The organism is Colwellia sp. MB3u-8 (assembly GCF_014076985.1).
Taxonomy (GTDB): Bacteria; Pseudomonadota; Gammaproteobacteria; order Enterobacterales; family Alteromonadaceae; genus Cognaticolwellia.
Map to the genome: position 1 here is coordinate 115,343 of NZ_JACGVA010000058.1, position 115,343 is coordinate 230,685.

Here is a 115,343-nt window from a genome sequence, read left to right on the forward strand (position 1 = left end):
GTAGTTAATATTTAACCAGTAAAAAAACAAAAATTTAACGCCGATTTTAAAAAATTCAAGGAATACAGCATGCAACCAGTTCGTCAACTTTCAACACTGACTACATTAATTTTATTAGCAGGTTCAAGTGCTTCAGCTAGTGCAAATAGTGAGAGTAAGAGTGAAACCCAAGCAAAAACTAGCGTCAATTTGAACTTGCGATACGAAACAGTTGCTCAAGACAACAGTTTAAAAGATGCCTCAGCATTAACGCTAAGAACTCGTCTAAATTACACCAGTGCTAGCTACCATGATTTTACCGCTGTGATTGAATTTGAAGACTCACGCCAAGTAGCGGGTGTTAACAAGTATAACGATGCCGTGGGTAATAATACTGAATATTCTGTTATTGCCGATCCAGAAACGACTGAAGTAGATCAAGCTTATGTGCAATACAAAAAAGATGGCGTCACTGCTAAAGTAGGTCGCCAAGTACTGACCTTAGATAATCATCGTTATGTTGGCCATGTGGGATGGCGTCAAGATCGACAAACATTTGATGCAGCGACCCTAACTTATGCAGCCTTAGACAATGTAAAAATGAGCTATAGCTACATTAATAAACGTAATCGTATTTTTTCAAATGAAAAAGATTTTGATGCAAAAGATCATTTACTTAACCTCGCCTACAAAACGAGTTATGGCAAACTAACCGCTTACAGCTATCTCTTAGAAGTTGATGAAGGAACCGCTAATAGCTTAGATACTTTCGGGGTGAGTTTTAACGGTAAAAAAGACAAGTTTTCATATTCAGTTGAATTTGCTACTCAAGATTCAGAAAGCGGCGCAACTGACTACTCTGCAAGCTATATGGCCATAGAAGGCGGCTATAGCTTTGATGCTGTAACTCTTAAATTAGGTGCAGAAGTTCTAGGCAGTGATGATTCAATGCATGGATTTTCAACACCACTGGCGACACTGCATAAGTTCAATGGTTGGGCAGATCAGTTTTTAGGCACACCAAAAGAAGGCTTGGTTGATCTTTATGCCTCTGTGTCAGGTAAAGCATTCGGCGGCGGTTGGACAGTCACAATTCATGATTATTCTGCTGATGAAGCAACCGATACGGTTGATGATTTAGGTAGCGAAATTAATGCCGTTTACGCGAAAAAATTCGCTAAGAATTATAAAGCAGGCTTAAAGTATGCGGCTTACTCAGCAGGCGATGCTACTGCAGGTAAAGTGGATACGGATAAAATCTGGCTTTGGGTAAGTGCAAAATTTTAGCTCACCAAACACACTTATAATGATAACGCTCAACAGGTTTGTTAAGCGTTATCAAAAATTGTAAACCCATATCACTATTGCAGCAGGTAAATAAAATCAGCTCAAGTAACCAACAAATCATAGAAAAACAAAAAGTGGTCGTGGTCGGTAACGGCATGGTGGGTCACCATTTTGTTGAGCAATTGGCTCAATTGAACACAGCCGATCAAGCCATTGAGATAACTGTTTTGTCAGCAGAGCCTCGCCTTGCTTATGACCGTGTTCACCTTTCAACATACTTTAGCGGTAAAACAGCGGCAGATCTGGCCATGGCTGACGAAAAAACTTACCAAGATTGGGCGGTAAATTTTCAAACTAATGCCAAAGTTGTTGATATCGATCGCAGCAATAAAAATGTTGTCACGCAAAACGGCCAAGTTATCGCTTATGACAAACTAATTTTAGCCACTGGCTCTTATCCTTTTGTACCTCCTATTCCAGGAAAAGACCGCGAGCATTGTTTGGTTTATCGCACCCTAGATGACTTAGACGCTATTCAAGCTAGTGCCAATGTCAGTAAAGTGGGGGTGGTTATCGGCGGTGGCTTACTTGGTCTTGAAGCCGCAAATGCCCTAAGCCACTTAGGTTTAAAAACCCATGTAGTTGAGTTTGGGCCACAATTAATGGGCGTGCAAATTGATGCCGGTGGCGGTCGCTTATTAAAAGAAAAAATTGAAGCTTTGGGTGTTGAGGTACATACATCAAAAGCCACTAGCGTGATTGAAGACGGCGAAAGCTGTCGTTATAAACTGTGTTTTAGTGATGACACAGTACTAGAAACCGACCTAATTTTATTCTCCGCAGGTATTCGCCCTTATGACAATCTAGCCAAGTCATTCGCGCTTAAAATGGGTGAACGAGGCGGTATAGTGATTAATAACCAATGCCAAACCTCAGATGAAAGTATCTATGCCATTGGTGAATGTGCCCTCTGGAACAACTTTATTTTTGGTTTAGTGGCACCGGGTTACCAGATGGCTAAAGTGGCCGCAAAACATATTATGGGTGAACAAGCCTTGTTTACTGGTGCCGATATGAGTACTAAATTAAAACTCATGGGGGTTGAAGTAGGCTCAATAGGTGATGCACAGGCAAAAACACCGGGGTCAGTAACCTATACTTATCAAAATCAACCGGCAGGCGTATACAAGAAAATAGTGCTGTCGAGTGACAAAAGCAAAATGCTCGGCGCGGTATTAATTGGTGATACCCGTGAATACGACTCGTTATTACAATACCTGCTTAATGCCATAGATTTACCTGCATCACCGGAAGCACTGATACTGCCTTGGTCAGAAGAAAAACCGACATTAGATTTTGCTGCATTACCTGATACCGCCATTATTTGTTCATGTCATCAGGTCACAAAAGGCCATATTATCAGCTCAATCGCTCAAGGGGCTTGTACCCTGGATGATATTAAAATCTGTACAAAAGCCAGTAGCGGGTGTGGGGGTTGTAGCACTTTATTGAAAAGTCTGGTTGAGGCTGAATTTGAAAGTCGTGCTGTGGCAGTTGAAAAAAATATTGGTCAGTATGTTACCTAATAAAATTTAAAAATAAATAAACAAAACTAGCAAAATATCCGCTATCAAGCGGGCTTTACATCATTCTCTGTTTTAAAGGTAAATTTTATGAGTTGTTCTCAATCGTCACATATTGTTCAATCAACTTGTGCATACTGTGGTGTCGGCTGCGGTATTGATATCACAGTTGAAAATGGCAAGGCCAGCGCATTAGTCGGCACAATAGAGCACCCTGCCAATTTTGGACAACTGTGCGTAAAAGGCAGTAATTTATTAGCCACCACCGACTTAACCAACCGCCTGCTTGAACCACAAATAAACAATCAAACGGTTGATTGGTTAACGGCGACAAAGCATGTTGCCGATAAATTTGCACAAATTATCAAAGAACATGGCCCTGATGCTGTCGCTTTTTATGTCTCAGGACAAATACTGACTGAAGATTATTATATGGCGAATAAATTAATGAAAGGCTATATCGGCTCAGCCAACATTGATACCAACTCACGTCTTTGTATGTCGTCAGCTGTTGCAGCTTATAAACGTAGTTTTGGTGAAGATGTTGTGCCTTGCGGCTATGATGATTTAGACAGTACAGAACTTTTATTAATTACTGGCTCTAATGCCGCTTGGACTCATCCCGTATTATATCAGCGTATTGAACGCGCTAAAAAACGTAATCCAGCCATGAAAGTTGTGGTTATTGACCCACGTAAAACCGCAACCTGTCAAATAGCTGATTATTTTTTACCGATAAAGCCAGGCACTGACGCTGCCTTTTTTAACGGCCTTTTAAATTACTTAAGCGCTAACCATGGCTTAGATAATGACTATATCGAGCAACATACCCAAGGTTTTGAACAAGCCTTATTAGCAGCAAAGAAATGGTCACTCGTTGAAGTATCAGCCTATTGCGATCTTGACCAACAAACCCTTGCCAGTGTCTATCAATTATTTGCCAAGACTGAAAAAGTACTCAGCTTTTATTCAATGGGTATCAATCAATCAAGTTCAGGGGTTGATAAGTGCCAAAGCATTATTAATTGTCACTTAGCTACGGGTAAAATAGCCAAAGACGGTTGTGGGCCTTTTTCTATCACAGGCCAACCCAACGCTATGGGCGGTAGAGAAGTCGGTGGTTTGTCTAATCAACTAGCCGCTCATATGGATATTGAAAACCCTGAGCACCGCTCAACAGTACAGCGTTTTTGGCAATCGCCTACTATGGCTGATAAAGCAGGCTATAAAGCCATTGATCTGTTTGACGCTATGGATGAAGGTAAAATTAAAGCGGTCTGGATAATGGCGACTAATCCCATGGTAAGTTTACCCGATGGTAAAAAAGTCGCCCGGGCCTTAAATAAGTGTGAGTTTGTCGTGGTCTCTGACTGTGCTGAAAATAATGATACTTTAGACTTTGCTGATGTAAAACTACCCGCAACGCCCTGGTTAGAAAAAAACGGCACAGTAACCAACTCAGAGCGCCGAATTTCCCGTCAAACTCATGCGATAGCCCCTAATGGTCAAGCCAAGCATGACTGGAAAATTATTGCAGAAGTTGCCACTGCCATGGGCTTTTCAGGTTTTGATTATTCACATGCTAGTGAGGTTTTTCGAGAGTTTGCTCAATTGTCAGGTTTTGAAAATAATGGTGCACGTGTTTTTGATATTTCTGCATTTTCAACCATTACGCCACGACAATATGACCGTTTAAAACCGGTACAATGGCCCGTGAATAACACCTACCCTGAAGGTAAAAAACGCGTCTTTGAAGATGGACAATTTTCTACCCCTTCAGGTAAAGCGCTATTTTTTCCAATTTCGCCGTGTCAGCCAAGACAAAAAACCTCAGCAAAATTTCCTTTTCGATTAAACAGCGGTCGGTTAAGAGATCAATGGCACACTATGAGCCGAACAGGTAAAGCGTCACAACTTACCGCGCATACCGATAAATGTTATCTCTATATCAATCCTGTCGATGCCGCACGGTTAAAGATAGTTGACGATGAAATAGTCAATATTTCATCCAATACAGGGCAAGCAAGTGTACATGCAAAATTAGATAAAAATCAACGTCCTAATGAATGCTTTATGCCTATTCATTGGAATCAGCAGTTTGCGTCTAGCGCCAATATCAGCAACTTGTATGCGAGCATTACCGACCCACTTTCTGGTCAAGCTGAACTTAAACACGGGGCCATCGCTTTAAGCAAGACAGCATTCCAGCAATTTGGACAACTGCATATTAGCGAAGATTTTATTGTTCAAACTCAAATAACTAACGAATTTTGGACCAAGGCCCGCACAAGTTATGGCATGAGTTTTCAATTTGCTAATACGCAGCCTGAAACAGATATTTTGCATTGGTGTCAAACAAGCAGTCAAATATCGGGCGAATGGCGACAATTTAGTCAAGGAGATACCCAATACGTTGTTTGTTTACAAGCAGGAAAATTAGCCTTTTTATGTTATAGCTCGGCAACTAATCTGAGCATAGAAAACGCTTGGCTTAAGCATGTTTTCAGTCAAGCAAGCTTGCTAGAGCAGGATGTTCAGTCTTTATTATCGGGCACTTACAGTGATGAATTCGCTCAAGGAAAACAAATTTGTAGTTGTTTTAATGTCGGTGAAAAAGACATCATTAGTGCTATTAAAAAGGGCTGTAATTCAGTTGAACAACTAGGTGAACACTTAAAATGTGGCACTAATTGTGGTTCCTGTAAACCAGAGCTCAGTGTTTTACTTGATGAATACGGCATAAATACCACAGAAATAATTAACGCCACTTTTATAGCAGAGCTCGCATAACTTGCCCATCATCATTTTAATGTCAGCATTGAAATGATGATAGCTCTGGCGAGTAAATATCACCTTCAAAATCACTGCATGGGTATCGCATGACATTTTAGCTATTTTTAGATAACATACCACTAGACTTAAATAAACTGGCTATGGCCAGTTGCGCCTTAAAATGAAATATAATGTCAACTCAAACACCCGCTAAACGTCCTAATACCTTTTTAGAGATTATTTTTAATATTGCTATTCCGTCGATCATTTTAATGAAATTATCGGGGGATGAATATTTAGGCACTGTATATGCCTTAATATTGGCGTTATTATTTCCACTCGGTTATGGCTTGTATGATTTTATTAAAAACAAGTCAATGAACTTCATTGCCTTACTTGGCTTTATAAGTACCTTATTAACTGGGGGTATTGGTTTATTTGAGTTAGATGTGCAATGGCTAGCCATTAAAGAAGCCGCCATTCCCTCTGCCATTGGTTTAGTGGTACTCATTTCTGGTTTTTGGGGCAAACCCTTAATTGCCAAAATATTATTAAACCCACTGGTGTTTAATTTAGAGTTAATCTATCAAACTCTCGAAAATAAAAATAAAACGCATGAGTTTAAAGCCAAAATTCAGCGGGCAAATCACTTTTTATCCACCACCTTTGTTTTTTCTGCTGCCATGAATTACTTATTAGCGAAATGGATTGTCGTTAGCCCTGCAGGTACTACGGAGTTTAACGAGCAATTGGGTGAAATGACCCTATTAAGTTATCCAGTGATTGCGATACCTTCGATGATCATGCTGATTGCGATTATGTTTTATGTTGTCAGAAGTACCATGAAGTTAACGGATTTAAAATTAGACAATATATTGAACAGTGAAAAATAACGCTATTTAGTTTACCTTTACCCCTGTAACACTTAGTTAATATCGGTTTTAAGGGTATGCTTAGCTAGGTATAAAAAATCCTTGCTAGAAGAGCTTACATTAGTTATCTAAGCTCTTTTTTTATATGGTTATTATACGTTTTGTAGACTTAAGCATAGATTTTAACTAGCGTTAAAATCCCATAAAAAACCACCGTCAGTTGCCTGAATGTGGTTTTATTTCACCTAAAACATTGTTAAATAAATACTTTTATCTTAATCAACTTACTTTTTAGACCGCTTTAAAATCGGTAGCCAATAACCAAAGCCCCAAAGCATGGTTTGCACAAAGTTCATGGCTAAACCACTTTGCTTTTTGAACTTAGCTTTCATCGCAAAAAACTCAATAAAGTGTACTAAAAGCACTACACCCGCTAATGTAAAAGCATAAAATTGATAGTCTGCCGGTAGTGGTGATAGCGATAATAAAGCTAATATTGCCAAAACCCATAAACCGGTCAGTAAAGCTTTAAGACTATATGTAACGAAATTTAACATCTGCATATTCCTCAATTAATTTTTCAAGATCATCGCTGACACTTTTTCGGCAATCGCCATTGTTGGCGCGTTTGTGTTACCACTAACCAGCGTTGGCATAATTGAAGCGTCAACTACTCGCAGATTTTTAATGCCATGAACTTTTAATTGATGATCAACCACCGCCATATCATCATGGCCCATTTTGCAGGTACCCACAGGGTGATACACTATGCCTAGACGCTCTTTTACTTTAGCAAAAATTTGTTCATCTGTTTCAAAAGCCTTGCCTGGATGCATTTCATTATCATAATGTTCGGCTAATGCCGGCGCGGTTAATATTTTACGCAACTGTCGCATACCATCAATCATCACAGCTTTGTCTTTACCTGCTTGATCAGAAAAAAAGTTAAAATCAATCTCTGGTGCGTCTTGATAATTAGCAGATTTTAGCGATACCGTGCCCGTGCTTTCTGGCCGTAAAACACAAATATGACATGAAAAACCATGCTGTGATAAAAGTTTCAGGTCGCGACCATTATCGTCATATAACAATGGCAACATATGTAATTGAATATCGGGCCTTTGCACCTGCTCACTTGATTTAATAAAGCCACCCGCCTCTAGAATACTATTGGCCAGTTTACCTTTTTTAGCCATGATATATTTCACCGTATCGGGCAGCATTTTCAGTAACCCTGTAACTGACACAGTAAAGCCATCTGTTTTTTTACTTTTGACTAAGATACAGGCATCAACATGTTCTTGTAGGTTTTTACCCACACCTTTAAGTTCATGAACACAATCAATACCCTGCTCGTTAAGTTCATTTTTATCACCAATGCCCGAGAGCATTAATAACTGCGGTGAAGCGATAGTTCCCCCACTTAAGATCACTTCTTTTTTAGCGCTTATGCTGCTCCGTTCACCTTTAATAACCACATCAACGCCATAGGCTTGTTGGTCTTTTATCAGTACCTTACTGACTTGTGCATTGGTTAATACAGTCAAATTTTTTCTAGCAAGTACTGGCAATAAATAGGCATGCGCCGCCGAGCAGCGCTGACCATCTTTTATGGTGCACTGGTAATAGCCAACGCCTTCTTGATCACTGCCATTAAAATCATCAGTAAATTTAAAGCCCGCTTGTTTGCCCGCCTCAATATAACGTTGACTTATTTCATAAAAAACCGGCCGGTCAGTGACCTGTAAAGGCCCACTATCACCGTGCCATTCACTTGACCCGCGCTGGTTAGTTTCTGATTTTTTAAAGTAAGGTAACATATCGTCAAATGCCCAACCTTCATTGCCTAAGGCCGCCCAGTGGTCATAGTCTTGTTTTTGACCACGAATATACAGCATGGCATTGGTAGCAGAACTACCGCCTAAACCTCTACCACGGGGCACAAACAGGGCAGCACCGTGACGAATATCACTTTTAGGCTTAGCATTAAAACTCCAATTGAATTTTTTCAAAAACATAAAGGCTGAAAAAGCGCCTGGGGTATTAACTAACATACTCTTGTTGTCACCACCGGCTTCTAATAAACAAACCGTAAATTTACCATTCTCGGTTAATCGATTGGCTAACACACAACCTGCTGAGCCGCCACCAACGATAATATAATCGAATTCGTTGGCTGATTTTTTTTGAGTGTTCATCACAAAAACCTCACTTTTTTAAATTGGCTTAATTCATTTTTATATTTATTTTTATTTTTATTTTTATACTTATACTAGGGCGTCACAATATTGAACCAAAATGGAAATTCATCCATCATCATCAATAGTTGACCAAAGACTTTGCCATTACCATCGAGCTGCATTTTTCCAGATTTGACCAATTGCCCAAAAGACTGTTGTTTTAACAGTAAAAGGTTTAAATCTTTTCGGTCGATAGTGACCGTTAAGTCTGCGGCTTTGTCTTGAATATTTTCAATGTTATTTAAATGGGCATTACTTAACTCGACTAGGAATTTTTCATTACGGTCGGGGAAAACAAAATTAATTTTAAACTGATGCGCCAAGGCTTTATCAGTATTTAACCGCACACCCAGAAAATCAAAAATCAATTCACTACTCATGGCTTTGATGATATCTGGGCCAGCTTTAGTGGCTTTAGCCTGGGTAGGTATGCCGTGGCGCAATTCAAAAGCGGCCGCTAGATAACTATTACGCCAGCCAGCATTCTCAGCTTGGTAACCCAATTGTTCTAAGGTGTCTGCTTGCAGGTTTTTTGCTTGCTGATTTTCTGGCTGAGCAAAAACTAAGTGATTGAGTAACTCAGCTACCCAGCGATATTCGCCTTTATCAAAAGCTTTTTGCGCCTGAGTTAGTACCTTTTCTGCGCCGCCCATCAAGTCAATATATTTAACCGATGATTGCGCCGGACTCAACTTATTAAGCGTTGCCGGGTTAGCGTCATAAAAACCTAAGTATTTATTGATAATGCCCCTAACATTATGAGAATAAGAGCCATGGTAACCACGGTTATACCACTGGTGCGCTAACACGTCAGGCACCGCTAATTGGTTGTGTATTTCATTAATGGTGACGCCTTTGTTGGCAAGATTTAGCGTTTTATCATGTAGATAACCATACATATCACGCTGTTTCTCTAACACTTCTATAATGTATTCTTTGCCCCATCTTGGCCAAGAGTGCGAAGCAAACATAATGTCGCTATCCTGAGCAAAACGATAGATAACTTTATTGATAAACTTACTCCACGCTTGTGAGTCGCGTACTTCAGCGCCACGTAGGGTATAAATATTGTGCAGTGTGCCAGTAACATTCTCAGCCAACCAGAGGGTTTTAAACTGGGGGAAATAGGTGTTCATTTCAGCGGGTGATTCTGTCCCTGGGGTGTTTTGCATGACCATTTCAATACCATCAAGAATAATGCTTTCTTCATCGGCCAAAATTTCTCTCGTCGGTGCAATCAAGTCGATGTAGCCGGTAGATAAGCCTTTACCAATAGCGGCGTCAACTTGGCCTTTAGCACCTTTTGCCAGCGCGTTACCATATTGGTAGGTGGCACGACGCGTCATCGCATTGCCGGCTAAGACATTTTCTTTAATCGCGTGTTCCATAAAACCACGCGGGGCAATAATTTCTACTGCACCAGAATCAACTTGGGCTTGGCTAATCACGCCTTTTATACCACCAAAATGGTCAGCATGAGCGTGACTATACACTACGGCTTTTACCGGGAATTGACCTAGTTCTTCGGTCACTAGGGCTAATGCAGCTCTAGAGGTCGCCGCCGTTAATAGGGGATCAAAAATAATCCAGCCACTATCACCTTTAATAAAAGTAATATTGGCTAAATCGTAGCCTCTGACCTGATAAATGCGATCGGTTACTTGATACAAACCATAAGCCATATTTAACTTAGCTTGACGGAGTAAACTGGGGTTAATCGTGTCTATATTAGGGTTATTAAGTAAAAATTGATAATTACCGAGTTCCCAAACCACATTACCTGAGGTGTCTTTGATGATGAGTTTTTCAGGCCGTTTGATCAGGCCTTTTTCCGCTAAAGAGAAATCAAGTTTATCGCTAAAAGGTAATTTTTTCAGTAATTGCGCTTGATGAGCAAGGGTATATTTACTGGCGGGTTTTAGCTCGGTATTAGCATGAGCAGCACCCATAGTGACTAATAAAGTACAATATAAAAATACACAAATACGCTTTAACATATGGTTTTCCTTAAATAAGCGACAAAAAAAACTGATTAATACGGTTGAAATAAATTCACCCCTATTAATCAGCTAGATTTTATTTTTCTTTAATTAACGACCTAAACGTCTAAGCGCTGAAGTTGAAAAGTCTTGTCTACTGACTTTTTCGCCCCAAATCATAAAGGTGGGCTCTTCATTACTTAAACCAGTCACCAAGTAGCGGCCAGAATTTAAGTCGTGTAAGGTTTCAGCAACCATCCAAGGAGTATCAACATCATAGAATTGAATGTTGTGGGCTTCTGATAATTTCCACAATTCACCACGACCGTCATATTGATCGATAACAGAGGCGCCCCAAGTATCTTCATCAATAAAGAAAGTACGTTTAGCATAAATATGTCTAGCGCCTTCTTTTAGTGTCGCCTCAACTTGCCAAACACGGTGTAACTCATATCTTAAATGATCAGCATTTAAATGACCTGCTTGTATTAAGTCTTCATATTTTGCTGTGGTATCTAGTAAGTTATAAGAATTATATGGGATATAAAGCTCTTTTTTACCGACTAACTTCCAGTCATAACGATCAGGAGCACCATTGTACATATCATAGTTATCCGTCGCTCTTAACCCATCAGTACCTGCGCCTGGGCCGTCATAAGCCACATTAGGTGCACGACGAACACGACGTTGCCCTGCATTATAGACCCAAGCTTTACGTGCTTCTTTCACTTGATCGATAGTTTCATGAACCAATAACGCAGTACCTGTTAAGCGTGATGGCGCAGTAATTTGTTGCAGATAATAGAACAATATATTGGCATCTTCTTCAGCATCACGGCCGCCTTTTAAAAACTCAGGCCAAACTAATTGGTCATTCATTTTTACGGGCACAAATGAACCATTTGCTTGTACAGGAATCGTGGTCAAAAAACGTTTAGCCGTACCACCACGATAACGCGTGATGTGATTCCAAATAACTTCTGAGCCATTTTTCGCGATAGGAAAAGGGATAGTGGTATCAAAATTAGCGATACCATTACCCGATTGCACCAATTCAGCTGTGGTCGCATTTTTCTTCACAACATCATAAAGATCATTTGAGTAAGCGGCTGTTCTTCTGGTTTGATAAATAGGCATTGTATAGTCTGCATATTTCTCAAACATAGCGATTTGACCGGCACTTAAATTAGCTTTGTAATCACCAAAATTTGCGTTAGTAATTGAAAACAAAACCTTATCTTCTGCAAAAATGTTTGCGGGGCGCCCTGAGTCTGCACTTGCTGTCGTATTTTTACTGGTTAGTCCACCGGTCCATGCCGGAATAGTACCCGAGGCATTAGCCGCCATTTCAGCACCTAATGGCGTTAGAGTTTTACCTAATTGCTCAGCTTGCTCTGCAGTCACTTTGGCGAAGGTATAACTACTAATGAGTGATAGCATGAGTAAACTTGCGGTTGTAATATTTTTTTTCATCATAATTCTCTTATGTTTTTTGCAATATAACTAATATGAAATGCCAAATGACAGCGAAACTAAATCTTTATCTTCTAAATTGCTGTGACTACCACCTGAGTAGTTGTTGTAACCTAGCGTCATAGAGTATTTTTGTTGATATGAAGCTTGCACAGAAACCCCTAAATTTTTGCGACCTTCATGAAATTGCTGACCTGGATCTGGCGAATAGCCACTAACATCATGGCCCCAAAAAATACTTGGCTCTAATGATATGCCCGCATAAACATCGCTATAAGTAAAGATAGCTTTCATGCGATAGCCCCAAGCATTATCGCTAACAAAACCATCGGCACGACAATCACCTGATAAAGCACCTGCGGCAACTAAATTGCTACAGTTAAAACCACCACCGGCATCAAAGTCACCTAAACCAAAGACAGAATTACGGCCATAATGTTGCTCAGAGTCTTCAACACCATCAGTTAAAATCACACCAACTTCACCAATAACGGTTATGCGAGAAGCACCTAACCTGTTTTCAAAGAATTTAATTGCAGTGACTTGTAATTGGGTCACATCAAATTCATCCCAACCTTGAACTTCTTGGCCATAGCCAACAGCAGTAACTCTTGGGCTGAAACGTAATACTGGTGATTCAGACAAAGCACCATTTAATATTTCCGGACCACTAATTTGGATAGGAGTATCTGGCTTATAAGACACCTCACCTGATAAAGCCACACCGGCTACATTGGTGGCAAAACTAGCACCAAAATATTTTAAGTCTTCAGGAAATTCAATATTATAAGCTGGATTTAGTGCCGCTAAAGCGCCGCCTGTTGGGTCGACCATCTTAGGAACAAAAACCGGTGTAGGGCTGCCTGTTGCTAAAGGAACACGGGTACGAACAGCATTAATTAGTGGCACACGAGAGTGAATATTCATGTAGTACAAACCAAACTCAGTATCATTGAGTTCTTCCGCATAATAACGTGCCGCTATACCATATTGACCACCGTCATCTGGTTCAATATCTGCTTGTCGTTCAGCAGCAAAACCTCCGGCTAAACCGGCTTGATCGCCAAAAGGCCCTACCGAAACAAAGTTACAACCAGAGGCGGCAAAATCTGCTCCTGAGAAATAAGTACCACAGCCGTCAATTTGAGTTTTTTCCCACTCATATTGATAAAAAGCTTCAATACTTAGTTCACCGGTTAAACCTAAGTTAGCGTAGAGCATACCCACAGGTAAAATACCTTCTTTTAATGTCGCGCCTGGGCGACGTAACGCGGCGACATCAAAAGGGTTAGATGAGTTCATACCGCCTTGAATAAAGGTGCTTTCACCCCAACTCACCACTTGGCGGCCTAAACGCACGTCCAGAGGAGAGGTACCTATGTCGAATGCACCATAAACGTAAGCATCAAGTAATGTTATACCTGAGAATTTAGTATTATCTTCAAAGCCATCATCACTTAATGGGGTATTTGGTGTGTAGCCATTGTTGGAATTACCATGAAGCACGTCACCATCTTTAAGCGCATAGTCGTACCAATATTTAACACGAACAAAAGCACCAAAATTACCTTTACTCAACTGCAGATCATGCACACCTTTTATTATTTTTGAATAGGCATCATGCTTGGCATAGTTTAAGTTGCCATCATCTGTAGTTGATGTAAAACCTGTCCCACCATTGGTTTTACCAATAAAACGAGGGTCAGCATCACCCAGCCTCCAACTTGCGCCAATATCTAATTGTGAGTTGATTTGCAGCAGAATGTCATTGTCTTCACCAAAGTTAAAGTCTACGGCCTGCGCTGAGGATGTACACAGTGCCATAGCAACAACCAGAGCTAATGGTTTGATTTTACAGTTATTAGTTAGCATTTTATTCGCCTGTTATTATAGTTGTAATAGGTCAGTTGTAATAGATAATGTAGTATTTTTTTATTATAATTGTAATAAGTAATGTAATATTTCTTCCGCATTTACATTACGCCAATGGTTTAATTAATATTTCGCTAAATGCGCCAACCTGTTGTCATTTCGTGCAATAGTCGTAAAATAGAAAAACAATCAAAAATATAGGTAATCTAGTGCAAGATTATTATTCAACATTAACTGGCTGGATGATCCCTATTTCAAGGGCTATGCAAGCAAATAGCATTGACGCTGCAAAAGCGCTAAAAGCATGTGATATCTCTCTCGATGTCATGCAGGATCAAGAGTCTAGTATTGCTGCCGAAAAGTTTGCCCATTTACTTGAATATTGTAATAAAAAATTAGACCGTCATGATTTTTCTGTACTAGTAGCAGAGCAATTTCACCCAGGTATGTTTCATGCATTAGGTTATGCCATGATGTCTTCAAATACCTTATATGATGCACTGGAGCGTATTGCTCATTACAAACGTGTGGTGTCCAACACTTGTCAATTAGTTAATCATGAACGCAATGAACACTTAGTGTTTGAAATGAACATTTTTACCTATGAATCCACCAACAGACCCGTACTATCACAAGAAATTGTTGAGACTTTCCTCGCGACTATTATCCGCTTTTCCCGCGAGCTTGTTGCCTTAGACTTTGCGCCGGTAAAGGTTTGTTTTGCTTACCCTACTCCCCGTTATGATGTGGCTTTTCTAAAAAATTATTTTAACTGTGAAGTCGAGTTTGATAGTAGCCAAACAGCGATTATCTTTGATCTCAAGCAAACGAAAGAAAAATTACTCTGTGGTAATCCATTAATCACTCATAGCCATGAAAAAATGCTTGACGAATTTATGGCGAGAGTCGATAAAAATGATTTAACCCATGTCATCAAAAACAAAATTTTTGAACTATTACCACTCGGCGCACCATCACAAACTGAGATAGCTGAATTTCTTGGTATGAGTTTGCGTAATTTGCAACGCAAACTAAGTGATCAAGGCACAAGTTACAAAGAAATATTAGAAAGTACGCGCAAAAAATTAGCGATGAATTACATTACTCAAAAACATTTAAGTTTAAGTGAAATTGGCTATTTAGTGGGTTTTTCCAGTGTTGGTAATTTTAATCGCGCTTTTAAACGCTGGACTTATCAAACCCCTGGTGAGTATCGACAAGGTCGTAAACCATAAAACATTAGCGCTCAGTCTTTCTCCACTTGCACAAACCTGCAGTTTGGCTGCCTTGTGTATAATGGCTATCATCAGTTTAAATCTTTGAAGATAATAAATTTAAATGGATGCTAGCCAGATCACATAGTGCAAATTCAGTTGCCCAAATCCCATCAAAAATTAACTGTGTTGCAAAGATAATCATTTGGCACGTTTAACACCTCTAAATTAAATTGTTATCATCAATACTAGTCAGTAGATTTATATAACTTATTAGGACTTTTATGCGCCCATCTTATATTGCTCTTAGCGTGATAAACTTATTTTTTCTCGCACAGCTGAATTTAGCTGAAGCGAAAACTAGCTTAGATTTGCTTGAGTTACCCGCTAAGCAAAGCGCTTTAGCCAGTAAAAGTGTACTTATGGCCATGACGCCTGATAATAACGCTATTTTGGCGGTAGGTGAACGTGGCCATATTATTAACTGGAAAAGTCAGTCCGATTGGCAGCAACAACAATCTCCGGTGAGTGTGTCTATAACCAGCATCACGGTATTGTCTAACGGCAGCAAAATAGCCGTGGGTCATGATGGTGTCATTCTCAAAAGTGCCCCTGAGAGCAACACTTGGCGTAAAGTATTTACTGGCGCTGAGCTGACTAAACTTAAAATAGCCCAGGTGAAAGCACAATATAAAGCCCTGCAGTTAGTGATAACCAACACGCAAGATGAAGACGAACTTGAAGAGCTAACCTACCAACTTGAAGACTTAGCCTTTGCCATTGAAGATAACCAATTAGAATTAATCTCTGGCCCCAATAAACCGCTTTTATCTGTCACAAGTACCGCTAACGACACCCTATTTGCTACTGGCGCCTACGGCTCATTTTTGATCAGCAATGACCAGGGAGAAACTTGGTCATTAATCAGTAAGCGCCTTGATAACCCTGATAACTTTCATCTGAACTCTGTGATTACCACCCCTGATGACCCGTTATATATTGTTGGCGAAAATGGCATGGGCTTTTACTCTGACAACCAAGGTGAAACTTGGTCGTCAATGGCTTTACCCTACTCTGGTAGCCTATTTGGCATTATCGCCAATCCGACAAACTCTGCCCAACTGGTGGCTTTTGGCTTACAAGGTAATCTGATGGTATCACTTGACGGTGGCGCGCATTGGCAACATAAAAAGCTACCCACTAGCGCCAGCTTACTCGGCGGCACCTTCTCTAAACAAGGTAAAGCTTACTTAGTGGGGCACGGGGGCTTAATTGTCGATTTATTCCCTGAAGACCTCAGCACGCTGGCTATTAATAAACACCCTTCAGGTGCAGCACTTTCAAGTGTTTTAGTGCAAGAAAATTCATTAGTTCTCGCCGGACAATTCGGTATTTTAACCTGGTTACTTAAGCAGTAAGGGCAAACTTATGTCAGAGAATAAACCCGTTCATTCGGCTAGAAAATTAGAGCAACTTATAGAGAAATTCGTCTTTGGTCATCGCGCGATAGTGATGACCATCATTGCCGTTTGTATCGCTTTACTGACCATTCAAGCGGTTAACGTTAAGCCCGAAGCTAGCTTTACTAAAATGATCCCCGGTGATCATCCTTTTGTAAATAATTTTTTAACCTATCGAAAAGAACTGGCTGATTTAGGTAATGTGGTTCGCATTGTGGTAGAAAATAATCAAGGTGACATTTTCAATGCTGATTTTCAACAAACCTTAAAGGAAGTTACTGACGAAGTTTTCTATATTCCAGGCGTAAGTCGTGACGGTCTTAAATCATTGTGGACACCTAATGTTCGCTGGCAAGAAGTCACCGAAGAAGGTTTTGTTGGTGGCGCCGTAATACCCGATGGTTATGATGGTTCGGCTGAAATGATAGAGCGCGTTAAAGCTAATATCTTTAAATCAGGACAAATAGGCGTGCTGGTGGCGAATAATTTCCAATCAGCCATTATTTTAGCGCCCTTGCAAGACATCAACCCTGAAACAGGTTTGCCGCTTGACTACCGAGAGCTGTCAAAGATTTTAGAAGAAAAGATACGTGACAAATACAGTAGCGACAATATCACTATTCGTATTGTTGGCTTTGCAAAAGTGGTCGGTGATTTAATCGATGGCGCTTTACAGGTTGTTGCCTTTTTCGTTTTAGCTGTGGTTATTACCTTTGTATTATTATGGTTTTATTCACGCTGTATACGCAGCACAGTGTCGGTATTAGTCTTCTCTATTTTTGCCGTATGTTGTCAACTCGGTATTCTTAATTTACTCGGTTTTGGTATTAACCCTTATTCAATGTTGGTGCCCTTTTTAGTTTTTGCTATTGGTGTCAGCCATGGCGTACAAATTATCAATTCAATTATTCACCATAGCGTCACTGGCGCTAATAAAATTGATGCGGCCAAACTTGCTTTTCGCTCACTCTATATTGCGGGTATTACTGCTTTAGTCAGTGATGCTATCGGTTTTACCACCTTAATGGTGATTGATATTGAAGTGATCCGAGAACTCGCCATAGCCGCTAGTATTGGTGTCGCGATTATTATTGTCACCAACTTAGTTGCACTGCCTATTTTAATGAGTTACATCGGTGTTTCTCCTGCTGGTTTAAAATACGCCCAAAAATCAGCTCATAAAACCGGTATTGTTGAGCGTTTGTTTAAAAACTTTGCTAAACCGCCGCTAGCAAAAGTAGCGATAGCTGTTGGCATTATTCTTTTTGCTTTAGGGCTTTATTTCTCACAAGCCATGCAAATTGGTGATTTAGACGCCGGTGCACCCGAGCTAAGACCTGATTCCCGCTACAACTTAGACAATGCTTATATTGTTGAAAATTACAGTACCAGTACCGACCTATTTGTCATTATGGTTAAAACTGAGGTTGAGCAATGTGCTCAATATCAAAACCTAGTGTGGGTCGATCAATTTCAATGGCATTTACGCAATGTGGCTGGTGTACAAGCGGTAAAATCTGTTGCCGATGTGTCAAAATTTGGTCTGTTTGGCATGAACGAAGGCTCATTAAAATGGTATGGCTTAAATCGCAACCAGTTAATGACCAACGCTTCCTTGTCTAAAACACCACAAGGTTTGATGAACAAAGATTGCTCTATGGTGCCCGTGCTGGTTTTCCTTAATGATCATAAAGCACAAACTCTAGACAATGTGGTTAAAGCGGTAGAAGTATTTAAAGCTGAAAACCCAGTTGATGGTGTCGAATTTTTGATGGCTGCCGGTAATGCCGGTATAGAATCTGCCACTAATATGGTTATTGAAGATGCACAAACTGAAATGCTAGTTTGGGTATATGCCATTGTTATTATTATTTGTTTAATCACCTTTAGAAGTGGTCGCATCGTGGTTTGTATTATCACGCCATTAATTTTAACCAGTATCATGAGCCAAGGTTTAATGGGCGTTTTAGGTATTGGCGTAAAAGTTGCCACCTTACCTGTCATTGCCTTAGGTGTGGGTATTGGTGTTGATTACGGTATTTATATTTTCAGTAAAGTTAAAGAAGCACTCGGCCAAGGTAAATCCTTATACATGACTTATCGTTACGCTTTAAACCAAACAGGTAAAGCCGTTGCTTTTACCGGTATAACTTTAGCGATTGGTGTAGCTACTTGGGTGTTTTCACCGATAAAATTCCAAGCCGACATGGGTGTATTACTCACTTTCATGTTTATTTTTAATATGTTAGGAGCACTAACACTGATTCCAGCTCTTGCATGGTTACTTAAGATAGGCTCTAACAAGGATAAGAAATAATGACAGAAATAATTACACAAACAGCATTAAATGAGACTTTTTTACAACAAAAAGCATTTTTTGCTCAGCATACTTATCCTAGCTATCAAGAGCGCATTAGTGACTTAATCAAGTTAAAAGCGCTTATTGTTGATAACCAAGACGCTTTTATTGCCACCATGAGCGATGATTTTGGCCATCGCAGTGCTGATGACTCAAGAATAGGTGATATTCTCACCACCGTTATGGGCATTAACTATGCCATAAAAAAATTAAAAAACTGGATGAAGCCTGAAAAAAGACATATCGGGATTTTATTTCAACCAGCACAAGGTCAGGTTATTTATCAACCTAAAGGTGTTATCGGTATTATCGCGCCGTGGAATTATCCGGTATTTCTGACCTTAGGGCCGTTAACAACAGCATTAGCCGCAGGTAATACTGCGATGATAAAAATGAGTGAATACACAGCTAAAACCAACAGCTTATTAGCCAAGTTAGTGGCGAAGGTGTTCCCTAGTAATCAAGTGGCAATAGTTTGTGGTGAAGCTGACATGGCGGCGGCATTTTCAGCTTTAAGTTTCGATCACTTATTTTTCACTGGCTCTACTGGTGTCGGTAAATTAGTGATGAAAGCTGCCGCTGAAAACCTAGTTCCTGTGACCTTAGAGTTAGGTGGTAAATCACCGACCATTATTGATGAAGATATTGATATAAAAACGGCAGTCAGTCGATTAATTTTAGGTAAAACGCTTAATTCTGGCCAAACCTGTGTGGCGCCAGATTATATTTTTTGCCCACAAAGCAAAGTATCAGAGCTAACTCAAGCTTTTCAAGCCGCTTATCAAAGTATGTACCCTAATACGCTAGAAAATGACGACTGCACTTGTATCATCAATGATGGACAAAAAGCCCGAGTTGATGGTTTATTAACTGATGCTAAAGCGCAAGGGGCAACCATAATACCCTTGAGCCCAACCAGCAGTGATAGCTCGTCGAGAAAAATGCCTTTAACACTGCTCACCGATGTTAATGATGACATGAGCGTGATGCAGCAAGAAATTTTTGGCCCCTTGTTACCTATTATTGGTTACAATAATATTGACGAAGCCATTACTTATATCAATAGTAAACCTCGTCCACTAGCCTTGTACATTTGCAGCTTTAACAAGGCATTTCAACAACAGGTGTTATTAAATACTCATGCCGGTGGTGTCTGTATTAATGATGCCGCTTTTCATGTCGCTATTGATGATTTACCTTTTGGTGGTATTGGTGCCTCTGGCATGGGGCAATATCATGGTAGTGAAGGTTTTAAAACTTTCTCGCACGGAAAATCGGTACTTTCACGAGGAAAAATAAGCCTAGGGACATTATTATTTCCCCCGTTCGGTAATAAAATTCATCAAATTTTGTTTAAATTATTTATTCGTTAATTAACCTCATGAGTAAAATAATTTACTCATGACACTTTTATTAAGTTTTTGATCTTTTTGTGCGCAAAGAAAATAAATCAGCCAGATGTTTATTGTTGCAGACTAAACATAAGTACCTGCAGCCATTTAGCCGCAATACTTGACTATTCTGATTGATAGCAAAGCTGCCGTGATGTATTTTAACTGCTACGACTGATCAATAACTTAATGAAATTATTATTAATTTACAATTTCATATTACTTTGCTTGTTCTACTCTCTTTGTTTCAAGCACCAACGCATCTAGTTGCTAAAGGAAATAACATGACTAAACCTTGGATTAAAAATTATCCAGAAAACGTGGCTCATGAAGTGGATTTAAATCGTTATGACTCTTTATTGGCTTTATTTCATCAAACAACCGCTAAATATGATCAGCAAACCGCCTATAGTAATTTCGGCGCTGAGCTGACATTCAAACAAGTAGATGCACTATCACGATCCTTTGCGGCTTATCTGCAAAATGAACTTAATATTCTTCCAGGTCAACGTGTCGCCTTGATGTGTCCGAATACCTTATGTTTTCCAGTGGCTATGTGGGGCATTATTCGTGTTGGCGGCGTGCAAGTAAATGTTAATCCAATGTATACCCCACGGGAACTTGCGCACCAACTTAATGATGCTCAAGTCGAAACCATCATCATATTTTCACCCTCAACAAAAATGCTTGCTGATGTTATTGAAAAAACTGATATTAAAAATGTTATTACGGTTAACTTAGACGATTTAGTCAATAAAGGTTTACCTTGCGACCCTGTTGACCCGCGTCTGAGCCAAACCATAAGTTTTACTGATGCCTTAACGCAAGGAGAAAGCTTAACCCTGACTGAGCCGACTCTCTGCCAAACTGATTTATTGTTTTTGCAATATACTGGTGGTACTACCGGGCTATCTAAGGGCGCTATGCTTAGCCATGGCAATCTAATTGCCAATATTATGCAATACCAAGAGTTTGCTAAAAATAAGATAAATTACGGTAATGACGTTGTTATTACCGCTATTCCTATGTACCACATCTTTGCTTTGATGGCGAATACGCTGAGCTATTTCTATTTTGGCGCTAAAAATGTTTTAGTGACTAATCCTCGTGATATGCCTAGCTTTGTCGACATATGGAAAAACACGCCCGCCACTGTTTTCACTGGGGTAAACACATTATTTAATGGTTTATTACACACACCAGGCTTTGATCAAGTTGATTTTTCATCATTAAAAATTTCTCTGGGCGGCGGCGCAGCAGTACAGCAAGCGGTAGCAGACAAATGGCAACAAGTGACCGGAGTTAGGCTAAACGAAGGTTATGGTTTATCTGAAACTGCACCGGTTGTGTCATTAAATTTTGGCACTAGCGTTAATGGCAAAGCAGTTTATATACCCGGTATTGGTGTACCCGTGCCCAGTACTGATCTTTCTATTCGAGACGATTATGGCAATCTAGTCGCACAAGGCGAATCCGGTGAGCTATGTGTTAAAGGTCCACAAGTTATGCAAGGTTACTGGAACAATATTGCCGCCACCCATGAATGTATGACTGCTGATGGCTACTTTAAAACTGGCGATGTCGGCATGCTGGACGAGCAAGGCTTCTTCCACATTGTTGATCGTAAAAAAGATATGATTAATGTTTCTGGTTTTAATGTTTATCCTAACGAAATTGAAGCTGAAGTGGCTAGAATGACCGGCATATTAGAATCAGCTTGCATCGGCGTAACTGATGATAAAACCGGCGAAGCCGTTAAAATTTTCATCGTTAAAGCAGATGAAAGTATTACCGAGCAAGATGTTATCAAATTTTGTCGCCAAGGGTTAACTGCCTATAAGGTCCCTAAACATGTGGTCTTTATCGATGAAATTCCTAAATCAAGCGTCGGTAAATTATTACGCAGAGAGTTAAGATAGTATTTACGGTGGGCTACCGCTGTTATAGGGCAATGAGTGAAAATAATTCATCCGTTGAATGAATTCTTCTCGTTTGCTGCCAACAGATAATAGCCTTAAGATGATCTTGTTTTAGGATCTCCCCCGGTTCAAAGAACATTTTTACATAGTTAATTTGTTTCATTTTAAGGACATCAATCGATGTCCTTTTTTTTCATTATTTTTTATCGACAATATTATTTTGGTGCAAGCACACTATAATGGTGCACTAGGCGGTATTTCAAAGCGTAATTAATAAAATAAATCATATTAAATCAATAGGTTAAATTACGGCTTAAGTTTTGCTTTAAAGCATTTGTCTTTATTAAAATATGTTAACTATGCCAATTCAAACACCTATACGTGGCCTACGCTCATTTTGCGTAGCGTCGAAATGTTTAAGCTTTAAGCATGCTGCAGCACAATTATTTTTAACTCCCTCAGCCGTTAGCCATCAAATAAAACAACTTGAAACACAATTAGGTATCGTTTTATTCAATCGTGGCACCAGAACCATTGAACTTACCAGTGCCGGAAAACAGTTTTACCAATCGATTCAACCGTTAATTAATCAATTAGAATCAACCATAGACGAATTTACGCAAAAGCAACAAAATCAAACTATTGTCATTAGTTTGCCAGAATTTTTTGCCAGCGAATTATTTATCCCTCGTTTATCAGAGTGGTCGCAAAATAACCCAACCATTAACCTACAGCTAGAAACGGTTAAGTCTGGTAGCGAACCATCACGGTCTGCAGATTTATCTATTGTGCTTGCTAATGGCAAGCCTAATGCAAAAATAGTTCAAGAGTTATTTCCTATTCGTTATGCTCCTGCTTGTAACAAAAAACTTTATAAAAAGCTAAAAAATACCGGTTTTTCTGCCTTAAAAACCACACCGTTACTTTTACATAGATCACGCCCATGGTCTTGGCATCAATGGGCTGATAAAAATAATGTTGACGATTTTGACCCTAAACAAATCATCCAATTTGACAGTATGTATGCTGTAGTTCGAGCGGCACAACAAGGCATGGGTATAGCATTAGTGCCATTGCCAATGAGTAAAGCCTGGTTCAGTGAGCAACTGCTGGTAAAGCTATTTGACGAGGAATTAAATACCAATGATAAATATTATCTTATTCAGCATGAAAATATGGATAATAATACAAAGCTGAAGCTCTTTGCTCAATGGGTAAAAGAAACCTTCACAATTTAACCCCCTTACGCTTATAAGCGTTAAATGCTGATGTTCGACCTAGAATAAATAGTTCGCTAATAACACAGTTAACCTACTGACATACAGTTGAATTTTATTCACTTGATAGGTGTATTCTAATCGTTTGTCAGTTATTGGGCTTATCTTTATATTGTTGTTGTATCAATTTGATGCACAACACATATGGGATAACAACATGAACAAAACCATGCTAAAAAACACACTATTCGCCACTTTATTATTAAGTACTACGCATGCAACTTTAGCCAATGAAGCGATATTCCAAGTGGCTGTTGTAAAAGGGACTGTGGGTACTGCAGACCTAACTAAAGGTAAAGTAGCATTGGGGATAAAAAAATTAACCGCTAGTGAAAGTAGCAAAGATTTTTATGATCGTAAAATGAATTTGTGTGTGGCTTATTTGCAATCTACCCAGAACAAAAAATCAGAGTCAGCCTGTACAGAGGCAATCGATAGCATAGAGTCTATCAAGCGTCAAAGTAGCAAAGTTCGCTATTTAACCTCACTTAATTACAGTAACCGTGGTGTTGCTAGGTATAAACAAAATCAATTAACCGCAGCATTAAAAGACTTTGAATTTGCCGTTACTATTGACGATAACCCCATTACAGCAGGTAATTTACAAAAAATTAGACGACTGTTACCGGTAACCAAAGTAGAAAAAATAGCGGCGTTATCGGATTAACACTGATATTTTTTCAACCAGGAGCAGACAAATGAGCATGAATATACTTCACACAATGAGCTCAATCATTAATTTGATCACTGAAATTAAGCATATCTCGATTAGCCAGTGGGATCTTGAGTAAAAAGACGGCATTATTCATTACCCTAGTTTAGAAGCTTGTAGCTAAAGTAATGAATAATGTCAAAACTACCATAACACCACTCAATAATAGTAAAATAAAATACCGCATTTAAATGATTAACCAAGATTGCCACTGTCTAAAGTAAATAAGTTTTTCATACTGTAAGATCAACAAATAGCGTGGTTGAAATGCAGTTATATTAGCTTAAAAGCGCATTGATTTAATCAAAAACGCAACCGTTCTCTCGAACGATAATGCGCTGCTTGAGTCACATAAATTACTCAGCACCACGCTTGCAAGCCAGCTCAAAACGGTGATCAGCTCAATTTGAGACTTAGATATTGAAATTTAGAAGATCTCTAAAGGAAGGACATAAAAAAAGCTAAGGCAAGCGATAACACTTCACAACAAGTTATACTGCGATTTAAGATTATCTCTTAAATCGGCGTGCTACTAATCCCATCAAGCCTATCGCGAAAACAGCCAGTGTTGAAGGTTCAGGTACAGATGCTGGTGCAGTGCTTGTTCGAAACATTAACCAACCAATAGATTCTGCACTGCTTGGACCAAGCGTGGAATAAGAGTCTGTGTCAGCTATAGTTGCTCCAAAGGTATTAAATTTTTCATTGCTAGTCCCTGACTTTAGGTTTAAAAAACCTGCTTTAGCATCAGTGATAACATCATCGTAGAACCATGCAGCATCGACACTGCTAGCGCCCCGTGTTGATGAGTCGCCTAATAGCCTGGTGTATTGTGCACTGGTAAAGTTACCGCTATCACCACAAGTAACAAGCTCCGTTGTGTTCGTGGCACAATCGTGTCTGCTATTAAATAGTGCGTCGAGAAACAAATTAGCTTCATTTGCGCCCGCTATAGTCCAATCTGAATAATCGCCAACAACTGATGTTTGGAACAAAGTTTCCGCGTAAGTTAAATCGGCTAATTCATCCCATCTTAGCCAGTCAAGATTATTTAGCGTATCACTAATGACGCTAGTAGAGTCGTCATCATTACTGGTTAACGCGCCAATAGTGATCAATCCAGCATTTGCCGAATTGACTAAACAACTTAAAGATAATACAGAACCAATGAGTACTTTGTTAAAAGATTTAAAGTTAAAAGATTTAAATTTCATTAGAATTTACCTGTGATGAATTTTTGGATGAATTAACTAACAAATGGTTAAATAATACCAATCTCACTCATTATCTGATCATTTTTACTGGTTAAAATAACCCACTACTGCGTTATTTATTTAATAATTAGAACAACTAGTGATTAAAATAAATGCCTTATATTTGGCCATTTTTCCTGCGTATAAAGTAGACAACCTAATGAATAAAATTGGTATAAAACAGTTTGTATCACTAAAATCTTTACTATTTATCAAGCCATCCTATTTATCAAGCCATCCAGCGAATAAAAAGCCCACCTAAATCAAGCCGGTGGGCTTTGCTACTAGAGCTTTTTAACTATTAATAGTTGTTTAAAAATCGTGTTACGGCTACAGCGTAATCACCGCGAGACACCAGATTAGTACCGTTAAAGTTAGCGGTAATGCTAGGTTCTAAATCAAAAGCACCTTGTTCGATCTCAAAATATGCGTTTAATATGCCTAAATCTAATGCCAATTGAACGTAACCTTTGAATTCAGCAAGAATATCTCCTTGGTCTGCTAAGGCTATGCGTTGGTCTTGAAAAACCACGGTAATTTCACCATTGAAGCTTTCGGCTAAAGGTTGTAATGCCAATGATTGTACTAAAGAATAAGCTAATTGCGTGCGATCAACCCCACCTTGTGGATTAAAGCCAGTCAAAGTACCCAACAACACTGGCGCTTGCATCTGTTCGGTATTACGCAAAGCAGCACCTGTTGAGTTCACCGCATTAATCGCTGCAGCAAGTTTAGCGTCAGCATCAACATCGTTGAAGGCATTGCTTGTCGCTAGATTAGATTGACGAATACCAGCGCCTAAGGTTAAAAAGTCAGCAAGGTCTTGGCGTGACAATATTGCATTAGGCTCATATCCAGTAATTTTGGCATCAACTAACTCTTCACTTACCGCATATTCAATAAAGGATTTTGCAGGATGACCTTCAATATCATCAAGCCCAGTATAACCGTCTGTTTTGATAATTTTAACAGTGACATCAATATCACCAGGTACGGCATAACCGTTGCTTATTCCTGTTGGATCAGCATCAACACCTGAAAGACCACCAATACCATTAGCGCTAAGGGTCCAGTCGCCGGCTTCAGCAGGTGCTGTTACCGCAATGTTTTGACCTAAAACCGGTAGAGAAATACTAGAGCTAAAACGTTTACCTGATGGGCTAACCAAAGAAAGTCCTACGGTATTATCAGTAACATTAGCACGAACCATTACCATAGAAGCCTCCGCACTCACTTCAATCGTAATGCTGTCATCACCAATCGGACTATAAGGTACAGAGTCAGCATATTCTTTTTCTACTGAGGTTAATGCTTGGGCATTAAAAGTACGCTCAAGTTTTGTTGTAGTGCCAAAGTTTAGGCTTTCGTCCACTATCGATTTAACCGCGGCATAAGCATTAACATAACCGGCACCAGCTTCCCAAGTTTCACGACCTGGCATATTGGTTGCGGTTGCTTGTAAAATCGCTTTTACTTCGCGCCATTGTAGATTTGGGTTGGCTTCTAACATCAAGGCAATAACACCAGCAACATGAGGAGCCGACATCGATGTACCGCTCATAGACGTGTAATAAGGTACTTGATTAGCCGCCATTACTTCACTGTCGTCGGCAATGCTTAAGGCACTTAAGCTTGATAATGATGCACGTACAGAAATAATATCAACACCTGGGGCCGTAACAGTAGGTCGGTCTTCCCAATAAAAAACTTCACCATCAACGGTGACTTGACCGCCTTTTCCTTTCACACCACGTGAACTAAAGTCAGCTAGTCTGCCTTCTTTATCGCCTGCTGCAACAGTGACAACCCAAGGAGCTTTTTTAAAGTTACCGGTAATAGTCGCTTCACCACTACCAGAGTTACCCGCTGAGAAAACCACGATAACACCATTGTCTGATAGTTTTTTGGTGGCTACGTTAGTTGGATGATCTGGATTAAAGTCTGTACCTGTATCACTAGTACTACCAAAAGAGTTTGATATAACGCGAATATTGTAATTATGTTGATGCGTTAATGCGTAATCAAAACCGCCAATCGTGTCTAAGATAAATAGACCTGCGCCTGAGCCGTAACCAATAATATTAGCGCCTGGAGCTACACCTTGGTATTTACCAATCGACATAGCACCATTGCCACCGATAATACCCGCAACATGTGAACCATGACCACCAGCAATATCTGTGTTAGCCGTATCTTCTTGATATGTAATTGGCAAAATATCGGATAACGAATGCAAGTTAGTTTGCGCTAGTACGTTTTGCACAACGTGATTTGGGAATTTAATATCCGTGTGTGTGCCGTCAACACCCGAGTCGTTAACAACAACGCCGATACCGCGACCAGAAAATGGCTGACCGTTACTGCGCATACTGCTGTCATCACGTAAACGGTCAACACCGGTAATTTGTGTTGCGCCATCGTTTTCTAATGATAGTGGTGCGTTAAAATAAACAGAGCGTACTTTATTTGAGGCATATATTTGTTCAATTTGCGCTTTTGTTGCGGTAATACCAACAATAGGCAACATCTTAAAACTAATACCACCGATAACACCGGCAGATTCTATAACATTTAAACGTTCAGGGTTTATTGCACCTTCACCATCAAATGTCACTATCACTTCAAAAACATCATGAGCAGCAGCAGTTGACATTAAGCCATTTAATTCAGGACCTAATGATTTAGCAGATAGACTAGAAGACAGTAAAGTTAATCCTGCTCCCATAAGGCCTGCGATTAACAATTTATTTTTTATTTTAGTTTTAAGCATTGGAAATACCTTATTAGTTTCGATACAAGGAGCATCTCAAACATCAAGGCATTAAAGAATCAGGATAAACCCCTATAAGGCATAGGGCAAACCACCTGATTTATAGCAATAAGTGGTTTTTAGCGGCATAGCGCACTAGTTCTGCGGCATTAGCGACATCAATTTTGTCTAATACTTTTCCGCGATGGTTTTCTGCGGTTTTGACACTAATATCTAAAGAACGAGCGATTTCTTTCGTGGTTTTACCTTCAATGATCAAGTGAAACACTTCACGTTCACGATTAGTCAGATTTTTATAAGGGTCTTGCCAACTTTCTGCTGGTTTATTGTATTGAGTAGCTAAAACGCTAGCGGCATACTGGCTGAAATAGGTTTTTCCTTCAGCCAAGGCTTTTACCGCATCAATTAATTCATCACTCGCACTATCTTTTAATAGATAACCTGAAGCTCCTGCTCTAACCATATGTATGACATATTCCTGCTCTTCATGCATGGTAAGCACTAGCACTTTAGACTCAGGCAATTGCTCGTGTAAGCGTTTAACCGCTTCCATGCCATTAAGTACCGGCATACTTATATCAATAACAATAACGGTAGGCCTTAATTCCAGCGCCTTTTTAATGGCTTCTACTCCGTCTGCAGCCTCAGCCACAACACGAATATTTTCATCTTTGCTTAATAAACTGACCAGACCATGACGTAAAATAGTATGGTCATCAGCAATAAGTACACTGATCATGACATTTCTCTTCCTGTCACTAACACCTTGATTTCGCAACCTTGGTTAGGTGATGAATGAATGGTTAACTGGCCACCAAAAGCACTGACCCTATCTCGCATAGCGCCCAAGCCGAAGCCATCTGGGTTATCTTCTGTACCAATAGGCATGCCAACACCGTCATCTTCTATTTTGATCATTAACAGTTTACTGGTTGCTATTACATTTAAGGTAATAGTTTTAGCTTGAGCATGTTTAATCGCATTAGTTAGCGCTTCTTGTATGACACGAAAAGCTAAGGTTTGCGTATCGCTATCTATCTCGGTATTTATCTGATGATGAAATTCAATTTCTACCTCTTCTGGCTCGCCCATTATTCTCACTAACCATTCTAAGGCGGGGATAAGGCCAAGATCGTCTAAAATTCTGGGTCGCATTAAACGAGAAATAACCCGAGTATCAGACAAGGCTTGGCGCGCTAAATCAATACTTTCACTTAAGGCTATTGCCGGTTCGCTCTTTTGTACTTGTTGTAATTGATTGATTAAAGCGGTTAAGAGTTGTCCTACACCGTCATGTAATTCTCTGGCTATATGCTTGCGTTCATCTTCTTGAACACGCCAAACACGCTTAGCTAAGCCACGCATTTGCTCGTTACCAGAATATAACTGTTGAGATATTTGTTTTTGCTTTTCATTCAGTTGTGCAACTAACTTAGCCACGTCCATATTATTGCTCATAACGAATTATTTCCTTTAGCGAGTCATTAAATTGAAAATAATTTTGCTTTTCTAAGAAGTTTGATGACATTTCTGTTGGTAAGTTTACAATCAAATTTTTAAGTTTTTGACGAACTTTCGCATGATATTTCTCTGGATTTTTCTGCTCTACAATCGCCAATTGCGCGCGTATACGGTCAAATTGAAAACTTCGCCAATAATCGCCCATTTTTCTTAATAAAAGATCAGCTTCTCTCAAGGTACTTTTTAAGTCAGTCCATGCCTGTGAATAATATTGTTGCACCGCTAGTAGCTCTAAATACTCAATATATTGATATTGATAAAGACCAAAATCTATTTTTGCTAATGGCGCCAAATTGGCACGAATATCTTTACTTCCCGCACGCAACGCTTGTTTTGCTTGCTCGATTAACGCACGGATATAAATGACTTGATGAGCGTGATCGGCAACAACATCCTGCTCTACCCAAGCTTTACTTATAACACTTGTTTGATTTTGATTGATTAAAAACTGGTAAGTCGCTTTATATTCTTTATTTCCATAGGTTGAGACTATAGTGCTAATTTTAGCCAGATGTTCTTCTGCTTTTTTAATATCACCCAATTGCAGAGACCAGTCAGCTAACCAAAGTCCAAGCTGTGCGATAGCTCTAACATCATGCATTTTTGTTGCTTCATCATAAAGCGCTTTCAACTCTGTTATGCTCGATTGAAAGTTACCTTGTAAAAAAGCCAATTTAGTTAGGTAGCTGTGTGATACCAGCGATTCTTCAGTGCTATTAAGCTGATTAGCATCTGCTAAGGTATTATTAAAAAGGTGATAGGCATTACGCCAATTACCTTTCGCTAGCTCCAACTGACCTAAGTTTTGTCTGACATGAATAATGCCGATTGGAAATTGAATTTGCTGATATAACTGCTCTGATTGACGCCAATAAACCAGAGCATGCTCAGGGTCAAGCAACATAAAATAGCTATAACCTATATTGTTCATACTCTCTGCTTGCAGCATTAAGTTACCTAAATCAACACGAATATTTAAGGCCTGACGGTAATTCTCTAAAGCAATTTGGTACAAGGCTTGTTCCTCAGCCAAATTGCCAAGTTCATTGTAAATATTTGAAAGACCTTCCTGATCGTTTAACTGCTGATAAAGATCTAAGCTTTCTTTTAAATATTGTTCGGCTTTTTGATATTCGCCAATAGCTACATGCATCGGAGCTAAATTTGTCATTGTCGTAGTGGCGCCTGCTAAATCGCCACTACGCCTTCTAATCGCCAACGCTTCTTGATAATAGTCAAAAGCTAATTTTGTTTCACCTAACTGCTCGTATACCACGCCAAAAGCATTTAGGGCTTCACCTTCTTTATATTGATTTTTTAGTTTCTTTGCTGTGACTAGTGCTTTAACAAAATATTCATTCAGTGCTTTTTCAAAATCCCCTTGTAAAAAGGCTGCTCTGCCTAACATAAACCAAGCTTTGGGATGATTAGCATCAATGTTTACCACGTCCAGTAATAGCGATTCCATTTTTTGATGCTGTTCAATTAAAAAATAAAACTCCGCCAACATCATTTTAAGTTCAGTGTTATAAGGAAAGGTATTTACTAAGACTAAGTAGTCAGTTTGTGCTTGCTCAACTTTACCGGCTAAATCATTTAATCGTGCACTAGCAAGTTTTGCCGTATAAGAATTAACTGTACTAAACTCTGCAGCCTTACCGTAAGCTTGCTCTGCTTCTAAAATTAAGTTTTGGGCAAGGTTAAGCTCACCTTGTTGTAGCCAAGTTTGCGCAGACTCTGGGTTATCACTCAGTATTGGGGTAAGCGCTAGTTGTGCACTCGCAAAATCCCCTTGTGCGATAAAAACTTTAATAGCAAATAAGTCAATCAGCGGATTAGGATCAAGTGATAAGACAGGCGTGGCATTCGATTCTAAAGCTAAGCGTTTTTTGAAGTTATCTACAAAATGAACCGAAATACTTTGCCAGTTTTTTTCGTCAAAACCTTGTCGAAGTAAGGTTTCACGATGGATCTTAAAACCATCAACAAAGATCAATTCAAACTGTATCTCCGTTGCTTGAGTACCAGCAACAATCGTTTGTGGACTGATCAGTAAATCGACTTGTAGTAAATCAGATACTAGCTCAATTTTACTGTCATCTAACGGTAACTTTATACCTAGTTGCGCTAATAGTTGCTTAAGTCTCGATTGCTCTATCACTCGTAAATTGGGAATTTCATTTAATTGATAATTTAAATAATTAGCAAATGTTTGATCAAACTCTTCGTCTTTGGTCGATGTCGGCAATATGGCGACAGCGAAATGACTTTTAGCACTAGACTTGATTGCTTTCGGTAAGCTGTACAGCCAAGTCGTAAGAATCGCCCCAACCAGTAAGAGTGCAAAAACACCATAAAATATAGCGGTTTTACTTGACGTTTTTTTGTCGTTTGTTAACGCTATGTATTCTTGTTCTGCCAGTGCGATATTTAATGGGCGTGATGCACTATGAGCTGAAATTAAAGATAACAACCAGGATTTAAGCACATTAATTTCAGCATTTTCTGGCTTAAACTTAGGCTTGTGGAGTAACTTACTCTGTATAATTTCATCAATAGAATCCCCCGTAAACGGTAAGCAATGGCAACAGAGTTGGAAAATAACAATACCTGCAGCATATAAATCTGTGCTGGCATTAATTTTACCTGATTGCAGGTATTCAGGTGGCGCATAGTGCGGCGTGCCCATCACGCTGGCCGCAGCACTTTCCTTATTCAGCACCGAGAGGCCAAAATCAGCAATATAAAGCCGTTCTGAGGTGTCTATCATGATATTTTCGGGCTTAATATCTTTATGCGTTATGCCCGCTTGCTGTGCAAAAGCTAAACCACTCAGTAGTTGTTTAATAAAATTTTTGACTTGTTTGATCGATAGAGATTGACTAGCAATAATTTCTTCTAAGCTACTACCTTCTATCCAATCCATGGTTAAGAAGTGTAAATCTTGATGCTGATAATATTCATGGACGCGGATAATATTAGGGTGACTAAGTTGGCGAACTAATAATAGTTCATTTTTAAAGTCAGCTAAATTTTTTTCATTTTGGCTAAGAGATTTATCAAGCACCTTAATCGCAATAACAGCATCGAGTTGCTGATCATACGCGCTATAAACACAGCCATAACGCCCTCTACCTTGCAGGCTTTTAATCACAAAGCGACCAGCAAGACATTCACCTATGGCCAGTGAATTGTCAGGTTGAATGATTTGCGTTGTCTGTGGTGATACTTCAACAGACTTAATTAATTTTGGCTTTTCAGGAGTGCTCATACAGCCTATTTATTAATAAAATTTAATGGCACAAATTAAGCAAACTAGCGTCTTTTTTACCTGATATCCGTATTGAGTCATCATCGAGAATTTTTTGCAACGAATCAATCGATTGTTGCAGTAATATTGCTTGAACTGATGTTTGAATTTGCTGGCTCATGGTGCTTAAAATTTCGATATCTAATTCAGTAAGTACTTTATCAGATATTTTACTGTCAGTGTAAACAACACCCACAACTTTATCATCATAGAATAGAGGGATGCAGGCTAATGCGGATATTTTTTTGGTTTCTATACTCTTACGTGCGCTTAACAGTTCATGGCGAGTAACATCCATGGCAATAACCGCTTGCCCGGACTCAAAACAGCGAGTAATAGCGCCGACACTGCCTTCGAATTTAGCTAATTTAAAATCAGCTAATTGCATGCCATGAGCAATACTAACTGTCAGAGTTTGTAGCGTTTCACCTAATAGAATTATGCCACGCTGAGTGCCGGTTAACATGATAATATTTTGCAGTTGTGCCGACAAATTATGTTGTAAGTGCTCTGTTAAAGGGGTTGATATGGGTGATTGGCTATTGGATAAACGCCATTGATTATGGGTAATAATAGCATCAAGCTGTTCAGATGATTTTGTTTCAAATAAGCAGTCTAATTCACCAATCGAAATTAATGCATCCGTATTTAAAGTGGACTGAGTAATGGCAATACCATTGACTTTTGTGCCGTTGCGACTGCGCTCATCATTAAGTTGCCAAATTTTATTTGTATGCGCAACTTTAGCATGTTGGCGAGAAACCGTAGGGTGATCTAATAAAAGTTCACATTCATTTGAGCGCCCTAAACGGTAGCCACTGTCTTCATAAAGAAAACTTTCTACTGCTGCTTGGTTAGGATAACAAACGGTAATTCTAGCTGGCATAACAACACCTCTATATAAAAAATGGTTGCGTTACTTAATTAAACGCAAACTAAATCGCAAGGTCTTTGAGAATGCCATCAACTCACCGGCAATATTACGAATATCTCGGCTTGAACGCCATACATCTGGAATATTAATGCCACGATTGTCGTTAATACGACGATTAAACTCATTAAGCTTATTACTTGCCGTGTTGTAATCCTGTATTGATATCAACTGATTAATGTCGTTCATATCTTGTAATAACGCTGAATAAACCGCCGCATTTATTTGCGGAGAAAATTCAGTTAGCGCGGTTTGTAAATCATTGATTTTTTGTTGAACAACCACTAGCGGTGCACGTAAATCAGCCACAATTATAAATTGAGAAAATTTGCCTGTTGTGCCACGAGTACGCAAGCTTCCAGAGCCTAATGTCTCGGTAATATCTTTAAAATCCCCGTTTAATGGTGCTTTAAAAAAGCGAAAAGGCGTGCCGGCAGTATATTCTAGGTTATGAGTATGTAGATCTATTGTCGCAACACCCGAGAACGAAAATCCAGTATTCGCTTTAGGTTCAATGGTGATCATCATTGGAAAGGCCGCTGCAGGGGTAATACTTAACCCACTAGGTAAGCGGTCAATAATGTCTAATGAGGTAACATCGATTAATTCTGCACTTAATCCTAAACTCTCTTTAGTTAGGCCGACTGCATTTTCAAACTGTAAGGTAAGGTCTGCAGAAATATCACCGGGTAAATGAACAATAACTTCTACTTTATTACCCTGCACGTCGACCGATAATGGTTGGGAAGCGAAAGATAAGGTACTAAAAAAAATGGCCGTTGTGACCAAAAATTTAGTCGTTATATTTTTTATAGTTTTTATGTGCAACATAGTTTTTCCTCTAAATGCGAGCCTGATGTTTTACTCAGGCTTTTTGTAATCTTTACTTACAGAAATTACTTTGAAAGTAGACAATTAGCAAGCTTTAAGCTACAAAAAACCAACCTAATATAAGGTTGGCGATTGTATTTGCAACTAACGATTAACGTAAGTAGCTATCATATGCTCGACCAATAATAACGGCATAGTCAGCACGCTTAATGTTATTAGCTGGCTCAAAGTAAGCAACTACTGTAGGTGATAAGTCGTAAGGTCCTTGCTCAAGTGCAAAACGTACACCCATTAATGACATATCGATAGCCGCTTGCACATAACCTTTTAAGACAGGTGTTACAGAACTTGAGTCCATCACAGTAATGCGCTCACCGTTGTAATCAACCGTTATCTCACCAGAAAAGTTTAATGCTTGTGTTTCTAACCCTAGGCCTTGCACTAATGAGTAAGCTAATTCTTGCTTACTGACATTTTTTCGAGGGGTAAATTCACTACCATTAGATAACATAACTGGCCATTGATTTTGTACTCTATCTTTTAGCGCAGAGCCAAGTGTTGTGACTGCATCTACAAAAGGAGCATATTGACTGCTAACATCAGTAAACGCTGGTTTTTGTTCATTCAATAAATCACGTTGCTGCCTAATTGACAGGCCCATGACTAAAAATTGAGCTAAATCTTGACGTGTTAAGTTAGCATCCGGACGATAAGTCTTATTGTTTTTGCTATCAATTAAACGCTCACTGACCGCAAATTCAATCGCGCTTTCAGCAGGATGGTTGGAAATATCATTCAAGCCTTCATATCCACCCGAGGTTAAAATTGCAATATCACCCTCGATAAATTCAGGAATACCTGGGCCATTAGTGGTGCCTGTTGGATCAGCTTGTACACCTGACAAAGAGGTTATGCCAAAAGCAGACAGTTTCCATTCTCCGGCTTGTGCTGGTGCAGAAACTCGCATGGTGCTGCTCAAGACTGGTGTGGTTAAGTTACCAAAATATACGGTTCCGTCTGGCGCCTCCAATTTAAGTTTAACCAGATTGGCAAGCGTTTCAGATGAAGCACTAATCCATGCAGCATCATCAGCCACATTAAATAGATGTACTTCGGGTTCACCCACAGGTGAAAATAAAACACTAAATGATTCAGGCGTTTTATCATCAATAATGATCGCATTGGCATTAAATGTATTGAGGTTATTTACCGTAGCACTATTTTGCTCGTCATAAGCTAATGCACCGGCTACCGCTGCATAAGCATTGACATGTCCAGCGCCCACTTCCCAAGATTGATAACCTGGCATATTAGTGGCCGTTTGTTGAATAATGGCTTTTATTTGTAAATTTGTTAAAGCAGGATTAGCTTCTAACATTAAGGCAACAATGCCCGCTACATGTGGCGCTGCCATGGACGTACCCGAAATTCTGGTGTAAAAAGGTAAGTATTCGTTTTCAATAACGCCAACATCGTCAGCACCACCGTTAGAGGCTATATTGGTCTTAGCGCGGGTCGAAATAATATCAACACCCGGTGCAACAATAGTGACTTCGTTCTTATAGGTCCAAGATGAGCCATCAGGCATAGTGAAATCGCCTGTTTCACCACGTTTTCCACGCGATGAGAAATCAATTAAATCGCCTTGCTTAGTACTAGCACCTACCGACATACCCCAAGGGATTTGAGCATATGGGTTATGAGTGTCTTCGCCTGCACCACTATTGCCAGCAGCAAATACTGAAATTATGTCTAGTCTGTGAGCTTTATATGACGCTAAAGATATCGGGCCTGCAGGGTCATACTTTCCACTAGAACCCCAAGAGTTACTCATCACACGAATGGGGGAATTAAAGTCCCAAATACTACTAATAGCAAAATCATAGCCGCCTAGAGCATCTAAAATAGAAAGACCCGCGCCTGAGCCATAACCTACAATGTCAGCACCGGGTGCTGCACCTTTATATTTACCGTCAGAGTGTGTACCCCAACCGCCAACCGTACCGGCACAATGCGTACCATGACCAACATTTAAGTCTGTATTAGGTTGGCCTTTAATCCACATTCCATCAACGCCTGTTAAAGAAAGTGCTTGAGCATGCGTGATGCCTTGAACATTTCCAACAACTTTAGTGCCAAATTCTAAATCATCTAAAGTCGCATCTATACCAGAGTCGTTAACAATGACGGTAACGCCCTTACCGGTAAATTTCATACCATTTTTGTTTTCAAATTTGCTTGATTGTAATTTTTCTACACCAGTTATCTCTCGTGCTTCTGCGTTGTAATATTCCAACGAACGGTTAGCAAATACAGAACGAATACCTGGCATAGCCGCTAATTGATTAATTTGAACTGGACTCGCCATTACGCCAATAATAGGTAGTGATTTAAACTGAACACCTTGCGTTAATCCAAGGTTTAATAAGCTTTGCAGCTGGCTAGTGGTTAAAGCATCTAATTGATCATATGAAACCACAACCATTGCACTGTCGGTTGCTTTCATGTTTTGTAATTGTTGCTCTAATTGAGAACCAATAACTGCTGCAGCAGTTGCACTTAAGCTAATACCTGCGATTGACATGCTTAATGCAATGTTTTTTATTATAGATTTCATATTTTTATCTGCCTATATGTGAAAGTATATTTTATTTACCCTTTCATTTAACTCGAACTTAGCTGGTAAGACCATCAGGAACACTCCCTATAACATGCAGGGGAAAACCCCTAGAAGGAATTTTTTTTGTACATAATATGAACAAAAAAAATATAATGGCTTGCTGGTAGATTTTTCCCTAAACCAAGTAGCTTATTTTATAATCTATAAATATGTGTTAGTTAGAGGTGCTGGTTAAGGTCTGCTAGCTTTTGTTTCTATTTTGTCTTAAAAAACAAAAATACGACTTAACCTGACGACTTTAAGGTGTAAAAATTGGATAAATCAAAAGTACCCAATAAAATTCTTACGCTTATATATCTGCATAAATAGTGCATTAAATAATGTCAAAACCCCATGGCAGCACAAAATAATAATAATAAAATAAAGCATAAATATTATTTAGTTGATGTTGCAACTGTCTAAAATAAATAAGCTTTTCATGCTAGAAGAGGAAAAGATAAAACAACAGGGTTAGGCATTTACCCCACTAAACATAGCAAGGCTAACAAAGCGCTAGGCATGTATCATTTTTTGTGCATAATGAAGGTCCCTCATGCATTATTGCAAGCTATTCAAAAGATAAACAAGTCCGTTATATGATAAAAGACATTTCCAACTTGCAGGTCAAATTACAAACCTTACTCGCAGCACAGCAAGAATTTTATACTCAAGGTAAAGTAGCCGATTACATTCCAGCCTTGGCTGAAGTCAGCCCAGAAAAGATGGGCGTTTGTGTTTCCACTATTGACGGTAAAACTGTTGGCGCTGGCGACTATCAAGAGCCCTTTTCGATTCAAAGTATTTCAAAAGTGTTTGGTTTGGTTATGGCAATGAACCGTATCGGCGATGACTTGTGGCAACGGGTTAATATGGAGCCGTCTGGGCAACCCTTTAACTCAATTATTCAATTAGAGTGGGAAAAAGGTATTCCCCGAAATCCAGTGATAAATGCTGGCGCCTTATTAGTGGCTGATGTGCTCACTAGCCACTTTTCTTCTAGTAAGTTAGCCTTTCTAAGTTTTATGCGCTCGATAGCTCATGATGACAGTATTTATGTCGACAACTATGTTTACCAATCAGAATTAGCCCATGGTAGCCGAAACGCCGCATTAAGCTATTTAATGAAAAGTTTTGGCAATATAGAATCGGAAATACCTGAGGTATTAAGTCATTACTTTACCCAATGTTCAGTCGCCATGAGTTGTGAACAACTGGCAACTAGCCTACTATTTTTAGCAAATAAAGGTATCGACCCCGTGTCTAAAGAAGCTATTTGCACGCCAAGAGATGCCCATCGAGTGAACGCGATATTATCCACTAGTGGTATGTATGATCAATCTGGCGAATTTGCTTTCTCTATTGGCTTACCCGCAAAAAGTGGCGTAGGCGGTGGTGTTATTGCGATAGTGCCTAACTATGGCGTTATTTGTACTTGGAGTCCGCCGTTAAATAGCTTTGGTAACTCAGTGATTGGCACAAATTTAGTGGCGAGTTTAGCCCAAGAGTTAGGCTTGTCTATTTACCATTAACACTATTCTCTAATACTCGCTCAATATTTTTTCTTCCAAAATATGCTGCGAGTATTGTCTTGATAATAAATCAGCCAGCCTTTTAAGGTAATATAAATAGCCATCACCATCATAGTTCGCTGATAATGGATTCATAAAACCATGTAAGTATTCACTTTGCTCAAGTGTGACGGTGGATTTGTCTCGTAAAACAGCGCGCAATGCAGCCACTGAAAAATGTGGCTCTGCGCTAGGTAAAATTAACCTAGTCGCAATTTGGGGTGTTAACCGAGTTAAGTGTCTAATTTTACTACTATAAAAACAAATAGCCCCTAAGCTTTGCTTAACCGCGCCTTGTGCGCATAACTGCCAAATAGCACTGCCGCCAACACTAAAACCCACCAACAATTTACCGCCTGATATTGCCAACAGCTTTTGCTCAAGTTTGTTAACGTACCCCTCTAAACTAACGTTTTCAATAAAGTACTGATAAGCGTCACGCTCACAGGTGAGTGATTTCGGTTGTTGTTGATAAGGGCCAACCATATGGCATTTAACGCCATAGGCTTTTTCCACGCCATCGGATTTTTCAACGCCAAGACCTTGCTCAAGGTTAGCAGTAACTTGCTGACATAAGTGCTTAAACTCATCGGTTAAACCAAAAATATCAGCGACAAAAATTATATTCAACAAAACCCTCCAATAAGTAACTAAGTTGTTAAGTACAGCTAACGTTGACAGAGAACACGAGTAAATAATTGACCTTAGTTAGGGGTGAATTTTACCTACTATTTTAAAATTTGAAAGCTCAAATGGGCTAAGTACTAGAAATAGCCGACACTACCCGTTAGAATCTAAGCTATAGCAATTCTAATTATCAGCAACGAGACGTATTCAGATGGGCAGAGCATACCAAAACCGTAAATTATCAATGGCTAAAACTGCAGGTCAAAAAACTAAAGTTTATTCAAAGTACGGCAAAGAAATTTATGTACTAGCGAAAAATGGCGGTGTAGACCCCGATGGTAACTTGGCTTTACGTCGGACTATTGAAAAAGCAAAGAAAGATCAAGTTCCTACACATGTTATTGAAAAAGCATTAGAAAAAGCGATAGGTGCTGGCGGCGAAGATTATGTAGCATCACGCTACGAAGGCTTTGGCCCAGGCAACTGTATGGTCATTATTGATTGTTTAACCGATAACGGCAATCGTACCATTAAAGATGTGCGTCAATGTTTTACTAAAACTTACTCAAAAATTGGTTCATCAGGCACTGTTTCACACATGTTTGATCATCAAGCACTATTTGCTTTTAAAGGTGAAGACGATGAAAGTGTGTTAGAGAACTTAATGATGGCTGACATCGATGTGACTGATGTTGAGCTTGAAGACGGTATTATTACCGTTTACGCACCACATACTGAGTTTTTCAAAATCAAAACAGAATTTGCCAACAGCATGCCTGAAATTGAACTCGAAGTAGAAGAAATTACTTGGGTACCACAAACCTATACTGAAATTTCAGGTGAAGACGACTTAGCTAATTTTGAAAAATTCATCAACATGCTAGAAGACTGTGATGACGTACAAAATATTTATCACAATGCTGAACTCGCTGAAGAATAACCTTCTGACAAAACTTATTGATTAAAGGTGTCTTAATCCATTTGACTAATAAATGGCGTTAAGATGCTTTTTTTAATCACCACTATCTTGCCCTAAAAACCTAAGGTGCCACATGATTGATTTTCGCTCTGACACAGTAACCCGCCCCAGTAAAGCAATGCGTACGGCGATGGCAAACGCTGAGGTAGGTGACGACGTTTATGGCGACGACCCTACGGTTAATGACCTTGAGTCTTGGGCAGCAGAGCGACACGGTTTTGCCAGTGCCATGTTTTGTAGTTCAGGTACACAAGCTAACTTATTAGCGCTAATGGCACATTGCCAAAGAGGTGATGAGTACCTTTGTGGACAACAAGCGCATAACTATAAGTTTGAAGGCGGTGGCGCGGCTATTTTAGGCTCAATTCAGCCACAACCGATAGCCAATGAGCAAGACGGCTCTTTATGCTTTAAAAAGCTTGCGGCGGCAATAAAACCTGACGACTCTCACTTTGCTCGTACTACCTTACTCAGTATTGAAAATACCATTAACGGTAAAGTCCTGCCGTTAACTTATATGGTAAAAGCGCGTGAGTTTACTCAGCAAAACAATCTAGCCCTGCATTTAGACGGTGCGCGAGTTTACAATGCGGCTAGCGCATTAAATGTCGATATTACTGAAATTTGCCAACACGTAGACTCAGTGTCTATTTGTTTATCAAAAGGCCTTGGCGCGCCAATAGGTTCGTTATTGCTTGGCTCACAAGCTTTGATAAAAAGTGCCAAGCGCTGGCGAAAAGTGGTGGGTGGCGGCATGCGTCAAGCCGGTATTATCGCTGCAGCAGCCAAAATAGCACTAGAGCAAAATCCAGAAAAATTAGCACAAGATCACATTAATGCGAAATATTTAGCGCATGCCTTAAACCAGTTTGCTGATATTTCAGTCAATCTGGAGCAAGTTGAGACCAATATGGTTTTCGCAAAATTCTCTGAAGCTGTTGATATGGCTAATTTGCTCGACAAATTAAAGGCAGATAAAATACTATTATCTGCGGGCAACCCTATGCGACTAGTCACTCATTTAGATATTGATAAAACGGCTATAGATAACTTTATTACAAAATTAAGCAGTGCGTTAAACTAAACATCTACTAGCATTAAAGTAAGCTAATAACTGTTTATGCATTAGCACTGAGTGTGAAGTTAAGTGTGAAGTTATGTGTCAAACGAAGAGTAAAAAAGAGTCATAACTAATACTCACAAAGGTTAACGCGTGAGTTAACCTTTGTGAGTCACTGTTATTTTGCCAGTTTTTCGATCATGGTATTTACTGCGCTCAAATGCTCTGGATTGTTATGACACATGCCTTGAAACACGGCACAAATATCAAGAAAATCGGGCAACTCTGTACGCTGTGCTAACTTCATTAAACGTTTTGTTAACCGTAACGACGCCACAGGTTTAGCCGCTATTTCGTTTGCTAGCTTTTGTACTCTTTCAAGTAGATATTCTGGCTCAACTACATCTAATACCACACCCATTTCTTTTGCCTCTAACGCATCGATTACACGGCCAGTAAAGGTTAACTCAGCGGCTTTTTGATAACCAATTAAGCGTTGCATAAACCAAGCGCCGCCATCACCTGGAATAATACCTAAGTTAACAAAGGTTTCACCAAATTTAGCTTTTGTTGATGCTATTCTCATATCGCACATATTAGCAATATCAAAACCCGCCCCTATTGCTGGGCCATTAACCGCCGCAATAACCGGTACTTCTAATTTGTGTAAAGCTAATGGTATACGTTGAATACCTTCTCGGTAACGTCTTTCTAGTGCTTGTACATCACCGGCAAAATCCCCAGTGCGCTCAGCCATATCTTTTATATTTCCACCAGAAGAAAACGCAGAGCCGTCACCGGTAATAATCAGCACAGCGATTTCAGGTGTACGATTAATCCATTCAACGGTATTGACAATATCGTCGGCAATGGCAGTACCCGTTAAGGCGTTACGCACGTCGTGGCGATTGAATGTTAAGGTGAGTACTTTATTGTTTAGCGTTATTTTACTGTCAACTAATGCGGGTAGTGAACTCATTTTTACCTCAATAATTTTATTAACTAAGCTTAACTAACCTTAACTCAGGTTAATTAAGCTTAGGATTTTTCAGAAACTTTCACTTGTTGCCAAAAGGCTTCAAGCTCGTCTAACGAATGTTGTTCAAAACTTTTATCCGCGCGATTAACTTGCGCTTCAACGCCATAAAAGCGCCGAGTAAACTTATTATTTGCTTGGCGCAGTAAAGCTTCAGGGTCTTGTTTAGCATGTCGACACAAATTGACTACCGCAAACATTAAATCCCCCAATTCTTCAGCTAAAGCGGTATCGTCTCGATGTAACTCCGCTTTGACCTCTAACACTTCTTCTTCAACTTTAGCAAAAACGTCATCAATATTATGCCAATCAAAGCCGACATGGGCACAGCGTTTTTGAATTTTTGCTGCCTGTGATAACGCCGGCAGATTACGCGGAATATCGGCTAAAATACTTAATTTTTTATCGTCATTTTTTTGCTGACGCTCTTTAATCTTCTCATTTTCCCAGTTAGCTTTGACTTGCGCCTCAGATTCAAAGTCACTACTCGCAAAAACATGGGGATGACGGCGGATCAATTTTTCACAAATAGCACTCAGCACACTGTTAAAGTCAAAACGCTTTTCTTCCTCACCAAGTTGGCTATAAAACACCACTTGAAACAATAAATCGCCTAGCTCTTTTTCCAGCTCAGTAAAATCTTCTTGCTCAATAGCGTCAGCTACTTCGTAAGCTTCTTCAAGGGTATGGGGGATAATAGAGGCAAAGGTTTGTTTCAGATCCCAAGGACAACCCGTTTCAGGGTTACGTAACTCGGACATGATCCAACGAAGTTTTTCTATTGAGGGTTTGTCATTCAACATTTTTAAATATCCTGCCTATTTATCTTGGCGCTATACAGCACCTACGACTTTGTATCGCTAATCTAGCATCCTAATTCATCATATTAAGCCAATATATTACATTCCTTAATATTAAGATATTGGTGATTCGTTATTGTATTTTTTTTATACTAAACTTTTAAAGTGAATAAAACAGGCAGTAAAAAATAAACTTTACAAAAGGAAAATAATGATGAGAAAGGCTATCATGGTTAGTTTATCTTTTTTGTTAACTGTAATGCCGTTTACTATTGATGCTGAAGAACAAAAGCCTAAAAAGTTCGCCGACGTTGAGTACATGTCCATTACCTATACCGACTTTAAACCCGGAAAAGTGGATAGAGCTATGGAAATAATCACAGACCATTATTTCCCAGCATCTAAAACAGCGGGAACTCAAGTACCTTATATTATAAGGCTGCAAAGTGGTGAATGGGATATGGCTACAGCATGGACTTTAAAAGAGGGTTATTCGTCCATGGAATGGGAAATATCTGCTGAAGGAATAAAGTGGATGCAAGCATTCAACAAAAAAGAGGGCACAGAAAAATCGAAAGAACTTAGAGATGAATTTAATAGTTTAATTCAAAGGAGTAACACGTCAAAGGCTATCACCCGATAAATATTAAATAATGAAACGACTGTAATCTGAGGACATTTTTTTATAAAAATTTGAGGGGTAATATCAACGAAAAAATTGGCTTGCTATCACAAAGGCAACCTTTTCTAGGATTGCCTAATTCACATCTCACACGCTGTGATTTTTTCTTGACCCTGTAACAGAGTTTGTCGTTAAAATGACTTAGTTACTGGTTATAATCGTTTAACTTCTGCAACGTCATCTAACTGCTTTAATTTAGCTAATAAGCGCGTTAACGCTTCGTTATTGGCTATTTCCACTTTTATGGTCATGCTCATACTTTGTTTAGCGTTATCGGTATGACTTTCAATACCAATAATACTGACTCTTTCATTGGAAATAATCGTCGAGATATCTCTGAGTAAGCCTTGGCGATCACCGCCAATAATGTTGATGCTCACTTGATAACTTTTTTTGTTATTTATGCCCCACTGTACTTCTACTTCACGCTCTGGTTGCTGATTCAGTGCGTTGGCGAGCTGTTCACAGTCAACCCGATGCACTGAAATCCCACGTCCTTGAGTAATAAAGCCAGCGATTTCATCGCCCGGCACAGGATGACAACATTTCGCCATGTGAGTCAACAAGTTACCAACACCTGAAACGGTAATACCATTATTATCAGCAGCTTCTGTGTCAGCTTGTTGGGGCTGACGAATTAAGCTTTGCGGATCAATATCTACTTCAGGTTTTAACTTTTCGTCTTGCTGTTGTAAACAATGAACAACTTGTAACAAGCGCGTACTGCCTGAGCCTACCGCAGCAAACAAGTCATCTTTTGTCGTAAAATTAAAACGCTCTATCGCCGCAGAAAAATCAACTTTAGCCAAAGATAACTGTAACTTACCCAATGCGGTGTCTAACATTTCTTTACCGGCAGCAAGGTTTTTATCTCGGTCAAGTAAGCGAAAAAAATGTTGCACCTTGGCCCGAGCACGCGGTGTATGGAGATAATTTAAGCTGGGGTTTAACCAATCTCTACTCGGATTGAGTGTTTTGCTGCGCAAGACTTCAACTTGATCGCCGGTTTGCAAAAGATGGGTAAAAGGAACTATTCGACCAAATACTTTTGCGCCAATACAACTGTGACCGACATTAGAGTGAATATAGTAAGCAAAATCTAAAGGGGTTGCACCACTGGGTAAGTCAACCACATCACCACCTGGGGTAAAAACATAAATACGGTCTTCAAATACTTGACTACGCAGTTCATCAAGTAATTCGCCACTTTCTGACACGTCTTCTTGCCATTGTAGGATTTTTCTTAACCAACTGACTTTTTCATCGAAACCTGAGGTTTTACCACTGGCATTACCTTCTTTATAACGCCAATGTGCCGCGACACCTAATTCTGCATCGTCATGCATTTGTTGTGTTCTAATTTGAATCTCTATTGTTTTACCTTCGGGGCCGATAACCACGGTATGAATGGATTGATAGCCGTTACTTTTTGGCGTTGCAACATAGTCATCAAATTCTTTAGACAAATGCTTCCAACTGGTGTGCACTAGCCCTAATGCGCCATAGCAACCTTGTAATTCATCAACAATAACGCGTACGGCACGCACATCAAATAGCTGTTCAAAGTCTAACGACTTTTGTTGCATTTTTTTCCAAATGCTATAGATGTGTTTAGGACGTCCACAAACAACACCTTTAATGTCAGAGGATTTTAATTGCTGAGATATGTTATCAACAAATTCAGCCATATAGCGTTCTCTGTCGAGACGTTTTTCATCCAGTTGCTTGGCAATTTCTTTGTAAACCTCAGGGTGCAAGTAACGAAAAGAAAGATCTTCTAATTCCCACTTTAACTGCCCAATACCTAAACGATTGGCCAATGGTGCGTATATATTGCTGGTTTCTTTAGCCGCTAACACTCGGGTTTCTTCATCACTGTCTTTTACCAAGCGTAAGTGGCATAAGCGTTCTGCAAGCTTAATAACAACGGCGCGAACATCTTCAACCATCGCCAAGAGCATGCGGCGGATATTATCAATTTGATTGGTATTGACTAGGCTAGATTGTGATTGCTGTAAAGCCTTAATCGCGTCCATTTGGCCAACACCTTTGCACAGTAAATATATTTGTTTAGAGAAATTCTCTTTAATATATTCAAGGCTAATGCACTTATACTCATACAAGGGACAGATAAAAGCCGCGCATAATGAGTCGGTATCAAGATTTAAACCCGATAGAATTTCCACCATTTCTAAAGATTTAGTTTGGCAAGAGGTGCTATCATCAAATAAATAATTTACTTTTTGATACAATTTTTCTAACGCTGCTTTTTTGTCATTGTCTAATTCAAGCGCCACTAGCCATTGCTCAAAGCTTGCTTGTGACATTTGATGTGACTTACGCACAGAAACCATGGAACTCCCTACCTGTGATTCAATTTCTCAACCACGCTATAAGCTAAACATTAGCATAGTTTCAACATGCTTTGTTTGCGCAAACATGTCCATTAAGGCTATTTTTTCAATTTTATAACCGTGATCGATAAGTAATTTTGCATCACGGGCTAATGACGCAGGATCACAACTGACATAAAGTATCTTATTAACATTAAAGGCCAGTAATTGCGTTAACGCTTGATAAGCTCCGGCACGAGCAGGGTCAAGTAACACCTTAGTATACTTTTGTGTGGCCCAAGGCTGGTCTTGCCAATCACTGTTCAAATCAGCTTGATAAAATTGGCAATTGTGAATACCATTTTTTAGCGCATTTTCTTGGGCCTTCTCTACCATTACTGTGATGCCCTCAATACCGACAACACGACTGACCTTTTCGGCAATAGGTAAACTAAAATTACCTAAGCCACAAAACAAGTCGAGCACAATGTCGTTATCATTAAGCGCTAACCAAGTCAGCGCCTGCTCCACCATTTGCTTATTAACCCGATGATTGACCTGGATAAAGTTATTCACCGAAAACTCAATTTGTATTGAATCCGTTAAGGCATAAAACAAGGTTTTATCTTCTGTCAGTGGTGTGACCTCATTACCATCATCAAAGTAGACTAGCCATTGATTTTTATCAGCAAAATGTTGCCAAAGCTTTTTGTCTTGCGCCGTTGCTTTCACTAATTGTCGCACCACAACCACCTGCTCATTAGCCGCAATAATTTCAACATGACCGATGGCATTTTTACCTGATAACCTTGGCAGAAGTTCTTTTAGCTCAGTAAAAATATGACCAAATGCTTCGACGATTACTGGACAAGACTTAATTTCAGTTAAGTGGCTGCTCTCACGTTGACGAAAGCCAATAATAGGCGCGCCACGTTTATTATATTGCACACCAATTCTTGCTTTACGGCGATAATGCCATGGATCATTAATAAGGTGACTCTGCCATGGCAGACTTTCATTGAGTGCTTGGCGAGCAAATAATTGCGTTATTTTATCTTGCTTATAAGCTAACTGCTGCGGGTAGTCCATGTGCTGTAAATTACAACCACCACACTGAAAATAATGACGACACTTAACTTCTACTCGCGCTGCACTGGCGCTAATAACACGTAATAACTTTGCTTTTGCAAATTTACTTTTTTGCTCATACACATTAACTTCAACCGTTTCATTGGGCAGTGCACCTTCAATGAAAATTGGGTTTTTACCTTGAAAGGCAACGCCGCAGCCTTGCTGATCAAGGTGGCTAACATTAACGGTTAAATGTTGTTGTATTGGTGTTTTTTTCGGGCTTGCTTTAAAAAAATTTGCCATAGCTATCTTAGTTTGCCATCAAGGAGCAGCATAAATTATCTATTAGCTGCCATAGTGAACGATTACTATTTGGTATTAGTCTTAACTGTGCCATTATAGTGTTATTAACCCAATGATTTTACACTAAAGCTCAACAAAAAATGCATAAAATAAGCCTGAAAGATTGGGTAATTTTACTTACGGTCGTTCCTACGACCCTAATCAGTTTAGTTGTTGCTAGCTACTTATCCTATAGTCGCTATAGCGAACTCGATCAGTTTATTTATCAACGTGCCAATAGCATCATCTCTCCTCTTGCCATTAGTAGTGCTGAGCCATTATTAGCGAAAAAAAGAGATAGCTTAAGAACGCTGATCGGCTTTAGCCACCGCAGTCAATCCGACATTATAAAAAGTATTGCCATATTCACTGTCAACAACCAAGTGTTCGTGACCAGTGCTTATCACGGTGACACCCTTGCCATGCGTATTAAAACAGGACAAAATTTGCCTAAACGCATTCAGTATGAAGACTATGGTGATTACCTCATTTATCGCGCGCCTATTATTGACGAATTTACAGCACAAACCAGTGACGACACTTTAGGCAGTAGTATTATTGGCTATATCGCCATACACATTGACAAGAGTACGATTAGATATGCTCAACAACAGCTGTTGAGCACAGTATTTTTCATTTTGCTCGTTGGCTTTATCATCAGTGCATTGTTTGCTTATAAACTCATTAATAGCGTTACCCGCCCCATATCATCAATGGTATTAGCGATAGACCGCATTAGAGAAGGAAAAATTGATAGTCGTATCAGTGGACAACTTGTTGGTGAGCTAAACTTTTTAAAAAATGGTATCAATACCATGGCGCAATCTTTAGGCACTTATCAAGATGAAATGCAACGTAGTATTGATCAAGCCACGATAGATTTACGTGAAAGTTTAGAGCAATTTGAAATTCAAAACGTTGAGTTAGATATTGCAAAACGTAAAGCTCAAGATGCTAACAAGGTAAAGTCTGAGTTTTTAGCCAATATGAGCCATGAGTTACGTACACCTCTTAATGGTGTTATTGGTTTTACCCGACAAGTGTTAAAAACGCCCTTAAGCGATACTCAGCGCGATCACTTACAAACTATCGAACGTTCAGCGGCCAGCCTGCTATCCATTATTAATGATATTTTAGACTTCTCTAAACTTGACGCGGGTAAAATGATCATTGAAAAAATTCCGTTTTCAATTCGTGAATCCATTGAAGAAACCCTGACGTTACTGGCACCTAGTGCCCATAAAAAGAATATTGAATTATCATTGCGCGTGAGTCCTCAATTACCTGACTCACTGATTGGTGACGCAATGCGTATCAAACAAGTGATGGTTAACTTAGCCAGTAATGCGATTAAATTTACTGATAAAGGCTCGGTGGATATCAACCTTGAAGGTCATGTTATTGGCAAAAACCGCTATAAAATTAGGGTAACAGTTCAAGACACAGGTATCGGCATATCAAATCAGCAAAAAAATTCAATTTTTGAAGCCTTTGGCCAGGGTGATAAAAGTGTGACTCGGATTTATGGCGGAACTGGTTTAGGGCTGGTTATCTCACAACGTTTAGTCTCAGAAATGCACGGCGGCATTGGTTTTGAAAGTATAGAAAATGAAGGTTCAACTTTTTGGTTTACCTTCCAGTGTGAAATAAATACCATACCCACTTTGCAGTTACCTGCCCCAGAGAGTCTGATTGGTAAGGCAATATTGTATTATGAGCCTCATGCCGCAAGTCGTTTAGCAACCAGTGAAATATTAGCAAGTTGGCAAATGAAAACGACTTGTATAAGCCAACGCAGTGATATGAACGAACTACTGGCAAATAAAAAATTGCTCTCATCATTCGACTTTGCTTTAATCGGCCATGACGTTAGGCCATCAGCGCTTAATGAAGTGAAAAAATTTATATTTATCCTGAAAGATATTATTCCATCCATACATTTAGCCAACAATAGTAATTCACCTAGTTTACATGAAGCATTAATTTCAAGTGGTGCTAAAACTTGTCTCAGTAAACCCATAACGGTGCAGCGCTTGAGTAAAGCGCTCTCTCCAACAAAAACTCTAAAAACCAACAATTTAATCACATCACCAGAACAAAAAGTGCCGATTAAAGTACTAGCAGTTGATGATAATGACGCCAATTTAAAATTGATCAATGAGCTGTTACTTGAACAAGTAACAGATGTCATCACAGCTACCGACGGCGCTCAAGCAGTAGAGTTATGCCGACACGAGAAGTTTGCTTTAATTTTTATGGATATACAGATGCCTGTACTCGATGGCATTTCTGCTTTGGCTATTATTCGTCAACAAACACTTAATGAGCATACCCCAATAATCGCGGTGACCGCACATGTCTTTGGGGAAGAAAAAGATAAATTACTCGACAATGGCTTTAACTCCTTTATTACAAAGCCTATTGATGAAGCCATGTTGCATCATAGTATTTATGAGTATTGTGATTCAACATTACTCGCTTATCACCCTAAACTTGTTGCTCCAACACTTAGGCCTATTAACGATTCTAGGCCAAAGATTATTGATTGGAAACTGGCATTACAAAGAGCAGGACACAAAAAAATGTTGGCCAAAGATATGTTTATTGGCTTGGTCAACAGTTTGCCAGAAAGCAAAGCAAACATTTCTGAAGCGCTGATCTCTCAAGATATTGAGCAATTAAAAGTGTTAATACACAAGCTTAACGGTGCTTGTTGTTACTCTGGTGTACCCAGTTTAGGGAAAGTGACTCATGAACTTGAAACAGAATTAAAACGAGGTATTGGCCTAGATGATTTACAGCCAGAATTTTTTGAATTTTTTGAACAAATAGATTTGGTGCTAGTAGAAGCTCAAGCTTTTATCAACGATATTGAAGCAGGCATTGCAAATATAACGAGATTGGACTAAAAAAAACAAGGAAAATAGTTAACGCATTTTTATAGTTGGCGAGGTGTTAATGTCGCCATCTTCAGTAATCACAGCAATGCTTGAGTCAGACCTTAATACCGCTAAGCTATGTCCTTCATCATTGCGAATAAAGCTGAGTTCATAACCAAACTTCCCTAAACTACTGACAGAAAACTTTTGTGCCAGAGAGAGTTTAGACCACCATATTGATTGCTCAGGTACTGCTTTTCGCCTATCAATAATAGGATTTTTTTGCGACGGCATATCAACTCCCCCAATCCACATCAACTGATAAAAAACTCATTCCTCTCAATAAAAGTATAGGGTATATATCATTGCCAAGTCATAATTTATCCGTAACTTGATCACATGTCGTTACATACTAAGCTTACTGTCATTAACTATGTTGATAGTACAACAAAAGCTGTGGCATATTTCACTTCATCAGAAAGTGATATATGCCATGTAGTAGCACCCAGGTTTTCAGCTAGCATTAACGCCTGCAAACTAAGCTCAAGTGTGGGTTGCCCAGACGCTAATGACACAATATCAAAATGTTGAAACGAAACACCGTTAGCAATACCGGTGCCAAGCGCTTTAGCAGCGGCTTCTTTGCCAGCCCAGCGCTTAGCCAAAAAACGCTCAGGTTGTTTTAACGTAAGATAATGCTGATACTCACCAGACGTTAAAATTCGCATGGCTAAGCGTTGCTGCGCATTTTCAGACATTTTAGCAATGCGCCGAATATCAACTATATCAGTACCAATACCCACAACTGACAAACTTTAACCCTCCGAAGTACTAAGTTATCCTAAAGCACGTGCTTCTAGCATTAAACGCTTCATATCTCGAACCGCTTTGTCTAAACCGTCAATCACCGCACGGGCGATAATAGCGTGGCCAATATTGAGCTCAATTATTTCGGGTATCGCCGCGATTGGCTTAACATTGAAGTAATTAAGCCCGTGACCTGCGTTAACTTTTAAGCCTAAACCATCAGCGTACTCAATGCCTTCAACCAAGCGCGCAAGCTCTTGCTGTTGCTCTTCTTCGCTTGCTGCATCAGCATATTGGCCAGTATGAATTTCGATATAAGTGGCTTTACTGAGTACGGCTGCATCAATTTGTTTTTTATCGGCATCAATAAATAAACTGGTTTGTATACCCGCATTTGCCAAGCGAGCTACAGCGGCGTTAATTTTATCTTGTTGCCCAGCAACATCTAATCCACCTTCCGTGGTTAACTCTTCACGTTTTTCCGGCACTAAACAACAAAATACGGGTTTAACTTCACAGGCAATATCCAACATTTCGTCGGTGACGGCCATTTCAAAATTCATCCGTGTATGTAAGGTTTGTTTTAGTACATAAATATCTCTATCTTGGATATGGCGACGGTCTTCACGTAAATGCACTGTGATACCATCAGCACCAGCATGCTCGGCTACAGAAGCCGCATAGACAGGATCAGGATAATTAGTGCCACGTGCTTGTCTTAATGTGGCAATATGGTCTACGTTTACACCTAATAAAATATCTTTCATATACAATCTCTATTATGTTTACTGGATTAAATGTTTACTGGATTAATTTTAACAGCTTACATCACTAAGTTTACCGCTTTAACTTAGAAACTTAATCATGGCCTTGCTATGCTTTCTTACTAAAGAGTTTTCGGCTATTGAGCGGTACACCATCAAGTAAATGATTAATCACTTGTCTCATCAAAGCTTTAAAGGTATTGAGCACTTCTGGTGTCGATAAATCGCGCTCGGCAATCGCTTGTAAATGCCAACGATTATAACAAGGCTGCTTTAATTTTGTATAAGCTGGGATGAAGCCTTCGTCTGGCAGGTAATAGAAGCCCTCTGCACTATGCTCAAAGACTAATGAAAAATCAAAAGAAAGACCCAACTCATCCATCAGCATCAATTCAAATTCTCGCAAACAAATCTCAATATTGCTCGCTTGTGCTAAAGCTCCTAAGCTCATTTTATATTGCTGAAAAAGCGCCTCGCAAGCAATATTGTCGCCAAGCAGCTTAACCAACAATTCATTAATATAAAAAGCACTGAATAAGGCGTTTTTCTTTAAAAGAAAAGATTTTCCAATCGGCTCAACTCGAATTAAGCTCTTTAAGTTGTATTGCCCTTTCAAGGTGACTTTGATCGGTAGAAAAGGTTGTAATAGTGCCTTACGGCTCGATTTTGTTGAATGACCGACATAACTTAACGCCGCCAGTTTGCCGTCATGCTCAGTTAACAAATCAATTAGCAGCTGATTCTCTCGATAGGGTCGACTATGGAGCACAAAAGCTGACTGCGTAGTTTCTAGCATCTAGATTCCAAGTTAGACCAGTGGCATTTAAGCACTGTTCAGAAAGCGAAAAATAAAATTTTTATTGACTCAAGTAGCAGTTACAAACTGAACCTAAGTACCTAACGCTATGTAGGCGAGGCTTAATCAACGACTTTGTGAATAGTAAATTAAGCCCGCATATATCAAACTAACCTGAGTAATCGTCACCATAGCCTAAGCTTCTTAAGGCGCGTTCGTCGTCTGCCCAGCCTGATTTAACTTTCACCCAAGTCTCTAAAAACACTTTACGTTCAAATAGGTTTTCCATATCACGTCTTGCTTCTTGGCCAATAACTTTCAGTTTTTCACCCTTATTGCCAATAACCATGCGCTTTTGGGTCGTTCTTTCGACTAAGATCAGCGCGTTAATATGCAAGATACCTTTTTCATCAATCTTAAATTGTTCAATTTCAACCGTCGTTGAGTAAGGTAATTCATCACCTGTAAAGCGAATGAGTTTTTCACGCACAATTTCAGAGGCCATAAATCGACTTGAGCGATCGGTAATATAATCTTCAGGAAACCAAAATTCGGCTTCGGGTAAGGTGTTAAGGCAGATTTTTTTAATCGCCTCAACGTTATCACCTTTACTCGCTGAAATTGGCACAATATCAGCAAAATCGTGCATAGCACCTAGCTTCTGTAAATGCGGTAACAAAGTGTCTCTATCCGGTATATTGTCAATTTTATTAACCACTAATACACAAGGAGCACCGCTGTTTTTAATTTTGGTCAGTACCATTTCATCGTCACTTGTCCAATGAGTACCCTCAACTAAAAACACTACAGTGCCAACTTCTGCCAAGGTACTACTGGCAGCACGGTTCATTAAACGATTAATAGCCCGCTTTTCTTCTGAATGTAGGCCAGGGGTATCAACTAAAACAGCTTGATGATTACCTTCGGTTAAAATACCTAATATTCTGTGACGTGTGGTCTGTGGTTTACGTGAGGTAATACTGACCTTTTGGCCAAGCAAAGTATTTAGTAATGTTGATTTACCAACATTTGGGCGGCCAACAATGGCAATAAGACCGCAATAGGTTTGTTCTGTTGTCATAATCTAGTTATCAACTTAAATGTCAAACAAGCTATTAAGCTTGTTCTATTAATTCTAAAACCTGCAAAGCAGCTGATTGCTCAGCTTTACGTCGGCTACTACCCTTAGTAATCACTTCCTTCACAACTACGCTTGTTGTGCAACGCACTGTGAACTGCTGATTGTGTGATTGCCCCGTGGTATTAATTACATCATATTGTGGCAAAGGAATTTTTCTTCCCTGCAAATACTCTTGTAAACGTGTTTTTGGGTCTTTTTGTTCATTGCCTGGCTTGATGTCACTTAAGCGCTGTTCAAACCAGCTGAGAATTAATGCCTGACATGTGGGTAAGTCGGCATCTAAATAGACAGCGCCTATGATGGCTTCAATGGCATCTTCAAGGATCGAATCTCTTCGATGACCACCACTTTTTAATTCGCCAGGTCCTAAAATCAAATATTGACCTAGATCAAAGTCTCGACCCACCTCAGCTAAAGTAACACCTTTAACCAAACTTGAACGCATACGCGTTAAATCGCCTTCGGCCTGCTTTGGAAATTTTTGATATAAGGACTCTGCAATAACAAAACCTAAAATTGAATCACCTAAAAACTCTAATCGCTCATTATGAGCACCTTTAGCGCTTCTATGTGTTAATGCTTGCAATAATAATTTAGGCTCTTTAAAACTATAGCCAATTTTTTTATAAAGCCGCGCAATCGCGGCAGGAGTATGTAACACAGTTATTCAATTCCACCGATTCGAGAAAAACGCACGTTGGTTGGTATCCAATGTGGTAAAAAGCTGTCTGGTGTACGATCAAAATCAAAACTCATCCAAATAGCAACCGCTTCACCGACTAAATTTTCTTCTGGCACAAAGCCCCAAAAACGTCCATCTAAGCTATTATCCCGATTATCGCCCATAACAAAGTAATGACCTTTAGGCACAAAAAACTCATTCGCTTGTGTACCACTTTGCTGAAAGTAATGCTGTGTACGCGGTAAAATTTGCTCATTGACTAAGAAGTCATGTGTTTTATCAGCCATGGTTGAGGTGTAACGCGTTAATGGCATACCATCGTCGTTATAATCGGTTTTATTTTTAAAGGTTTGTTTTACTTGCTCAAAATCAGGACATTTTGCATCAGAAGCCAAACAGGCTGGTTTGATATATAAAATTTTATTTTTATATATTACTCTATCGCCTGGTAAACCTATCACACGTTTGATGTAATCAATTTGTGGATCTCGTGGGTATTTAAAGACCACAACATCACCACGATCTGGCAAGCCAACTTGAAAAAATTTATTACGTACTACGGGATCGCGCAAACCATAGTTAAACTTATTCACTAAGATAAAATCGCCATCAAGTAAGGTCGGCATCATAGAACCAGAAGGTATTTGAAACGGCTCATAGATAAACGAGCGCAGTATCAACACAAAAGCAATAACCGGGAAAATTTGTACCGAAGTATCCACTAATGCTGATGGCTCAATTAATTTAGCCACGATGTTTTCGCTTAAAGGTGATGCACATTGAGCTTGCGCATCTGCTAACTTAAGCTGACGTTGCGGTGCTAAATAAAACTTATCAGCTAACCAAACAATGCCGGTAATTGCGGTAATAATGACTAAAAATATTGAAAAGTAAACTGCCATATTATTCCTATCTTTTAATAATTAAACTAATGCCAGGTTGACTACTTAAATGCTCTACTCTTTCATTGAACAGATATTTAATCAACTCGGTATTCTTATTTATCCAATTTAAGCACAGCTAAAAACGCTTCTTGTGGTACTTCTACATTACCCACTTGTTTCATACGTTTCTTACCATCTTTTTGCTTCTGCAATAATTTTTTCTTACGAGAGATGTCACCACCATAACATTTTGCGGTAACGTTTTTACGCAGCTGTTTGACCGTAGTTCGAGCGATAACATTGTTACCAATGGCCGCTTGAATAGCGATATCAAACATTTGTCGATGAATTAACTCTTTTAATTTTTCAACTAGCATACGACCACGGGGTACAGAATTAGCGCGATGAGTGATCATAGCTAACGCATCAACTCGGTCGCTATTAATCATCACATCAACGCGGACCATGTCAGCCGGTTCAAAACGAACGAAATTATAATCTAATGACGCATAACCACGACTGGTTGATTTTAACTTATCAAAAAAGTCCATCACCACTTCTGCCATCGGTAATTCATAAGTTACCGCAACTTGATTACCGTGATAAATAATATCTTTTTGCACACCACGCTTTTCAATACATAAAGTAATAACATTACCTAGATGCTCTTGAGGTACTAGAATATTCGCTTGCACTATCGGCTCACGAATTTCTTCAATATTATTTGTTGCCGGTAAATCGCTTGGATTATCAATAGAGATAACATCGCCATTAGTACAAACTATTTCATAATTTACCGTTGGCGCTGTTGTGATCAGATCAAGATCGTATTCGCGAGCTAGGCGCTCTTGCACAATTTCCATGTGCAACATGCCCAAGAAACCAATGCGGAAACCAAAGCCTAGTGCTGATGAGTTTTCCGGTTCAAAAAACAAAGACGCGTCATTCAAGCTAAGTTTATTTAAAGCATCACGGAAGTTTTCATAATCTTCTGAACTGATCGGAAATATACCGGCGTAAACTTGTGGCTGAACTTTCTTAAAGCCCGGCAAAGCCTTTTGCGCTTCTTTTTTAAAGATAGTTATTGTGTCGCCTACCGGTGCACCGTGAATTTCTTTAATACCCGCAACGATAAAACCAACTTCACCCGCTTTTAATATACCGGTCGGTTTTTGTTTCGGCGTAAAAATCCCCACCTTGTCGACAATATGATGTTGTCCTGTCGACATCACCACCATTTTATCGCCTTTTTTAATTTGGCCATTCATAATTCGAACCAAGGATACTACGCCTTGGTAGTTATCAAACCACGAATCAATAATAAGTGCTTGCAGCGGTGCATCAGGATCACCTTCTGGAGGTGGAATATTCTCAACAATAGTCTCTAGTACGTCTTCAATACCTAAACCGGTTTTAGCCGAACAGGTCACAGCACCGGTAGCGTCAATGCCGATAATATTTTCAATTTCTTCACTAACACGCTCAGGATCGGCTTGTGGCAAATCAATTTTATTTAGAATAGGGATGACTTCCAGTTCCATTTCAAGCGCGGTGTAACAGTTAGCTACTGTTTGGGCTTCAACACCTTGACCGGCGTCAACAACCAGTAAAGCACCTTCACATGACGCTAGTGAACGCGAAACTTCATAAGAAAAATCGACGTGACCTGGCGTGTCGATAAAGTTGAGTTGGTACACTTCACCGTTTTTCGCTTTGTAGTCTAAAGTAACACTTTGCGCTTTTATGGTAATACCACGTTCGCGCTCAATATCCATAGAATCAAGTACTTGGGCTTCCATTTCACGTTCTTGTAGACCACCACAATGTTGAATTAGGCGATCTGAAAGCGTTGATTTACCGTGATCAATATGGGCGATAATAGAAAAATTTCGAATATGTTTCATAAATGGGAAGTCAAATAAGTTTATAGTTAATTCAATAATGGCGAGATTTTAGCGAATTTAGCGCGCTGGGGCTATCTTTTGTTGCGATTCAATCGGTGATTTCTGTAATCATGATGTTTTGATTTTCTCGACGGATAATTTTTGGTGCCAGTTTTGCACAGCTTGCGCTTTTTATTTGTTGCCTTTTAGCTAGCATAAAGCCACAAAAACCACCGGCAATACCCAATAAAATGGCAAAAATCTCATGAGGCAGTATGGCGTTAATCACTAACCATTGGCCAAACCAAGAAGCAAGTAACAAGCCTAATACCGGCCATAAATAAACTTGCCAAGCCGATTGCAATAGAGCACTTTCATTCAAGCCTAACACAACGTTATCGCCAAGTTCTAAGGCTAGTGAAGATGTTAAGGTCAACGAAAGTTTTTTCTGTGGAAAAGCTTTCGCCACCTGACCACTACCACAATTGTCGACTTGCTGACAGCCACCACAAGCTGATTTTATCAAACTGGTCACGGTGACATTGTCGTGGTCAATAGCGACGACTGTGGCTTGTTCTTCTATCATGGTGTGGACTGATTGTTTAAAACAACAGAATCAGCAATGGCCTTTGCCGTTTTTGCTGGAATTTTACCCACAACACTAACTTCAAAGCCGTTAACAACTTGATTCAATACCACGGTCGCGCCATCCATAACATAATCAGTCGCACGTTGGGTATCTTCACTGGGATTTACGTAAACAGAAACATCGACTAAACCATCATTAAAAAGCATAAATTCAACCGGTTTTTTAGTGGTAGAAATTCGATGACGATTGGCATTTAAACGTTTAAAGCCCTCAGGTAACCATTTAACTTGCCATTGCAGTACTTGCTCTTGATAGCCGGCTGGAATTTCAATAACTTTTGGCAAAGTTGTTTGCTGTAATTGCAATAAACTCTCACTCAAAGCATTTGTGATATCTAAATGGGTAAACTGTATTTGTTCTAATAATTGCCCAGTACGATTTGCCAAGGCGAGTTTTAATAACATACCAGATTCTTGGTCTAACCATAGCCAGTGTCCGTAACGATAGACATCTTTAGAAACAATACGAATTAATTGCGCAGGTCGCCCTAGTACACGACTTCGGCCGACAGAGATAAAATCATAGGTTTGACCAAGCGCAGTGACGCCTTCGCGCAAAACAGCAGGAATAGGACCGGTTATTTGATGAGATGTTACTGAGTATGGAGGTAATTCTGGCTCGATATAACTAACAATATTGTCCTTTCGTAAAACATCCCTGCGCGGGCCGTTTAACAAAGAGAGAATTTCTAACTCATTACCACTTTCATCTACACCATGAAACCAGTGATAAGGTTCTGCCTGATTGTTTTTAACCACAACAAAAGACGTACTAAAGTTAAGGGTTTGTAAAGAGGTTGCGAGGCGCTCAAGCCAAGGTTCGGCTTGTTCGTTTTCGTTGGCCGCTATGGGTGTGCTAATGTCTTCTTCATTGGCCGCTGCAGATGTGCTAATTTTTTCATTGGCTGCTACTGATGTGCTAATGGTAACCAATAGCAGCAGACTTGATATTGATATTAATTTCATTTAGCTGATTCTTCAGCCTTATCTTGTGGTTGTGTATGGTTGACATCAACTGAACTTAATTTAATTTGTTGTTGATGATCTGATAATAGCGCTTGGAAACGTCTTTGTTGTTCAACAAAAGCTTGTTTTTCACTGCTGCGGCTAGTTTGTTGAAAATTTAAGCTTACGGGTTCTGCAACACCACCAAAGGGCATAGTTTTAACCACTTGACTAGCCGGCAATAGCGCATCGGTATCAGCGCTATTTTGTTGTACGCCCATGACCATAAGACCGGCTGCAGATGCTGCAATGGCCATTTGACCAAAGGGTTTAGCAAACTGCACCACTTTCGCTTTTAATTTTCCAACCAGGTTATTGCTAGTGTGAGGCGCTAAAATCGTTGGCTCATCAGCAATCGCTGACGCTATTTGTGATGATAGATCAAAATTAATAACATCAGAAGTTTCACCGCGCATTACATCACCCATTAAATGGTAACGTTGCCAGGTTGCTGACAAGTGTGAGTCATTGAGGATTTCATCAAATAGTTCATCGTTTTGTTGATCATTATCTACAATCGACGATACTGCCTCAAACTTATTTTCACTCATAAAAACACCTTAAAAAAAGAACTTTTTATTCATTAGCTAACAAAAGACTAAACCTTTATCAGCTAATACTATATTTATTATGCTTGCGTGTACTGCTGTTGAGCTTGCTATTTTTGCATTTAATCTTGTTGTGCTTAATATTGTTAAGTTTAATGTTACTGCATTCACTATTGCTGCAACAATGGCCTGATTTTTTTATCAACTGCATCACGCGCTCTAAATATTCTTGAACGTACCGTGCCAACAGGACAATCCATAACCGTTGCAATTTCTTCGTAACTTAAGCCTTCTAACTCTCTTAGGTTGATCGCAGTTCGCAAATCTTCCGGCAATTGTTCTATGGTCTTAAATATGACATTTTTAATTTCATTGGTCAGTAATAATTTTTCTGGTGAGGCATTCTCTCGTAACGCTTCACCCGAGTCATACATTTCTGCATCTTCAACTTCAATATCTGAGCCAGGAGGTTTACGTCCTCCGGCAACTAAGTGGTTTTTCGCACAATTAACAGCGATGCGATATAACCAAGTATAAAAAGCACTGTCACCTCGAAAATTAGGTAAAGCTCGATAAGCTTTAATAAATGCTTCTTGTACTATGTCAGGCACATCACTATGATTTTTAACATAGCGTGAAACCAAGTTTGCTACTTTATGTTGATATTTAATTACTAGCAGGTTAAATGCGTTTTTATCACCACGTTGCACCCGCTCAACCAACTTTTGGTCAACGTTCTGTTCGCTCATTTGAGCTCCATCTCCTACTCGCCATTATCTCATTTATCTACATCTGGTTTACATCTGGCTCATAGCAAACGCAACAACTCATGGCAAACGCAACAAGTAGGACTAGCCTTATGTTAAAAAGTTCGATAAATATTGAAAAAAATTAAATTTTATTTATAAAAATAGTTTTATGCTGTTCTGTAACAACAATAAAAGCTATATTGGGTCATAGATTATTGTACCTTAATTTTAAGAATATATGAATCAACAACACAATTGTGACGTTTTAATTATCGGCAGTGGCGCAGCAGGATTATCGCTTGCGCTGCATCTGGCCAAAAATGCCGACGTGCTTATTTTAAGCAAAGACCAAATTAACGAAGGCTCAACATTTTATGCGCAAGGGGGGATTGCAGCCGTCTTCGATGAAAATGACAGTATTGCCTCACATGTCGCTGATACATTAATCGCTGGAGCGGGATTATGCGACGAAGCCATAGTGCAACATACGGCTGAAAATGCCAAACACTGCTTAGAATGGTTGATTGATAAAGGCGTTGATTTTGATCAAGATGTACCTGCTGCTAATGGAGATGTTCGCTATCATTTAACGCGAGAAGGCGGACATAGTCACCGAAGAATTCTGCACTCAGCTGATGCCACAGGTCAAGCCATTCAAATAACCTTGGCATCACAGGTAAAAAATCACCCACGCATTCGTATTTTTGAACGATATAACGCTATTGACCTGGTTTATCAAAAAAATAAAGTCAATGCTGAACGTGAATGTATTGGTGCCTATGTATGGAATCGAAATGATGAACACGTTGAGCGAATTTTTGCCCATAAAACTATTTTAGCCACGGGTGGCGCGAGTAAAGTTTATCAATATACCTCAAATCCCGATGTTGCCAGTGGCGATGGTATTGCTATGGCATGGCGCGCCGGTTGTCGCGTTGCAAATATGGAGTTTAATCAGTTTCATCCTACTTGTTTGTTTCATCCTGAGGCGGGTACCTTTTTATTGACTGAAGCACTAAGAGGCGAAGGCGCACTGCTACTTCGCCCTGATGGTAGCCGATTTATGCCTAGCTTTGATGAACGAGCTGAACTAGCGCCACGTGACATTGTGGCCCGCGCGATCGATTTTGAAATGAAACGACTTGGCGCCGATTGCATGTATTTAGATATTAGCCACAAATCCAGTGATTTTATTAAGCAGCATTTCCCAACCATTTACGAACGCACACTGGCCCTTGGCATCGACATCACAACACAACCTATGCCAGTGGTACCTGCTGCTCATTACACCTGTGGGGGTGTCATGATTAATCAACAGGGCCAAACCGATATTGAAAATTTATATGCGATAGGCGAAGTCGCTTATACCGGACTACATGGCGCTAATCGCATGGCAAGTAACTCACTACTAGAGTGCCTAGTATTTGCGCGAGCCGCCGCCATTGATATTGAACAAAAAATAGATATCTCAAAACCTTACATAACACTTCCTGCCTGGGATGAAAGCCGAGTTACCGACTCAGATGAAGAAGTGGTTATTCAACATAACTGGCACGAACTGCGGTTATTTATGTGGGACTATGTCGGTATTGTACGCACAACAAAACGCTTAGAGCGAGCATTGCACCGAGTCGAACTTTTACAAAGTGAAATCGAAGAATACTACCGACATTTCAGAGTCAGTAATAATTTATTGGAGTTACGAAACTTAGTCCAAGTGGCCGAATTAATTATTAGATCAGCATTAGATCGTAAAGAAAGTCGAGGTTTGCATTATACCTTGGACTTCCCTGATTTATTGACAGAAGCAAAAATTACTATACTTAAACCAGTGGAGTAATAAGGTATTTTACCCGTAACTTTTCAGTCACCGCTTTTCATCCATAACTTTTTACCCGTAAGATAGTGCGAGCCAAACGCGCCTGATCTTTGCTAGATAAGCTATCTTTGAAAATAAAGTGTTGAGTAGTTACGGCGTCTTGGCTGCTAAAAACCAACCAATAGCCCCACAAATTAATTTGTGAGTTAGCCGATATTTGCAACGCTTTTTGATGGTTAAATTGGCATTCACCCGTATCTGATAAAACAAAATTCGCTGTAGCTTTATCTTTGCTTGAGGTAAATAACATCAGCCACTGACTTGCTAGCGGCGCAGGGGCTTTGCGATACAGAAAAATTATAAAGCCCAATAAAGCAGCCAGAAAAAATCCCAGCCAAAAGCTAATTCCGAAAAGAACGGTTAAGGTAAGATAAGTAAAACCGAAATAAAATAATAAGTTAAATATCGCCCTATGACTAGAAGGCGATACCTTAATATTATAGTTTAACTCGCTGTAATATAATCTGCACCATGGCGTTAAGCTCTTTGTCTTCACAAGTTTCGTGCCCCATAAACCATGCGAATAGCTCAGGATCTTGACACTCTAATAGACGCTCAAAAGTCGCTTTATGTTCACTAGATAACTCATCGTAAGCCTCTTCAACAAATGGCATAAAAAGTATATCTAACTCTAGCATACCGCGTCGACAAGCCCAGCGAAGTCGAGGTTTATTATCTTTTAATGTCATACATCACTCTAATTAGTAAAATCTCGCCACATTCTAACAAATCCAAAGTTAAAATAGCCACGAATTGATCATTAAATTAGTAAACTTTTAATAGTAAAATAGCAGAAAAATCGGCTATATGCTTGTAATCTGAATAAATGTCCTCACCTATGATGTTAATAGCCTTTTTTCAGCCATATTGCCGGATGATGAACATAATGAATAATAACTTACCTAGTTATAACGAATTACCAGAAGTATTTGCAATCAAGCTTGATAGTATTGGCGCCATTACCTTAACGGGCCAAGAACAAATCAAATACCTACAAGGGCAAGTTACCTGTGACGTTGACACCTTGGCGCAGACAAAGCTGCTTATTGGCGCGCACTGTAACGCCAAAGGTAAAGTATTTTCTGCTTTTCGTTTACTGGAGCGTGAAGAAAAATTTTTCCTACTCCAACCAACAAGTTCGATTGAGCAGTCTTTGGCAGAACTAAAGAAATTTGCCGTCTTTGCTAAAGTTGAAATAAGCCAAGACATAGAACTAGCTTATCTAGCCATTGCAGGCGAGCAAGCATCCGCTAAAATGGCGACATTATTTCAACAAGTGCCCGACACACTTACACCCGTAGTGCACGAAAATAATACCACCTTGGTTTACCTTGCTGGCAACATCAGCCGCTATCTCATTATTGATAAAGTTGATAAATTAGCTGATATTTCTGCCACCTTTGATTTTCCAGTTTATGACGGTGCGCTTTGGAACTTACTAGAGATTTCAGCTGGGTTTCCCATGCTTTCTCAACAGTATGTCGCAGAATATGTACCGCAAATGCTAAACCTGCAAGCAATCAATGGCATTAGCTTTACTAAAGGTTGCTATTTAGGCCAAGAAACTGTTGCTCGTATGCAATATTTAGGTAAAAACAAACGCGCGCTTTTTGCCCTAACAGGCAAAGATATGGAGGCTAACGTCGGTGATATCATCGAGAAAAAGCTTGGTGAAAATTGGCGTAAAGCCGGTGACGTATTAGCGGTTTATCAAGCCAGTAATATGCAGATCTACATACAAGGCGTTTTAGCTAACGATGTTGATAATAGCACAGAACTAAGAATTAAAACCCAAGACTCAGCTCTAACAATAATACCCTTACCTTACAAATTAAGCACAACCACTGAATAGGACATAATATGAAAATTACCGACAACAAAGTTGTTGTACTGCATTACGCGGTATCTGATAACGAAGACACCTTAATTGATAGTTCTTATGATCACAGCCCATTAGCGGTAATTCAGGGTTCTAACTATCTGATCCCTGGCTTGGAATCAGCCTTAGTTGATCACAAAGCCGGTGATAAATTTGAAGTTGAAGTCAGTGCAGACGATGCTTATGGACAACGTGAAGACGGCTTTGTACAAACCGTACCTAAAGAAATGTTTGCTGGCATAGAAGATTTAGACGTAGGTAGTCAGCTGCGCGCTACGACTGATGAAGGCGAACAAACCGTTATCGTCATTGACGCACAAGAAAACGAGATTACCGTTGATGGTAATCACCCGTTGGCCGGTATGGACTTAAAATTTGATGTTGAAATTATAGAAGTACGTGATGCCACTGAAGAAGAGTTAGCGCATGGCCATGTTCATGTTGAAGGTGAAGAGGGCTGTGGCCACGATCACTAACATTTATTAACTCAAGCCTAGACTAAGCTAGATTAGCCTAAGCTGAGATTAAAAAAAGGCACTGATGAAGTGCCTTTTTTGATCAGCCTAATATCTCGCCAGCACAAGTTATACCAAAGGTATGACTTGTGCTTTAATTTCGCTATAGCGCATATACTGACAAACGCCAAAGTAACTTAATTGCCGCACTTTAGCACGGGTAAATAACGGCACACTCATGCCAGACAAAAATCGACAAATAGTATCAATAGATAAGATATTAGCTGATTGACCAGCAGGAGACTTTAACGTTGAAAAATGCTGTTGCAACTGCTTAATACCGAGAGCAATATTGTCAACACTCACCGTTTGATGATTGCTTGAATAAGGTAATATTGCCACCTGCCCACGACAAACGGAACAATGCCCACAGTTTTTTGGTGCACGTTGATCATCAAAGTATTGCGAGAGCTGCTGAGTTAAACAATGTTCACTTTGAAAGAACGCGACCAGCTTAGTGATACGCTCGATTTCGGCTTGCTCTTTGTCAGAAAAGTAATCAAAAAGCGTATCAACCAAAGCATTATTTTCTAACGCCACCATGTTGACACTAAAGACTTCTGTTGCCTTTTTCGTTTCCAAAACAATATGCTGCTGCTCTGCTAAATACTCAAGCGCTGCGACAATACGTTTTCTCGGCGCTTGATGACGCGCATACATAAGATCAAAGTCGGGCTCACCCCAAATTTTCTTCATTTTTGCGCAATTAAAGACTTGTGCTAAAAATTCATTACGCTCGGCATTAAATGCGCTGATGATTTGCGCTTTTGGTGTAACAAATTTAAATTTAAAATCAGCAAAGTAGCTAAATTTAGCGTCAATAACCCCAAGTAATTCTAACTGAACCAATAAGGTTTTTAATGGCAGCTGTTTAATATTACTGGCATTTGACAAGCTCAGCACTTGCAGTTCCCATTGGCCATCTTGCATTTCGTTACGTATGTTTTGCAAAACATAGTCGATGCTTGAGCGTTCAGGTGTGTCAGCATAAACAAAGTTTTCTACGGTATGAATACCATCAAGATTGGCCAGAGTAAAACAGCCGGCATTAGCTTTGTCGCGACCTGCCCGGCCAATTTCTTGACTATAATTTTCAATGGATTTGGGTAAATCATAATGAATAACAAAACGGATATTAGCTTTATCTATCCCCATACCAAAGGCGATAGTTGCGACGATAATGGGGGTTTTTCCTTGCATAAAGTCTTGCTGAATTTGCTTGCGCACATCATCTTTAAAGCCGGCATGGTAAGCCTTTGCCGCTATACCTTGTTGTTGCAGAAAGTCAGCCACTTTTTCAGCACTATGTTGCAAAGTAACATAAATAATACCGCACCCCTGGTGCTGGCCAATTAAATCAACCAGTGTTTGGTTTTTCTCTTTTTCTGCGACCGGCAAAACAGATAGATCTAAGTTGCTGCGATAAAAACCTGTTTGCACTATGTGCTCATCAGTAATGGCAAATTTATTAGCCATATCCTGCTTAACTTGTTTAGTGGCTGTGGCTGTAAGTAAAAGCACTAAGGGAATATTGAGCTCTTGTCGATAACGTGGCAATTTTAAATAATCAGGTCGAAAATTATGACCCCATTCTGAAATACAATGTGCTTCGTCTACCACCAACATAGAAATAGCAATAGCTTCAATAAACTGACGAAAGCGCTCATTTTTAAAACGCTCAACTGAAACCATCAAAATTTTTATTTTACCCGAGCGAACGTCACGGGTAATTTGTTGACTCTCTTCAAATGATAATGTTGAATCTATACTGGCCGCGGCAATACCTTTTGTATGCAAAAATGCGAGTTGGTCTTTCATCAAGGCCAATAAGGGCGATACCACCAAGGTTAAATGCGGTAAATTTATTGCCGCTAATTGATAGCATAAACTCTTACCGGCACCGGTAGGGAAAATGGCTAAGGAAGAGTCACCATTAAGCAACTGCGTTATCGTTTGCTCTTGCCCGGTTCTAAACTCATCAAACCCAAAGGTAGTTTTTAATGATTGCTGTAACATCAACATAATTGGCCTACTGCTTAAATATCTATTGTCTAGTCTATTATATTAAAGCAGCAACAACACTTATTTCGACCAAAAGCACATCTCTTGCCATAGCCGCTTGCACGCAAGCACGAGCGGGTGCAAAACCTACTGGCACCCAAGCATCCCATACTGTGTTCATAGCAGCAAAATCAGTCATAGTTTTTAGGTATATTGTTGCTGATAACATATGCTGTTTTGAACTACCTGCCTCTACTAATAAGGCCTCAACCTTATCTAGCATAGTTTGTGTTTGCTCAGTAATACTTTGCGTGGCGTCAGCGCAAACCTGACCACATAAATAAACTGTGCCATTGTGTTTCACTATGCGGCTCATGCGCGCTTTAGTCTCTAGTCTTTCAATTGTCATTATTCTCGCCTTGGTATAGTTAAAATCGCTGCGTCTTCACATCCATACGATCGCAGCATACCCTAACAGCTTGTACATAAAAAACCCCAAGATTTACACCTTAGGGTTTTATAATATTAATGAAAAATAACTGAGGTGATCAGCACAGGAAGAAGATTCAAATTCAAGGTGGTAGCACCGAGCCTAGTTTACTCGCGAGTACTGCCGCCGCAGAGTTGAATGTTCTAACCAGCTTAAGGCTCAGTTACTCCCATTCGATAGTCGCGGGTGGTTTACCTGATATATCGTAAACTACGCGAGAAATACCATCCACTTCGTTAATAATACGGTTAGACACTAGGCCTAAGAACTCGTAGGGTAAATGTGACCAACGTGCGGTCATAAAGTCGATAGTTTCTACACAACGTAGACTAACTACCCAATCATATTTACGTGCATCGCCCATCACGCCAACTGAACGTACCGGTAAAAATACCGTAAAGGCTTGGCTGACTTTTTTATACAAGTCATGTTTGTGCAATTCTTCAATGAAAATGTGATCAGCACGACGTAGTAAGTCAGCATATTCTTTTTTCACTTCACCTAAAATTCGCACACCTAAACCAGGTCCAGGAAATGGATGACGATAAAGCATGTCGTAAGGTAGCCCTAGCTCAAGGCCTATTTTACGCACTTCATCTTTGAATAATTCACGTAATGGCTCAACTAAGCCAAGTTTCATATGCTCAGGTAAGCCACCCACATTATGGTGTGACTTAATCACATGTGCTTTACCGGTTGCTGACGCGGCTGACTCAATAACATCAGGGTAGATAGTACCTTGGGCTAACCATTTAGCATTACTGAGTTTATTGGCTTCTTCATCAAAAATTTCAACAAAAACATTACCAATAATTTTACGTTTTTTCTCAGGATCACTCTCGTCAGCCAAACGGTCTAAGAAGCGGCTTTCGGCATTAACATGAATGATATTCAAACCAAAATGGTCGCCGAACATATCCATGACTTGTTGGCCTTCGTTTAAACGCAATAAACCGTTATCAACAAAAACACAAGTTAATTTATCACCGATCGCCTGATGTAACAGCATGGCAACAACTGATGAGTCAACACCACCCGATAAACCCAGTACGACTTCATCATCACCGACTTGTGCTTTCATTTTGGCAATCGCATCTTCAATAATTGACGCTGATGTCCAAAGCTTTTCACATTGACAAATATCAACAACGAAATGCTCAAGAATACGTAAACCTTGCTTGGTATGCGTCACTTCAGGGTGAAATTGCACCCCATAAAATTGTTTCTCTTCATTGGCCATTGCGGCATATTTACAGCTAGGGGTTTGTGCAATCGTAACAAAGCCGGCAGGAATAGCTGATACTTTATCACCATGACTCATCCAGACATCTAACAAGGCATTACCGTTTTCACTCACATGGTCTTCAATGGCATTAAAGAGTGCAGATTTAGTAATAACTTCAACCGCAGCATAACCGAATTCTTTCTGCTCAGAGCTTTCAACGCTGCCGCCTAATTGCTCAGCCATGGTTTGCATACCATAGCAAATACCTAAAACAGGTACACCGGCATTAAACACATATTCTGGCGCACGTGGTGAATTATGCTCAGTGACCGACTCAGGTCCGCCGGCTAAAATAATACCGGTTGGATTAAACGCTTTCAGTTGTTCTTCTGTAACATCCCAAGCCCATAATTCACAATAAACGCCAATTTCACGCACACGACGAGCGATGAGTTGGGTGTATTGTGAACCGAAGTCTAATATGAGTATGCGGTGATCATGAATGTCTTTACTCATGTTGTTTTCCTACTTTTATTTTTAAATATATAAAATGAACAGGCTGAGCGTTCGCTCTATATGAGTTACTGCTCAGCCTATTTGAATTTTTTCGATGAGGTACTCGCCTGCATCAATTTTCTACTTTCTATCACTATTCAATTGATAATATTGCCGTCCTAGTTCAAGGTGCTAGCGCCGAGCCTAGTTTCCTAAGTGAGCACTTACACGCCGAGGTTGGCCGACAATAATTCAATAGCGCTTAACCCATACGGTAGTTTGGTGCTTCTTTCGTGATAGCTACATCATGCACATGCGACTCGCCCATACCAGCAGAAGTAATCTTCATAAATTCAGGCTTAGTGCGCATTATTTCAATTGTGGCTGAGCCAGTTAAGCCCATTGATGAACGTAAACCGCCCATTTGTTGGTGAATAATAGCGGCAACAGGACCTTTATAAGCAACACGGCCTTCAATTCCTTCCGGTACTAGTTTGTCGGCTTCACCATCTGATTTTTGGAAATAACGGTCACTTGAGCCTTCTTTTTGGCTCATGGCACCTAAAGAGCCCATGCCGCGATATGATTTGTAGTAGCGACCTTGATAAAGCTCTACTTCACCTGGCGCTTCTTCAGTGCCTGCCAACATGCTGCCTACCATCACACAATGCGCGCCGGCCACTAGTGCCTTAGCAATATCACCAGAAAAACGAATCCCCCCATCGGCGATAACGGGAATACCCGTACCTTTTAAGGCTTCAACCGCATTAGAAATAGCGGTCAATTGTGGTACACCAACACCGGTAACGATACGGGTAGTACAAATAGAACCTGGGCCTATGCCAACTTTTACCGCATCAACTCCGACATCGGCCAATGCTCTAGCGCCAGCGCCAGTAGCAACATTTCCGGCAATAATTTGTAAGTCAGGATATCTGCCACGTGTTTCAGCAACACGGTCAAGCACACCTTGTGAGTGGCCATGAGAGGTATCAATCAATAATACATCGACACCAGCAGCAACCAGCGCATCTATACGCTCGTCGGTACCCGCACCAACACCAACAGCAGCACCAACGCGTAAGCGGCCTAATTCATCTTTACAAGCGTTAGGTTTATTTTCAGCTTTTTGGTAATCTTTAACTGTGATCAACCCTTTTAGTGTGAAGGCGTCATCAACCATAAGGATTTTTTCAATGCGATGTTCGTGCATTAAACTTAAAATTACTTCACGTGACGCACCTTCTTTGACTGTCACTAATTTGTCTTTTTTAGTCATCAAAGCTGAAACCGGTTTTGTTAAGTCTGTTTCAAAACGTAAGTCGCGACCGGTAATAATACCAATCAACTTATTTTTTTCATCAACAACAGGAAAACCAGAAAAACCGAGTTCATCAGCTAGGCGCATAGTGTCTTCGATACTTGCACTTGGGTTGACTGTGACGGGATCTGAAACAATACCACTTTCATATTTCTTAACTTGAGAAACATTTTTGGCCTGTTCAGCTATGGTCATATTTTTATGGATAAACCCGATGCCACCTTCTTGTGCTAAGGTAATGGCTAAACGCGCTTCGGTCACTGTGTCCATCGACGCAGAGATCATAGGTACATTTAAATTTATCTTTCGAGTTAATTTAGTTTTTAAATCGGCAGTATGGGGCAGTACCGTAGAATGGGCAGGTACCAGTAAAACATCGTCAAAGGTTAACGCTTCTTGAGCAATTCTTAGCATCGCAACATCTCTCTAAAGTGAGTGGTTAGGGAGGAAATATTGCGGCAGAATTTTAACCGCTTTCCCTACTAAGGTAAACTTAAAATTGCAATTAATCGAAAATAAACTGCCGATGCTTGTCTAAACAAATATATAATACTGGGCAATTACCCAATTATTACCTCTTAACAACAGAAAAAGTAAAGAATTTATGGCTCAACAGCACATTCTACAAGTAAGTGAACTCACCAAAAAAGTACGTTTTATCTTAGAAAGTGAGTTAAATACCGTCTGGTTATGTGGCGAAATATCGAATTTTATTGCCGCAAGCTCTGGCCATTGGTATTTATCCTTAAAAGATCAAAAATCACAAGTTCGCTGTGCCATGTTCAAAGGCAATAATCGTCGGGTGAGAATACAGCCACAAAATGGTCAACAAGTATTAGTACGCGCTAAAGTTTCCTTATACGAACCGCGAGGCGATTTCCAGTTGATTATTGAACAAATGGAGTCAGCGGGTGATGGACTGTTAAGACAGCAATATCAATTATTAAAAGACAAACTCCACGGTGAAGGTTTATTCGAACTGCATCACAAACAAGCCATTCCTAAGTTAATTCAAACGGTTGGTATTGTCACCTCTCCTACAGGTGCTGCGGTCAAAGATATCATCACAGTATTAAAGCGAAGAAATCCATTAATAAAGGTCATTATTTACCCGGTGTTAGTACAAGGTCAGCAGGCTAAATATGAGATTGCCCAAGCGATTAACTTGGCCAACGAACGTAATGAAGTTGACGTTTTATTAATTGGTCGAGGCGGTGGTTCGCTGGAAGATTTATGGGCCTTTAATGAAGAAATAGTCGCTCGCGCTATTTTCCAGTCAAGCTTGCCAACCATCAGTGCTGTTGGCCATGAGATTGATACCAGCTTAGCTGACTATGTTGCCGACCTAAGAGCCCCAACACCGTCTGCAGCAGCGGAAATAGTGTCTGCTGATGTTGACGAGCGTATTAATAAAGTCGCTGAATTACTCAGTCGTGCACAGCTAGCGCTTAGGCAACAACTCAAACGCTCAACTCATTCGCTAACCAGTTTAAACCATAGGTTAGCCCAAGTGCATCCCGAGCAACAATTACAAAATAAACAGCAAAAGTCAGATGAACTAAGTATGCGCTTGCAAGGGCTAATTACCCGAGCGATAAACCAACTTAAGCATAAGCCTCAATACCTTGAACAACGACTACTCAATGCCTCACCATTAACCCAAATAAAACAAAACCTGGAACAAGCGACTCAGCTCAACACTAAGCTTATTGGCGCACAGCAGCGCTTATTAATAGCCAAGCGAGCAAGTTTTGCCCATCAATGCGAACAACTTCATATGGTAAGTCCATTAGCAACAATTGCTCGTGGTTACAGTATAACTCGTGATGAACAGGGACAAATGATTAAGAGTACCAAAGATATAAATATCGCTGATACCATTAAAGTAGAAATTTCAGATGGTGTAATAGACGCTAAGGTGATAGCGGTGCAAGTCAATTAATACGGTAAATTAATGCGGTAAAATAACCGCCTGTTGCAGCAGTTTGTTCACTGCGACTTTACTTGAATCATCAAATTTAACCCCAAGCATAACACCATCAACTTGGGTTTTGGTGTTACAAATTTCAGCATTTAGTTTCAAGTTTTTTAAGTCTTGAAAAGCTTCAATAATGATTTCCACGGGTTTATCCTCAGTTAAGATAAGTTTCTCGCCATTAGTAATCATAATCTGACAGCCAGAAACTGATATATCAGATATTACTGAGGCCCAATACTCATCTTTCACCTTAACTTTTGCTTTGATATAGGTCTCAATGCGCATCGAGGAGCGTAGGTTTTGTAAGCGGACTTCACGTGGAAAATCAAGCACAATAATACGTGATGGAATTTGAATCGTTTGCCTAATATTAGAAATAAAGGCAACTACAGCACCTTCATGACCTTCAATTAACCCACGAACGGTTACGCCTATACCTTGGGTTACGTATTGTGCAAAGCTGCCCAACTTTGAGCTGTCAGGGAATTGTACTAAAACGTATTTTTTTGGCATATAGCCGATAAAAACTGAACGAAACTTACCACGTTGACCGGTAGGCGTTGTCATATCTAATGTCACAATCGCGCCTGGATTTAACAAGGCTAAATTGCGACTTAATCGCCCAACCACTGGCACTTTTATAGGATTATCAGGCATAAATCTCCAACAACATTTAATTTAAATGAAACAAAGAAAATAATAAAAAAAGTTAGTCGACATTTCACAGTAACGGAATATCATCATGAAATCAATATGGTTTTTTGCTATTTTAACTATATTTTGTCATAAAAAAGCTGATGTTATCATCAGCTTTTTTATCAAAATAGCGACTTAGTCTTTCTTATAACCTTGTGTTAAACGTGCCATTTTCTTTTGCTCTGTGTAGTTGAGCTTTTTCTTACCCGCAAACGGGTTAGCGGTTTCTCTAAACTCAATTCTTATTGGCGTACCCATGATTTTTAATGATTTACGGTAGTAATTCATTAAATAACGCTTGTAAGAAAGTGGTAGATTTTTCGCTAGATTGCCATGAATCACAATAATAGGTGGATTATAACCACCGGCATGAGCATATTTTAGTTTAATGCGACGACCTTGATGCATAGGGGGTTGATGATCAAACACCGCCATATCTAAGATTTTGGTTACCATAGAAGTAGAAATACGCTTAGTCGCTGAAACAAAAGCTTCTTCTACCGACTCGTATAAATGACCTACACCTGTGCCGTGCAACGCCGATATAAAATGAATACGAGCGAAATCGATAAAACCTAAACGACGATCTAATTCAGATTTAATACGATCTTTAACATGATCATCTAAACCATCCCATTTATTTACCGCTAAGACTAAAGAGCGACCCGCTTCTAAAATAAAACCAAGTAAGCTTAAATCTTGATCGCTAATCCCCTCTTGTGCATCAATGATCAATAAACATACGTTAGCATCTTCTATTGCACGTAAGGTTTTAATCACAGAAAATTTCTCTACGATATCAGTAACATTTTTACGGCGACGAATACCTGCCGTATCGATTAAAGTGTAAGGACGACCATTATGTTCCATTGGAATATAAACGCTATCACGTGTGGTACCTGGCATATCAAATACCACCACCCTGTCTTCACCTAAAATCCGGTTCGTTAAGGTCGATTTACCTACGTTAGGCTTACCAATAATCGCTAACTTGATGGTGTCATTTTCTTCTGGTGCTTCGTCAATATTTTTTTTATCTAGCGCTTCATGATCTATGTTTTCATCAAAGTCACCGTCAAACTCATCATTTTCTAGTACTTTGGGTTTACCAAGTTCGGCAATATGAGGCGTTAGCGCTAAGGTTAATAGTTGCGTAACACCACGACCATGTGCGGCGGCAATTTGATGTACTGCATCACCTAAGCCAAGAGAATAAAAGTCGGCCACAGCAGAGTCGGCATCTATACCATCAACTTTGTTGGCAACTAAAAATACTTTTTTATCTTGCTTACGTAAATGGCTAGCAATGCCTTGATCGGCAGAGGTTAAACCCACTCTTGCATCAACCATAAATAGCACGGCATCTGCTTCGTCAATGGCAATCAGCGACTGCTCAGCCATTAAGGCATCAATACCTTTTTCATTACCTTCAATACCACCGGTATCAATAACAATAAAAGGGTGCTCTTCAACTTCCGCTTTTCCATATTGACGATCACGGGTTAACCCTGGATAGTCGGCAACTAAAGCGTCTCGACTGCGCGTTAATCTATTAAATAATGTTGATTTACCGACATTAGGTCGGCCAACAAGTGCTACTACAGGAAGCATGTTCACCTCAAATCTCTCTTTAAACTCAATATAACTCAATCATTATATCAGTTTTATTAATAAACAACGGCTCCAGTGCTTTTTGCATTGGAGCCGTTTATAATTTTAGTCTATCTATTTAACCAGCTAATAATTATTAGCCGGTTAATCAAATAACTTATTTTGCAATGGTGATCGCTTCTAAGTCGCCGTTGCGGGCTTGACTATACAAAACGCCATTTTCAACCGTTGGTGTGGCATGAATACCACTGCTATCAAGGTGATGACGAGCAACAATTTCACCCGTTGCTTGATCTAACCAATGTAGATAGCCTTCAAAATCACCAACCACAACATAACTACCGATAGGAGCTGGTCCGGTTAAGCCACGGTTAGTCAGTGATAATTGGCTCCAAAGCTCTAAGCCATTATTACGGTCAATAGCATATACGTGGCCTTTAACATCAGTTAAAAACAAGCTATTACCACTAATCGCTAATTCACGGTAAGACGAGTATTGGCGCTGCCATAACACACGGCCCGAACGTAGTTCAACCGCACTTAAATTACCACGCGAAGAGACAGTATAAATATTGTCGCCGAAGATCAATGGCGTCGAGTCAACATCAATAACGCGTTCTAGTTCTGTTGAACCTGCCGCTTCACCAATATCTACAGTCCAGCCTTGACGACCTTGTTCTAGTAAATAAACTGATAAAGAACCGTCAGCTGAGCCCACAATAACACCACCACCCGCAATGACAGGTGCACTAATACCACGCAAAGTGAGCGGCGGAACGTCTTGTTCAATTTGCCAGTCGTCTTGGCCATTTGAAGCATTAAATGCTTTCATAACGCCAGATGCAGTATTGACCACCAGTTTTCCGGAATCGAGTGCTGGTGCAGCAATGACTTCACCTTTAACTTTTCCTTGCCATGATAACGCGCCACTTTCTGCCTCAAGGGCAATAACATCGCCATTCTCGCTACCGAAGAATACTTTATTGATGCCAACGACAGCGCCACCACTAATTAAGGCGGGTTCTTTCTCATCAAAAAAACCGCGTTTACTATCGATGTCACTTAAATCCGCATGCCAAACTTGTTCACCGCTATTCTCATCAAACGCGTAGGCATCTCCGTCACGACTAGCACTAAACACTTTGCCGTAGGCAACCACTGGCTGTATGCGAGAAAAGTAATCTCCGACACCGTCACCAACAGTGGCATCCCATTTTACAACAGGCTCAAATAATGCTTTTATTTCGGTTAATGGCGCGACTTTTAGTTCATCATCTTCATCATCGGTTGATGAACATGCAGAAATCCCTACCGCTAGCAAACAGATAGCAAGGAGGCTTTTGTTAAAGCGTTTACTTATAAACATGCTTATATCACTCTCTATTTGCTTAAGTTAATGACTTGCGCTAAATCATCTAATTTCATTTGCAATGCTGGGTTAGTGCCTTCAGTAGCAAAATTAATTGCGGCTTGGTAAGCATTACGAGCTAGCGATTTTTTACCTTGTTTAAAGTAAATATCACCTTTAATTTCTTCAACGCTAGCGTCAAATGAAGCGGGTAATTTTGGTGTTAATGTCACTAGAGCTTGTTCATATTTCTCTAATTGTAATTGCACTCGCGCTAAGCGCTCGGTAGCAATGGCTTTAATACCATCATCCACTGATTTTTCAATTGCCGTGTTTAAATATGTTTCAGCTTTTACCCAGTCTTGTTTTTCAGCCGCTTCTTTAGCTAAAGCAATAGCCGTTAACATGGTATAACTAGAGGCACTATTTTCAGCAATAAAGGCGTTGCCAGCGGCTTCAAAAGCCGCGCTATCTTCAGCCCCCTTCTCGATCATCGTTTGATAAGCTTCTGAGGTATTAAGCTCTTGTTGCAATTTATGATCATTATAATAGTTAAGACCAATAAACCCTGCAAAACCAATAGCTAAACCAGCAATAATGGCATTACCATTATCACTCCAAAACTTTTTGATTGATTCGACTTGTTGTTCTTCTGTTTGATTTATATCCAAAATTGACCCTTAAAGTAAATTTGTTAAAAGACTTGGCACTTGCTCAAGTGGCAAACTTTGTTGTTCTTGTTGTCCGCGCAAATATTTTACGGTAACCGTCTGTTGAGCTATTTCATCTTCACCAAGAATCAATGCTATTTGGGCACCTGATTTATCTGCACGCTTCATTTGTTTTTTCATATTGCCACCACCACAGTGACATTGTAAGCGAATATCTGGCACTTGATCACGCCATTGCTCCGCTAAGCCGTTAGCGGTTATTTCAACGTCATCGCCCAACATAATAACGTAAGCATCGACTTGCGCTCTAATGTTATTGGCTTTTTCTAAGCTGGTCATCATTAACACTAAACGTTCAATGCCTAAAGCGAAACCAAACCCTGGTGTCGATTTACCACCCAGTTGCTCTACTAAACCATCATAGCGCCCACCAGCACAAATAGTGCCTTGAGCACCTAAGCTCGAGGTAACCCATTCAAAAACGGTACGGTTATAATAATCTAAACCACGGACTAAACGCTCATTAATCACATACTTGATACCCGCAGCATCTAAGCGCTGACAAACCGATGCAAAGTGTGTGCTTGACTCTTCAGCAAAATAATCCGCTAGTTTAGGTGCGCCAACCAATGCAGCTTGTACCTCTGGATTTTTACTGTCCAGTACGCGTAATGGATTGGTGTGCATGCGCCGCTTGCTATCTTCATCTAAAAGATGTTCTTTTTCAGTTAAAAACACCACTAACGCGTCACGATAATTGCCGCGTTCTTCGTTCGAACCCAGTGAGTTTAGCTCTAATGTGACAAATTCGTTGATGCCAAGTTCCCGCCAAAGTCGAGCCGTTAACATAATAATTTCAGCGTCAATATCAGGTGTTGCTATACCAAAGGCTTCTAAGCCAAATTGGTGAAATTGACGATAACGACCCTTTTGTGGACGTTCATGACGAAACATGGGTCCCATATACCACAAGCGCTGTTCTTGGTTATACAGTAATCCGTGTTGATTACCAGCACGAACACAACTTGCTGTGCCTTCTGGGCGTAATGTTAAGCTGTCGCCATTACGATCCTCAAAGGTATACATTTCCTTTTCAACAATATCGGTTACTTCACCAATAGAGCGTTTAAATAGCGCCGTTGACTCGACAATCGGCATACGTATTTCAGCAAAACCATAATTACTGGCAACGCGGCGCAGTACTGTTTCTACCATTTGCCAAATGCCTGTTTGTGCAGGCAAACAGTCGTTCATACCTCTAATTGCTTGAAGTGCTTTACTCACGTATTATTTTCTCGCTAGTGTTTATCTGTTTAATTATTCGTTTGCTTATACAAAGAATATTTTTTATCGCGGGCATTATAGGCAGTTTACTATCAAACGTAAATAACAGCGCAATTGTGGCAGTAATTCGCCATTATTAATCGATTTGTTGTATGGCTATTTTATAACTCGCATCAAGCATTTTAGCCTTCGCGCGAATTCGTTGCTCTAGTTGGTCAACAAGGTTGTTATTATCAAAGCGCTCTTTTTGACGAATACCATCAAGATAGTAACCACTTTTTTTACTGCTGCCCGTTAAGCCTAAGTCCGAAATTAAGGCTTCACCGGGTCCGTTAACAATACAGCCAATAATTGAAACATCCATTGGCGTGGTTATATCTTCAACACGTTGCTCTAAAGCATTTACCGTTGAGATAACATCGAACTCTTGGCGCGAACAACTTGGGCAAGCAATGAAGTTGATACCGCGACTACGAAGCTTCAATGATTTTAAAATATCAAAGCCAACTTTAATTTCTTCGATAGGATCAGCCGCTAATGAAACCCTTAACGTATCGCCAATACCTTCAGCAAGCAATAGTCCGAGTCCTACTGATGATTTAACAGAGCCTGAGCGTAAACCGCCAGCTTCGGTAATGCCTAAATGCAAAGGGTTATCAATTTGTTTAGCTAACAAGCGATAAGCCCCCACGGCAAGAAAGACATCAGAGGCTTTGACGCTGACTTTAAATTGATTGAAATTTAAGCGATCAAGAATATCAACATGGCGCATGGCTGATTCTAACAAAGCTTCAGCCGTTGGTTCTCTATACTTTTCTTGAATATCTTTCTCTAACGAACCACCGTTGACACCAATTCTAATCGGAATATTATTATCCCGAGCACACTCAACGACAGAACGCACCCGGTCTTCTCGACCGATATTACCTGGGTTAATGCGCAGACAATCAACGCCGTATTCCGCAACTTTTAAAGCAATACGATAATCAAAATGAATATCAGCCACTAATGGAATATTAGTTTGCCGCTTTATTTCACGAAATGCTTCCGCTGCGTCCATCGTTGGCACACTCACGCGAACAATGTCGGCTCCAACGCCCTCAAGTGCATTAATTTGTGCAACTGTTGCCGCGACATCAGTGGTCAGTGTATTGGTCATTGACTGCACTGTAATCGGGGCATCGCCGCCAACAGGAACATTGCCAACCATGATCTGGCGGGACTTTCGACGAATAATAGGAGATTCTTTAAACATAATAAAACTTCAATAGTGTTGCGTTAATTAAAAAAAACTTACCGTATTAAGGCGCTAGCGGTAATGAAAATTTGGCAATATTACCGGCATTAAATACAGCCATATCAACCGGAACGTCATTGTAATCTATTTGTACCAATTCAGGTTTACCTAAGGTAATAGAAAAAGGTGCTTGACCAGAGATTCGCATGATATAACCTGATTTTTTCACGCCCCAAGCAATTCGCTCTCCAGTAGCATCAAATATATTAACCCAACAGTCACCCGCGAAAGTGAAAACAACATGGTCGATTGTGGCAGATAATGCATTTTCACCAACCGCTTTGTTATTATTTAAATCGACTTGAGCCTTGGTTAAATCAGGCGTTGATAACACCTGTTCAACATCAAGCGGCGCGGCTATATCGAGGTTTTCTGCATCACGATTAACATTCGACTCAGTTTTAACCACTTTAGCTACACTAACGACTGACTCGCCATTGGGCATACTGCTTGAGTTTTTTGCCTTGTATTCATTGGCTAGATTGGCTTGCTTAGTCGCCGTATTATCTACCGCTAAGGTCTCAACAGTATTTATCGCTATCGGTTCAGGTTGTTCAGAAGGCGTTTGAAGCCACCAAACTACAGTTGCTGTTACTAATATGGCTAAAATGAGATAAGTGATCCACATCAACATATTGTGTTCTGCTTGTTTCTCTGTGCCTTTAGAAAAGCTTTGCATATCTGCACAATGGTTTTGTGTTATCGCTAATTTTTCATAGCTTTTTAAAACGTCTTCCTGAGCAATATTAACCAATTTGGCATAATTTTTAAGATAGCCACGATTAAAAGCCTCAGGTAAACTACAGTCAAATTTATCTACTTCGATATTTTCTACTAAGTGAATTCTAAAGTTGAGCTTATTAGCCACTTGCTGTTGGCTTAACCCTCGCATTTCTCGTGCTGCTTTGAGCATAGCGCCAGGACCCACTACGTCGATATCGTCAGTGGTTTCTGCCAGTTCATCACTTTCATTTTTCAATACTTCAAGCTCTTGATTCATCAAGTATTTCTCTTAGCGTTTAATCGCTGATTTTGGATCTGAGAGATAGATAACATCACCAATTTTTATAAGATAGGGGCGGCGTAACTTATTCCAACGCGCTAAACTTTCAATCACAATATTGTAGTGTTTAGAAATTGTAAACAAACTATCACTTTGTATGACAACATGAATCGGTAAAGACACCATAAGTGTACTGTTTTTTTCTTGTTTAACTTGTGCTTCGCCAGCCATTATTTCAAGTGTTAGTTTTTCATTACTTTGTTTTTGACTCGTCTGTTTTTTTGACGGCGCTTCTTTCATCCTAACTGGCTGAATATTTTTCCCCTGCGTATTACTTTCAAGGTTTTTTTCGGCTGATTTTGCTGTTAACTCAGCTGTTTGCTCTATCGTTGGCATAATTGAATTGGCCATAATAGGCTTTAAACCATCACGACCTAAGCTAGAGTTTTCAGCAGTTGCTCTCGTTTTTGGCGACAATATCACCACACGCTTTTTACTTTTTTTACTGTTACCACCCGAGACAAAAAATCGGTAGTCTTCAGCTAGTTTGTCTGCATCAATCTGATAAAGTTCATTTAAAATATATTGTTTGGCTTCAAAAGAACGGGGAAACATTTTAACCAGCCTATTGCCATAATTTTTAGCAATAGCTTTATTGCCTTGCTTGGCAAATATTTTAAAGGCTAAAGCTAATGCCTCAGCATTAAAACGACGCGTTGATTTTTCATAGCGGTAAAGGTAAGTTTGCGCTGACTTATAATCACTTTTCGCATATTGCAAGCGCATCATTTGCAGCAGAGAACTCGCTCGATTGGGGCTGTGGGCAATCGCTTTTTCAAGGTATGTTTCGGCTTGATCGAACTGTTCTGCTTTGAGTTGGCATAAGGCTAAATTTTCATAGCTTTGCGCCACTAAAATATAGCTAGGAATGGCTATCGCTTTTAGTATCATTTTTTCAGCGGCAGCGTACTTTTCGTGTCGACATAAAAAAACGCCATAATTATTAAGCGTATCAGCATCTTGATTATCAATGCTTAGCGCATGCTCATAAGCTTGGGTCGCTAATTCAGCCTCATCTACCCTGTCATAATAATGGGCAAAAGCTGTGTATACTTGCACTAAATTAGGTGAAAAACCTTTGGCTTTTTCTAGGTTAAGCTTAGCTTGTTGGGTATTGCCCATTTTTAAATAACCTAACCCGAGTGATATACGGGTCATGGCTATTTCATTATTACTGGCTTCATTTTCAATTATCGGCGTATCTTTATCATTGCCATAATTTTGCGTCACACAAGCCGTTAATGTACTTGTCGTTAGTAACGCAATAAACAAAGGTAATAATTTTTTCATCATAAAGGCACAGTCACTTAGTAAATATCAATTTAAGAGCAATTAGACCATCTTTACTGAAATTGACTCAGCTTTCACCTCTTTTTTTCCTGTCCGCTTAGTTCTATCTAATACTTCACCCGCTAATTGCCCACATGCTGCGTCAATATCGTCCCCACGTGTTCGACGCGTGATCACGGTTAAGCCATAGCTTTGCAGTACTTTATCGAAGCGATCAATACGAGAATTACTCGAGCGTTTATAGGGTGAACCCGGGTAAGGATTAAATGGAATAAGATTGATTTTACTGGGTAAATCTTTCAAAGCCAGCGCTAATTCATGTGCTTGTTCGGTGCTATCGTTAACATGATCAAGCATCACGTATTCTATGGTCGCCTGCTTATTGGCTTTTGAGCCGTCGATATAACGACCCGCTGCTGCTAAAAACTCTTCTAATGGATACTTTTTGTTAATCGGTACTAGTACGTCACGTAAGGCATTATTACCCGCATGAATAGATATCGCCAATGCGCAATCTATTTTCTCTTTTAACATATCTAAGGCAGGTACTACGCCTGAGGTGCTCACAGTGACACGACGTTTCGATAAGCCATAGCCTAAATCATTTAACATGGTGTCTAATGCCGGGATCAAGTTTTTCATGTTAAGCAATGGCTCACCCATGCCCATCATAACAATGTTGGTAATCGGACGTGTGCCAGCAATGCGCGTCGCGCCAATATCATTTGCTACTCGCCAAACTTGACCAATAATTTCAGCCATAGTGAGATTACGGTTGAAACCTTGCTGCGCGGTGGCGCAAAAGGTACATTCCAATGCACAACCCACTTGTGATGAAACACAAAGTGTTGCACGGCCATTTTCAGGGATCCAAACGGTTTCAATTTCTTGACCGCCTTCAAGGCTTAACGCGTACTTAATTGTGCCGTCGTCTGATACCAGTTTTTCAGAGATCTCAGGCGCTTTAATTTCAGTATCACGTTGTAATTTTTCACGTAGTTTTTTATTTATATTGGTCATCAACTCAAAATCATCATAACCAAAATGGTAGATCCATTTCATAATTTGGTCAGCACGAAATGGCTTCTCGCCGATTGAAGAAAAATATTCTCGCATCCCTTGATGGTCAAGGTTTAGTAAGTTGATTTTTTTCTTCACTGGGGTTACTACTTCGGTTACATCACTCATGATAAAAACTTCTCAATACTACAAAAATTACAGAATAAATTGTACGCTTTTTGGACAAAACAAACAATTTAGTGGATCGATATTAGATATTTATTCGCACTATATCAATAAAAGTCAATGTTCTCAGTAGCCTGCTTACTGGCAAAAACACTCAGTTTTATAAGGTCTTAAAATAGACAAAAGGATTTTACCGATTAATCAGTAAAATCCTTCAAATTAATTTTTAAACTACATTAAGCTAACGACTAAAGCGCGAGCTTATTATGTAATATTTTAAATTAACGCGTACGTGGGCAAATTTCTTCATCAGCGAAGAAGTAAGCAATTTCACGAGCAGCAGATTCTAAGGCATCGCTACCGTGAGCTGCATTTTCATCGATTGAATCAGCAAGATCAGCACGAATAGTACCAGCAAGCGCTTCAGCTGGGTTAGTAGCTCCCATGATTTCACGGTTTTTAAGAACAGCGTTTTCGCCTTCTAAAACTTGTACCATTACTGGGCCAGAAGTCATGAATTCAACTAAAGCACCAAAGAAAGGACGTTCGCTGTGCTCAGCGTAAAAGCCTTCTGCTTTTTCTTTTGATAAATGAATCATTTTAGCAGCAACGATTTTTAAACCAGCAGTTTCAAAACGGTTGTAGATTTGACCAATAAAGTTTTTAGCAACTGCATCAGGTTTTACGATAGAAAAAGTACGTTCGATAGCCATGATAGCCCTCTCAATAAATTAGAATTAAAATACGGTATAAATTTTGGCGCGATTATAGACGAATTAAAAGCAAATGCCTAGGGTTATCACTTTTAGCTGACGTAAACTAAGCTAAGTTTTTTTATTATAAGCAGGTATAAATCAGTGAAATGACATACCTGCACGCCTAACCAGAGAGCGCTTTTACCGAGAAGTTAAACCACTGCAAGGCTGCTTGTTTGCCTTAAGGTAGATTTTTATCGTGAGGCGACGACTTGGCTTACCGCTAAAATTTATAACTTATGCCTAGATGGACCTAGCTAGTTATTTTTTATGTAGACTCAAAAATTTACCCTTGGGATTAAACAGAAAAACGCTCATCCATGTGAGCGTTTTTTATTTATTATTTTTTATTCATTGTCATGCTGTTTACATCAAATTTTATTGCGGTTTAAATACTGACTCGACGATATTGACGATATTGAGGTGTCCAAAAATTACGCTCAATATTTTGCATCAGTTGTTCATCCGATAGTGGCAAGGCTAGATTTTGCTCAAAAGCGACTTTACCAACAGCAAAGGCTATTTTTTTACTTAAAGCAGCAATTTCTACTAAAGGAGGTAACAACTCACCAGTACCGGTATTAGCTAACGGTGAGGCTTGCGCTAACATGGCGCTTGCTGCCATTAACATTTCATCGGTAATGCGATTGATCTTTGCTGACACCACACCTAAACCTATACCTGGAAAGACGTAACTGTTATTACATTGTGCGATAGGGAACATCTGACCTTTATATTCAACGGGCTCAAACGGGCTACCTGTGGCAATAATCACTTCACCTTCGGTCCAGTTGATCACTTGTTCAGGTGTTGCTTCTACCTGACGACTTGGGTTACTCAATGGGAAAATTATTGGCATATTACAATGTGCTTTCATGGCTTTAATCACGGCTTCAGTGAACAAACCCGGCACACCAGAAACGCCAATTAAAATTGTTGGTTCAGCGCCATGCATAACATCCAGTAAAGCAGCGTAGTCACTTTGGACATTCCATGGTGCTATTGCTGATTTTTGCTGGACCAGTTTTTCTTGAAAGTCACGTAAACCCGGCATACCTTCAGTCAATAAACCGAAACGGTCGACCATAAATATTTGGCTACGCGCTTGTTGCTCAGTAATCCCTTCACTGACCATTTGTGAGATAATTTGCTCTGCAATACCGCAACCCGCAGAGCCGGCACCAACAAAAACTACACGTTGCTCTGATAAGGCTGATTTTTTGGTACGACAAGCTGCTAATAAGGTACCGACAGTCACCGACGCTGTACCTTGAATATCATCGTTAAAACAACAAAGTTCATCGCGATAACGGTTTAACAAGGGAGTGGCATTGGGTTGAGCAAAATCTTCAAACTGTAATAAAACATCCGGCCAACGACGTTTAACCGCATCAATAAACATAGCTAAAAATTCGTCGTATTTATCTTGTTCAATACGACGATGACGCCAGCCCATATACATAGGATCAGTTAATAATTTTTCATTATTGGTACCCACATCAAGCATCACAGGCAAGGTATAAGCTGGGCTAATACCACCACAGGCAGTGTAAAGCGACAGTTTACCTATGGGTATACCCATGCCACCAATACCTTGATCACCTAAACCCAAAATACGCTCACCGTCAGTTACCACAATAACTTTAACTTTGTTTTTTGTCGCATTACGCAAGATATCGTCAAGCTGATGACGTTGGTCATATGAGACAAACAAACCCCGAGAACTGCGATAAATATCTGAAAACTGCTCACAAGCATCACCCACAGTTGGGGTATAAATAATTGGCATCATCTCAGCCAAGTTCGCTTGCACTAACTTAAAAAACAGGGTTTCATTGTTGTCATGAATGGCACGTAGGTAAATATGTTTATTTAAGTTAGTTTCAAAACTACGATATTGCATGTAGGCACGTTCAACTTGCTCATCGATAGTTTCAAAACGTGGGGGTAATAACCCAGTTAAATTAAAGTGTGAGCGCTCTTCTTCGCTAAATGCACTGCCTTTATTTAGTAAAGGTGTTTCTAGTAAACTAGAACCTGCGTAGGGGATATATAATGGCCGTTTATTTTTTTCAGATGTCTTTTCAGATGTCATAGTTGCATGCTTTCTTTATATATTGAGTGAATGACGAAGATTCATCATAGGAATAATGATGGGTACATTATAGCCAAATATCACCTTGTGAATAGTGATAAAGCTTAATCATTCAGTTTTAATTACCTATTATGGCTACTAAATAGTTAAACCTATATTTAAACCTATAGTTAAACCTGTAGTTAATCAGCTTCTGAAATCCAGGCTAACTGAATAGCTTCAAGTATGCGTTCGCCGCAATGTTTAGGGTCATCCTCAAAATTTTCTAACGCTAACACCCATTGCATTAATTCTGGGAAATGTAATTGCATCGGGTCTACATCAGGATGTGCTTCGATCAAATCAAGTGCAATCTCAAGTGAGTCGGTCCAACGATAAGTCATAGTATTACCTCTTTATTTTGTTAGTGAATAATTAAACCCAGTAGATTAATTATCTGCTCATGTTAAATGGTTAACATGAAAAACCACCGCGTGATAAAATTTATAAGTAGCATCACTACTGACTCAGTTTTATGCCTTATATTTGGCTCTTTTTCCTGATGAAAAAGTTGATCACTTGATGAGTCAAATGGGTATTAAACCAAACCACAAACTATCAGCAATTAACATCAACGCCAACCATAAAATAATCATTCTTGATTTTCGGCAAAACGGACAGTCTGTTTGCCACCATTGCTTAAACGACGATTTATTCACAGTGTTATACTTAAATTAGTTTTCATCTGGTGAGTATATACCCAAATCACGGCAATATGTTCACTTCAGTGGTGGTTAAACACGATGTAAACAAGGCGATTTTTTGAGGTATTGTCATTCTATAACCGAAAAATTAACCTTTCTGCAGCGCTAGTCCTTAAAGTTAGGTCCTGGTAAAAGGCACAAGCATGCATCTTGCAGTGACTTGAGTATAATGCCAATGAATTAGGTCATTTGTTATTCTAGGAAAACGTATTTATGTCGCCAATAAAATTTACTCGCACCGAAAAATCGCTATTAATCGACAAGCTACAAGGCTACTTTACTAATGAATTAGAGCAAGATTTAGGGCAATTTGATGCTGATTTTTTACTCGACTTTTTTACTGAAGAGTTAGGTGCCGTATATTACAATCGCGGTTTGTATGATGCCCAAGCATTGATGGCAGAAAAACTGGAATTAATTGCTGAGCAAATTGTTGAATTAGAATTACCCGTATCCAAATAAAATTTTAAATAACAATCCTTTACTTGATTTGCCCCAAAGTAATGCTGATTAATTGCTTTATGATGACCACAAGATAAAAATTTAGGATAGCACCTGTGATGCAACTTTCTGATGTAGAAAAAGCTGATTTAGCAGATTTAGAAAAAAAACAGCAAATAATACCCTTATTTAGGCTCGGCTTTCGTCCTTTCTTTCTCGCTGGCACGATATTTAGTATTATCGCTATGCTCTTGTGGCTAATGCTCTACCGAGCTGAGCTAAATTTTCAGCCTTTCGGTGGTGGTTACTGGTGGCATATTCATGAAATGATTTTTGGTTTTGGTTGTGCCATCATTGCCGGTTTTCTATTAACCGCAGTACAAAACTGGACTGGGTTGCCCGGTGTGCAAGGCAAAATGCTCGCCGCTTTATTTTCTTTGTGGTTACTCGGCCGAGTTTGCTTAATTTTTCCTGATTTACTGGGTACAAGATTAACCACAATAGTAGATTTGGCCTTTTTACCTTGTATCGCTTTTGTTTTAGCCAAGCCGATATTGGCGGTTAAACAGTATCGCAACTTATTCTTTGTGCCTTTATTAGCCATTTTCACTATCGCTAATGTCCAAATGCACACCAGCCTATATTATCCACAATCGGTCTCTATTCAATATGCAGGCTACGCCGGTGTAATGTTAATGACTTTACTTATTTCAGTGATGGCCGGTCGCGTAGTGCCCATGTTTACCGCAAATGGCACTCAAACGCCCAAAGCAACCACGCTACCTTGGCTTGATAAACTCACTAATGGCTCACTTGCCCTGATCACTATACTGCTGCTACTGCATCCAGCTATTGGCTTAAACCATTTTTATCTCGGTGGCCTATTAATTTTTGCTGGCATTTTTCAAGCCGCCCGATGGTATAGGTGGCGACCTTGGCTCACCTTAGGCGTGCCATTACTTTGGTCGTTACACTTGGCAATCAAAGCCTTGGCCTTTGGTTTGATATTACTTGGTCTGAGTTATTTAATCCCTGAAATTCCCAGTAGCCCTATTTGGCATTTAATAACCGTAGGCGGGCTCGGTGGTGTTATTCTTGCTATGATTTCACGGGTATCTTTGGGCCATACAGGCAGACCATTACAAGCGCCTAAGCTGATGTCATGGGCTTTTGCAGCGCTAATATTAGCAAGCTTAGTACGGTGTTTTGGCCCTTGGGTATTGCCAGAAAAAACCATGATGTTTATTGATATCAGCGGCTTACTTTGGATGGTCAGTTTTATGCTGTTTGTTATATGTTATGGACCTATGCTATTAAAATCACGCGCTGACGGCCGTTCTGGTTAGCGCTTGCAAGCGATTTTTCGATGCGATTAAATGCCTTAACTTGCTGTTTTCATAACTTTCTGTTTTATTAACTTTCTATTGATAGTCAGGCGTTGAGCTTTAATGCAATACAATAAGCATTGGTTGAGTCGCTCATTAGAATTGATATAAACTGAGCTAAATTTTCATCTTGAGTAGATAACATGCGCGCAGTATTTTTAGACTATCAAACCTTTAGCCCTTCACTTGACTTATCGGTGCTTCGTCAGACAGTGAGTAAGTTAGATTTATACCCGGTCACAACACCAGCACAGGTATTGCTACGTAGCATCGACGCTGAAATTATTTTAAGTAATAAAGTCATCCTTAACCGGGCAATATTAAGCCAGTTACCCCATTTAAAACTTATTTGTATCACAGCTACTGGCATTAATAATGTTGACATTGATGCCGCGCGTGAGCTTGGCATTGCGGTCACTAATGTCAGTGGTTATGCAAAAAACTCTGTCGCTCAATATGTATTTGCTCAACTACTGGCCTATTACAGCCAAATAGAAGATCACAATAACAATACCCGTGCTGGCCAATGGCAAGCTAGTGATACATTTTGCATGCACGGCAAAGGCAGTGATGAATTAGCAGGTAAAACCATGGGGATTATTGGTTACGGTGCATTAGGTAGCAAAGTAGCGACAATCGCTCGCGCCTTTGATATGCGTGTACTGATTGCTGAAAGACCTAAGGCAGTAGCAATACGTATCGACCGAGTGGCCTTTGAGCAAGTAATTTCTCAGGCTGACATCATTAGTTTACATTGTCCACAAACAGCTGAAACTGAAGGCTTGTTTGATAAAAAAATATTCAACTGCATGAAAGATAGCGCCGTACTTATTAACACCGCCAGAGGCGCTTTAATTAATAATCATGACTTATTAGCGGCATTAAATAATAATCAATTGGCTGGTGCAATTTTAGATGTATTAGAGCAAGAGCCACCACCAAAAGATCATATTCTGTTAGCGGCACAGTCAACTAAATTGAAAATAACCGCTCACATCGCTTGGGCAAGCCAACAAGCACAGCAAGCCTTACTTAATTTAGTCGCCAAGAATATAACGGCATTTAAACAAGACGAGCGCACTAACCGCATCGATTAATACTGAGCTAAAATTTACTTTACAGTTACCACGCTAAAACCAAGGGTCTTTGATTTACGCTCAATGGACACTTAAAACCACTGATCTTTTATTTTACCGTAATGAAAATAGCCCCATTGCCCTGCTCGTCGTAATGGAGCAAATGGAAATTTAGGGAGTGCGTTATTATACAAAGGTAAATTAGGCACTGGCTTCTCAGCCACTTTTTCAGCTAAACGTTTGCCTGCTTGTACCGAGAACGACACGCCACTGCCACAATAACCCATGCTGTAAAATACCGATTGTTGATCATTTTGATGAATGTGTGGCAAATCGTCCAACGCCATACAAATCCAGCCTGACCAAGCGTAGCTATAAGTGATATTTGCTAGCGCTGGAAAACTGGTTTTTAATACCGCCAGTAAACGTTGGGCATAATAAGGGTCATCTGCACCTTTACCTGTTATAGCCCCGCGGCCACCAAATAATATTCTATTGTCAGGTAACTTACGGTAATAATATTTTAATGCTCGCGTGTCCATCACAACATTCGAGGTTAAGAAATTACACGCGGCTATTTGCGCTGCACTCAATGGCTCGGTAACGATAATTTGTGAAAGTACCGGCAATGTTCTATCGGTCGTTAAGGGATGAAAGTTTTTTGGAGTGTAACCGTTGGTGGCTATCACCACTTTTTGCGCACTAACAATACCATTAGGCGTATGAAGTTGTTGTTTATTGCCTTGTGATTGCCAATGGTTAACCGGTGTCGCACAATGCACTTTAGCGCCTGCTTGTCGCGCCAACTTTTGGTAGCCCCAAGCAAGTTTTAACGGATTTAAACCAAAACCGTCTTGATAACGAATAGCCCCGTAAGCATTACGATCGTCCATGTATTGCTGACGTACTTCGTTTTGTGAAAGAATTTCAACATCATAGCCAAACATTTTCTGCTGCAGTTTTGCTAGCTCAACTAATTCTTTGAGTTTATTAGGCTTATGGGCAACTTTAATATATCCCGCGCTTTGCTTATCGCAGTCAATGCCTTCATTAATCAGTGAATTGACTGTTTCAACACCCGCGGCCATTTCTTGATAAATGCCGCGCATGACCTCTTCGCCCCATTGCTTAGCCATTTGGCCATAAGACTTGCGACCTGAAGATTTCAAAATAAAACCGGCATTACGACCGCTGCAACCCCAAGCGGTTTGGTTAGCTTCTAACACATGAGCTTTAATACCATGCTCACGAGCCAAATGTAGCGCGCAAGATAAACCGGTATATCCTGCACCAATAATAGCCACGTCAACATCAAGATCAGCGATAACAGCGCCATCGTGTTCCGGTGCTATGCCTGAGACATTAGCCCAATAACTCTCGGGGTAGGCCTGATTACAGCCTGGTGATAAATCGTGTAAAGGATCGTACATTTTCACTTCCAAAACCTAATAGGTTTTTATATTAATTTTTTATAGTGTTTTAAACACTAGTGCGCTTAAAGTATCTCAAAAAAAACAGTACAATGCTGTAATAACTCACTCAATAAAAATAATCTTATGACCATCACCCTCAACTATCAAGCATTAACCCCTGCTGACTTTGATAAAGTTATTCAATTAGCTACCGAGGTTCACGGCGCTGGTTATCTTGATCAAACTAGCATGCAAGTTTGGTACGATAAAGGACTTAAAAATGCTATTAACGCGGGTTTTGTGGTTTATCATGATAAAAAATTGGTTGGCTTTAGAATTACTTATGCCTCACAGCAATGGCAGATAGACAAATGGTGTTCTACTGAACTCTGGCCAGTGCCTGCCGAACAAGTTTGCTATTTTAAGTGCAATACGGTTGATGAGCATTACCGTGGCCATGGCATTGGTGGTGAGCTATTAAAGCGCTCAATTGCAGCCGTTAAGCAACAAGGTGCCATTGCCGGCGTTAGCCACTTATGGAAACAAAGCCCAGGTAATAGTGCGGTAAAATATTTTACTAAATCTGGTGGTATATTAATTAAAGATCACCCAGACCGTTGGCATGAATTAAGTTTAGCCGGTTATGAATGTACGATATGTCATCATGACTGTCATTGCGAAGCCGCTGAAATGATGGTTATTTTTGAGCCATAATACTATGCCTGAAAAACTTTCTACTGGGTGATTTTCTTCTTAATCACCTAGCACTCTTTAATCCTCTAGCCAAATATTTTCCGTAATATTGATGGCGTTTCTCGCACTTTATTTCTAACGGCTGAGCCAGTTTCTGGTAAGGCATTAAAGTCAGATAAACTCGGAAAATCAACCTCTGGTTTACCATGTTCGTAGTCACCAGACGCTGGGTTAAAGCGGTACTCTTTGCTCCATAGCGCTATATTTTCAGTCACTTGATTGATGGCCTCAACCACAAAGGCAACTTCTTTATCTGAGGTGGTAGGATGAAATGAAGCTCGGATCCAACCGGGCTTTTCGGCAAGGTCACCTGAGTCTATTTGCTGAGTTATTTTTGATGAGGTATCTTGGTCCACCTTTAATAAAATATGACCATAAGTACCGGCGCATGAACAGCCGCCGCGGGTTTGTACACCAAATTTATCATTCAGTAACCGCACGACTAAATTATAATGAGCGCCCGGCACATAAAACGAAACAATCGCTAAACGCTGACGTATATTAGGCTCAAGCATCACCACATGTACATTCTTAGCTAAGTTATCCATAACATATTGGCTGATTTGAGCTTCACGTTGCTGAATGTTTTCAACGCCCATGGCATCTTTTAATTTGATCGCTAGCGCGGTTTTAATGCATTGTAAAAATCCGGGGGTGCCGCCATCTTCCCGCAGCTCTATATTATTAAAAAAACTGTGTTTTCCCCAAGGATTTGTCCAAGTTACTGTGCCGCCACCTGGGTGATCTGGCACTTTGTTTTTATAAAGTGCTTTGTTAAAAACCAACACCCCAGAGCTGCCAGGGCCACCTAAAAATTTATGTGGCGAAAAGTAAATCGCATCTAACGCTTGCTTAGGATTACTCGGATGCATATCAATATCTACATAGGGTGCAGAAGCCGCAAAATCAACAAAACACAAACCGCCATGTTGATGCATAATTTCTGCAAGCTGATAATACGGGGTTTTAATACCGGTAACATTTGAACAAGCAGAAAAAGAGCCTATTTTCACCTTACGGTTTTGGTATTTTTCTAACAATAACTCTAGGTGCGTTAAAGAAGGTAGCCCCTGACTATCAGGCTCAACAATTTCCAAGGTGACATCGCATTCATACCAAGAGGTTTGATTAGAATGATGCTCCATATGGGTAATAAAAACCACAGGTCTGTCATTTTCTGCAAACACCACTTGCGTTTGCATACGCTCAGGAATTCGTAAACCTAAAATCCGTTGAAATTTATTAATAACAGCCGTCATACCCGCGCCAGCTGTGATCAACACATCATTGTCGCAAGCATTTACATGGCGTTTAATAATATGTTGGGCGTCATGATAAGCATGGGTCATGGCACTACCAGTTAGATTAGTCTCAGTATGCGTATTAGCGACATAAGGTCCTAACTCTTGGGTCAAATAGTCTTCAATGGGTTGGTATAACCTGCCACTTGCCGTCCAATCTGCATAAATAATATCAAGCTGTTGACCATTAATTTGATGTTGTAAATCTTGCCCGATAATATGCTGGCGAAAGGGTAAAAAATAATTTTCCAATGACATGCGGTATGCTCTTCACTTGCTATAATGAAAACATACTAGCATTATTGCTACTTTGTAAAACAAAAAACCAATAAAATAAGATTAATAGCAAATTAAATTTACAAAAAAACATATTAAAGAAAAAATTTACCTTTAATGATTGATTTTAAGCCTTAGCTGAAAATAAATGTTAGTAATCGCTATAAAGTGAAATAATTTTCTTAAAAGCGAGCAATAACAACGACTTTTTAATCGCTAATTTGCCAATTGATGGCGGTTTTATTGTGTGCTTTTAGCCATAGGTTAGCTTTAGAAAAATGTTGGCAACCGAAGAAACCTCGATAAGCCGAAAGTGGTGATGGGTGCGGCCCGTTTAATACTAAATGTTTTTGCTGATCAATATTTTTACCTTTTTTCTGCGCATGACTGCCCCAGAGTAAAAAGACACAGCCGGTATTGTGCTGATTAATTTCAGCAATAATTTTATTGGTAAACTCTTCCCAACCCAATTTAGCGTGAGAGTGTGCTTGTCCCTGCTTAACGGTCAACACAGTGTTGAGCAGCAAAACACCTTGTTGTGCCCACTCATGCAAATAACCATGATGGGGTGTGCTAAAGTCAGTAATGTCTTGCTTAAGCTCCTTGTAGATATTAACTAAAGAAGGTGGCACTTTAATGCCTTTTCGCACCGAAAAAGCTAAACCATGTGCTTGTGATTCACCACTTTTACCCAGGCCATGATAAGGGTCTTGGCCTAGAATAACCACTTTCACATTGGGTAAATCAAGGGTAGAAAAAGCATTAAAAACATCCTCTTCACCTGGCAGTATCACCTCACCATTCGCTCTTTGCTGAGCAATTTCTTTCGCTAATTGTTGAAAATAATCTTGTTGTTGCTCATGGGCTATGATTTTTTGCCATTGTGGTTTTAACTGAGTCATATTATTACTCTTTAAGTAGCGAATCTTTTAAATAAAGCCTATTTATCTACAAATGAAAAAGCCAAAGAATACATTCTTTGGCTTTTCTAGTGATAGGTTATTGACTCGTTATTAGCTTAGTAAAAAATTAGCATCATACAAGCCCAAGCCGCAATACCCGCGACTATATCGTCAAGCATAATACCTAGTCCGCCATGGCAATTTTTGTCAATATAGGAAATCGGCCAAGGCTTGAGAATATCAAAAAAGCGAAATAAGATAAAACCCACCAGTATTGTCTGCCATGTTAATGGCATCAAGAACATAGTGATCAAAAGTCCAACAAATTCATCCCACACTATCGCGCCATGATCAGGAACCCCTGCATCAGTTGCTGCTTTACCACAAATATAAATACCTGCAACACTCATCACCACTAACAAGGTTAAATAAAGCGTATGGTTAAGCGGGGCAAACAGCAAAAATAGTGGAATGGCGGCTAAGGTACCAAAAGTACCCGGTGCTTTAGGTGCTAAACCACTACCAAAACCTAGAGCCAAAAAATGGATTGGATTTGATAGTCTAAAATTTGCCGTAGAATTTTTCATCATCACTCTTTAGCGCTAGAAAAGTGTTCAAAGCTTTTAGTCTTAATAGCAACAGCTTTACGGTTTAAAGTGGTGGTTATTTTTTCACTGCGATTAATCTGGCCAATGCAGGTTATCGTGTTACTGGAATTTGCTAAAGCCGTTTCAATGCCCACTTTGTTGTCTTCAGATACCGTAAATAACAATTCATAATCATCACCACCCGTGAGTGCCATTTCAAAGGCTTTTTCCATCCCAACCGTAGCGAGTAATGCCTGAGAAATTGGCAAGTGATCTAATATGATATTAGCACCTACCTGAGAGGCGGCACAAAGATGACCTAAGTCTGAAATAATACCATCAGATAAATCTATCGCCGCACTGGCATAGCCACGAAGTGCCTGTCCAGCCAAGATCCTCGGTGTTGGAAAATCTAAACTGTGCTGCACACTTTCTCGATATTCAGGTGCAACATTTACCTCATGTAAAATATGCTTTAGGGCTAATGCCGCATCACCCACTTCACCAGTAACATAAATCCAATCACCGGCTTTGGCGCCTGAACGGGTCAGATGTTTATTTATCGGTATTAAACCTTGGGCGGTAACAGTAATACTCAAAGGCCCTTGCGTAGTATCGCCACCAATGAGTTGCACATTATAATATTCGCACAACTCAAAGACACCAAGACAGAAGTCTTCAATCCATTTTAGATCGACTTCTGGCATAGTGATCGCCAAAGAAATCCAACTAGGTTCAGCGCCCATTGCCGCTAGGTCTGATAGATTCACTGCTATTGATTTATGGCCAATAGCGCGTGCGCTGGTTTCATGAGGAAAATGAACGCCAGCGACTAAGGTATCTGTGGTTATTGCAATATTTTGACGCTCAGCAGGGCTGACTATAGCGCAGTCATCACCAATACCGAGTACCACATCCTTGCGCTTGATCACTTGCTCACTAAAGAAGTGTCTGATCAATTCAAACTCTTTCATATTACAACCAAATTATGACTATTCGTTCGGGCGAACAAGCTTAACAACTTTATCTAAAACACCGTTGACAAACTTATGACTATCATCTGCACCAAATGATTTTGCTAACTCAATGGCTTCATTGATAATGACACGATAAGGCACATCTAGGCATTCAGATAATTCAAACACCGCGACGCGTAAAATCGCTTTTTCAACCGGGTCAACATCCTTTAATGGACGGTCAACATGAGGAGAGATTTTTTCATCAATACTGCTAATTTGTGCTGAAATTCCACGGAACAATTGTTGAAAATAGGGAATGTCAAAACGACGAGCACTATTTTCAGTCAAAAAATTCAATTCAATTTCAGCAATGTTGTTGTTACTTAGTTGCCAAGAATACACTGCTTGTACTGCTAACTCTCTGGCTTTTCTTCTAGGTGATGGTTTCACAAAAATATCCTGTTATAACTTATCGAGCACGTTAACCATTTCTAAAGCACTTAATGCTGCTTCAGCGCCTTTATTGCCTACTTTAAGGCCGGCACGGTCAATAGCTTGCTCAATAGAGTCGGTGGTAATAACACCAAATGCCACTGGTAGAGTATATTCCATAGCAACTTGTGCTAGGCCTTTATTACATTCGCCAGCAACAAAATCAAAATGCGGCGTACCGCCACGAATAACGGCACCAATAGCAATAATGCCATCGTATCCACCTTTCGCAGCAACTTTTTTAGCCGCTACTGGCAACTCATAGGCACCAGGAACACGGATAATGGTAATGTCACTATCGGCAACATTACCATGGCGTTTAAGTGTATCTACGGCGCCTTCAAGTAAGTTTTCAACAACAAAACTATTAAAACGAGAGACAACAATCGCGAATTTCTTACCGGTTGCATCAAAGTTAGCTTCTATGATATTCATTTAAAAATCACCTACTGATAAAAATTGTCGCAATTCTAGCAAATTGCACGCGACTGAGGAACTCGTTTTGACAAATTTATCGGAAACTTTGCATCTAAAGTCGATATTTTACCTTTCTTACCGGCGGATGTGGCTTAGGCTCAAGACCATCATTTTTATTTAGTATTTCTACAGAGACTTGTCGGCTAATTTATCAGCTAACTTAATGGCATAAATGTTGGCTTACAAATAGTGTTTAGGGAATTTTTACGTTATTAGCGCTCAGCTTTCAATCAGATTTAAGCGCTCAGAATGACGAGTTCTGTTGTAACCATGTTAGTGTTCTTTAGTGATAGCTGAGCGCTACTTTTTTACTGCTCGCTGCTAACTTAAAGCTTAGCGCTATCTTTGTACTCTTAGCTTTGGGTTAAAATAAACAGCAAGCATATTAATAAATCACTCACTATCGTATTTGCCCATGGCACATTTAGTGTCATTTTTGTATGATAGCGCTACCTATAGTTTGAGCGCATATTTACTTGAAATTTTATGACTATTTATTTTTCTGCCAATAAAATACCAGCCTTGCAGTTATTTAGCTTACATCAACGACAAGCTATTCTAGCCTTAGCGCAAGCAAAACTGTCTCCGCCTGAAAAGTTTATTTTGAATATGATTAAGTTATCACTGCTGATACCACCATTTTTCTTTATCGCAAATCTACAAGGTTTTGCCTTGGCGGCATCGGTTGTGCTGGTGCTGATTGCCTATTTTTTGCTGTTAAGACCTATTATGTTATTTTTTACACAAAAGCACTTAGATAAAGCCGTTGATCAATACCAAAAAAGCGAACTTTAGTTCGCTTTTTCTACTTCTTCAGTTTATTCCTAACAGCAGTCTTGATTAAAAATATTAAAGCTACATATTTTCAAGCTCTTCTAGATAAGCGTCAATATTGGCTTCTTCAGCTTGGTTAACTTCAATGGGTGGGTTTCCATCATAAACTCTAAACTGCATATTTTGAAAGTAGGCATTTTTAACAAACACATAAGGGTCGATGGCATCATTTAAAATAGCTTCTTGATCAGCAAACGACGCTCGAGCTTCCAAGCCTAAAATACCAGCGCGTAATATATTAGGCCAAAAATCGATAACGGCAAGTGGCCAGTAATAGCGGTCAACAAAATCACCTACCTCTTCACGTACCGATGAAGGGCCAAGCGCGGGCACAACCAAGTAAGGGCCATCACCCACACCATAACTGCCAAGTACCTCGCCAAATTCTTCTTGTTTTCGGTTCCAACCAAAATCACTTGCTGGGTCAAAAAAGCCTAATAAGCCAATGGTAGAATTCAAAACAAAGCGTCCGGTGGACTTTGCTGCATCAGTAAACTTTGCTTGTAATAAATCATTAATGATTGTTGAAGGTTCATTAAGGTTCAGTGCCATATTATGAACACCTCTGCGCAAGTCTGTCGGCATGTATTCAACATAGCCTTGTGATGCTGGTTTGAAGACGTATTTGTCTGCATAATCCCAGGTAAAAGTCCAAAAAGGTCGGTTAATCACTTCTAGCGGATCTTTTGGATCAGATAAAGTTTGCTCTGACGAAGGCGTTGTCGAACAAGCCGTTAAAAAAAACGAAAACATTAGGGTTAGCAAGAGTTTTAAGCTAAGTGTTGACTGGGTTTTCAAGGCAACTTTTTTTATTCTATTCACTACAGGATCCTTGTCTTATAACCATTAAGCAATATATACATATAGGTTATAAAGCATATAGGTTATAAAGCTAAAAATAAAATTTCTCTATGGTGCATTTTATCACGAGAGCGTTTAAGGTTTTACGTAAAATGTAACGTTTAAATACGATATTTTATACTAATAGCACTATTTTACCGCTTTTTTTTGATGAATAGAAAGCAACATTTCAGCTTCAGCTCTAGGAATATCACACTCTCGCATTATTTCAGCAAGGTCTCCACCTAGCTCAACCAATTTTTGTGCTCGAGTGTATAATTTATCTTCAGGTTGCTGATGTAACAGTTGTTCGATACTTTGAAATTGGTTATTGAATTGTTCTTGAGCCACTTTAATCCGGTGTTCTAATTGCTTGCTAACTTGTTCGTTTTCTATTTGTGACTCAGTGCAATGCTCTTGATTGATTTCTAACTGCGATTGCTGTCTGGCAAGCAAATTTTGTAATTCTAACACTTGTATTTCTTGGCTATTTACCTGTTGTTGTAATTCATCGATTTTTTGGGCAAAACTATTTTTTCGCACCACTATTCGCGCCACTAATAACAGGACAAGGAGTATCACAATGACGAATGTAATTAAGCTGATCAGGTTAGCAGATATATTTTCCATAAGTTTAATTGGCTTCCTGGAAATAAAGCCTACTTATAGCAGGCTTATTGGCTAAAATTAGAATTGCTTTAGTTCATCCCACTCTTCGTCAGAGAGTAATTGATTTAGATCAACCAAAATGAGTAATTCACCATCTCGGTTAGACACGCCTTGAATAAACTTGGCGCTTTCGTCATTGCCCACATTGGGTGCTACATCCATCTCTGATGATTTTAAATAAACAACTTCCGCAACACTATCAACTAAAATGCCAATAACTTGTGTTTCAGCTTCAATGATCACGATGCGAGCATTGTCGTTTATTTCAGCAGACTCAAGCCCAAATTTTTTACGTGTATCAATAACGGTAACAACATTACCACGCAGGTTAATAATACCCATAACATATATTGGCGAACCCGGTACAGGTGCTACTTCAGTGTAACGTAACACTTCTTGCACTTGCATAACGTTGATACCGTATGTTTCTCGATCTAGCTTAAACGTTACCCATTGTAGTATTTCATCATTGATGTTTACACGTTCGCTTGCATTGCATCTTTCATCAGACATACTGCTGACCTCTTTAAATTTTAGTTGTTATTCTAATGACTAGAACACTTAGGCTCTCAGTATACTGGCAAGTTTACATTCATCAATTATTCTTGAGTTATATTTACACCTTTTTCCAATAACTTAATTAAAGATTCAACGTCTAACAGTACACACATCCGGTTTTTTACTAGCCCTGCCAGCCAAGGACGCTTGTTTCGGGTATCTAACCATTTAACATCTTCTTGCTTGAGCGTTACCGTATCAACCAATTTTTCAGCTGACAAACCCCAAGATGAATCATTTAACATGATAATATATTGGTAGTTAAGTGCTGAAACTAATGCTTCATCACACTTTTCAGGCATAACCCATAAAGCGGTATCAACCACATTAATTTTTGCTGTTCGGTGAAGCATAACACCTTTAAACCAGTCAGGCTTACCCATCAGCGGCGTGATTTTATCTGTGTTATGAATACCACCTAACTCGATTAGTGGCACGGCAATCATTAAACCAGCGACCTCGAAAAACATCGCCTGAAAGTCGCCTTGGCGATAACTGTGTTGTTGAGTATCTACCACTGCATCAGTGCTTTTACGGGTTGTAATTAGCTTTTCATTAAGGTCAACCGGGTTTATTACTGACTGTCTCAGTGCAATTTTAGCGGCTACTTTGTTCTGGACTGTTTGACCCCCTGCATCACTTATATCGCTTTGGCTAATCGTAGCGTCTTGAACTGAACCTTGACTGTCAGCTTTAGTTAAACTTAATTTCTCGTTATCCTTTGATGTAAAAACCTTTGGAAAAGTAGCACTACTCAGTAACTTTTCTAGTGGCTGACATTGTCTTTCTTTAACCGGCAGTGCTGGTTTTTGCTCTACTTCTTCTTCAGTAAGCAATTCTGACAAATAAGTCTGCATAAGTTTTTTACTTGCAGCTAAAGACTTTGACATCGGCTTACTTACTCTTTGTGTTTAAGTTAATGAGATATTTTAATAAATTTTTATAAGCAATGATACCACGAGATTTTGCGGCATAATCTGAAGGTACCTTCTGGGCAACACTGGCATTACGAAAATTAGTATCAATTGGCACAACTGAGGGCCAAATAAACTCGCCGTAAAGGTCTTGCAATTTTTGGTAGGTCGTTCTTGATGCTTTAGTGCGTTTATCAAACATGGTAGGGACAATGGTATAGTTAAACGGCAAAGGATGTTGAGCTTGCATAATTTCTAAGGTTTTCATCATCCGGTCTAAACCTTTGAGTGCCAAAAATTCAGTTTGAACTGGCACTATAATTCTATCACTAGCCGCTAATGCATTCACCATCAACACCCCTAAAATCGGCGGGCAATCAATCAAAACATAATCATATTCACCTTCGATTGCAGACATCACTTTTTTTAACACTAAGCCCATGCCGCCTTTATTGCCAAGTGCACGGTCAAGTGTTGCTAAGCCCATTGTGCCAGGGAGTATGTCGATATTACTATAATGCGTAGGACATAAACTTTGCATGATCTGTTCTTTGGTAGACACCTGTAAAAACAAATCATAAACACTGAGCTCTAGGTCTTCAGACTCGATACCAAAATAATAACTTAATGAAGCATGAGGATCGGTATCAACTAAAAGCACGCGCTTTCCTTGCTCAGCTAATAAACCAGCTAAGGCAATGGCTGTGGTCGTTTTACCGACACCACCTTTTTGATTTGCGACTGTCCAAACTACCAAGTGGAATTCCTATTATTCATTAGTTTTTTCTTGTGATGGCTTAGTGGCTTCATTGTTAGCCTTAGTCTCAGCTCGGGTGGTAATGCGAATACCACCATTATCAAGTTCGATAATACGAATCTCATCATCGGCCTTTGATGTGCTAATGCGGTTAATTACCGCTCCATTTTTTTCTGAAATGGTGGGGGTGGCCACTACCTTGGCTTTTTCTAAGCCGTATTTAGAAAGCGCAATAACGACACGACGATTTTTGGCCCGCCCAGCAATTGTCGTATTGTCAGCACTTGGATAATACTGACCGTAACCTTCAATAGCCATGCGAGCCGGGTTTAAGGTTAAGGCTTCTAAGGTCCGTAAAATTGCGGTTGCTCTAAATACTGATAACTCCCAATTAGAGGAAAAAATTTCGGTCTTAATCGCTTGATTATCGGTATAACCTCTAACCCTAATATAGTTGTTGGTCTCGGCAATAACTTGATAGATAACCAATAAAATATCTTTTGCGCCATTGGTCGGCGACGCCGAGCCACTTGGAAACAATAAACTGCTGTTTAATCCAATTTCCAACCAATCACCATCAATTTTCAGTTGCGCGTAACCGGATTCAACTAGTTCATATAAGGCTTCATGAAGATCTTTTTCTAAAGACCTTAAGCTGCTACCCACTTGAGCATCTGAGACACTAGATAAAGTTACGTCACCTGAAACAATGGCAGGTTCAGCGACATCTACAATAGCATCACCAAACAATATCTGTTTATTTTTTACACTATTAACCGGTAAGATGTCATCGCCATGACCGCGATTTTTAGTTTGTTCTTCCTGCGCTTGAAATACACGACCTAGAGATTCTGTCGCGCTTTCAAACGGTTTGTCATTGACTATCGCCATGGCATATAACACGACAAAAAGCGCAAATAACAAGGTCATATAGTCAGCATAAGAGACTAACCAACGCTCAACATTCTCATGCTCTACTAGGTGACGTCTGGCGCGTAGGCGGCTCATTGCTCCAACCGAAATGCCGACAGTTTATTTTCAATGGCATGTGGGTTTTCTGCTAAGGCAATGGCAATCAAACCTTCTGTCATCATTTCACGATACATAGTTTGTTCGTGTACTATGGCTTTTATTTTATTAGCGACCGGTAAATAAAGTAAGTTGGCAAAACCTACACCGTAAATAGTGGCCACAAATGCGGTGGCTATGCCTTGCCCCAAAAGTTGCGGGTCAGCCAAATTCGACATGGCATGGATTAACCCCAGCACGGCGCCTAAAATTCCGATGGTTGGACTATAGCCCCCCATAGACTCAAAAACATGAGCAGAGCGTAAATTATGTTCACGGTATAAATCTAAATCAAGTTCTAATGAAACCCTTAAGTTGTCAACCTCTACACCGTCAACAAGCAAATTTAAGCCTTTGTTAACGTAAAAGTCATTCTCTTCTTCGGCAATATATTCTAGCGACAAAAAACCAGATTCTCGTGCTTTTTCAGCCCAAAGCACAATCGATTCAATGCCCTGTTCAATGTCGTATTTAGGGGGCACAAACAACCACTTTAGTAAGCTTATGGCGTGCAAAAACTGACTTTGTGATGACTGCAACATAACAGCACCGAGCGTACCACCAAAAACAATAATGAAGGCAGGCAATTCCAGCAACGAAGATATAGCACCGCCATCAATAATAAAACCAAAATAAATAGCGAAAATGGCAATAAGAAGCCCGGCTACACTCAGTTTATCCATGCTGTATTTCCTTAAGAATTACAGCTGGAAAGCTTTCAAGGCTCATTGATAGTTCAGAGATTCCGGCAACTTTAACCGCTTGCGGCATACCATAAACAACACAAGACTCCTCATCTTGTGCCCATATAGTTGCGCCTTTACTTTTTAATAATCGTGAGCCTTCGCGACCGTCAGCACCCATTCCGGTTAATATAATACCTAACACATTGCCACCAAAAACTTTAGCAGCTGAAGCAAAACTAATATCTACACTCGGTTTGAAAGCCATTCGTTCCGAGTTGTCTTCAAGTATTCTTAGTTTTGCAGCATTTTCTGTCCCATCAATGATCATTTGTTTACCACCTGGCGCTAAATAGGCATGACCAGGTTTTAAGATGTCACCTGAATTCGCTTGGCTAACCTTTATCTTGCAGAGACCATTTAAGCGGTTAGCAAAAGCTAAGGTGAATGCAGCCGGCATGTGCTGCACCATAATGATAGGTAGCGGGAAGTCTTCAGGTAATTGAGTTAACAACTTTTGTAATGCTACAGGGCCTCCAGTTGAAGTGCCTATGGCAAGTAATTTATACTTTTTGCCAGAGCTTTTTCTAAAGGTCAGGTTTTGATGTGTGGTCGTTTTTGTGGCTACATTGGGGGGAGTTGCATGACTGACCTTAGCTTTTCCCTCAACAACAGTTCGTGAGCGAAAGCTTGAAACTCGTGCGGCTCTAACCATTTTTTTTCTAGCTAATTGCTTAACGCGTTGACGTAATACACTACCGGCGTCTTCGGTCGTTTTAGCTATTTCGTTAAACTTTTTCGGCAAAAAATCTAACGCGCCAGCATCTAGTGCTTCAAGCGTCGCTTTAGCGCCGTCATGGGTTAATGAAGAAAACATAATAATGGCCGTTGGTGCTTTTGCCATGATCTGTTTAACCGCTTCAATGCCATTTAATAACGGCATTTCTATATCCATAGTGATTACATCAGGCTTTAAAGCAATAGCTTTTTCTACTGCATCAATACCATTAATAGCAACACCGATAACCTCAAGATTAACATCTTCATTGAGGATATCGGTTACTCGGCGTCGAAAAAAACTGGAGTCATCAACTACTAATACTTTAAATGACATTTACAATCTATTTCCTGTCGTGATTATGTGTTTACCACAGGTATTACCCATGGATATTATGAACGTAATTTTTTATTCACTAGCGATTTTTTTGCATAAAACTTAAGCATATTAGGTACATCAATAATTAAGGCAATACCCCCGTCACTCGTTATTGTTGCTCCAGCCATACCTGGCGTACCATTTAATAATCTGTCTAGTGGTTTAATAACCACTTCTTCTTGGCCAATTAAACTATCAACAACAAAGCCAACTTTCTGGTTGCCTAACTGCACAATAACAACATGACCCAGCTCTCGTGATTTTTCAACATAATTACGGACTAGCCACTGATCAAGATAAAATAATGGGATAGATTTTTCACGAACAATGATCGTTAACTGTCCATCAACTACATTAGTTTTAGTTAAATCAAGGTGAAATATTTCATTAACCACGGCTAAGGGTAAGGCAAAAGTCTGTTGACCAATCACCACCATTAAGGTTGGCAATATGGCTAACGTTAATGGCACTTTAATTTCAAGTATGGTGCCAACACCTATTTCTGAGTCGATACTGACTGTGCCATTTAGCTGAGTGATTTTTGTTTTCACCACGTCCATACCTACGCCACGGCCTGATACTTCTGAAATTTCGGTTTTTGTTGAAAATCCAGGGGCAAAAATTAAACTAAAGGCTTCTTTATCAGACATACGTGCTGCAGCGTCGGCATCCAAAACACCACGCTTTATGGCTATTTCTTTTAGTTTGTCAGCATTCATGCCAGCGCCATCATCACGAATGGTGAGCAGAATATGGTCGCCTTCTTGTGATGCTGACAATAGCACAATACCTTCTCGTGGCTTACCAGCGGCTTCACGAGTATCAGGGGCTTCAATACCATGATCAACCGAATTGCGCACAAGATGCACTAAAGGATCGGCTAAAGCTTCAACTAAATTTTTATCTAGATCTGTTTCTTCACCTTTAAGAACAAGTTTAATTTCTTTATTGAGACTACGGGCTAGATCTCGTACCACACGAGGAAAACGGCCAAACACTTTCTTAATGGGTTGCATACGCGTTTTCATTACAGCGCCTTGCAAGTCAGTCGTGACCGCATCTAGGTTTGACAAGGCCTTGGTTAATTCTTCATCTTCTTTTGTCATGCCTAGACTCGCTAGACGGTTTCGCACTAACACTAACTCGCCGACCATGTTCATGATCTGATCTAGTCGTTTGGTATCAACCCTCACCGTTGTTTCGCCTTGAGCAGGCTTTGCCGGTGCGGTTTTTTTGTCAGCGCTTGCTGATAGTTGATTTACTGCCGGTTTAGCCGTAATCTTATTCGCCGCAGGAACACTTGCCGCTTTTGTAACAGCGCTAACTGCTCCAGCAGGTTTTGCTGGTGCTTGAGCTTTAGGTCGTTGATTTTTGCCGTGCAGTTCGTCTAATAACGACTCAAAATCATCATCATCTATTTCATCAGCCGATGCTGAATTTGCTGTGCTAGCAGGCGCTGGAGTCACCGCAGGAGAGAATGCACCTTGGCCATGCAGTTCGTCCAGTAATGATTCGAATTCATCATCCGAAATATCATTACTACTATCACTACTCAATGTTGTTGGCTGCTCAACGACAGGCGCAGGCGCACTGGCTTTTTTTACACCACTACCATGAAGTTCATCTAATAGGCGTTCAAATTCATCTTCTGACATTTCGTCACTTGAATTACTATCGGCTGCCGGTATATTTTCATCAGCCGTTGCAAGCGCATTTTCTACCACAGACTCTGCTTGTCCTTCCGGCTGAGATAGTCGATGTAACTCGGCTAACAAACTTGGCTCTGCAGGGCTTAATGGCGCTTTATTTTGTACTTGAGCAAACATTTCATTAATGGTGTCGAGCGCTTTAAGAATAACATCCATTAATGAAGAGGTAACGGATCTTTGCTGATTTCTTAAGGTATCAAAAACATTTTCCGCACCGTGACAGGCATCAACTAACTCAGCAAGTGACAAAAAGCCAGCACCACCTTTTACTGTATGAAATCCTCTAAAAATGGCATTGAGTAATTCCGCATTTTCAGGATCATTTTCAAGCTCAACTAATTGTTCTGACAAGGTCTCAAGTATTTCCCCAGCTTCAATTAAAAAATCCTGAAGAATTTCATCATCTTGTGCAAATGACATTTAGTCACTCCTATTAAAAACCTAAGCTTGATAATAAATCATCAACGTCGTTTTGATCTGAAACAACATCTTTACGATTTCCAAGATTAACGATCGGACCTTCAACTAAGTTTTCACCTAATTTTGGTAGGTATTTCGATTGATCTTGTTTGGAAGCCATACCAAAGGCTGTAAGCATATTTATTAAGCTGTCTTCAACCTCACAAACTAAATCAATAACTTTGCGAATAATTTGGCCGGTAAGATCTTGAAAGTCTTGCGCCATCAAAACATCAGTCATTAAGCCATGAATTTTGCTGGTTTCTTTTTCTGTTGTGGTCAGTAAAACATCAATATCTCGACATAATGCTTTAAACTCAGCAACATCAAGCTCATTGTGCATTAATTTATGCCACAGCGGATTAACGTTATTGATTTGTTGTTTAATATTTCCAACCACTGGAAAAATTGATTCAACAACATCCATGGTTTTATTAGCCGCTTCTTCGGTACGATCAATAACAAAATTCAATCTTTCTTTAGCGTCTGGAATGTCAGCAGTCGCTAAATCATTCAAACGTGAATCAAAATGAAAGTTATTCAATGAATTATGCAATTCGCGAGTTAACTTACCTATTTCTTCAAACAATGCAGTTTGAATTGGGTTTTGAATTTCTGCAATTAACTCATCCGCTTTGTTTTGCTGATCTGCCTCAAGGTATTTAACCAACAATTTAGCCTGTTCTAAAGAAACATGGATACTAGTATATTTACTCATATAACAGCCTTGTGTAAAAGTTGGTAATTAACCTAGACGTTGAAAAATTTTATCAAGCTTTGCGCTTAAGGTTGCAGCCGTAAAAGGTTTAACGATATAGCCATTAACTCCCGCTTGAGCTGCCATGACAATTTGATCTTTCTTCGCTTCTGCAGTCACCATCAATACCGGAATATGAGATAGTTTTTCATCCGCTCTAATGGCTTTAAGTAAATCTATCCCTTGCATAACCGGCATATTCCAATCGGTAACAACAAAATCAAAATCACCCGCTTTCAGCATCGGCAGCGCAGTATTACCATCATCTGCTTCTGATATATTGGTGAAACCTAAGTCGCGTAACAAGTTTTTGATTATACGTCTCATTGTTGAAAAATCGTCAACAACAAGCACTTTCATATTTTTTTCCAAGACACCCTCCAGTGATAGCATTTAAAATTTCACAATATTTTTAATATTCTACTTAACTTTGCCACGATTGCATACGAGCTTTTAATCTATGCATCGCTTGACTGTGTATTTGACTTACTCGTGATTCACTCACATCAAGTACTTGGCCTATTTCTCTAAGGTTAAGCTCTTCGTCATAATACAAGGACAGTACTAAAGCTTCACGCTCGGGTAAAGAAGAAATGCACTCGGCTAATGACTTTTTAAAGAAACTCTGTTCAATGTTAGCGTAAGGTTCATCTTGCTGATGACTGTGGGCTATTTCAATCACATCGTCACTAACACCTAAATCATCAAGACCGAGAATTTTTCCTGAACTCACGTCATTAAGTATCTGATGGTATTCATTGATTGAAATTTCAAGTTTTTCAGCAACTTCAACATCGGTAACGTCGCGGCCATATTGCGCTTCTAAGCTTTTTATGGCTTCGCTGATCATGCGACTATTTTTATGCACTGAGCGGGGAACCCAGTCACCCCGACGAATCTCATCAAGCATGGCACCACGAATACGAATACCCGCGAAGGTTTCAAAGCTAGCACCTTTGCTATTATCAAAATTATTTGCCGCTTCAAGCAAGCCTATCATGCCTGATTGAATAAGGTCATCAACCAAAACACTGGCCGGTAGTCGGGCAAGCAAATGATAAGCAATGCGCTTTACGAGTACTGTGTGTCGCTCCAGCAAGGCCGATTTATCAACACTATAAGTATGTACTTTTAACACGATAACTCACTTGTTTATTAAATAGGGCCTGTAGGTTTTTCATTTTAGTTTCGGCTATAGATTAGTCTTTCAGTTAACAAGGCGACAGGCATATTAGGTAGATATGCTAGTTTACACTGGCCGACTATAGTTAGTTAAAAATTAACGATAGACCTTTAACCGGCGGTAAAAAACCTACCCACTTGATATAGCTAAAGCTTGCTTAACTCATGCAAAAAAAACACCACAGATTGTTCAATTGCAACCCTGCTTAGTCGTTATGCTCATACATAGCTTCAAGTATAAAGCTCATACACAGCTTTATTGTTCTAGTAATTGCTCAATAAAAAATTCTAAATGCCCTGAGGCTTGTTGTGGCACTGGCCAGCTAACAATATTTTTGGCCAGTGCTTTAAGGCCAATTGACGCTGGCGAGTTAGGATATGCCTCGACAATCGCTTGTTGTTTTCTAACAGATTTACGAATATTTTCATCATAAGGTATAACGGCAACAAGCTCTAAAGTGACATCCAAAAATCTGTCAGTGACTTTCGCTAATTTCGCAAATAAATTTTTACCTTCATTCGGGGTGCGCACCATGTTTGCCACCACCTTAAACTTGAATAGCCCATGATCTCGGCTTAACAATTTCATTAAGGCATAACAGTCAGTAATTGAGGTGGGTTCGTCACACACGACCAATAAAACATCTTGTGATGCACGGCAAAAACTTAATACCATATCTGAGATACCTGCCGCGGTATCAACAATTAAAATGTCAAATTTGGTTTGCATATCACTAAAAGCACGAATAAGCCCGGCATGCTCAGCTGGGGTTAAATCCACCATAGATTGAGTGCCTGATGTCGCAGGAATAATATTAATGCCTGCAGGACCTTGAATAATAATATCATCCAGTTCACATTCACCCGATAGCACATGCGACAGGTTACGTTTTACGCGCAAACCTAGCATAACATCAACATTAGCCAAGCCTAAGTCGGCATCTAGTACTAACACCCGCTTACCTAATTTAGCTAAAGAAATGGCAGTATTTAATGAGACATTAGTTTTACCAACACCCCCTTTACCGCCAGAAACGGCGATGACTTTTATGGGTTGGGGATTTTTCATTTTTCTTAAGCCACTCGCTTGATCTATCATCTATATAACTTCTCTATGTAATACCCATTGCAATAAATAATCGGTCATTCTAAGGCTACCTCATCATCCAATACCTACGTTGTGTTTAATCACATACGCTAGCTATTGCTCGACAATATGCTCCTGCATTGTTCTACTGGTTTACCTCGACGTACAAAGATTAACTTAATGCTGTAAAACCCTGCATGGTTATGAACGGCCATGTAAGAATCAATCAAGCGCCAAACTAAACTGAGGTAGGTAGATACTTACCTTTAGTCTGAAGCAATAAACCTATGCTCTTGAATATTGATGCTCACTGATAACTGCTGACTTATAGTTGCTGGCTAAATTCAATTGGCATCAATGCTCGGCCTAACTATACCGCGATCTATACTGCGACGGCTGATACCGGATTACGCCAAGAAACAGTCCCTGACTTTTGATATTTAGTGGCCATTCTGTCTGCTAGCGTAACCAATTTTTCAGCATTTGCAACCTTAATATCTTCCGGAACTCTTTGTCCATCAGTAAGATAACCAATAGCTAAACCGTTTTGTAATGATGTGGTTATAATTTCACCGACACTTAGGCTTTCATCTAATTTAGTATAAATGCAGCCCGCTAAAGGAATACGTTTAAAGCGCTCAACATTTTCTTGCATAACACGCTGCTGCGTATTAGCCGCTAATACTAAGTAATTACGAATTCTAACACGAGCATTTGAGATTAAGGTAGTCAAATGCTCAGTTAGACGCATATCTCTTTGTCCCATACCGGCAGTATCGATCAATATTAATTTTTTTTGTGAGAACTGTTGTAACAAGCTATCTAGTTCATCGCCGTCATTGGCCAATTTGACGTGGCAACCAATAATACGACCATAAGTAGCAAGCTGTTCAAAACCAGCAATACGATAACTATCTGTAGAAATTAATACCACTTGGTCGGCGCCGTGCAGCTGAGCAAAGCGGGCCGCTAATTTCGCAATAGTGGTGGTTTTACCCACGCCTGTTGGCCCAACAAGAGAAACCACGCCACCACGTTGAATAATATCATTGTTAGTGGTGTTTAATTGTTGCGCTATAATATGTTTTGCTTGCTCAAATGCATCTTTTTCAAGGCTATTGGCTGGAATGTAACCCGCAATTTGATCTGCCACTTGTTCATTAAGACCCATCGCCATTAATTTATTAACCAACACAGCGCGCATCGGATCTTTTTGCGCCATATCTTGCCACATTAGTCCTGACATTTGATGTTCTAACAGCTGACGAATAGATGACATTTCTTTTTGCATATGATCAAACTCACTGCCACTTATTTGACGTTCGCCACGTGAAGCCACTTGCTTAGCTGCAGGTGTTGATGAGTCAAGCGAGTTATTAAGGTTTGAACTGTTTGACCCATACTGGGGAGTATCTGCTTGTTGGTTGCCCGCGTGCTCAGATGAGTCTACTTCAGTAGTTTGCTCTAAACGCGTAGTGAAGTTTTTAAACTGTTGTTCAATATCTTGTGGTGTAGCACCAGGCTTGTTGTCCGCTTGATGATTAACCTCACGAGTTGAGCTGGCTATTTGACTATTAAATGCCTGTGTTGCTGGCGCTTTATCATAGCCATTTTGTTGTACTTGTCGGTTGAGTAACGCGGCTAAGCTATCCGCTGGCAAAGCTGTTGACGTTTCTGCTGACTGAGGTGCGCTACTAATGGCTACCGTATCTTCAACACTGTCGAATCGGTCAACTTGATGAGTCGGCTGGGTATTGGCAGCCGTACTCGCTTTGCTGTGCTCAGATACTGGTGATTGGGCAGGCTTAACACTTTGGTTATAATCAACCGCAGCCATTAACTCGACACCTTCAGCAATTTTTTTATTAGACATAATTACGGCATCAACACCCAAATCTTCTTTAATTTGTGCGAGTGCGCTTCTCATATCTTTTGCTACATAACGTCTAATTTTCATCGCCAACCCTTATAATTCAGTACAACTTACTTTGAAGTATTTTTTACTGGCCGATAGCGCTAACAATTTTGATTTGCTTATCATCTGGAATTTCTTGATAAGAAATCACCCGTAATCCCGGGATGGTATATTTAACAAATTTAGCTAAAACTGCACGTAAAATGCCTGACGTTAATAAAATTGGTGTGTCGCCAGCCATTTCTTGCTGTTGTGCACCATCGGTCAAAGATTTCTGTAGTCTTTCTGCTAAACCTGGTTCGATACCTGCGCCATCATCTCCAGCCATTTGCATAGACTGATGCAACATCTGTTCCAACTCTGGTGACAAAGTTATGACAGGTACCTCTACCACAGGTCCAACTAACTCTTGCACGATGAATTTTCGTAAGGTTATCCGAACCGCCGCCGTTAACACGTCAGGGTCTTGAGTCTTAGGACCATACTCAACTAAGGTTTGAATAATGCTACGCATATCACGTACAGCCACCCCTTCATTCATTAAGTTTTGTAGTACTTTTACAATAGTGCCTAATGACAAGACATCAGGGATCAGGCCTTCAATCAATTTAGGATAACTCTTAGCTAACATATCAAGTAAGTTTTGAACTTCCTCATGCCCTAATAGCTGTGCGGTATTATTAGTTAAAATTTGACTTAAATGTGTTGCTAATACCGTGGCTGAATCAACCACCGTATAGCCTAATGATTGTGCGTGTTCTCGTTGCTCTTTTTTTATCCACACCGCATCTAAGCCAAAAGCAGGGTCTTTTGTTGCAACACCATCAAGCTTGCCAAATACTTGACCTGGATTAATAGCCAGTTCTTGATCGTGGCGAATTTCGGCTTCACCTACCGTGACTCCCATAAGTGATATCCGGTAACTGTTAGGATCTAAGTCTAAATTATCGCGAATATGCACTGCGGGTACCAAAAAGCCAAATTCTTGCGAAAGCTTTTTTCTCACGCCTTTAATGCGATTAAGTAGCTCTCCACCTTGAGCTTTATCCACCAAAGGAATTAAGCGATAGCCTATTTCGAGGCCAATAATATCAACATGATTGACATCATCCCATCCTAGGTCTTTAACTTCGGCTTCTTGTTGCTGACTTTCAACTTCTGCCGCCTGACCTTGTTCAATTAATTGTGCCGCCGCCGCTGCTTTATATTTACTATTAAAAAATGCCACCCCCGCGATTAATATCGCAAAGGTTAAAAAAGCAAAATGTGGCATTCCAGGCACAATGCCCATAACAAACATCACACCTGCAGCAATATAAAGTGATTTTTCTTGGCCAAGTTGACTACTAACTTGCTCGCCCATATCTTGAGAGGTGTTTTGGCGGGTAACCACGATTGCCGTGCCTACTGATAGCAATAGCCCTGGAATTTGTGCCACTAAACCGTCTCCGATCGTCAGTAGGGTATAAATTTCCACCGCACTGTCAAACGAAAGATCATGCTGCACCATACCAATAATCAAACCACCAACAATATTGATAAAGAGAATTAAAATCCCCGCAATGGCATCACCTTTAACAAATTTACTCGCACCATCCATTGAACCATAAAAGTCGGCTTCACTGGTGACTTCAACTCGGCGTTCTCTAGCTTCATCTGCGGTGATAAAACCGGCATTTAAATCAGCGTCAATCGCCATTTGTTTACCTGGCATAGCGTCTAAAGTAAAGCGCGCAGTTACCTCTGCAATGCGCCCTGCACCTTTGGTAACAACCACAAAGTTGATGATAATCAAAATGGCAAAAACGACTAAACCAACCGCGTAATTGCCACCAATAACAACCGAGCCAAAGGCTTCAATAACTTTCCCTGCCGCATCGGGGCCTTCATGCCCCTCAAGTAATACCACTCGGGTACTGGCAACATTGAGCGCTAAACGTAAAATAGTCGCAATCAGCAATACCGCTGGAAATGAACCAAACTCAAGCGGTTTTAAGGTATAAACCGTGATCAATAAAACCACCAGAGACAAGGCTATATTGAAGGAAAAAAGAATATCCAACAAAAATGCCGGCATAGGCAAAATCACCATACCGAGCGCTGCCATCACGAGGAACGGCGTACCTAAACCCGAAAGTAGGTTAAGTTTTTGTTTCTTTAACTTATTAAAAGTTGCGGCTAACTGCATGAGTGCCTAAGGATAATTTTTTGACGTGTCTTGTAATTAGCAATAATCAGACCAATGTTATTACTTTTGTAATTTAATAATTTTTATTTTGCATTTTTTATTATCACCATTGAAGTCCTTGTTCATATAAAAAAATCCGTAATGCATAAACGACAAAATTTTATTGTAGGTCAACAGTTAGTCCAAACTAGATAGCACCTATGGCTGCTGATGTGGATTTGGGTGATTATTGCTTAACACTGTCCCATATTTTTTACTAACAACTGATGGCTAATTGTTTTACTAACGGCCAACAGCGATGTCTTTTTACTAAAAGCTGAAAGCTAATCTCGACCTTTTTTACCTCAGGATTAATAGCGAAATTCATCTGGAATGGGTAAGTTTTTGGCTACAGGTTTGGGTCGGCGCGCCTGACCTTTTTTATGGGCACTCAACTGAAAAATAAATGCCAGTATTTGTGCTACTGCCGCAAATAATTGTTCTGGAATTTCTTCATTGGGCTCTGCGGTGTAATATAAAGATCGGGCCAAAGCCGGAGATGCCACAACCTCAATATTATGCTCTTTGGCAATGGTACGAATATGTAAGGCCATTTCATCTATGCCTTTAGCGACTAATACCGGTGCGCCACCCGCTTCGGTGTCATATTTAAGCGCTACTGAATAATGGCTTGGGTTAGTGATCACCACATCAGACTGGGGTACGTCTTGCATCATGCGCCGTTGTGACATTTCATATTGCGCCCTTCTAATCCGACCTTTTGTTTCTGGGCTACCTTCAGAGCTTTTCGTTTCATCTTTAATTTCTTGCATACTCATTTTTAATTGCCGATTATGATTCCAGACCTGATATGGCGCATCAATAACCACGATAATGCCAATTGAAAATGCTAAGGCTAAAAACATCCACATCAGTAATGACACCGCATGAGCAAAATTATCCGGAATATTCTCCGTACTTAAACTCAATATTTGGCCAAACAAACTACTCAGTAATAAATACGCTGAAATAAAAACCACAAAAAACTTAAGAATTGATTTAATAAGTTCAACATAAGATTGCACACCAAACATGCGTTTAAAGCCAGCCATAGGCGAAAGTTTACTGGCTTTTGGTGCCATGGCTTCCCAAGAAAAACTGATACCACCCAGCAGCATGTTGCCAATTAAGGCCGCAAAAACAATAATAATATGTATCCAAAGAAAAGGCACAGTTATCGCACTGATACTATCACTGATCACTTGATACAAAGCATGCACATCCATGGTTTCTTTCCGACTTAGACTCAGCAGACGAGTCATCATCTTTGCTAGGCCTTCAACCAAAGAATTGCCCATCAGCATCAATGCCGCAGCACTGCCGACTAAAACAAACATAGTACCTAAATCTTTTGAACGCGCTATTTGGCCTTTTTTTCTCGCGTCAGAAAGTTTTTTCGCCGTGGGCTCTTCGGTTTTTTCACCGCTATCAGATTCAGCCATTAGGGCGCAGCGCCACAATCGATAAGATAACAGCTAAAATCTAAAGCCCGTTGCCATTGCATAACAAAATGACTATAAAAATTACCCATGGTTAACCACATAATTAATAATCCTGCACACATGGTGACAGGGAAACCAATAGCGAAAATATTCAATTGCGGCGCTGCTCGCGTCATAATGCCAAATGAAAAGTTAATTAATAACATCGCCGTTAAAGGTGCAATGGCGAGTGACAATGCGGTGGCAAACATCCATC

General features: G+C 39.8%; 96 protein-coding genes and 1 pseudogene (1 of these 97 cut by a window edge). 25 read left to right on the forward strand and 72 right to left on the reverse strand.

Annotated elements, in window-relative coordinates; all coding sequences use genetic code 11:
* The first annotated feature begins 69 nt into the window (after positions 1-69).
* From H4J54_RS05260 to H4J54_RS05275, 4 genes and pseudogenes are all read left to right on the forward strand, one after another.
* Positions 70-1,266, forward strand: coding sequence for an alginate export family protein (locus tag H4J54_RS05260; protein ID WP_182189871.1), 1,197 nt, complete (start codon positions 70-72; stop codon positions 1,264-1,266).
* 116 nt (positions 1,267-1,382) lie between these two features.
* Positions 1,383-2,843, forward strand: a pseudogene (nirB, locus tag H4J54_RS05265) (nitrite reductase large subunit NirB); the annotation flags it as partial.
* A 96-nt stretch (positions 2,844-2,939) separates the two neighbouring features.
* A complete protein-coding gene (locus H4J54_RS05270; protein WP_182189872.1) occupies positions 2,940-5,639 on the forward strand; it encodes a nitrate reductase in 2,700 nt (899 codons plus the stop codon).
* Between the two features lie 173 nt (positions 5,640-5,812).
* On the forward strand, positions 5,813-6,514 hold the full coding sequence (locus H4J54_RS05275) for a VC0807 family protein (protein WP_182189873.1): 702 nt from the start codon (positions 5,813-5,815) through the stop codon (positions 6,512-6,514).
* A 263-nt stretch (positions 6,515-6,777) separates the two neighbouring features.
* Here the strand turns inward: H4J54_RS05275 and H4J54_RS05280 are convergent, their stop codons facing one another.
* The 5 genes from H4J54_RS05280 to H4J54_RS05300 all read right to left on the reverse strand — a co-directional run bounded on the left by H4J54_RS05280 (position 6,778) and on the right by H4J54_RS05300 (position 14,057).
* Complete coding sequence (locus H4J54_RS05280; protein WP_182189874.1) at positions 6,778-7,050, reverse strand: DUF1145 domain-containing protein; 273 nt, start codon at positions 7,048-7,050, stop codon at positions 6,778-6,780.
* A 15-nt stretch (positions 7,051-7,065) separates the two neighbouring features.
* On the reverse strand, positions 7,066-8,691 hold the full coding sequence (locus tag H4J54_RS05285) for a GMC family oxidoreductase (protein WP_182189875.1): 1,626 nt from the start codon (positions 8,689-8,691) through the stop codon (positions 7,066-7,068).
* A 74-nt stretch (positions 8,692-8,765) separates the two neighbouring features.
* Positions 8,766-10,730 (reverse strand): alkyl/aryl-sulfatase, encoded by a 1,965-nt coding sequence (locus H4J54_RS05290; RefSeq protein WP_182189876.1) that lies wholly within the window; start codon positions 10,728-10,730, stop codon positions 8,766-8,768.
* A 93-nt stretch (positions 10,731-10,823) separates the two neighbouring features.
* Positions 10,824-12,185: a DUF1329 domain-containing protein gene (locus H4J54_RS05295; protein ID WP_182190134.1), complete on the reverse strand. Its 1,362-nt coding sequence runs from the start codon at positions 12,183-12,185 to the stop codon at positions 10,824-10,826.
* Positions 12,186-12,215: 30 nt separating this feature from the next.
* The gene (locus H4J54_RS05300; protein ID WP_182189877.1) at positions 12,216-14,057 is read right to left on the reverse strand and encodes a DUF1302 domain-containing protein; all 1,842 of its coding nucleotides are present in this window, start codon (positions 14,055-14,057) and stop codon (positions 12,216-12,218) included.
* 209 nt (positions 14,058-14,266) lie between these two features.
* Between H4J54_RS05300 and H4J54_RS05305 the strand changes: the two genes are divergently transcribed.
* The 7 genes from H4J54_RS05305 to H4J54_RS05335 all read left to right on the forward strand — a co-directional run bounded on the left by H4J54_RS05305 (position 14,267) and on the right by H4J54_RS05335 (position 24,344).
* Positions 14,267-15,292, forward strand: coding sequence for an AraC family transcriptional regulator (locus H4J54_RS05305; protein ID WP_182189878.1), 1,026 nt, complete (start codon positions 14,267-14,269; stop codon positions 15,290-15,292).
* A 263-nt stretch (positions 15,293-15,555) separates the two neighbouring features.
* On the forward strand, positions 15,556-16,689 hold the full coding sequence (locus H4J54_RS05310) for a YCF48-related protein (protein ID WP_182189879.1): 1,134 nt from the start codon (positions 15,556-15,558) through the stop codon (positions 16,687-16,689).
* Positions 16,690-16,699: 10 nt separating this feature from the next.
* Entirely contained in the window at positions 16,700-19,048 is a 2,349-nt protein-coding gene (locus tag H4J54_RS05315) for an RND family transporter (RefSeq protein WP_182189880.1), read from the forward strand.
* Positions 19,048-20,463, forward strand: a complete 1,416-nt coding sequence (locus H4J54_RS05320) for a coniferyl aldehyde dehydrogenase (RefSeq protein ID WP_182189881.1) — start codon at positions 19,048-19,050, stop codon at positions 20,461-20,463. Before H4J54_RS05315 ends, H4J54_RS05320 begins: the two co-directional genes overlap by 1 nt.
* Positions 20,464-20,765: 302 nt before the next feature.
* Positions 20,766-22,400 carry an AMP-binding protein gene (locus tag H4J54_RS05325; protein WP_182189882.1) on the forward strand — a complete coding sequence of 545 codons (1,635 nt, stop codon included), beginning with the start codon at positions 20,766-20,768 and terminating at the stop codon, positions 22,398-22,400.
* 365 nt (positions 22,401-22,765) lie between these two features.
* Complete coding sequence (locus H4J54_RS05330; protein ID WP_182135037.1) at positions 22,766-23,638, forward strand: LysR family transcriptional regulator; 873 nt, start codon at positions 22,766-22,768, stop codon at positions 23,636-23,638.
* 196 nt (positions 23,639-23,834) lie between these two features.
* Positions 23,835-24,344: a tetratricopeptide repeat protein gene (locus H4J54_RS05335; RefSeq protein ID WP_182189883.1), complete on the forward strand. Its 510-nt coding sequence runs from the start codon at positions 23,835-23,837 to the stop codon at positions 24,342-24,344.
* A 554-nt stretch (positions 24,345-24,898) separates the two neighbouring features.
* On the opposite strand, the gene H4J54_RS19390 is transcribed toward H4J54_RS05335, so the two are convergent.
* The 8 genes from H4J54_RS19390 to H4J54_RS05375 all read right to left on the reverse strand — a co-directional run bounded on the left by H4J54_RS19390 (position 24,899) and on the right by H4J54_RS05375 (position 37,622).
* Positions 24,899-25,603, reverse strand: a complete 705-nt coding sequence (locus tag H4J54_RS19390; RefSeq protein WP_259367115.1) for a PEP-CTERM sorting domain-containing protein — start codon at positions 25,601-25,603, stop codon at positions 24,899-24,901.
* 340 nt (positions 25,604-25,943) lie between these two features.
* Entirely contained in the window at positions 25,944-28,412 is a 2,469-nt protein-coding gene (locus H4J54_RS05345) for a S8 family serine peptidase (RefSeq protein ID WP_182189884.1), read from the reverse strand.
* Positions 28,413-28,512: 100 nt separating this feature from the next.
* Positions 28,513-29,151, reverse strand: coding sequence for a response regulator transcription factor (locus tag H4J54_RS05350; RefSeq protein WP_182189885.1), 639 nt, complete (start codon positions 29,149-29,151; stop codon positions 28,513-28,515).
* Entirely contained in the window at positions 29,148-29,870 is a 723-nt protein-coding gene (locus H4J54_RS05355; protein WP_182189886.1) for a sensor histidine kinase, read from the reverse strand. Before H4J54_RS05355 ends, H4J54_RS05350 begins: the two co-directional genes overlap by 4 nt.
* A complete protein-coding gene (locus tag H4J54_RS05360) occupies positions 29,860-33,204 on the reverse strand; it encodes a serine/threonine-protein kinase (protein ID WP_182189887.1) in 3,345 nt (1,114 codons plus the stop codon). The genes H4J54_RS05355 and H4J54_RS05360 overlap by 11 nt, the downstream gene beginning before the upstream one ends.
* A gap of 22 nt (positions 33,205-33,226) precedes the next feature.
* Positions 33,227-34,129, reverse strand: a complete 903-nt coding sequence (locus H4J54_RS05365; protein WP_182189888.1) for an FHA domain-containing protein — start codon at positions 34,127-34,129, stop codon at positions 33,227-33,229.
* Between the two features lie 30 nt (positions 34,130-34,159).
* Complete coding sequence (locus tag H4J54_RS05370; RefSeq protein ID WP_220464281.1) at positions 34,160-35,005, reverse strand: DUF6689 family protein; 846 nt, start codon at positions 35,003-35,005, stop codon at positions 34,160-34,162.
* Positions 35,006-35,156: 151 nt separating this feature from the next.
* Complete coding sequence (locus H4J54_RS05375; RefSeq protein ID WP_182189889.1) at positions 35,157-37,622, reverse strand: S8 family serine peptidase; 2,466 nt, start codon at positions 37,620-37,622, stop codon at positions 35,157-35,159.
* A 638-nt stretch (positions 37,623-38,260) separates the two neighbouring features.
* Between H4J54_RS05375 and glsB the strand changes: the two genes are divergently transcribed.
* Positions 38,261-39,193, forward strand: a complete 933-nt coding sequence (glsB, locus tag H4J54_RS05380) for a glutaminase B (protein ID WP_182185367.1) — start codon at positions 38,261-38,263, stop codon at positions 39,191-39,193.
* A gap of 9 nt (positions 39,194-39,202) precedes the next feature.
* Here glsB and H4J54_RS05385 read toward each other — a convergent pair whose 3' ends face one another.
* Positions 39,203-39,862, reverse strand: a complete 660-nt coding sequence (locus H4J54_RS05385; RefSeq protein WP_182189890.1) for a hypothetical protein — start codon at positions 39,860-39,862, stop codon at positions 39,203-39,205.
* Between the two features lie 208 nt (positions 39,863-40,070).
* Here H4J54_RS05385 and H4J54_RS05390 point away from each other — a divergent pair, with 208 nt between their 5' ends.
* The gene (locus tag H4J54_RS05390; RefSeq protein WP_182189891.1) at positions 40,071-40,799 is read left to right on the forward strand and encodes a YebC/PmpR family DNA-binding transcriptional regulator; all 729 of its coding nucleotides are present in this window, start codon (positions 40,071-40,073) and stop codon (positions 40,797-40,799) included.
* Positions 40,800-40,911: 112 nt separating this feature from the next.
* Positions 40,912-41,922, forward strand: a complete 1,011-nt coding sequence (gene ltaE, locus H4J54_RS05395; RefSeq protein WP_182189892.1) for a low-specificity L-threonine aldolase — start codon at positions 40,912-40,914, stop codon at positions 41,920-41,922.
* A gap of 154 nt (positions 41,923-42,076) precedes the next feature.
* Here the strand turns inward: ltaE and H4J54_RS05400 are convergent, their stop codons facing one another.
* Together H4J54_RS05400 and mazG are read right to left on the reverse strand one after the other, a co-directional pair.
* Positions 42,077-42,877, reverse strand: a complete 801-nt coding sequence (locus H4J54_RS05400; RefSeq protein ID WP_182189893.1) for an enoyl-CoA hydratase-related protein — start codon at positions 42,875-42,877, stop codon at positions 42,077-42,079.
* 59 nt (positions 42,878-42,936) lie between these two features.
* Positions 42,937-43,737 carry a nucleoside triphosphate pyrophosphohydrolase gene (mazG, locus tag H4J54_RS05405; RefSeq protein ID WP_182189894.1) on the reverse strand — a complete coding sequence of 267 codons (801 nt, stop codon included), beginning with the start codon at positions 43,735-43,737 and terminating at the stop codon, positions 42,937-42,939.
* A gap of 208 nt (positions 43,738-43,945) precedes the next feature.
* On the opposite strand from mazG, the gene H4J54_RS05410 reads away from it, so the two are divergent.
* On the forward strand, positions 43,946-44,377 hold the full coding sequence (locus H4J54_RS05410; RefSeq protein ID WP_182189895.1) for a hypothetical protein: 432 nt from the start codon (positions 43,946-43,948) through the stop codon (positions 44,375-44,377).
* A gap of 191 nt (positions 44,378-44,568) precedes the next feature.
* Here H4J54_RS05410 and relA read toward each other — a convergent pair whose 3' ends face one another.
* A complete protein-coding gene (gene relA / locus H4J54_RS05415) occupies positions 44,569-46,770 on the reverse strand; it encodes a GTP diphosphokinase (protein ID WP_182189896.1) in 2,202 nt (733 codons plus the stop codon).
* Positions 46,771-46,806: 36 nt separating this feature from the next.
* Positions 46,807-48,123, reverse strand: a complete 1,317-nt coding sequence (gene rlmD, locus H4J54_RS05420; RefSeq protein WP_182189897.1) for a 23S rRNA (uracil(1939)-C(5))-methyltransferase RlmD — start codon at positions 48,121-48,123, stop codon at positions 46,807-46,809.
* Between the two features lie 140 nt (positions 48,124-48,263).
* Between rlmD and barA the strand changes: the two genes are divergently transcribed.
* Complete coding sequence (gene barA, locus H4J54_RS05425; protein ID WP_182189898.1) at positions 48,264-51,071, forward strand: two-component sensor histidine kinase BarA; 2,808 nt, start codon at positions 48,264-48,266, stop codon at positions 51,069-51,071.
* A gap of 18 nt (positions 51,072-51,089) precedes the next feature.
* Here barA and H4J54_RS05430 read toward each other — a convergent pair whose 3' ends face one another.
* The 12 genes from H4J54_RS05430 to rpoE all read right to left on the reverse strand — a co-directional run bounded on the left by H4J54_RS05430 (position 51,090) and on the right by rpoE (position 60,948).
* A complete protein-coding gene (locus H4J54_RS05430) occupies positions 51,090-51,335 on the reverse strand; it encodes a hypothetical protein (RefSeq protein ID WP_182189899.1) in 246 nt (81 codons plus the stop codon).
* Positions 51,336-51,472: 137 nt separating this feature from the next.
* Positions 51,473-51,853, reverse strand: a complete 381-nt coding sequence (gene acpS, locus H4J54_RS05435; protein ID WP_182189900.1) for a holo-ACP synthase — start codon at positions 51,851-51,853, stop codon at positions 51,473-51,475.
* Between the two features lie 24 nt (positions 51,854-51,877).
* A complete protein-coding gene (pdxJ, locus tag H4J54_RS05440) occupies positions 51,878-52,615 on the reverse strand; it encodes a pyridoxine 5'-phosphate synthase (protein ID WP_182189901.1) in 738 nt (245 codons plus the stop codon).
* A 106-nt stretch (positions 52,616-52,721) separates the two neighbouring features.
* Positions 52,722-53,408: a DNA repair protein RecO gene (gene recO, locus H4J54_RS05445; RefSeq protein ID WP_182189902.1), complete on the reverse strand. Its 687-nt coding sequence runs from the start codon at positions 53,406-53,408 to the stop codon at positions 52,722-52,724.
* A 169-nt stretch (positions 53,409-53,577) separates the two neighbouring features.
* The gene (gene era, locus H4J54_RS05450; protein ID WP_182134927.1) at positions 53,578-54,489 is read right to left on the reverse strand and encodes a GTPase Era; all 912 of its coding nucleotides are present in this window, start codon (positions 54,487-54,489) and stop codon (positions 53,578-53,580) included.
* A 34-nt stretch (positions 54,490-54,523) separates the two neighbouring features.
* Positions 54,524-55,210 carry a ribonuclease III gene (gene rnc, locus H4J54_RS05455; RefSeq protein ID WP_310649779.1) on the reverse strand — a complete coding sequence of 229 codons (687 nt, stop codon included), beginning with the start codon at positions 55,208-55,210 and terminating at the stop codon, positions 54,524-54,526.
* Positions 55,211-55,212: 2 nt separating this feature from the next.
* On the reverse strand, positions 55,213-56,133 hold the full coding sequence (gene lepB, locus H4J54_RS05460) for a signal peptidase I (RefSeq protein ID WP_182189903.1): 921 nt from the start codon (positions 56,131-56,133) through the stop codon (positions 55,213-55,215).
* Between the two features lie 95 nt (positions 56,134-56,228).
* The gene (gene lepA / locus H4J54_RS05465; protein ID WP_182189904.1) at positions 56,229-58,019 is read right to left on the reverse strand and encodes a translation elongation factor 4; all 1,791 of its coding nucleotides are present in this window, start codon (positions 58,017-58,019) and stop codon (positions 56,229-56,231) included.
* 88 nt (positions 58,020-58,107) lie between these two features.
* Entirely contained in the window at positions 58,108-58,584 is a 477-nt protein-coding gene (locus tag H4J54_RS05470; RefSeq protein ID WP_182189905.1) for a SoxR reducing system RseC family protein, read from the reverse strand.
* Entirely contained in the window at positions 58,581-59,612 is a 1,032-nt protein-coding gene (locus H4J54_RS05475; RefSeq protein ID WP_182189906.1) for a MucB/RseB C-terminal domain-containing protein, read from the reverse strand. The genes H4J54_RS05470 and H4J54_RS05475 overlap by 4 nt, the downstream gene beginning before the upstream one ends.
* Positions 59,609-60,202, reverse strand: coding sequence for a sigma-E factor negative regulatory protein (locus tag H4J54_RS05480; RefSeq protein ID WP_182189907.1), 594 nt, complete (start codon positions 60,200-60,202; stop codon positions 59,609-59,611). Before H4J54_RS05480 ends, H4J54_RS05475 begins: the two co-directional genes overlap by 4 nt.
* A gap of 167 nt (positions 60,203-60,369) precedes the next feature.
* Complete coding sequence (rpoE, locus tag H4J54_RS05485) at positions 60,370-60,948, reverse strand: RNA polymerase sigma factor RpoE (RefSeq protein WP_182189908.1); 579 nt, start codon at positions 60,946-60,948, stop codon at positions 60,370-60,372.
* A 238-nt stretch (positions 60,949-61,186) separates the two neighbouring features.
* Here rpoE and nadB point away from each other — a divergent pair, with 238 nt between their 5' ends.
* The gene (gene nadB, locus H4J54_RS05490; protein ID WP_182189909.1) at positions 61,187-62,788 is read left to right on the forward strand and encodes an L-aspartate oxidase; all 1,602 of its coding nucleotides are present in this window, start codon (positions 61,187-61,189) and stop codon (positions 62,786-62,788) included.
* A 37-nt stretch (positions 62,789-62,825) separates the two neighbouring features.
* On the opposite strand, the gene H4J54_RS19675 is transcribed toward nadB, so the two are convergent.
* Both H4J54_RS19675 and H4J54_RS05500 read right to left on the reverse strand, forming a co-directional pair.
* Positions 62,826-63,323 carry a protein YgfX gene (locus H4J54_RS19675; protein ID WP_310650146.1) on the reverse strand — a complete coding sequence of 166 codons (498 nt, stop codon included), beginning with the start codon at positions 63,321-63,323 and terminating at the stop codon, positions 62,826-62,828.
* Positions 63,265-63,516, reverse strand: coding sequence for a succinate dehydrogenase assembly factor 2 (locus H4J54_RS05500; protein WP_182189911.1), 252 nt, complete (start codon positions 63,514-63,516; stop codon positions 63,265-63,267). The genes H4J54_RS19675 and H4J54_RS05500 overlap by 59 nt, the downstream gene beginning before the upstream one ends.
* Positions 63,517-63,713: 197 nt before the next feature.
* On the opposite strand from H4J54_RS05500, the gene ygfZ reads away from it, so the two are divergent.
* Entirely contained in the window at positions 63,714-64,679 is a 966-nt protein-coding gene (gene ygfZ / locus H4J54_RS05505) for a tRNA-modifying protein YgfZ (protein ID WP_259367116.1), read from the forward strand.
* 8 nt (positions 64,680-64,687) lie between these two features.
* Positions 64,688-65,182, forward strand: coding sequence for a peptidylprolyl isomerase (locus tag H4J54_RS05510; protein WP_182189913.1), 495 nt, complete (start codon positions 64,688-64,690; stop codon positions 65,180-65,182).
* A gap of 108 nt (positions 65,183-65,290) precedes the next feature.
* On the opposite strand, the gene H4J54_RS05515 is transcribed toward H4J54_RS05510, so the two are convergent.
* From H4J54_RS05515 to guaB, 4 genes are all read right to left on the reverse strand, one after another.
* Positions 65,291-67,243: an ATP-dependent DNA helicase RecQ gene (locus H4J54_RS05515; RefSeq protein WP_182189914.1), complete on the reverse strand. Its 1,953-nt coding sequence runs from the start codon at positions 67,241-67,243 to the stop codon at positions 65,291-65,293.
* A 37-nt stretch (positions 67,244-67,280) separates the two neighbouring features.
* Positions 67,281-67,631, reverse strand: a complete 351-nt coding sequence (locus H4J54_RS05520) for a RidA family protein (RefSeq protein ID WP_182189915.1) — start codon at positions 67,629-67,631, stop codon at positions 67,281-67,283.
* Positions 67,632-67,875: 244 nt separating this feature from the next.
* Positions 67,876-69,453: a glutamine-hydrolyzing GMP synthase gene (gene guaA / locus H4J54_RS05525; protein ID WP_182189916.1), complete on the reverse strand. Its 1,578-nt coding sequence runs from the start codon at positions 69,451-69,453 to the stop codon at positions 67,876-67,878.
* A 241-nt stretch (positions 69,454-69,694) separates the two neighbouring features.
* On the reverse strand, positions 69,695-71,167 hold the full coding sequence (gene guaB / locus H4J54_RS05530) for an IMP dehydrogenase (RefSeq protein WP_182134897.1): 1,473 nt from the start codon (positions 71,165-71,167) through the stop codon (positions 69,695-69,697).
* A 190-nt stretch (positions 71,168-71,357) separates the two neighbouring features.
* On the opposite strand from guaB, the gene xseA reads away from it, so the two are divergent.
* Complete coding sequence (gene xseA / locus H4J54_RS05535; RefSeq protein ID WP_182189917.1) at positions 71,358-72,695, forward strand: exodeoxyribonuclease VII large subunit; 1,338 nt, start codon at positions 71,358-71,360, stop codon at positions 72,693-72,695.
* Positions 72,696-72,704: 9 nt separating this feature from the next.
* Here the strand turns inward: xseA and H4J54_RS05540 are convergent, their stop codons facing one another.
* The 12 genes from H4J54_RS05540 to iscX form a co-directional block, all read right to left on the reverse strand.
* Positions 72,705-73,388, reverse strand: a complete 684-nt coding sequence (locus H4J54_RS05540) for a PilZ domain-containing protein (RefSeq protein WP_182189918.1) — start codon at positions 73,386-73,388, stop codon at positions 72,705-72,707.
* Positions 73,389-73,562: 174 nt separating this feature from the next.
* Positions 73,563-75,038 carry a ribosome biogenesis GTPase Der gene (gene der, locus H4J54_RS05545; protein WP_182189919.1) on the reverse strand — a complete coding sequence of 492 codons (1,476 nt, stop codon included), beginning with the start codon at positions 75,036-75,038 and terminating at the stop codon, positions 73,563-73,565.
* A 157-nt stretch (positions 75,039-75,195) separates the two neighbouring features.
* Entirely contained in the window at positions 75,196-76,404 is a 1,209-nt protein-coding gene (gene bamB / locus H4J54_RS05550) for an outer membrane protein assembly factor BamB (RefSeq protein WP_182189920.1), read from the reverse strand.
* Positions 76,405-76,418: 14 nt separating this feature from the next.
* Positions 76,419-77,057, reverse strand: coding sequence for a tetratricopeptide repeat protein (locus tag H4J54_RS05555; RefSeq protein ID WP_182189921.1), 639 nt, complete (start codon positions 77,055-77,057; stop codon positions 76,419-76,421).
* 9 nt (positions 77,058-77,066) lie between these two features.
* On the reverse strand, positions 77,067-78,341 hold the full coding sequence (gene hisS / locus H4J54_RS05560; RefSeq protein ID WP_182189922.1) for a histidine--tRNA ligase: 1,275 nt from the start codon (positions 78,339-78,341) through the stop codon (positions 77,067-77,069).
* Positions 78,342-78,477: 136 nt separating this feature from the next.
* Entirely contained in the window at positions 78,478-79,596 is a 1,119-nt protein-coding gene (ispG, locus tag H4J54_RS05565) for a flavodoxin-dependent (E)-4-hydroxy-3-methylbut-2-enyl-diphosphate synthase (RefSeq protein ID WP_182189923.1), read from the reverse strand.
* A 46-nt stretch (positions 79,597-79,642) separates the two neighbouring features.
* Complete coding sequence (locus H4J54_RS05570) at positions 79,643-80,638, reverse strand: RodZ domain-containing protein (RefSeq protein ID WP_182189924.1); 996 nt, start codon at positions 80,636-80,638, stop codon at positions 79,643-79,645.
* Between the two features lie 12 nt (positions 80,639-80,650).
* Entirely contained in the window at positions 80,651-81,994 is a 1,344-nt protein-coding gene (gene pilW / locus H4J54_RS05575; RefSeq protein WP_182189925.1) for a type IV pilus biogenesis/stability protein PilW, read from the reverse strand.
* A gap of 39 nt (positions 81,995-82,033) precedes the next feature.
* Positions 82,034-83,179: a bifunctional tRNA (adenosine(37)-C2)-methyltransferase TrmG/ribosomal RNA large subunit methyltransferase RlmN gene (locus tag H4J54_RS05580; RefSeq protein WP_182189926.1), complete on the reverse strand. Its 1,146-nt coding sequence runs from the start codon at positions 83,177-83,179 to the stop codon at positions 82,034-82,036.
* A gap of 278 nt (positions 83,180-83,457) precedes the next feature.
* Positions 83,458-83,889 (reverse strand): nucleoside-diphosphate kinase, encoded by a 432-nt coding sequence (gene ndk, locus H4J54_RS05585; protein ID WP_182134874.1) that lies wholly within the window; start codon positions 83,887-83,889, stop codon positions 83,458-83,460.
* 430 nt (positions 83,890-84,319) lie between these two features.
* Positions 84,320-86,026: an NAD-dependent malic enzyme gene (locus tag H4J54_RS05590; RefSeq protein ID WP_182189927.1), complete on the reverse strand. Its 1,707-nt coding sequence runs from the start codon at positions 86,024-86,026 to the stop codon at positions 84,320-84,322.
* Positions 86,027-86,208: 182 nt separating this feature from the next.
* Positions 86,209-86,409 carry a Fe-S cluster assembly protein IscX gene (gene iscX, locus H4J54_RS05595; RefSeq protein WP_182189928.1) on the reverse strand — a complete coding sequence of 67 codons (201 nt, stop codon included), beginning with the start codon at positions 86,407-86,409 and terminating at the stop codon, positions 86,209-86,211.
* A gap of 573 nt (positions 86,410-86,982) precedes the next feature.
* Between iscX and H4J54_RS05600 the strand changes: the two genes are divergently transcribed.
* The 3 genes from H4J54_RS05600 (at position 86,983) to H4J54_RS05610 (ending at position 89,692) form a co-directional block, all read left to right on the forward strand.
* Complete coding sequence (locus H4J54_RS05600; RefSeq protein WP_182189929.1) at positions 86,983-87,231, forward strand: DUF2164 domain-containing protein; 249 nt, start codon at positions 86,983-86,985, stop codon at positions 87,229-87,231.
* A 98-nt stretch (positions 87,232-87,329) separates the two neighbouring features.
* Positions 87,330-88,556, forward strand: a complete 1,227-nt coding sequence (locus H4J54_RS05605) for an NnrS family protein (RefSeq protein WP_182190136.1) — start codon at positions 87,330-87,332, stop codon at positions 88,554-88,556.
* Positions 88,557-88,738: 182 nt separating this feature from the next.
* The gene (locus H4J54_RS05610; RefSeq protein ID WP_182189930.1) at positions 88,739-89,692 is read left to right on the forward strand and encodes a D-2-hydroxyacid dehydrogenase; all 954 of its coding nucleotides are present in this window, start codon (positions 88,739-88,741) and stop codon (positions 89,690-89,692) included.
* A gap of 71 nt (positions 89,693-89,763) precedes the next feature.
* Here the strand turns inward: H4J54_RS05610 and H4J54_RS05615 are convergent, their stop codons facing one another.
* A complete protein-coding gene (locus tag H4J54_RS05615; RefSeq protein WP_182189931.1) occupies positions 89,764-91,101 on the reverse strand; it encodes an FAD-binding oxidoreductase in 1,338 nt (445 codons plus the stop codon).
* Positions 91,102-91,227: 126 nt separating this feature from the next.
* Here H4J54_RS05615 and H4J54_RS05620 point away from each other — a divergent pair, with 126 nt between their 5' ends.
* Positions 91,228-91,797 carry a GNAT family N-acetyltransferase gene (locus H4J54_RS05620; RefSeq protein ID WP_182189932.1) on the forward strand — a complete coding sequence of 190 codons (570 nt, stop codon included), beginning with the start codon at positions 91,228-91,230 and terminating at the stop codon, positions 91,795-91,797.
* A gap of 65 nt (positions 91,798-91,862) precedes the next feature.
* Here H4J54_RS05620 and H4J54_RS05625 read toward each other — a convergent pair whose 3' ends face one another.
* The 6 genes from H4J54_RS05625 to ribE form a co-directional block, all read right to left on the reverse strand.
* Complete coding sequence (locus H4J54_RS05625; protein WP_182189933.1) at positions 91,863-93,395, reverse strand: aminotransferase class V-fold PLP-dependent enzyme; 1,533 nt, start codon at positions 93,393-93,395, stop codon at positions 91,863-91,865.
* A 227-nt stretch (positions 93,396-93,622) separates the two neighbouring features.
* Complete coding sequence (gene ung, locus H4J54_RS05630) at positions 93,623-94,315, reverse strand: uracil-DNA glycosylase (protein ID WP_182189934.1); 693 nt, start codon at positions 94,313-94,315, stop codon at positions 93,623-93,625.
* A gap of 116 nt (positions 94,316-94,431) precedes the next feature.
* Entirely contained in the window at positions 94,432-94,902 is a 471-nt protein-coding gene (locus tag H4J54_RS05635) for a phosphatidylglycerophosphatase A (RefSeq protein WP_182189935.1), read from the reverse strand.
* Between the two features lie 2 nt (positions 94,903-94,904).
* On the reverse strand, positions 94,905-95,876 hold the full coding sequence (thiL, locus tag H4J54_RS05640; protein WP_182189936.1) for a thiamine-phosphate kinase: 972 nt from the start codon (positions 95,874-95,876) through the stop codon (positions 94,905-94,907).
* Between the two features lie 18 nt (positions 95,877-95,894).
* The gene (gene nusB, locus H4J54_RS05645) at positions 95,895-96,311 is read right to left on the reverse strand and encodes a transcription antitermination factor NusB (protein ID WP_182189937.1); all 417 of its coding nucleotides are present in this window, start codon (positions 96,309-96,311) and stop codon (positions 95,895-95,897) included.
* 12 nt (positions 96,312-96,323) lie between these two features.
* A complete protein-coding gene (gene ribE, locus H4J54_RS05650) occupies positions 96,324-96,788 on the reverse strand; it encodes a 6,7-dimethyl-8-ribityllumazine synthase (RefSeq protein ID WP_182134850.1) in 465 nt (154 codons plus the stop codon).
* 528 nt (positions 96,789-97,316) lie between these two features.
* Here ribE and H4J54_RS05655 point away from each other — a divergent pair.
* Positions 97,317-97,625 carry a DUF6170 family protein gene (locus tag H4J54_RS05655; RefSeq protein WP_182189938.1) on the forward strand — a complete coding sequence of 103 codons (309 nt, stop codon included), beginning with the start codon at positions 97,317-97,319 and terminating at the stop codon, positions 97,623-97,625.
* A gap of 60 nt (positions 97,626-97,685) precedes the next feature.
* Here H4J54_RS05655 and H4J54_RS05660 read toward each other — a convergent pair whose 3' ends face one another.
* The 17 genes from H4J54_RS05660 to fliR all read right to left on the reverse strand — a co-directional run.
* Positions 97,686-98,486 carry a VacJ family lipoprotein gene (locus tag H4J54_RS05660; protein ID WP_310650147.1) on the reverse strand — a complete coding sequence of 267 codons (801 nt, stop codon included), beginning with the start codon at positions 98,484-98,486 and terminating at the stop codon, positions 97,686-97,688.
* Between the two features lie 168 nt (positions 98,487-98,654).
* Positions 98,655-99,134 (reverse strand): DUF2802 domain-containing protein, encoded by a 480-nt coding sequence (locus H4J54_RS05665; protein WP_182189939.1) that lies wholly within the window; start codon positions 99,132-99,134, stop codon positions 98,655-98,657.
* A gap of 57 nt (positions 99,135-99,191) precedes the next feature.
* Complete coding sequence (locus tag H4J54_RS05670) at positions 99,192-99,686, reverse strand: chemotaxis protein CheW (protein ID WP_182189940.1); 495 nt, start codon at positions 99,684-99,686, stop codon at positions 99,192-99,194.
* 86 nt (positions 99,687-99,772) lie between these two features.
* A complete protein-coding gene (locus H4J54_RS05675) occupies positions 99,773-100,621 on the reverse strand; it encodes a chemotaxis protein CheW (protein ID WP_259367117.1) in 849 nt (282 codons plus the stop codon).
* A gap of 4 nt (positions 100,622-100,625) precedes the next feature.
* Complete coding sequence (locus tag H4J54_RS05680) at positions 100,626-101,402, reverse strand: ParA family protein (protein WP_182189941.1); 777 nt, start codon at positions 101,400-101,402, stop codon at positions 100,626-100,628.
* A 12-nt stretch (positions 101,403-101,414) separates the two neighbouring features.
* Positions 101,415-102,410: a flagellar motor protein MotB gene (locus tag H4J54_RS05685; RefSeq protein WP_182189942.1), complete on the reverse strand. Its 996-nt coding sequence runs from the start codon at positions 102,408-102,410 to the stop codon at positions 101,415-101,417.
* The gene (locus tag H4J54_RS05690) at positions 102,407-103,153 is read right to left on the reverse strand and encodes a flagellar motor protein (protein WP_182189943.1); all 747 of its coding nucleotides are present in this window, start codon (positions 103,151-103,153) and stop codon (positions 102,407-102,409) included. The genes H4J54_RS05685 and H4J54_RS05690 overlap by 4 nt, the downstream gene beginning before the upstream one ends.
* Positions 103,146-104,267 (reverse strand): chemotaxis response regulator protein-glutamate methylesterase, encoded by a 1,122-nt coding sequence (locus tag H4J54_RS05695; protein ID WP_182189944.1) that lies wholly within the window; start codon positions 104,265-104,267, stop codon positions 103,146-103,148. The genes H4J54_RS05690 and H4J54_RS05695 overlap by 8 nt, the downstream gene beginning before the upstream one ends.
* 56 nt (positions 104,268-104,323) lie before the next feature.
* Positions 104,324-106,438 (reverse strand): chemotaxis protein CheA, encoded by a 2,115-nt coding sequence (locus H4J54_RS05700; RefSeq protein WP_182189945.1) that lies wholly within the window; start codon positions 106,436-106,438, stop codon positions 104,324-104,326.
* 13 nt (positions 106,439-106,451) lie between these two features.
* Positions 106,452-107,195 carry a protein phosphatase CheZ gene (locus H4J54_RS05705; RefSeq protein WP_182189946.1) on the reverse strand — a complete coding sequence of 248 codons (744 nt, stop codon included), beginning with the start codon at positions 107,193-107,195 and terminating at the stop codon, positions 106,452-106,454.
* 27 nt (positions 107,196-107,222) lie between these two features.
* Positions 107,223-107,606 (reverse strand): chemotaxis response regulator CheY, encoded by a 384-nt coding sequence (gene cheY / locus H4J54_RS05710; RefSeq protein WP_182189947.1) that lies wholly within the window; start codon positions 107,604-107,606, stop codon positions 107,223-107,225.
* A gap of 52 nt (positions 107,607-107,658) precedes the next feature.
* Positions 107,659-108,375, reverse strand: a complete 717-nt coding sequence (locus H4J54_RS05715; protein ID WP_404851888.1) for an RNA polymerase sigma factor FliA — start codon at positions 108,373-108,375, stop codon at positions 107,659-107,661.
* Positions 108,376-108,672: 297 nt separating this feature from the next.
* Positions 108,673-109,515, reverse strand: coding sequence for a MinD/ParA family protein (locus tag H4J54_RS05720; protein WP_182189949.1), 843 nt, complete (start codon positions 109,513-109,515; stop codon positions 108,673-108,675).
* 370 nt (positions 109,516-109,885) lie between these two features.
* Positions 109,886-111,460, reverse strand: coding sequence for a flagellar biosynthesis protein FlhF (gene flhF / locus H4J54_RS05725; protein ID WP_182189950.1), 1,575 nt, complete (start codon positions 111,458-111,460; stop codon positions 109,886-109,888).
* Positions 111,461-111,503: 43 nt separating this feature from the next.
* Complete coding sequence (flhA, locus tag H4J54_RS05730; protein WP_182189951.1) at positions 111,504-113,606, reverse strand: flagellar biosynthesis protein FlhA; 2,103 nt, start codon at positions 113,604-113,606, stop codon at positions 111,504-111,506.
* 350 nt (positions 113,607-113,956) lie between these two features.
* The gene (flhB, locus tag H4J54_RS05735) at positions 113,957-115,087 is read right to left on the reverse strand and encodes a flagellar biosynthesis protein FlhB (protein ID WP_182189952.1); all 1,131 of its coding nucleotides are present in this window, start codon (positions 115,085-115,087) and stop codon (positions 113,957-113,959) included.
* Positions 115,087-115,343 carry the 3' portion of a flagellar biosynthetic protein FliR gene (gene fliR, locus H4J54_RS05740; RefSeq protein WP_182189953.1) on the reverse strand. It continues 529 nt past the right edge of the window, so only the last 257 of its 786 coding nucleotides appear in the window; its start codon lies beyond the right edge, outside the window — the gene reads right to left on this strand; its stop codon occupies positions 115,087-115,089. The genes flhB and fliR overlap by 1 nt, the downstream gene beginning before the upstream one ends.

Bases quoted from the DNA above. Each gene is read 5' to 3' on its own strand.
- H4J54_RS05335 (WP_182189883.1), top strand. From the start codon at position 23,835: ATGAACAAAACCATGCTAAAAAACACACTATTCGCCACTTTATTATTA.
- pilW (WP_182189925.1), bottom strand. From the start codon at position 81,994: ATGATGAAAAAATTATTACCTTTGTTTATTGCGTTACTAACGACAAGT.
- H4J54_RS05475 (WP_182189906.1), bottom strand. From the start codon at position 59,612: ATGAAATTAATATCAATATCAAGTCTGCTGCTATTGGTTACCATTAGC.
- H4J54_RS05675 (WP_259367117.1), bottom strand. From the start codon at position 100,621: ATGTCAAAGTCTTTAGCTGCAAGTAAAAAACTTATGCAGACTTATTTG.
- relA (WP_182189896.1), bottom strand. From the start codon at position 46,770: ATGGTTTCTGTGCGTAAGTCACATCAAATGTCACAAGCAAGCTTTGAG.
- H4J54_RS05470 (WP_182189905.1), bottom strand. From the start codon at position 58,584: ATGATAGAAGAACAAGCCACAGTCGTCGCTATTGACCACGACAATGTC.
- H4J54_RS05605 (WP_182190136.1), top strand. From the start codon at position 87,330: ATGCAACTTTCTGATGTAGAAAAAGCTGATTTAGCAGATTTAGAAAAA.
- H4J54_RS05345 (WP_182189884.1), bottom strand. From the start codon at position 28,412: ATGCTTAAAACTAAAATAAAAAATAAATTGTTAATCGCAGGCCTTATG.
- H4J54_RS05615 (WP_182189931.1), bottom strand. From the start codon at position 91,101: ATGTACGATCCTTTACACGATTTATCACCAGGCTGTAATCAGGCCTAC.
- H4J54_RS05280 (WP_182189874.1), bottom strand. From the start codon at position 7,050: ATGTTAAATTTCGTTACATATAGTCTTAAAGCTTTACTGACCGGTTTA.
- H4J54_RS05315 (WP_182189880.1), top strand. From the start codon at position 16,700: ATGTCAGAGAATAAACCCGTTCATTCGGCTAGAAAATTAGAGCAACTT.
- pdxJ (WP_182189901.1), bottom strand. From the start codon at position 52,615: ATGAAAGATATTTTATTAGGTGTAAACGTAGACCATATTGCCACATTA.
- lepB (WP_182189903.1), bottom strand. From the start codon at position 56,133: ATGGCAGTTTACTTTTCAATATTTTTAGTCATTATTACCGCAATTACC.
- H4J54_RS05500 (WP_182189911.1), bottom strand. From the start codon at position 63,516: ATGACATTAAAAGATAATAAACCTCGACTTCGCTGGGCTTGTCGACGC.
- ndk (WP_182134874.1), bottom strand. From the start codon at position 83,889: ATGGCTATCGAACGTACTTTTTCTATCGTAAAACCTGATGCAGTTGCT.
- H4J54_RS05695 (WP_182189944.1), bottom strand. From the start codon at position 104,267: ATGTCATTTAAAGTATTAGTAGTTGATGACTCCAGTTTTTTTCGACGC.
- guaA (WP_182189916.1), bottom strand. From the start codon at position 69,453: ATGAGTAAAGACATTCATGATCACCGCATACTCATATTAGACTTCGGT.
- recO (WP_182189902.1), bottom strand. From the start codon at position 53,408: ATGCTAGAAACTACGCAGTCAGCTTTTGTGCTCCATAGTCGACCCTAT.
- H4J54_RS05685 (WP_182189942.1), bottom strand. From the start codon at position 102,410: ATGAGCCGCCTACGCGCCAGACGTCACCTAGTAGAGCATGAGAATGTT.
- H4J54_RS05290 (WP_182189876.1), bottom strand. From the start codon at position 10,730: ATGTTAAAGCGTATTTGTGTATTTTTATATTGTACTTTATTAGTCACT.
- H4J54_RS05390 (WP_182189891.1), top strand. From the start codon at position 40,071: ATGGGCAGAGCATACCAAAACCGTAAATTATCAATGGCTAAAACTGCA.
- H4J54_RS19390 (WP_259367115.1), bottom strand. From the start codon at position 25,603: ATGAAATTTAAATCTTTTAACTTTAAATCTTTTAACAAAGTACTCATT.
- H4J54_RS05705 (WP_182189946.1), bottom strand. From the start codon at position 107,195: ATGAGTAAATATACTAGTATCCATGTTTCTTTAGAACAGGCTAAATTG.
- ribE (WP_182134850.1), bottom strand. From the start codon at position 96,788: ATGAATATCATAGAAGCTAACTTTGATGCAACCGGTAAGAAATTCGCG.
- H4J54_RS05510 (WP_182189913.1), top strand. From the start codon at position 64,688: ATGAAAATTACCGACAACAAAGTTGTTGTACTGCATTACGCGGTATCT.
- H4J54_RS05300 (WP_182189877.1), bottom strand. From the start codon at position 14,057: ATGCTAACTAATAACTGTAAAATCAAACCATTAGCTCTGGTTGTTGCT.
- H4J54_RS05320 (WP_182189881.1), top strand. From the start codon at position 19,048: ATGACAGAAATAATTACACAAACAGCATTAAATGAGACTTTTTTACAA.
- iscX (WP_182189928.1), bottom strand. From the start codon at position 86,409: ATGACTTATCGTTGGACCGACTCACTTGAGATTGCACTTGATTTGATC.
- barA (WP_182189898.1), top strand. From the start codon at position 48,264: ATGCATAAAATAAGCCTGAAAGATTGGGTAATTTTACTTACGGTCGTT.
- H4J54_RS05670 (WP_182189940.1), bottom strand. From the start codon at position 99,686: ATGTCTGATGAAAGATGCAATGCAAGCGAACGTGTAAACATCAATGAT.
- ygfZ (WP_259367116.1), top strand. From the start codon at position 63,714: ATGAATAATAACTTACCTAGTTATAACGAATTACCAGAAGTATTTGCA.
- H4J54_RS05375 (WP_182189889.1), bottom strand. From the start codon at position 37,622: ATGAAATCTATAATAAAAAACATTGCATTAAGCATGTCAATCGCAGGT.
- H4J54_RS05625 (WP_182189933.1), bottom strand. From the start codon at position 93,395: ATGTCATTGGAAAATTATTTTTTACCCTTTCGCCAGCATATTATCGGG.
- H4J54_RS05700 (WP_182189945.1), bottom strand. From the start codon at position 106,438: ATGTCATTTGCACAAGATGATGAAATTCTTCAGGATTTTTTAATTGAA.
- H4J54_RS05295 (WP_182190134.1), bottom strand. From the start codon at position 12,185: ATGAAAAAAAATATTACAACCGCAAGTTTACTCATGCTATCACTCATT.
- H4J54_RS05355 (WP_182189886.1), bottom strand. From the start codon at position 29,870: ATGAGCAATAATATGGACGTGGCTAAGTTAGTTGCACAACTGAATGAA.
- H4J54_RS05360 (WP_182189887.1), bottom strand. From the start codon at position 33,204: ATGAGCACTCCTGAAAAGCCAAAATTAATTAAGTCTGTTGAAGTATCA.
- flhB (WP_182189952.1), bottom strand. From the start codon at position 115,087: ATGGCTGAATCTGATAGCGGTGAAAAAACCGAAGAGCCCACGGCGAAA.
- H4J54_RS05410 (WP_182189895.1), top strand. From the start codon at position 43,946: ATGATGAGAAAGGCTATCATGGTTAGTTTATCTTTTTTGTTAACTGTA.
- rlmD (WP_182189897.1), bottom strand. From the start codon at position 48,123: ATGGCAAATTTTTTTAAAGCAAGCCCGAAAAAAACACCAATACAACAA.
- H4J54_RS05580 (WP_182189926.1), bottom strand. From the start codon at position 83,179: ATGAGTGATGTAACCGAAGTAGTAACCCCAGTGAAGAAAAAAATCAAC.
- ung (WP_182189934.1), bottom strand. From the start codon at position 94,315: ATGACTCAGTTAAAACCACAATGGCAAAAAATCATAGCCCATGAGCAA.
- H4J54_RS05285 (WP_182189875.1), bottom strand. From the start codon at position 8,691: ATGAACACTCAAAAAAAATCAGCCAACGAATTCGATTATATTATCGTT.
- H4J54_RS05655 (WP_182189938.1), top strand. From the start codon at position 97,317: ATGACTATTTATTTTTCTGCCAATAAAATACCAGCCTTGCAGTTATTT.
- H4J54_RS05540 (WP_182189918.1), bottom strand. From the start codon at position 73,388: ATGCCTGATAATCCTATAAAAGTGCCAGTGGTTGGGCGATTAAGTCGC.
- H4J54_RS05620 (WP_182189932.1), top strand. From the start codon at position 91,228: ATGACCATCACCCTCAACTATCAAGCATTAACCCCTGCTGACTTTGAT.
- H4J54_RS05430 (WP_182189899.1), bottom strand. From the start codon at position 51,335: ATGCCGTCGCAAAAAAATCCTATTATTGATAGGCGAAAAGCAGTACCT.
- glsB (WP_182185367.1), top strand. From the start codon at position 38,261: ATGATAAAAGACATTTCCAACTTGCAGGTCAAATTACAAACCTTACTC.
- H4J54_RS05520 (WP_182189915.1), bottom strand. From the start codon at position 67,631: ATGACAATTGAAAGACTAGAGACTAAAGCGCGCATGAGCCGCATAGTG.
- flhF (WP_182189950.1), bottom strand. From the start codon at position 111,460: ATGAAAATTAGACGTTATGTAGCAAAAGATATGAGAAGCGCACTCGCA.
- H4J54_RS05590 (WP_182189927.1), bottom strand. From the start codon at position 86,026: ATGACATCTGAAAAGACATCTGAAAAAAATAAACGGCCATTATATATC.
- era (WP_182134927.1), bottom strand. From the start codon at position 54,489: ATGACAACAGAACAAACCTATTGCGGTCTTATTGCCATTGTTGGCCGC.
- H4J54_RS05600 (WP_182189929.1), top strand. From the start codon at position 86,983: ATGTCGCCAATAAAATTTACTCGCACCGAAAAATCGCTATTAATCGAC.
- lepA (WP_182189904.1), bottom strand. From the start codon at position 58,019: ATGAAACATATTCGAAATTTTTCTATTATCGCCCATATTGATCACGGT.
- flhA (WP_182189951.1), bottom strand. From the start codon at position 113,606: ATGCAGTTAGCCGCAACTTTTAATAAGTTAAAGAAACAAAAACTTAAC.
- H4J54_RS05260 (WP_182189871.1), top strand. From the start codon at position 70: ATGCAACCAGTTCGTCAACTTTCAACACTGACTACATTAATTTTATTA.
- ltaE (WP_182189892.1), top strand. From the start codon at position 40,912: ATGATTGATTTTCGCTCTGACACAGTAACCCGCCCCAGTAAAGCAATG.
- H4J54_RS05720 (WP_182189949.1), bottom strand. From the start codon at position 109,515: ATGATAGATCAAGCGAGTGGCTTAAGAAAAATGAAAAATCCCCAACCC.
- H4J54_RS05570 (WP_182189924.1), bottom strand. From the start codon at position 80,638: ATGAATCAAGAGCTTGAAGTATTGAAAAATGAAAGTGATGAACTGGCA.
- der (WP_182189919.1), bottom strand. From the start codon at position 75,038: ATGCTTCCTGTAGTAGCACTTGTTGGCCGACCTAATGTCGGTAAATCA.
- H4J54_RS05370 (WP_220464281.1), bottom strand. From the start codon at position 35,005: ATGTTGCACATAAAAACTATAAAAAATATAACGACTAAATTTTTGGTC.
- nadB (WP_182189909.1), top strand. From the start codon at position 61,187: ATGAATCAACAACACAATTGTGACGTTTTAATTATCGGCAGTGGCGCA.
- H4J54_RS05515 (WP_182189914.1), bottom strand. From the start codon at position 67,243: ATGTTGATGTTACAGCAATCATTAAAAACTACCTTTGGGTTTGATGAG.
- H4J54_RS05610 (WP_182189930.1), top strand. From the start codon at position 88,739: ATGCGCGCAGTATTTTTAGACTATCAAACCTTTAGCCCTTCACTTGAC.
- mazG (WP_182189894.1), bottom strand. From the start codon at position 43,737: ATGTTGAATGACAAACCCTCAATAGAAAAACTTCGTTGGATCATGTCC.
- H4J54_RS05480 (WP_182189907.1), bottom strand. From the start codon at position 60,202: ATGAGTGAAAATAAGTTTGAGGCAGTATCGTCGATTGTAGATAATGAT.
- H4J54_RS05665 (WP_182189939.1), bottom strand. From the start codon at position 99,134: ATGGAAAATATATCTGCTAACCTGATCAGCTTAATTACATTCGTCATT.
- H4J54_RS05270 (WP_182189872.1), top strand. From the start codon at position 2,940: ATGAGTTGTTCTCAATCGTCACATATTGTTCAATCAACTTGTGCATAC.
- ispG (WP_182189923.1), bottom strand. From the start codon at position 79,596: ATGTTTAAAGAATCTCCTATTATTCGTCGAAAGTCCCGCCAGATCATG.
- H4J54_RS05690 (WP_182189943.1), bottom strand. From the start codon at position 103,153: ATGGATAAACTGAGTGTAGCCGGGCTTCTTATTGCCATTTTCGCTATT.
- H4J54_RS05350 (WP_182189885.1), bottom strand. From the start codon at position 29,151: ATGATCAGTGTACTTATTGCTGATGACCATACTATTTTACGTCATGGT.
- rpoE (WP_182189908.1), bottom strand. From the start codon at position 60,948: ATGAGCGAACAGAACGTTGACCAAAAGTTGGTTGAGCGGGTGCAACGT.
- H4J54_RS05325 (WP_182189882.1), top strand. From the start codon at position 20,766: ATGACTAAACCTTGGATTAAAAATTATCCAGAAAACGTGGCTCATGAA.
- H4J54_RS05310 (WP_182189879.1), top strand. From the start codon at position 15,556: ATGCGCCCATCTTATATTGCTCTTAGCGTGATAAACTTATTTTTTCTC.
- bamB (WP_182189920.1), bottom strand. From the start codon at position 76,404: ATGTTTATAAGTAAACGCTTTAACAAAAGCCTCCTTGCTATCTGTTTG.
- H4J54_RS05400 (WP_182189893.1), bottom strand. From the start codon at position 42,877: ATGAGTTCACTACCCGCATTAGTTGACAGTAAAATAACGCTAAACAAT.
- H4J54_RS05275 (WP_182189873.1), top strand. From the start codon at position 5,813: ATGTCAACTCAAACACCCGCTAAACGTCCTAATACCTTTTTAGAGATT.
- thiL (WP_182189936.1), bottom strand. From the start codon at position 95,876: ATGAAAGAGTTTGAATTGATCAGACACTTCTTTAGTGAGCAAGTGATC.
- H4J54_RS05635 (WP_182189935.1), bottom strand. From the start codon at position 94,902: ATGAAAAATTCTACGGCAAATTTTAGACTATCAAATCCAATCCATTTT.
- guaB (WP_182134897.1), bottom strand. From the start codon at position 71,167: ATGCTAAGAATTGCTCAAGAAGCGTTAACCTTTGACGATGTTTTACTG.
- xseA (WP_182189917.1), top strand. From the start codon at position 71,358: ATGGCTCAACAGCACATTCTACAAGTAAGTGAACTCACCAAAAAAGTA.
- H4J54_RS05365 (WP_182189888.1), bottom strand. From the start codon at position 34,129: ATGCCAGCTAGAATTACCGTTTGTTATCCTAACCAAGCAGCAGTAGAA.